Here is a 112732-nt window from a genome sequence, read left to right on the forward strand (position 1 = left end):
GGCCCGCGCCACGGCGGCCCGGCTGCGATGACGGCGGCGGCCACCGTGAAACGGTGGCCGCCGATCGATCAGCGACTCACATCAGCGCTTCATCAGGGCGAACACGCCCCAGCCGAGCAGCGGCCGGCTGTAGCGGACATACTCCAGCGGAGCGGTGTCGAGCTCGGCCCGCAGCTCCGGTGCGAGCTCGTCGTGCGGGTTCTCGTCGAGCCAGGTCCGCAGGTTGAGCCAGCTCGCGGCCCGGTAACGGTCCCAGCTGTCCTCATCGGCGAGCACCATCTCGACCAGGTCGTAGCCGAGCTCGCCGAAGTGCTCGACCAGCGCCGGCAGCGTCCGGTAGAAGTCCGGCGTCTCGGCGTGACACGCCTGGAGCGCTTCCGCGCCGGTGGGCGGTTCGCCCCGCCAGAAGGGTTCGCCGACCAGGATGGTGCCGCCCGGACGCAGGCTGCGTTCGAGCAGCGCGATGGTGCCGGTGATGCCGTCACCGATCCAGCTCGCGCCGATGCACGCCGCGACGTCGACCGGTTCGGCCGAGACGTGGTGCGACGCATCACCGTGCAGGTATTCGACGTTGTCGGAGACGCCGAACTCGGCGGCCCGTTCGATCGCCGCGGCGATGGATACGGTGCTGATGTCGATGCCGACCCCGGTGACCTGGTGGTCACGGGCCCAACTCGACAGCATCTCGCCCTTGCCGCAGCACAGGTCCAGCACCGTCATGCCGGGCCGGAGCCTGATGGCGGCGCCGAGGATGGCGAACTTCTCCGCCGTGAACGGGTCGCAGATCCGGTGGCTGCTCTCCCGGATGGTGTAACTACGTGGCAGATCCAATGCTCTGATTCCTCACCATGGGTGTACGGGTCGTCTGAACTGCGAGCGGACGAACGCCGACAACACGCATAATCACACCTACTTCTGCTGCCACGGTTGAATGATCACCGGACGCTAGCCCCGACGCCCTCCGTCTGCAACCGCGTTTAACGAGTTGCGCCCGCCCCCAAAAAAAGCAGCAACTCTTCAAGAGTTGGTGTCATAGAGGGCTCACCTCCTGATAGGCGGAGGCCTGCAGCGAGTAGAACTGGGCGTAGATCCCGGCCAGGGCCATCAGCTCGGCGTGCGTGCCCTGCTCGACGACCCGCCCGCCGTCGAGGACGAAGATCCGGTCGGCGTAGCGGACGCTGGCGAGCCGGTGCGTGATCAGCACGACCGTACGCTGCACCGCGTGCCGCCGGATGCTCTCGAAGATCGCGTGCTCGGTCTTCGCATCCAGCGAGGCGGTCGGCTCGTCACAGATCAGCAGCGGTGCGTCCCGGAACAGCCCGCGTGCCACCGCGATCCGCTGCCACTGCCCACCGGAGAGCTCCGTGCCCCCCTTGTAGGACGGATCCAGCAGCGTTTCCGCACCCTTGCTGAGCCGCGCGAAGACCTCGGCGGCGCCGGATGCCGACGCGGCCCGCTCGAACTGCCCGACCGCGTCGGGGTGGTCGAAGCGGCCGATGGTGATGTTCTGCCGGGCGGTGAAGGGCCAGCGGGTGAAGTTCTGCGCGATGACGGCGGTGTGCCCGCGCAGCCCGTCCAGGTCGATCAACCGGGCGGACACCCCGCCGTAGGTGACATCGCCGGACGCCGGTTCGTAGAGTCCGGCGATCACCTTCGCCAGGGTGGTCTTGCCGGAGCCGTTCTCCCCCACCAGGGCGATGATCTCGCCGGACGCGATCTCCAGGCTCACCCCGTTGAGAGCCGGTTCCTCGGCGCCCGGGTAGGTGAAGGTGACATCGCGGACCGAGATCCGGTCCAGGTCGGCCGGCGGTTCGACACCGCCGTCGCGCATCCGCCGCTGCTCCGCCTCGGCGCAGAGGTCCAGGTAGTCCTGGTAGAACAGGCCGTTCTCGTATCCGTAATTGATCACCTGGGTGGCCTGGGTGAGCACGTTGATCGCGGCTCGGATCGCGATCACCGCCGTTCCGGCGGCGGCCAGCGGCATCCGCCCGGTGTAGAGCAGCAGGCCGAGCGCGGCGAAGATCACCGCCGTACCCACGGCTGCCAGCGCGCTGCCCGCGGCCTGGGCGGTCGCACGTCTCTTCTCGATCGCCAGGTCGGCGGCCTGGACGTGCCGGGAGAGCCGCTCCCACTCCCCCAGCAGGAACGGCCGCATCGTGTAGGAGCGCACCTCGGCCGCCGACGACCGCTCGGTCATCAGGTCGCCGAGCGTCTCCATCCGCCGGTTGGCCCCGGAGAAGCCGATCACCATCTGGTAGTAGAGCCGGGCCGATCGCACCGCCGCCCACGCGCTCGGGATCACGGCGAGGACCAGCAGTGGCAGCAGGATCGGGTGCAGCACCGTCAGCGCCCCCGCGATCGCTGCGAACCCGGCGACGCAGCCGAGCAGGTCGACCGCGATCCGCAGCAGGGAGTAGACGGTGCCGCCGGCCCGCTGGCGGCACCGGTGTAGCCGGTCGTGGAAGGTGCCGTCGTCGAAGGCGACGAGCTCGACCTGCGTCACCAGGCCCAGCATCCGGGTCTCGACCGCGCGCTGGAGCTGCGGCGACAGCCGCGCCTGCGCCCAGTGCGCGCCCTGGCGGAGCACGCCGCGGATGACGACGGAGACGACGAGCAGGGTGAGGCCGGGCAGCGCCGCGCGGACCCGTTCGGGGCTCGGTCCGTCGATGAGCAGGCCCTCGAAGACGCTGTTGGTGGCGAGCAGGCCGACGCCGGTGAGCGCCTCGGCGACGGCGGTGAGGCCGATCAGGGCAGCGGTGTCGACCCGGCTCGTCGACCAGGCCAGGCGCAGCACCTGCCCGCAGAGGCGCGGCAGGTAGCGCAGCATCGCGAAGAACCCGGTCGCGGCGACCGTCGAGTCGTAGGCCTCCCAGGGGCGCGCCTCGGTCTCGATCTCGTGGAGATCGTCGGACATGGCCTCAGGTAATCATCTTTCGCTACATCCGGTGGCAAAACGGATACGCTCGACAGGTGATCAACGGGGCGCACATCATCCTCTACAGCCAGGACGCGGAGGCGGATCGGGCCTTCCTGCGCGACGTTCTCGGAGCCCCCTACGTCGAGGCCGGGCAGGGGTGGTTGATCTTCCAGCTCCCGCCGGCCGAGCTCGCGGTCCACCCGACCGAGCGCCCGGCGATGCACGAGCTCTACCTGATGTGCGACGACGTGGTCACCACGGTCGCCGAGCTGACCGCCCGGGGCGCCCGGTTCAGCCGCCCGATCAGCGACCAGGGCTGGGGGCTCGTCACGTTCCTCACCCTGCCCGGCGGCAGCGAACTCGGCCTCTACCAGCCCCGCCACCCCCGCGCCCACGGCAAAACCCGCTGAAGCCCCACCCCGGGTCACGCTCGCCGCTGGGTCACGTTTTGCAGCAGAGCGTGGCCATCTCGCTGCGCGAGGCCACGATCTGCTGTAAAACGTGACCCGCGCGGTCCACCGGTCCTTAGGGCCGACTCTTGAAGAGTCGGTCCTAAGAGTTCAGCTGCCAGATGCTGAAATTGAGCGCCGACGCGAAGGTCACCCAAGCCCAGTAGGGCAGCAGCAGGTAGGCCGCGGGTCGGGAGACCCGCCAGAAGAGCGCCACCGTCGCACCGATCGCGAGCCACATCACCACGATCTCGGCGAACGCGAGCCCGTAGTGGTTGCCGCCGAAGAAGAGCGGCGTCCAGATCGCGTTGAGCACCAGCTGCACGCCGTAGACGACGATCGCCGTCCCGAAGCCGACCTTGCGCCAGACGAGCCAGCCGGAGACCGCGATCATGATGTAGAGGACCGTCCACACCGGACCGAAGAGCCACGACGGCGGCGCCCAGGACGGCTGGGCGAGCTGCCCGTACTCGGCGGAGGCGTCGGCTGCCGCGATGCCCCCGATGACCGCGGTGGCGAGGACGGCGAGTCCGAATCCGGCCAGCGCCGGCCAGTGCTGAGAACGGTTCGTCATATGGTCATCTTTCCCGGCGCGGCCTCCGTCAAACCTCACTTCGGTGCAGGTGGGAGTCAATGTTCCGTCAGTTGTTCTTGATGTTCCCGTGACAAGTTGACCATTAAACTTCGGGAATTCCCCTGCCTGGAGTGATCCTTTAGGCATCCCCCGGTGCCTCTGGAGGCCCTCCCGTGCGACCGCTTCGCCATGCCCTTGTGCTGACCGTCACCGCCGGACTCGCACTGTCGATGCTCTCCGCCTGCGGCGATGACGCGACGCCTGCGGCCAGCAGCCCCAATTCCACCGCCACCGCCACGACCGGTGGCGACGCGCCCGCCGCCGGTGAGGCGTTCGACCCGTGCAAGAAGATCACCGCCGCTGAGATCGGCGCCATCGTCGGCTTCACCGTGGTGATGAAGGAGGTCCCCGGTGGCGGCTGCTCCTACGACCCCGCCGACGACCCGCGCGCGACGACGATCAGCATCGACGAGGGCGAGACGAATGCGGGCGGCGGCATCGAGAGCGCCAAGCAGGGCAGCACCGGCACGATCGCGGGCGAGCCGGTCGCGCTGAGCGGCGTCGGCGACGCGGCCTACATCGTGGTCGGCAAGGGCAAGGCGCTGGGCAAGAACTCCTTCCAGGCCCAGGCCGGCCTGGAGATCAAGGGCCAGCTCATCATGGTCACCGTGATCCAGCTCGGCAACGCCACGAAGGACCAGGTCACGAAGTTCGTCACCGAGGCGACGAAGCTCGTCGCATCCAAGGTCTGACCTGCCGCGCCCGCCCTGGTCCGCGGCTGCGGAGCAGGGCGGGACGCAGGTCAGGTGACCGGCATGTCGCGGCGGCGCAGACCCGCCAGGCCCGCTCCGATCAGCCCGGCGGCGATCACGCTGAGCACCACCAGCGGCAGCGCGGCGATCGTGCCGCCCGGGATGTGCGGCACGTGGGTGAAGGGCGAGAGGTCCAGCAGGGCCTGGCCGAGCTGCAGCGCCGCCCCGAGCTGCCCCAGCAGGAGGCAGATCCCGAGGCCCACCCAGGCGACGGCGGGCGCGAGCCGGGGCAGGAAGCCGAGGGCCGCCACGGCGAGCCCGGCGAGCAGCCAGACCGCGGGGAGCTGCACGAGCGCACCCGCCAGGCTGCGCGGCAGCTCGTGTCCGATGTCGCCGGTCGTCGCGCCGTAGGTCAGCCCGGCCGCGAGCCCCATCGCCGCCATCGCGACGACCGGCCCGAGCAGCGCGAAGACGAGGTGGCTCCCGGCCCAGCCCAGCCGGCTCACCCGGGTGGCGAGCAGCGGCTCGCTGCGCAGGGCGGCCTCCTCGGTGCGCAGCCGCAGCGCCGCCGAGATCGCGTAGGCCGCGATGATCGTCCCGGCGATCCCCATGCACCCGGCGAGGAACACGTCGCTGAGCGCCGACGTGCCGCCCATCCGCTGCATCACCTCGGTGAGCTGCGCGTTGTCCCCCAGCAGGTCGCCCGCGCTCTCGGCGATGCCGCCGACGAGCAGTCCGAACGCGACGAAGCCGGTGGTCCAGGCATAGAGCGCGCCGCGCTGCAACCGCCAGGCAAGAGCCACGGGGGTACGCAGACCCGCACCTGCCTGCGCGGGCCCCAGCCGTGGTGCCAGCACCCCCGCACCGATGTCTCGACGGGCCGACAGGCCGAAGGCGACCGCCACCAGCACCGCGACGAACGCCGCGAGCAGCCCGAAGACCCACCACCGGTTGGCCCCGTACGCCTGCACTTCATAGATCCAGCCCAGCGGCGACGTCCAGGTGAGCCAGGACAGCCCGCCGCCCTGCTCGGCGGAGATGTCACCGGCGGCCCGCAGCACGAAGGCGACCGCGAGCGCCACGACACCGATCCCCCGAGCCGGTCCCGCACCCTCGCTGAGCTGCGCGGTGATCGCGCCGACCCCGGCGAAGACGATGCCGGACGCGGCCCAGGCGAGCCCCATCGCGAGCGAGCCGCTCACCGGGGTGTCCTGGCTCATCATCCCGAGCGCCACCAGCAGACCGACGACGAGGCTCGCTCCCGAGACGGCGACCAGTGCCGCGGCGAGGCCGGCGTGCCGTCCGACGACGGTCGAGCCGACGAGCTCGCGGCGCCCGGCCTCCTCCTCCACCCGGGTGTGCCGGATGACCATGAGCAGCCCGATCAGCGCCATGATGATGATGCCGGTCCCGGCCCGCCAGTAGATCAGCGCGCCCAGGCTGGGACCGGGCGTGCGGCCGTAGAACATCGCGAGCAGCGAGCTCTGGCGGAGGTCGTCGATGTAGCCCTGGCGTTCGGCGTCGGTGTGGTAGAGCTTCGCCGTGCCCGAGGCGAGCCCCAGCGGCAGCAGCGACATGAGCAGCACCCAGATCGGCATCAGGACCCGGTCCCGGCGCAGGATGAGGCGGACCAGCGAGCCGGTCCCGGCGAGCGTGGTCATCGGGCCGCCGCCGTCTCGTAGTGCCGCAGGAAGAGCTCCTCCAGCGTGGGCGGCTGGCTCGTGAGACTGCGTACCCCGATGGAGGTGAGCTGCCGCAGCACCGCGTCGATGTCGGCGGTGTCGACCTGCAGCCGCACCCGGGTGCCGTCGACGACCAGGTCGTGCACCCCGGCGAGGCCGTCGAGCCCGGTCGGCGCGGCGGCGAGTTCGGCGGTGATCGACGTACGCGTGAGGTGGCGCAGATCGGCGAGCGTGCCGGTCTCGACGGTCCGGCCCTGCCGGATGATGCTGACCCGGTCGCAGAGCGCCTCGACCTCGGCGAGGATGTGGCTGGAGAGCAGCACCGTGCGCCCCTGGGCCGCCTCCTCGCCGATGACCTGCCGGAAGACCTCCTCCATGAGCGGGTCGAGACCGGAGGTGGGCTCGTCGAGCAGGAGCAGGTCCACATCGGAGGCGAGCGCGGCGATGAGCCCGACCTTCTGGCGGTTGCCCTTGGAGTAGGCCCGGCCCTTCTTGCGCGGGTCGAGGTCGAATCGTTCGAGCAGGTCCTTGCGGCGCTGGGGGTTGAGCCCGCCGCGCAGCCGGCCGAGCAGGTCGATCACCTCGCCGCCGGAGAGGTTGGGCCAGAGGGTGACGTCGCCGGGGACGTAGGCGAGGCGTCGGTGCAGCGTGACGCTGTCGCGCCAGGGGTCGCCGCCGAGCAGGGCGACCGTGCCGGCATCGGCGCGCAGCATGCCCAGCAGGACCCGGATCGTGGTGGTCTTGCCGGCTCCGTTGGGGCCGAGGAAGCCGTGCACCTCGCCCTGTGCGACGGTCAGGTCCAGTCCGTCGAGGGCCCTGGTCTGGCCGAAGCTCTTGACCAGGCCTGACACTGAAATGGCATTTTCCATGCTTCAGACGCTACACTTGTTTCACAACTTTGTGAAAATAGATCTTGACGGGAGTCAGATGGCCCAGGCACCACGGCGCGACGAGGCCGCGATGCGCCAGTTCGTCGAGGAGATGTCCCGCACGCTCGCCGACTGGGGCATGCCCCGGATGGCGGCCCGGCTCCTCTTCGCCCTGATGGGGGCGGACGAGCGCTCCCTCACCGCCGGCGAGCTCGCCGAGCGGCTGGAGGTGAGCCCGGCGGCGATCTCCGGTGCGGTGCGTTACCTCATCCAGATCAACATGGTGGCCCGCGAGCCGGTGCCGGGGTCCCGCCGCGACCGCTACCGCATGGTCGACGACTCGTGGTACGAGGTGACCATCGCCAAGATGACCCTGCTCAAGACCCTCTCCGACGCCGCCGACCAGGGCGTGATCGCCGCCGGCGGGCCGGAGACGGTGGCCGGGACCCGCCTCGCCGGGATGCGCGACTTCTACCTCTTCGTGCAGGAGTCGATGCCCGCGCTGCTCGACGAGTGGGCCCGGCGCAAGCGGTAGGCGCGGCACATCAGATCGGTTGACATCGATTCATTAATGCATGAACATCGATGCGACAGCCTGTCCCTACCTCCCCCACCGAGGTGATCATGTCCCGCCTGCTCAGCACGGTTGCCCGCCTCGCCCTGCCCGCGTTCTGCGCGATCTCCGTCTCGCTGATCGCCGCCGCCCCGGCCGCCGCCGCCACCCCCGTCGGCCCCAATCAGTATTTCGCCGGCAACGTCAACGGCTCCTACGCCAGCTCCCCGATCCGGGTCGCCTGCCCCAGCACCTCCCCGACGGCGACCGGGCACCCGCTGCCCAACCAGTACGTCTACGCGAGCCTCGCGCCCACCACGCCGACCCTGGACATCGGCTACACCGGTGCCGCCGCGACCTCGCTCGTGGTCACGCTGCGGTTCAGCAACTCGACCAGCGGCAACGTCTACACCGTCGGCTCGTTGGCCGCCTATGACACGCGGCTCGCCATCCCGACGGCGCTGACCCTGCCCTGCTCGGGCTCCGGCCTCGCCTACTTCACGCCCCGGGCCGCGAGCTCCACCTCCCGCGCGGACACCGTCGCCGTCACCATCGAGGCACACCCGTAACGGTCCCCGTGGAGCCTCGCCCACCGCCCGCGGCGGGGCTCCACGGCCAGACCGATCGGCGCGCCCGCCCCGACTGACCTGGCCGGGCCGCCCACCCGTTCATGGGGCTCCCGCCCGTTCATGGGGCTCCCGCCCGTCGATCATGATCGTAAGATCACCGCCGTGAACCTGATCTCCCAGCGTGGCCTCGTTGTGCTGCACAACGTTGACGGGGGTCAGTGCTGGTCGGCGTTCATGATGGCGGCGTACCGGCCGATCATCATGTCCTTGCCCTTCAGCTCCGAGACGAACTCGGCGGTGAGGACGCCCTCGCGGCCCGGGAACTGGCCCGCGCCCCCGGTCGGGCCGAGCGGAAGGATGATCGAGGCCGGACCGGCCGCGTAGGTCTTGCGCTCGGCGTCGCCCGCGAGCTGCGCCTTGATGTTGGCGACGACGACCTCGGCCTGCCGCCCGGCCGCGGAGGCCTTGTCGGCGTCGGCGGCCGAGATGTCACCGATCGCATAGATGCGCTCGTGCCCCGGCAGGTGCAGCTCAGCGGTGACGGCGAGGTAGCCGTCGGCGTTGCGCGCCCCCACCAGGTCACCGCGCAGGTAGCCGGTGGCCGGAACGCCGCCGAAGCACGGCAGCCAGAGATCCGCCTCGATCTCGGTCCCCGCGTCGGTCTCGACCGTGAACGCGGCGAGCGTCCCGGGGGCCGGGCTGGGCAGCTTGGTGAGCGGGCTGCCGAGCAGCAGCCGCACGCCCAGCGCGTCGAGCTGGCGGCGCAACTCCACCCGCAGCTCGGGGTCGAACGGGCCGGGCAGGATCTCCTCGGCCAGGTCGAGCAGCGTGACCTGCTTGTCCGGCCAGAACGACGCGATCTCCCCCGCCAGCTCCAACCCGACCGCACCGGCCCCGACCAGCAGTACCCGCTCCGCCCGATCAAGATCGCCATAGACGGCCCGGTAGCGCTCGATCGCCGCCTCCCGGCCGTCCCGGTCGGCCTTGCCCGGGAAGGGGTACGCCGACCCGGTGGCCAGGATGACGAAGTCCGGTGTCAGGACCTGCCCGGACGCGAGGACGACCCGCTCGGAGTCGACCTCGACGGCGCGGTCCCGCAGCACCGTGCCGTGCGCGAGCAGCCGGTCATAGGGCAGGAACGTCCTCGGCAGCACCGCCGGGTCGACGAGGGCCCGCAGCGCCGCGACACTGTGCTGGAACGCGTCGCTCGGGTCGATCAGCACCACCTCCGCGTGCTCGTCGAGAGCCTTGGCCGCGTTGATGCCGCCGTAACCGCCGCCGATGATCGCGACCGTGGGCCGCTGGCTTGACGTCTGCATATCCGGACTTCCTCCGCTGTCGATCCCTGCCCTGGACATTGCACGATAGCAGATCGTTGGTGACTATCAACGATTGACGTGCCTAGACGATCTATGATCTGATACCTTCATGGCATGACAGCGAGCGCCGACCGGCTGGGAGTCCTGCTGGCCAGGCATGGCCGGATCATGAGCCTGCGACTGCGCCAGGCGCTGGAGTCCTGCGGATTCGGGCTGCGCCACGGCAACCTGCTGATGCACCTCGCCCAGGCCGGGGCCACCAGCCAGCAGGCGCTGATCGAGACGCTCGCACTCGACGCCAGCGCGGTGGTGGCGACCCTCAACGACCTGGAGCGTGACGGGCTCGTCGAGCGCCGCCGCGACCCCGCCGACCGGCGACGGCACATCGTGGAGATCACCGCCGACGGAGTGAAGCGCGCTCGCGCCGCGGCGGAGGCGATCGACGAGGTCGAGCGGGAGGCGTTCGGTGACCTCGACGACACCGAGACCGCCCAGCTCCACGCCCTGCTGATCCGAGTGCGGACCCGCTTCGACGAGTCGGCCTGCGCCGCCGACTAGGCGGCCCGCCACTCGTAAATCCGGCGACATCGACGGCCGTCCCCCGCCAGGATGGCCGTATGGAAGAGGTTGAAGTCGTCGTCGCCCACCGCCAGCGCGCGACGCTGCGCGTCGGCGACGTGTTCCTGAAGGTCGACGGCGATCCGGCACACGCCGACATCGAGGTGCGGGCGATGGCCATCGTGCCGGTACCCACCCCGGCGATCCTCTGGCGCGAGCCGCCCGTGCTCGCGATCGCCGCCGTGCCGGGCAAGGCGCTCGGCCTGCTCGGCGAGCCGTCGACCGCGTCGTCGGCGGCGTGGGCTGCGGCGGGTGCCGCGATCCGGCGGCTGCACGACGCGCCGTTGCCGCCGTGGCCGGGGCGCCGGCTCGAAGACGTGGCGGCGGAGCTCGACCGCGAGTGCGCGTGGCTGCTCGCCAACGCCGTGCTGCCCGCCGAGGTGATCCGGCACAACCGCGAGATCGCCGAGGCGGCGCTCCGGCCGTGGACACCGGCGTTCATCCACGGCGACCTGCAGATCACCCACGTGTTCGTCGACGGCGACGAGGTCACCGGCGTCATCGACTGGTCCGAGGCGGCCCCCGGCGACGCCATGTTCGACCTCGCCACCTTGACGCTCGGGCACGAGGAACGCCTGGACGACCTGCTCGCCGGCTACGGCGCCGACACGGACCGGGACGTGATCCGCGCCTGGTGGTCGCTGCGCAGCCTGGTGGCGTCGCACTGGCTGATCGAGCACGGCTTCGATCCGGACGCGCCGGGATGCGAATTCGACGTGCTCAGAGCCCGGATGCAGGAGCTGTAGAGCGACCGTCAATGGGTGGCTGGCAAGGCGCACGGCGCCGCCGTGTGCGCTCTTTGCACCCAAGGCGACGAGCAACGCCGCCAGGCGCCCATTGACGGGCGCTCTCAGGCGAACGCGGCGACCGCTCGGCGACTGGGGCTCAGCGTGACCACCTTGAACGGGCACGGCCGGTCGGTCAGCGTCACGTAAGCTGTCTGCGCGCGTTCCGCCGCGTTCTGTGCCTGCTCGGCGGCGGTGGAACCCTTGCCCTTGTTGCGCAGCAGCGCTCCGTAGAAGGCCGAGCAGAACACCGTGCTCTCGTGCCAGCCGATCATGGACGAGGTGCCGATGTAGGTGACGTCGTCCTGGAGGCAGTCGCGAACGGCCTTCTGCCAGGCCCCGGTGCCGGTCCGGCAGCCGTCGGCCAGGATCGCGGCGGCCGAGATTCCACGCCCTTGATCAGCGGCGCGCGCACCGAGCTGGTCCAGAGAGATGCTGGTACGCCCGTCGGTGCTGCTGAAGGTAGGCGCGATCTCATGATCGCCGTGTGCCATCACGTGCAGGACGTCGCAGGAGGCGGTGAAGGCCGTGAGCACGGTATCGGGATCCCGCGACCGCACGAAGTCGATGTCGACGGCCGAGGCGCCATAGTGCACGTTGATGCTCTGAATCGTCGCCTGGACGAAGGCCATCGCAGCGTCGAAGCTCGAATCGAGGCCGATGTCCAGCAGGCTGACGCGCCGACTCCGCACGGTCCCCCCTCGGCGAATCCGATCTGTATCCCCACCCTACGGCCGTTGCCGGAATTTGGACATCCAGCTGTTTGCATGATCGATGATGGCTGACCGCAAGCGTTTCACCACCGTTCGGCACTTGCGCATCACTGACGGTAGGCAGGGTAGACATCCTGCGCGGCGGGCAGGATGCGGCCACCGGCGGCGTAATTCATCGCTTAACAACTCGAACCCCGGCATAGCGCTGATATCGTCCCGGACCGGGCAGCCGCGTCCACCGCCACCTGGATCGTGTCGAGCAGCTTCGGCAGGCAGCCGGGACCAGCACGACCGCCGTAAAAGGGCAGGCGGAAATTCGCCGCGTCCAGGACGGGGTGCCGGGAGCACGCGTCCTTCACCGCAGGACCATACGACGCTCCTGACGGTACGGTGGGGCGCATGACGAGCACCCCCACCGCCCGCCGGTTCACCCGTTTCTCCGCCGCCGCCATGCTCAGCGTGGCCTTCCTCGCCGGCTGCGGCGAGGGCAGCGACACCAGCTGCGACCTCGACGCCTGCACCGTGACCTTCGATCGCGGCGTGGAGGCGAAGGCATCCGTCCTCGGCATCGAGGCGAAGCTGATCAGCGCACAGAACGACACGGTCACGCTGGAGGTCGCGGGCGAGCAGATCACCCTCACCGTCGGCCAGGCGGGCACCGAGGTCGCGGGCCTGATGGTCACGCTGGAGAGCGTCAGCGAGGAGAAGGTCGGCATCCGCATCGCCCGCTGACCTGACAGATGCCCAGCTGGAGTGCTCTGGACTCAAGCCCGCTCAGCGAAGCAGGACAACGGTTCGGACTCCGCAGCCGCCTCGGGGTGACCCAGTCGATGGCGAGGGTCGGGTCTGCCCTGGACAACCGCCGACCGGGCCACAACGAGGGCGGGCAGGCACCCGGCCTGGCGGCCGACGAGCGTCAGGGGTGCCACGCCAGGTTGCTGGAGACCGCGACGAGCGCCGCCACGGCGATCGCGGCGAGAGCTCCGAGCAGGGCGACCATGCCGATGCTGTTCCAGCGGTACTTCTGGTGCGCGACCTGGGAGATCGACCAGATCTGCGAGGCGATGGCGGTGGCGAGCGCCGACGGGTCGGCCACCAGGGTGGTGAAAGCCTCGGTGTACCGGTCCGGCCGGCCTCGGAAGCCCTGGGCGATGTGGGCGTAGTACAGGAGGTTGACCGACTTCTGCATGGACCGCAGCCGCGGGCGCAACGCCATGCTGGCGCTGAACGCCGCGATGAGCACCAGGGCAACGCAGACGGCGAGGGCGATGATGAAGGCCGGACCGGGCGATCTCTGCAGCGTGGCCAGTGTGTAGAGGGCGCCGCCGAGAACTCCCGAGGCACCGAGGATGATGCCCGCCTTGGTCTCGGCGTGCTTCACCCACTCCGAAACGAGCTTGAGCGCCTCCCAGGCGTCCATGGTGTTGGGAAGGCTCGAACGCACCGCCGCATCCCGGAACGGTTGCCCCGGAATGGACGGCTCGGCGTAGAGATCCGGATCGGCGGTCATGCGGTCACCCACAGCCAGGCCATCGCGTCGAACTCCTTCGCTGTCACACGGATCTGACGGAATTGCGCCGGTACGAGACCGGGGTGGCCCTCGCCGACGACCCACTTGTAAAGCTCGGCGGAGACCAAAACGGCGAGATCGATTTCTGGATGATCGGTCAGGGCCTGGCGCAGGGCGGGGCTGTCGAGCATCCTGCTCTGCTCGATGATCGTCCTTCCGCCGAACCCCAACTCGGTGGTGCTGACGGGTCCGATGGAGACCGCGACCCGCAGCCGCAGCCGGTCGCCTGGCTGCCGGTTGTCCAGGGTCAGCCGCGTCTTCCAGGAGTTGAGCAGGAGCGGTAGCACGCGCTTCGGCTCCAGGTGCGGAGGCAGGAACACGTTCATCCCGTCGCCGGTGTTCTGGTGATCGGTGTGGTGCAGGCCCAGTCCGAGATCGGCGAGGACGAGCCCGACCAGAGCGGCGATGCGGTCCTGAGCGGTCTCCATCTGCGGGACGAGGCGCTTGCTGTAGCCCTCGGCGTCGACACTGAACCCGATCCTGATGGCGGATTCGCTGCGAGGTTCGATGTCGTGGCGGCGCAGGAGCCGGCCGGCCTGGCTGCTCAGATCCCGCAGCGTGTCGACGCTCCCGCGACGTTCGAGCCTGGACCACAGGAGGAAGACCACGGGGAAGAGCGCTTCGTAGACCAGGTGCACGGCGGTCGCCAGCCAGAACGAGCCGGTCGCCCGATCGTAGGGGTAATGGGTTACCAGCCCGGTGATGATGCCCACGCTCCCGATCAGGGCGAACACAACGCAGGCGGCGATCAGCCATGGTGAACGCCGGTCGACCTCGGCCCAGACCGAGCGTGCCCGGGTCATCCGCTCCAGCCGGAGGCTCGCCTTCTCGACCCGGGCGAGCGTCCGGATCATCTCCCGCTGCGTGCGCACATCGGATTCATGAGGCGAGAGGGCCAGCCAGGTGCCGAACAGCTGAGAAAGGTAGTGGTGGCGGCGCCACCCCTTCGGCCGGCGCGCCTTGAGACGTTCGTAGGCGGCAGCGAAAACGACGCCGACCGAGCTGATGATGGTGACGAGGCCGAGGAACTCGTCGGTCTCATAGATCCGCAGCCCGGCGAGGACGCCGGTCAGCGAGATCACCGCCAACGGCAGCGCCGACGCCGTCCAGTAATCCTTGTCCGAAGCACGCTTGAGCTGCCGGTCGACGCGATGCAGTCGGTCGTTGAGGAGGGTCACGATGCCGAGCGCCACCAGCCCGGCCACCTCGAAGGCGAACACGTACGCGACGAGCAGGGCGTAGAGCTCTCGGAGGATGTCGGTCGCCTCCGCGGGGAAGGCGACCGCGATGGCGACGACCGGGACGACGGTGCAGGTGGCGAGGACGGCGAGCTGGATCCTGCTGCGCAGAACGCTTCTGGCGAACAGGGCCAGGGGCGTTGCGCCGCTGCTCATCCGCTCGACCTCCCCGTCGAATCACGTCATCGATCACCATCATCGTTATTGATCGAGATTGATCGCTGCCGCGGTTCAGGATACGTCGTGCTGTCCGCCCCGTGGGCGCGGTGGCCCGGTCAGGAGAGCTCGACCGCGACGAGTACGGGTGCTCCCACGCCCACCGTCTCAGCCAGGACGGGTCCCTCGTCGCGGGCGAGCAGCGCATCCCACTGCGAGAGCGCCTGTCCGCGTACCCGGATGATGCCCTGGATCACGACGATCGCGAGCAGGCCCGCGGCTGGGAGCTCGACGGAGGCCGCGGGTTTCCGGACCGAGACCGACGCGGACCCGGCGGTGATCGCGTTGAGTGCGGTGACCGGCCCGTCGACCAGCCCGCACGAGACATCGGCGTCGCCGGAGAAGGCGAACGGCGCCAGCGGACCGACTGTGGTCGCCGCACCGTCCACGACCAGCGATATCCCGGCTCCACGCACGACCGTCAGCACCCGCCGCCGGTTCGGGAACGCGGAGAACGGCCCGGCCCGCTCGATCTCGGCGAGGCTCAACCTCCATCGACCAGGTTCAGCGGCGATCTCGCGGGTGAGCCCGCCGCCGTTGCGCCACGGTTGGGCGGCGCGTCCGGCGGCGGGCAGGCGGGTCAGCGTCACCGCTCCGTCTTACCCCAGCTCGTCGATCGGCTGCGGCCGGACCCGGAAGCGACGCAGGACCAGCAGTAACAGCCCGCAGAGGACCACCGCGCCGATGCCGGTCCCGATCGCGGGCCTGAGCCATCCTGGGGTTCCCGTCGCGGGCAGCGGGCCGGGACCCGGCGGCGTGTAGTCGTTGGTGATCGCGACGGCGGAGTTGTCACCGGCGGCGAGCGCGGCGAGGTCGCGCAGCGACTCCTGGATGTTGTTGCGCGCCTTGTTCGCCAGGATCGCGGCGTAGCTGTCGCAGGCCCGCACCACGAAGGTGATCGAGAATCCCGAGTCGTCGGCTGATCCCGCCGGTGCCGCCTGCGCCGCCGACTGCGGCAGCGTACCGCCGGCCAGCAGGCCCACCGCGAGCCCGACCAGCACGATCACCCATTTTGCCCGATTAGCGGCTTTTGCAACACAATGGGTATTATGCACTTCTCATGACTATCACCACGACCGGGCCGGGCGGGTGTCGCGACGGAAGCCCGCTCGCCGCCCGATGACCGCGCCGCGCCTGCCGGAGCTGATCCGCTTCGGCCAGCGGATCGCGGTGCGGATGAAGGAACTGGAGCTGATCGACCGCTCCTTCACGATCGCCGCCTCCGCCTTCGTCGCCCTGCTCCCCGCGATCCTCCTGATCAGCGGCGCCTTCGAGCCGACCGGGCAGACCTCCGTCGTCGCCACCGAGATCATCAACCGGATGGGGCTCGACGGGATCGCCGCCGACGCCGTGCGGGTCCTGCTCCCCCGGGGCCAGAGCCGGTTCTACCTGATCGGCCTGTTCATCACGGTCTACGGCGCTTTCTCGCTGTCCCGCCGGGCGACCCGGCTCTACGCCGCGATCTGGCAGGTCCCGGTGCTGCGCCTGCCGCAGCAGTGGCGCGGCCTGGTCTGGGTGGCGATGCAGCTCATCGAGGTCACCGCCGTCGCCGTCCTGCGCGACCAGGCCCGCGACGCCCGGCCGCTGCCGAAGCTGCTCCTGTTCGCCGGGGCGATCGCCGTCTGGTTCGGCGTCGAACTGCTCGCACAGCGGCTGATCACGCTCGGCCGGATTCCGTGGAACCGCCTCACCGTCGCGGCCGGGCTGGTCGCGCTGGGCCGGCTGCTCGTGGCGATCTGGACGGTCGTCTACCTCGCCCGATCGCTGACCCAGCAGGCCGAGCAGTACGGCCCCGTCGGCGTCGTCTTCTCCATCTTCACCAGCCTCTTCGTCCTGATCGGGGCGGTGATGCTGGCGACGCTGCTCGCCGCGGTCCTGACCGAGCGGGCGCCGGCCACCGAGCCGGCACCCGCTGCGGCGGGCTGACGGTCCCGCCCCGGTGACACATCCGGGGCGGGACTCGGGTCAGCTACGGGAAGTTGACGAGGTTGGCGACGTTGGTGCCCGAGTTGGACGGGCCGCCGGTGTTGTTGATGACATGGCTGATCGTGCCGGTGCCGCCGAGCGAGACCGTCACCATGCTGTGGAACTTCACCCCGGCCGTGACCGGCACCTCGAAGGAGTGCGCCAGCACCACCGACGGGTTGGAGCTGAAGTAGCAGTAGCTGCCCAGACCCCACGCCTCGTGCGTGGTGACGTTGGCACCCACTTTGTACGCCGCCCAGCCCTGCGTGCTGCCGTTCATGAAGGCGGCCTGGTTCGGCGGGTCGTAGGGGATCTCGTTCTGGTAGAAGTAGGTCCGCCCGCCGTTGCCGTTCCAGATCGTCTGGTACTGCTGGTAGTGCTCGACGAACAGGCCGTACATGGTGACGTTGTTGCCGTTGACGATGAGGCCGTTCGCGGCGGTGTTCGTGGTCCAGCCGACACCGCTGCCGTGGTCGGCGCGCCAGATCCACATGTGGTCGCCGATCACGTTGTTGCTGTTGACGACGAGGCTCTGGCTCGCCTTGCCGACACCGGCACCGCCGACGCGGATGAAGATGTCGTGCAGCGAGGTCGGGTTGGCCGAGTGGTCGGCGGTGGAGCCGGCCGGGCCGACCTGCATCAGGATCGGCGAGTTGACGGGACCCGCGTCGATGAGCAGTCCGCCGACCTTGACACCGTCGACGTCCGCGACGGTGAGCGCGGTGATCCCGTTGTCGGGGATCAGCGTCGCGAGACCGAGCCCGAGCACCACGGTGTTGGCGCGGGTGACCCGGATCGTGTCGTTGAGGTGGTAGACACCCGGCGTGAAGAGCAGGTCCTTGCCCTGGCCGAGCGCGGCGTTGATGGTGGCCGCGGTCGCACCGGGCTTGACGATGTAGAACTGGCTGATCGGCAGCGACTGGCCTGCTGCAGCGCCGCCCGCCCAGGTGGTGCCGGAGGAGTTGGTGCGGATCGCCGGGACGAAGACCTGGTAGTTGCCCGATCCGTCGATGTAGAGGAAGGGCTTCTCCCGCACGGTCGGCGTCTGCGCGACCGTGGTGTAGGGCGGGTTCGGGAAGCTGCTGCTCGGGGCGTTCTGCGCGCCGACGAAGACCATGTTCCAGTTGGAACCGGTCCAGCTGCCCCACTGGGTGTTGCGGGAGAGCCACTGCTGCTGCGAACCGGACCGGACCTGGCCGTCGATCTTCGAGTCGGCGAGCAGGCCGCCCGAGGACCAGCCGCCGTCGTCGAGCTGCAGGTTGCCGCGGACGTGCATCCGGCGGTAGGGCGCGGCCTGGGAGACGGCCCACTTGTCGGTGCCCGAGGGCGGGGTGACCGAGAGGTTCTCGGCGCCGCGCCAGAAGTTCTGCGTCGCGTTGCCCTGGAACCAGTCCGCCTCGACGTGCACGCCGCCGTTGATGGTGACGTTGTCGGGGTTGAGGCCGAGGCCCAGCACCTGGGTGTAGAAGCCGACGTTCACGTCGACGTTGTAGGTGCCCGGCTTGAAGAGCAGCGCGTAGCGGTTGGTGCCGAACTGGTTGGACTCCTGCGCGCTGAAGACCTGGTTGAGTCGGCTCTGGATGGTCGAGGCCGACATCGACGGGTCGAAGATGATCGCGTTGGGACCGAGGTCCACGGTGCCGCCGGGCGGCGGTGACGTGCTCACGGTCGGGGACGGGGACGGCTGGACGCCGACGGGGTTGAGGTTGAACGACTGCGCTGCGGTGCCGTTGCACGCCCACTGCTGGAGCTGCACGCTGTCGGCCGTCGACGCGCTGGGCACGTCGAGACACTTACCGCTGAGACGGCTGACGAAATGGTAGGTCCCTCCCGACTCCTCGACCGGCAACCATTGCTGATTGTTGCCGCCACCATAGGTCCACAGGTGGATGACGCCGCCGTCGGCCGTCGAGACGTTGGCGACGTCCCAGACCTGCGCGGCGTTGAGACGGGTGCCGACCTGGAAGTAGCCGCCGCTCGTGGCCTGGAAACGCCACTCCTGGGCAGGGCTGGCGTTGCAGGCGTACTGCTGGACTGCGGTGCCGTTGGCGCTCGCGGCCGCGCGGGCGTCGACGCACTTGCCGCTGTTCAAGTTGGTCACCGTGTACCAGGTGCCCGAGGTCACCGCGGCGGTGGCGTCGGACGTGGAGATCAGAGTCAGGGAAGCCGTGGCCGCGAGCGTCATTGCTACGACGGCCAGTGCCGGCACGATCCTTCGCCGGAAACCGCTGGTTTTCATCGACGAAACATAATGCTTCTTTACAGTTGGCGTCAATATAAGGCTCGAAGTAAGTCATGAACTCTGGCACACCTCGGCAAGGTATCCCTGGTCGCGCGCGGTGTCCCATTCGCCGTCGACGATCAGGCAGACCGGCATCATCCGTTTGGCCCACTAGGGCCTGATGGGTATGGAATTAGTCCGAAAAGTAGGTGTAGCGTCGCCTCGTCGTACCAAGAAGTAGCGGGCCCATCGCCCCGCTCGATCGATCCCCCGGACGGTAGGGAGTACCCACACCGTGTACCTGGCAAAAGATCACGCACTGCGCCTGCTCGATGAGGCCGCCACCGACCGCAACGATGCGGACCGGATGTGGCGGACCGCCATCCGCGACGCCATCGGCAGCAACGCCCCGCTGGACCGCATCGCCCAGCACGCGCGCACGACGATCGACACGATCCGTGCCATCAGCAGCGGAGAGCCACTGCCGGACCTCTTCTTCGCCCGCACCGTCGCGGACTGACCCACCCTTCCCCGCCGCACTCCGGCGCGCTTGATCGCGTTGCTTCCGGCAAGCAGTCCCCAAATCGCCACAGAGGGGACCATCTCCGAGAACCAACGCGATCAAGCGCGTGGATGCCGACGGCCCGGCCAACGGCCGGGACCCGATCAGGCGGATCGACCGTGTGCATTCCGGTCGTGGACGATCCCAGACACAGGTCGGCCGGTCGGCGTAGAGCGACGGGATGAAGATCGACACCGCTTCACCTGACCGTGGTACGAACGCTCCCGCGCAAGCTCGACGTCGACAGGGTCGTTATTCCGCAGGGCGGAATGGAGCATTGCGAAGCCGGCGCCCTATTGGTCACTGTGGCTATGCCAGGCCAGGCGTCTGAACCGGGGCAAGGCCTTCACCCGTCCGACGTTGCACACCCGGCACAGCCGGTGACGACATCGTCGCGGACCCCGAGGGCACGGACACCGAAGCACACCGTCGGCGTCCCGGATAGCTCCAGGCCTGGGATCAAGGGCGACGTCGGCACCCGACATCGACGTCCTTCGCCGAGCCCGGCACACACGCAGCCGACGCGACGGCACCGACAATTCGGCGGCAGGAATGGGAGCACAATGATTTTGGCGCACGAAGTAGCAGGCGACAGCAGCGATCAGCTGCCTGGAGTCGCTTTGGTCGCGCACGACCGGCGCAAGGAGGAACTCATGGGGTGGGCGGCGACCCACCTCGAATTCCTCCTGTCCCGGCCGGTCTACGCCACAGCGACCACCGGGACGCTGCTGCGGGCGCGGCTCGGGCTGCCCATCCGTCTGCTGCACAGCGGCCCCCAGGGCGGAGATCAACAGATCGGCGCCTACATCGCGCGCGGTGCCATCAACGGTCTGTTCTTCTTCTGGGATCCGCTCACGACCCACGCGCACGGCGACGACGTCCGCGCGCTGCTGCGGCTGGCCACTCTGCGGGACATCTACGTGGCCTGCGGCCCGACCACCGCGACGGCGATCGCCAGCCAGCTGTCATCGCGCGAGACATCGCCGGTGCCGGCGTAGGGTTCCAGCAAGGGGGGCGAACGAATATGGGCATCTTCTGCGATATCCGCCCAACGATCACGGAGGGCTTACTACCCTCGCATGTATGGCACATGATCGTGACTCTCCGGCCCCTTCCGATCAGTCCGGGTACGAAACGGAGCTGTTCCGGACCGTGATGTTCGGGTACGAACGCACCCAGGTCGACGATTACGTCGACGCCCTGCGCAACGAGGTCCACGTCCTCAACGACGGGCTGCAACGGCTGCTGCCGTTGGAGGGGAGCCTCGCCGCGGAGCGGGCCGAGGCGCAGCGCCTGCGCAGCGAGCTCGTCGAGCGGTCCATGGGCGCTTCGGTGAGCGCCCGGATCCAGCAGATGCTACGGCTCGCCGAGGACGAGGCCGCAGCGCTGCGGCGGGTCGCCGAGGACCAGCTGGCGCAGGCAGCGGCCGACGCGGACGAGATCCGCCGGGCCGCCCGGATGGACGCCGAGCTCGCCGCCGCCTCGCACCGGCGCGAGCACCAGGCCGAGGCTGCGACGCTGGTCGCGAAGGCGAAAGCCGAGGCGGAGCAGATCCTCGCCGAGGCCCGCGCCCGGTCGCCCCAGGTGGAGCCGCGCAAGGCCAACGGCCCCATCAACGGGGGTACGCCCACAACGGCGCCCGCCGGCACGTCCAGCAACCGGAAACGGGCCGCCGACCGCCCCTTGAAGTCACGGAACACGAACACGTCGCCGCATGCCCACGAGGGAATGCCGACGGCGCCGACCGGAACCCGACCGGCGCCGTAGGCGGATGCCCTGATTACTGGGCGGGGAAGATGAACCAGTAGAACTGGGCCTTGGCGGTCCGCCCGGCCGCATCGGTGACGGTCACGGTGACGTTGGCGTTCTGCCAGGTCGACGGCGTGCCGCTGATGACTCCGGTGGACTGGTTGATGCTCAGCCCGCTGGGCAGCCCGGTCGCGCTGAAGCGGTAGGGCGTGGTGCCGCCGCTCGCCTGCATGGCGAGGGTGACGGGGCGGCCGACGTAGCCGGTCTGGACGCCGGGGTTGCCGAGCGTCAGATTGCCCGGCGTCGGCGGGGTACCGCCGGTGACGGTGAGGGTGAAGGTGGTCCGAGCGCTGGTCGAGCCCTTGGTGCCGGTCACCGTGATCGGATAGGTGCCTGCCGGGGTACTGGCGGCGGTGGTCACGGTGAGGGTGGACGAGCCGCCGACGGAGATGCTGCCGGGGCTGAAGGTGGCCGCGGCTCCGGTGGGGAGACCGGAAGCCGCGAGTGTGATCTCCCCGGCCGGCGGCGGGGTGGTGCCGGGCAGGTGCGCGGCGATCTCGGTGGCGTAGGTGGAGACGCGGGTGTAGACGGCGTACCAGTCGCAGCCCGTCGACATCCAGGAGAAGACGCCCACCACGGTGTTGCCGACGAGGTAGGGGCCGCCGGAGTCGCCGACGCAGGCGGCGGAGTGCCCGTCGGCATAGCCGGTGCAGATCATCGCCGGGGTCTTGTACTGCCCGGGGAAGCGGCCCTGGCAGCCGGAGTCGGCTGCGACCGGGACATCCGCCTTGCGCAGCACGTCGCTGTAGGTGTTGGCGCCGGTCTTGCCCCAGCCGATGGCGGTGCCCATCGTGCCGGGGGTGTTGTTGGCGGCCGAGGTGTTCAGGGTCGGGTAGGTCATCCCGGCGGGCACCGGCACGTCCCGATCCAGGGTGATGACGGCGACGTCGTACCCCTCCGACCAGTGGGTGTAGCTGGGGTGCACCCAGGTGGACGCGATCTCGGCGGTGAAGCCGGGGTCGTTGAGGTTGGTCGCGCCGTAGACGAACCACTTCCGCCCGCCGTTCTCCAGCAGGCAGTGCGCGGCGGTCAGGACCGTACGCGGCCCCATCAGCGTCGACGAGCAGGACTGCTGACCGGGGAAGCTGCTGCCCTCCCGCCGCTGCGAGATCATGAACGGGTTCTCCTCGACCGTGGTGGGCTGCCCGCCGACGACGGCAGGCCCCGAACCGGAACCCGCACCACCGGTGGCGGCAGCGGTGATCCGGGTGGTCGCCGACTCACCCGCCCGCACGGTGGCCGATGCCGGGCTCGCCGCGACGGTGAAATCGCCGGTCGGCGGCGGCGTGTCGGCGACGGGGATGTAGAGCAGCTTGTTCGGCGTACCCGAGGGCAGGTTGACCAGGGCTCCGGTGGTGGCGTTGTCCATCACCCAGGTGTGGATCTGCGCCGGGGTGGCGGTCGGCGCGGTCGTCAGGAAGCGGGCGATGGCCCCGGCGACGTGCGGCGCGGCCATCGAGGTGCCCGACAGCGTGGTGGTCGCGGTGTCGGAGGTGTGGTAAGCCGAGAGGATGCTGCTGCCCGGGGCGTGCAGGTCCATGCAGGTGCCGTAGTTGGAGTCGCCGGCCTTGGTGTCGCTGGAGGTGACGTTGCCGACCTGCAGGGCCTCGGGCACCTGCCCGCCGGGGCCGTAGTTGCAGGCGTTGCCGCCGTTGTTGCCGGTGATCAGCGACCACTGCACGCCGGAGGCGATCGAGGACTTGATCGCGCTCGCCGCGATGTCCTTGTCGTCGGTGTAGATCGACATGTTCACCACGGCGGGCTTCTGCGCGTTCGCGGTGATCCACTCGGCCGCCTTGGTGACGTCGATGTCCTGGCCCATGCCGTTGCAGCCCAGGATGCGTACCGACCACAGGGTCGCCTTCTTCGCGACGCCGTAGCTCTTGCCGCCGACGATCCCTGCGACATGGCTGCCGTGCCCGTGGCAGTCGGTGCCGCCGGTGCCGGGCGAGACATAGTCGACGCCGAGCTTCGCCCGGCCCTCGAACTCGCCGTGGGTGAACCGGATCCCGGTGTCCACGATGTAGACGTTGACGCCCTGCCCGGCGGCGGTGTCGTCGTAGCGGTACTCCCGGTTCAGCGGCAGGGCCCGCTGGTCGATGCGGTCCAGGCCCCAGTTCGGCGGGTTCGGCTGGGTCACCGTGCCGGCGATCCCGGCGGTGCCGGACTGGGTCACCGAGGCGACCTCCGGTCGGGCGGCGATACGGCGGGCGGCGAGTTCGGAGAGGCCTTCCACGGCGTACCCGGACATGGTTCTGGTGTAGACGGAGTGCAGGCGGCCGCCGTATCGGGCGACCGCCGACTCGGCGGTGGCGCGGGTGTCCACGGCCGCGAGCGCGCCGGGTTTGAGGGTGACCAGGTATGCGCCGGCCACGGGCTGGCGTGCGTTGTGCCGCACGGCTGCCTCGGGCTCGGCCCAGGCGACGGCCGGTGTCAGCGCCACGAGCAGCGCCGAGAGCCCGGCCGCCGCGAGCAGGCGGGGGATTCGCATGGGGTGCCTTCCTTCGGTCCTAAGAGGTGAAGGCACCCTAGAGTCGACATGCATCAATGGTTAAGGGTTTATCGGCGCGTAAGTTACCGACATCTGATCGGCCCGGAACGCGCAGGTCGCAGCCGTGCCGCCGCTGTTACGCGTCACACCGCGCTATGACTCCCAGGAGACACCGACGATGCCCGGCCGGACGTTCTCCAGCACGGTCAGCGCGGTGCGGCTGTCGCCCAGCCACAGCTCGGCGATCTCCCGGCTGTCGTCGTCGAGGTGGCGGCGGCGGAAGCGGAACACCCTCGGCGGCACCTGGCCGGCGAAGGTGACCTGGCAGGTCCACAGCCGACACGGCCGGGTGAAGGTGCGGTAGTAGAAGTCGGTGGCGTCGTCGTTGACGGCGAAGCGCAGCTCGTACTCCAGCACCGTCAGCTCCCCCGCCGCGAGCCGCCGGTTCAGGATCAGCTCGGCCACGCTGACCCGGCCGTCGGTGCGCACCCGGCCGAGGCGGCAGTGCGACAGGCCGGTCCACTGCGGTGCCGGACCGTCGCCGTGGTTGGCCTGGTAGAACACGACGAGACGGCCGACCCCGTCGCGCAGCGCCCGCGTCACCATCCGGACCCGCAGCAGCCTCGTCGCCGCGTCCTGCACCACGAAGACGTCGTCGACGGCGAGGAACTCGAACTGCCCGTCCGGTGGCGCGTCGACCTCGGCGAGGACACCGGGCCGCGTCGGCCACAACCGGCGCCGCGACCCCGAGCCCGGCGGCCGGTGCGGCCACTGCGGCTCGCCGTCGCGAGGCCGCAGCAGAGCAGAGAAGGATCCGGCCGGTACGCCGAGCAGCTCCTCCAGGACCGGGAGCGCGGCCAGCGAGCCGACCCGTTCCGGACGCGAGCGCCCCGATCGCCAATAGGACAGGGTGGCCCGCGACAGCAGCACGCCGCGTTCGGCCAGCCGGGCCGTGATCCGCTCGAGCGTCAGCCCGCTCGCCTCGATCGCGACGTCGAGCGCCACCGCGAACGGACCCGTCCGCAGTGCCTGCGCCACATCGGGCTCGACCATGGCCACCAGGATCGCCTCTCCTGCGGCTCATGTCCATCGGAGACTACGCGCGAGATCGTCGCAACTCTTGAAGAGTTGGTCCTAAGAGGTTCGTTTAGGACCAACTCTTCAAGAGTTGCGACGATCTCGGGGACCGGCCGGCCCTGATCCATGCGACAGGGCCGGCCGGAGCTTCTGCCTTACGGCAGGCGGTACTGCGCGTTCAGCACGGCACCGGCTTGCGGGTGTTCCTGGTCGTAGCCACGCGTGTCGCACTGCAGACCGCCAACGATGCAGTGGGTGACCATCGCCGCCAGGGTCGGCGGCTCCCACACGTTGAAGAAGTCGTAGTGGAACGAGTACCCGCGGCCGCTGGAGAGCCGGACCTGCGACATGTCGCCGCTGACCGGGAACGCCATCTTGAACTCGACCATCGGGACGGCCACCGGGTGGCTCGGAATGCACCGGCCGTTGACCGGGTAGGCCATGTGGCTCTTGTGGTCCGGCGTGTCCAGGTACTTTCCGTCCCAGCAGCTAGGCGACTGGTAACGGACGTTGAGCTGGCTGCCGGCCGGGCAGTTCGCCGGGAAGTCGGCGTTGTGGAAGCTCTCTCCACACTCCCAGCCCTCCACCGACGCGGCCAGGAACTGGGCCGCGGTGGCGCTGGGGCTGCCGACGACGAACCGGAGACCGGTCGGCCACGGACGGACGCTGGTGTAGTCGATCACGCCGGTCTTGTAGTAGATGACCTGCGGTCCGATCGGCATCACCGTCTGGGTGCCGTTGTACATGGTCGGCATCCAGTAGCCCGACCGGTCCGCGGGCGCCAGGCAGGAGGTGCCGCCGGCGTTGAGGGATGCGGTCGTGCTCGTCGCGGTGGTGGTGGTGTTGCCCAGGAAGGTGTGCATGTGCGACGCGCCGGCGAGACCCGGGTAGACGATCGGGTCGTCCGGCAGGTTGCGGGTGATCGAGCAGCCGGCCTGGAACTCGTGGAAGTAGCGGGCCGGCGGGTTGGCCTGAGACGGGACAACCCCGGTGACCTGCGGGTTGGCCAGGACGTATCCCGGGCCGCCCGTCGTGGTCGGCGTGCCGTAGACCTTGAACTCGAACAGCGAGTAGCCGTAGCCGTTCGCCCGCTGCGTGCCGTAGAGGCGCACGTAGCGGCCGGTGCCCGTGGCGTTGACCGTCTGGTTGCCGCCGGGGCCCGTCGTCGTCGTGTAGATCGTGGTCCAGTTGGTGGCGTCCGTGCTGACCTGGAGCTGGAAGGACTTTGCGTACGCTGCCTCCCACTGCAGCACGAACTGGTTGACCGTGGCGCTGGCGCCGAGGTCGACCTGGAGCCACTGCGGGTCGCTGGCCTGGCTCGACCAGCGGGTCCCGTTGTTGCCGTCCACCGCCAGCGCCGCGCCGAGCCCCGCACCCTCGATGGAGGAGGCGGTGGCGGGCTGCCCCTGCGAGAGCAGGGTGTCCGCCGCACTGGCCGGACCGGCCGGCTGGACGACGAGCAGCGACGAGACGAGGGCGACGGTCGCAGCGGCGAACGCACCGCGACGTAACCGGGACGGCGCACCCGGCCGTAACCGGGTGAGTAAGGAGCTGTGTGTCATCAGATCTCCTGGGTGGGTGAGGGAGGGGCGCGACCCCGCGCGCCGATCGGGCACGCCACGCGGGGTCAGGGGCGAAGTCGACAACCGGCGCGACCTGGGCGGTCGTCCGGTGTCAACTCTTGGAGAGCGCTCTCCAACAGGCCCCAGTGTTACGCCAGCATTGCCGTTTCGTCAATACTCACGTCAATGTGTGGCCCGGTTTGCGCCGTATTATCCACAGTGGAACGGCATGCTGCCCGCTGAAGTTGAGAGCGCTCTCCAATACCGACAACACCAAGATCGCCGCAACCCTTGAAGGGTTGCGGCGATCTTGGCGTTGCGTGGCGACCGCTCGCCCGGGGCGGACCCGCTAGCGGACGATCTTGAACTGGAAGATCGACGTACCGAGTGCGCCCATCGCGCGCAGCCAGAGCGGCATGATCATCTCTGCGCCCCGGGCGGTGGTGATGTCGCCCAGGTCGATGATGTCGGTGTGGCCGAAGCTCTCCAGCAGCTCCCGCGCGAGCGCCTTCGCCCCGGCGTCGTTGCCGGACAGGAAGGCCGAGTGGTCACCGTCGGCGAGCTGCCGGGGGTAGACCATCAGCGTCGCGGTCATCGTGTTGAGCGTCTTGACCACCAGCGCCGTCGGGAAGGCGGCCTGGATCCGCTCGGCCACCGAGTCGGTGTCCGGCACCGACATCGACGGCGGGAAACCCTTCGAGAAGTCGAGCGGGTTGGAGATGTCCAGCAACGGCTTACCGGCGAGGTTGTCGCTGCCCGCCGCCGTCAGCGCCGCCAGCGACACGGTGCCCGAGGTCGCGTTGACGACCACCTCGGCACCGGCCGCCGCGTCGGCGAAGGTCAGCAGCGGCACCTGCGTGTGCGCCTGCGCCCAGACGGTGAAGGGCTGGTTGCCCATGCCGTCGACGGCCGTCTGCGCCAGCGTCGCGGCGACGTCGCGCGTACCGATGCTCACCTCGTGGCCCAGCTCCGCCAGGCGCCCGGCGAGCGCTCGCCCGACGGCGCCCGTACCCAGAACTGCGATCCTCATCTTTGCCCTGCCCCCTGATCATGGTCACGTATCCACCGGATAGTGACACGGTCAGGCGGGCAGAGATTCCCGGGGACCCCAGCGGAGCCGGTTGTGCGCGCGCAGATCGGGCAGTTCGAAGAGGTTCCCGCCAGTGTGCAGGGCACCCGCGACGAACGCCGAGGTGAGCGTCGGCCGCACGACCCGGCCGGTGAAGGTCGACGGGACCAGCGGGAACTCGTCGAAGTCATAGAGCCCGTTGGCCGCGATCGCGAACTCGGGCCCGGTGCGGGCCTCCGCCGACCAGTAGTCGATCCGGCCGAGGAAGACCGCGTGCCGGCCGTGCTCGCCGATGTCGGCGATGTGGATGAGCCGGTCCAGCTCCGGCACGGCCCCCGTCTCCTCGCGGACCTCCCGGATGGCGGCCGCCTCCAGGCTCGCGTCGCCCGGCTCGATGCCGCCGCCCGGCAACACCCAATAGGCCGGTACGCCAGGGCGGGTGCGCCGGATGAGCAGCACTCCCCCGCCCGGCGTCACCAGAAGTGCGCGCACTCGCGTGATCACATCGGTCATCGCATTCGCCCCCGTCTACGTCGAACACCGCCACGCAGACTATCTCTTGGCGACCGATTACGGACACCTAGGTGGATGTCCGTCCCCTCGCCGCCTCGGTGGCCCGGCGCAGCTCGTCAAGGTCGACTCCGGCGTCGGTGATCAGCTTCACGGCGAGGCCGTTGCCCTCGCGGATCAGCCCCAGCAGGAGGTGCTCGGTGCCGATGTAATTGTCCTTCAGCCGGAGTGCCTCGCGCAGGGACAGCTCGAGAACCTTGCGGGAACGCGCCGCGAACCGGGTGCCGTTGCGCGGTTTGCGGCGCAGCAGCCCTCGCTTCGCCTCCAGCGGCGGCGGCATCAGCGCCTCCGGCCCGAAGGACTCCTCGATCTTCGACAGCACCGCGTCGAGGTCGATCCCGATCGTCTGCAGCGCCGCCCGGTCCTCCTTGCTCAACGGCTGGGCGTCGTCAGGGACGATCTCCTGCAGCTTCGCGCGGATCGCGGGCGCGGTGAGCCCGGCCTCGGTGAGCGCCCGGACCGCTGTCCCGGTCTCCGCGGTGAGCATCGCGAGCAGCAGGTGCTCGGTGCCGATGTAGGGGTGCTTGAGCTCGCGGGCGGCCACCTGGGCCCCGTTGACGACGCCGCGTGCCGCATCGGTGAATCGTTCGAACACGTTAGCCCTCCTGGGGACCACGGGCCGGCTCGCGGCCGGCGTACTTCTTGTGGACTGCCTGCTTGCTGACGTCGAGCGCCTCGGCGATCTCCTGCCAGGACCAGCCCTGGCGCCGCGCGTTGGAGACCTGCACCGCCTCGAGCTTCTCCGCGAGGCGCCGCAGGGCCAGCGCGGCCCGCAGGCCGACCCGCGCATCCGGGCTGCTCGCCGCAGCCGCCAACTGGGTGGCATCACTCATGCCGTCAACATTAGTTGACGACATGTCCCGCGTCAACCTACGTTGACACAGTGCGGCCGCTGCAGGCGGACGACGGGTCGCGCACTCCACCCGGAAGACTGTGCGGATGCGCAGTGACGACCTGATCGCCAGCCTCGACCTGGCGCCGCACCCCGAGGGCGGCTGTTTTCGGCGGGTCTACACCAGCCCGCTGAGCCTCGGCGACCGGGCCGCGGTGACGTCGATCTACTACCTGATGACGTCGGCCCAGCCCGAGGGCCGGCTGCACCGCAACCGGAGCGACATCCTCCACTATCACCTGGAGGGCGGGCCGATCGACTACCTGCTGCTCGGGCCCGACGGCGACCTCCGCCACGAGCGACTCCACGCCGACCGGCGGGACCTGCTGGTGCCCGGCGGCTGCTGGAAGGCGTCCCGGCTGCCCGCCGGGGTGACATACGCGCTGGTGGCGGAGGTGGTAACACCCGGCTTCGACTTCGCCGACCACGAGTTCGGCACCGAGGCGGCACTCGCCGGGTCACCACACCTCGACGAGCTGCGCCCGTTTCTCCACCCGTGAGCGCGGCGGAGCACGCCGCGACGCCTGGGCTGAGGAGCGCGGCGACGAGGAAGGCGCCGCACCGGGGCGTGCGGGAGCGGAGCGAACCAGAAACGGAGCTCTAGTCGGCGTAGCCGATCTTCTGCAGGTCGAACCAGGTGCGGTAGTGGCCCTCCCGGCCGAGCAGCTCATCGTGGGTGCCCTCGTCGATCAGCCTGCCCTCGTGCATGACGAAGATCCGGTCCGCGTGGCGTACGTTGGCGAGCCGGTGCGTGATGAGCACGGTGGTCCTCGTCCCCTGCCGGGCCCGGACCTGCTCGAAGAGCGCCGCCTCCGCGCGGGCGTCGAGCGCCGACGACGGCTCGTCCATGATCAGCAGATCGGCGTCGCGGTAGAAGCCCCGGGCTGCGCTGATCCGCTGCCACTGGCCGCCGGAGAGGTCCTGCCCGCCCTCGAAGGCGCGGTCGAGCAGGGTCTGGTAGCCGAAGGGCAGCTCGACGATCATGTCGTGCGCGACGGCCGCCTTCGCCGCGGCCTCCACCTCGGGCAGCCCGTCGTCCCGGCCGATCGAGCCGAGCCGGATGTTCGTCTCCGCCGTGAAGGGCCAGCGCCACTGGTCCTGGGTCACCGCGGCCATCGCCGCCCGCAGCGTCGTCTCGTCGACGTGGTCCAGCCGGTGCTCGTCCCACCACACGGCACCCGTGCTGGGCAGGCGCAGCCCGGCCAGGATCGTGGCGAGGGTGGTCTTGCCGGAGCCGTTCTCACCCACGAACGCCACCGTCTGTCCGGCGTGGATGGTGAGGCTCACCCCGTCGACCGCAGCGCGGGGCCGGTCCGGATAGGTCAGCGTCACACCGTCGAGCCGCAGGGTGCGAAACGGCGGCGGCGAGACGGGCTCGGGCGGCTGCGGGGGGACCCGGGCCATCGCGCGGTTCTGGAACTCGACGAGGTCGCGCAGGTGGCGGCCATCGGCGTACAACTCGTTGATGTAGATGGTGGTGACGTGGAGCGAGCCGCGCGCCGCCTGGAGCGCGACGATCGCGGTGATCGCGGCCGCTAGCGGGATCGCGCCGCTGACGAGCAGCCACGCGAGCAGGGCGTAGACCCCGGCGGAGCAGGCGCCGGCGATGATCGAGCCGATCGTGGTGGTCGCGGTGACCTCGCGCGCGAGCCGCAGCTGCGCGGCGGTCTCGGTCGCCATCACCCGGTCGTACTGGCCGAGCAGGTAGTCACGCAGGTGGTAGGCGCGCAGTTCGGTGGCGGAGTCGCGCCGTGCCATCAGGTCGCTGAGCATCCAGATCCGGCGCCGCCGCACCGAGCCCATCAGGTACTCCCGGTAGCGCTGGCCGCCCGCCCGCAGCGCCGCCCATGCCTCCGGCACGATCGCCGCGAGAAGAGCGACGGGCAACAACGGGTGGAGTACGCCGAGAGCCGTCCCCGCCGCCAGCACCCCGATGGCGCCCGCGAAGAGGTTGATCACGTTGCGGACGACGTCCCAGACGGCGTCGATGCCCCGGCCGCTGGCCCGTTCGAGCTCGTCGGTGAAGCCGTCGGAGTCGTAGGCGGCGAGCTCGACCCGGCTCGTCACCTCGAAGAGCCGGCGTTCGGCCTGCTGGCGCAGCCGGGGCTCCAGGCGTGACTGGGTCCAGCCGGAGGCGATGCCGAGCCCGGCCCGGACACCGGTGACCACGGCGAGCAGGATCAGCGCGGGCAGTGCGGCGGCGAACCGGTCGACGGTCGGCCCCTCGGCGAAGACCTCGATCAGCACCCGCTGTGTCGTGAGCAGGCCGAACGTCGACATGCAGCCGGCCGCCACCGTGACGGCGATCGTCGCGATCGTCCCCGCCCGGTCCGCGCCGTAGGCGAGCCGCAGCGCCTCGGCGATGAGCCGCGGCAGCGCTTTCGCCACTCCGCGCAGGCCCGCCTCGATGCGGGCCTGCATGCCCGTCTCCCACCACATCGTCCGGAGCCTGGGCAGCCCCTCATCGGTCTCGGCCGGCGAAGTCGTCGTCACCCGTCCCCCTCACATCGACGCTTGAAACTATCGCTATCGTCGATGCCTGACGGACGGTTGTCGATGTGTTTGCCGGTGTCACCCGATAGAGCAGGGCCGGGCGGTGTGCTCCGCCTGGCCCTGCTTCGCCCTCGGGGAGGAGGGAGTCCTTACAGCCGTACGTCGCCGTCGTGGCGCGTACCGCCCTCGTAGTAGGAACCGAGGTCCTTGCGGTAGATCTCGTCGTCACGCGACTCCGGGTCGTAACGCGGAGCGTCCTTGATCTGGTCCTTCGTCCGGTGGACGAAGACCTTGCGCTCGACGACGTCGATGTTGTCGATCACACCGGCGGGCAGCATCACCTTGGTACCGAAGATCCACGGACCGGTGTCGACGACGACATAGCTGCTGTTGGTTTCGTAGGTGGCCTCATCGATCTTGCCGATGCTGCCGTCGGTGGCCTCCACGTGGAAACCGACGAGGTCGCGCTCGCCCTGCTCGCCATGGGCGTCGTCCTTGTATTCCGTGAGGTCCCGGTAGTTCCACGGATCCCAGGCGGGGATGGGGTTCATCGTCATGTCAACTCCTCGTGTCGTGGTTGCCTTGACACAGGTCCCATACCCCTCGCTGCACAACTCAACACATACTGACGCCATGGTTTTGCAGATCGAACTGGTCCAGGGCGACATCACCGCGCAGGAGGCGGACGCCATCGTCAACGCGGCCAACTCCTCGCTGCTCGGCGGCGGCGGGGTCGACGGCGCGATCCACCGCAAGGGCGGACCGGCGATCCTGGCGGCCTGCCGGTCGCTGCGGGCCTCGCACTACGGCCGGGGCCTCGCCACCGGACAGGCGGTCGCGACCACCGCCGGCAACCTGCGTGCCCGGTGGGTCGTGCACACCGTCGGTCCGGTGTGGAGCGGCACCGAGGACCGCTCGGAGCTGCTGCGGAGCTGTTACGCCACCTCGCTGCGCGTCGCCGATGAGCTCGGGGCGCAGACGATCGCGTTCCCGCTCATCTCGGCCGGGATCTACGGCTGGCCGGTCGCCGACGCGGCGCGGCAGGCGCTGACCGTGCTGCGCGCGTCGACACCCGAGCACCTGGTCGAGGCCCGGCTGGTGCTCTTCGGTGCGGAGACCTACCGGATCGCGGCCGAGCAGGCCGGTTAGCGGAAGAGGCTGACCACGATCTGCTCCGGACCGGCGATCATCGCCATCTCGGTGCCCCAGTCGGTGTTCGTCGGCTCCAGCAGGACCGTGGCGCCGGCCGCCCGCAGGCGCTCGACCTCGGCGGTGACATCGTCCACGGCGAAGTGCACCGCGACTCCCCGGGCCGGCTCGCTCGGCACCATCAGCTCGGCCGTGAGCATGATCGTCGCGCCACCGGCCTCCAGCTCGGCGAAGGCGTCATCGGCGAACCTCGCCTGGAGGCCGACGACCTCGGTGAAGAACCGGGTCGCGGCGGGGACATCGCGGACCACCAGGTCCATGGTCATGAGCTGCATGCCAGGGACCTTATCAACTCATGATTAGCACTGGCGTACTATCCGGGGATGGCGCACGCACCCCACCAGCCCTCGATGCTGGACCTCGCCGACGAGGCGAGCCTCGGCTCGCTCGGCGGGCTCCGGCGCCACGAGCTCACCATGGGCGCCTGGGTCGACCACCTGCCCGGCTGGGTGCACGGGTCCGACCTCGTCCTGGAGACGCTGCTGGACGAGGTCGACTGGCAGGCCGAGCGCCGCGAGATGTGGGATCGCGAGGTCGACGTGCCCCGGCTGCTGCGGTGGTACGCGTGGCACGAGACGCTGCCGCACGAGCTGCTGACCAGCGCTCGCTCGCGACTGAGCGCGCACTACGCGGCCGAGCTCGGTGAGGAGTTCGCGACGGCGGGGATGTGCCTCTACCGGGACGGGCGCGACAGCGTGGCCTGGCACGGCGACACGATCGGCAAGGGTGCGACCGTCGACACGATGGTGGCGATCGTGTCGTTCGGCTCACCTCGGTCGCTGCTGCTCCGGCCGCGTGGCGGCGGGTCCAGCCTGCGGTTTCCCCTCGGACACGGCGACCTGATCGTGATGGGCGGATCGTGCCAGCGGACCTGGGAGCACTGCATCCCCAAGACCGCCCGCACCGTCGGCCCCCGCGTCAGCGTCCAGTTCCGCCCCCGAGGCGTCTCCTAGTTTCCCGCCGGGCCCCGCGCCGCCCCAGATAGCCGCAACTCCTCAAGAGTTGGTCCTATCGACGACCTCGGCCGTTGGAATGACTTAATGTCAGAGCCAGGGACAACCTCCATCCAAAGCTGTTCCACTATCGGAGCTTTCGATGAATTCGATCTTCATGTTGCTGGTCGGCGTCGTCGCCGTCGCCTATGGCGTTGCTCGGCTCATACGCAGGAAGACCAGGTCGGGGATCTTGATGACGGTCGCCGGAGTCACCTGTGCCGTGATCGCCGCGCTCGACGTCGGCAACGCGTCACCCCGGGTTCAGCGGCACGCCAGCCTCGCGGGGTTGGCCGCACTCGCCGCGGTCACGTTCGCCCTGACCGTCCACTGGGCGATCACCGCGTACAGGTCAAACCGCGACTAGGCTGTGTTGCGAAATGGGCCTCCTGTCGGTTGTGTGGCAGGGTGCGGTTTGTGGCTCGTTTTACCGCGTTCCGGTTCACTGTGGACCCGACACCCGGGCAGGATGCTCTGCTTCGGCGGTATGCGGGTGCGTCGCGGTTCGGGTACAACCAGTGCCTGCGCCTGGTGAAGGACGCCCTGGACGCCAAGTCCCGGGGCGTTGTGGTGAAGGTCCCGTGGACGGGTTTCGACCTGATCAACGCGTTCAACGGGTGGAAGCGGTCCGCGGCTGCGGGTCGGGTGATGGTCGCCGCCGCGGACGGCACGGTGACTGTCGAGGTGACGGGTCTGGTGTGGCGTGCCGAGGTGCGGCAGCAGGTGTTCGAGGAGGCCGCGGTCGACCTCGGGCGTGCCCTGGCCGCGTACACGTCGTCGAAGGCCGGTGCGCGGGCGGGTAAGCGGGTCGGGTTCCCGAGGTACCGGTCGAAGAAGCGCACACTCCCCGGGTTCCGGGTCCGGTGCAAGACATCACGTTCGGGCCGGGTCGATGTCCGCGTCGGCGACGACGGCGGGCCGAGGTCGGTGACCCTGCCGGGTATCGGTGTCCTGGCGGTGCGGGAGGACACCCGGCGGTTGCGGCGGATGCTGACCAAAGGCCGGGCGAAGGTCATATCCGCTGCGGTGAGCTTCCGGGCGGGCCGCTGGTCGGTGTCGCTGACCTGCGAAGCCGCCGACCTCCACGACGCCCACCGGCACCAGGCCGACGTTCCCGACACGGCGGAACACGGGTGGGTCGGAGTCGACCGCGGCCTGACCGCGTTCGTCGTCGCCGCCCGCGCCGACGGCACCCCGGTCCTGCGTGTCGACGACCCGCCGCGTCCCGCCCGCGCAGGCATGCCGCGTCAGCGGCGCCTCGCCCGCGCGGTGTCCCGCAAAAAACCCGGCTCCGCAAACCGCCGCCAGGCCGCCGCCCGGCTGGCCGCCCACCACGCCCACATGCGGGCAGTGCGCCAACGGTTCCTGCACCACGTCTCCCACCAGCTGGTCAAGACCCACGACCGGCTCGTCCTGGAGACCCTGAACATCACCGGCATGCTCGGCAACCACCGGCTCGCCGCCGCGATCGCCGACGCCGCCTGGACCGAACTCGCCCGCCAGACCACCTACAAACAGGCATGGCGCGGCGGCCGGCTGGTCCTGGCCGACCGGTGGTACCCGTCCACGAAAACCTGCTCCGCCTGCCGCACCATCACACCCGCCATGCCACTCAACCAACGGGTGTTCACCTGCGGCACGTGCGGATACCAGGCGGATCGGGACCACAACGCCGCAGTCAACCTCGCCGTCTGGGCCGAGCAGCACCACGCCCGGACCCGGGACCCCCACGCAGGAGGCCCGGACACCAACGCCCGCCGAGGGGAAGGCACTGGCCCGCGCACCCGCGCGGACGAAACCAGCCCTGATGACGCGGGAACCGCACCCACCCCCACCGGAGTGAGGCGCGGACGCCCGAGAAGGGCGCTGCCTCAAGATCCAAACGGACTTCGAGACAGGCCGTAGACGGCTTCACACCCGAACGCTCGGCTGGTCGACGACCGCATCCGCCGGCCGGGCCTGGGTCGGAAGCACCTTGACCTCGCGCCCCTTGATCCGCAGCAGCCCGTTGAGCAACCGCTGCGCGGGCCGTTCCACGAGGAAGTGGCACACGATCGCCACCACCGTGATCAGCACGACGATCAGCGCCATCTTCCCCAGGTAGCCGGCCGCGCTCCCCGCCCCGAACCGCTCGGCCTTCAGCGCGTACATGATCGGCCGGTGCACGAGGTAGAACGCGAAGGACACCTCCCCCAGGAACACCACCGCCCGCAGGCTCAGCAAACGCCCGAGCAGCGACCGCGGATAGAGCCCCAGCCCCAGGCAGAGCACCACCGCCGGGACGATCCACATCGCGTCGAGGCTGGCGTAGTAGCTCGGCCGCCCCGGCCAGGCCATCAGCGACAGTGTCAGCGCGGCCGGAGCGATCGTGAGCAGCGGCGACAGCACCCGGTCCCGGCGGGCCGAGGGTGTCCAGGTCTGCCGGGCGTGGCGCAGCAGCAGTGCGGCGATCATGCCGAGCGTGAAGTCGCCCAGGTGCGTCACCGGCATCCGGTAGAGCCAGCGGTGCGCGCTGTCGGGGTTGGTCGGCGGCAGTCCCGCGCGGTAGAGCTGGAACGCCGTGGCCAGCGCGAACACCAGCACGACCACGCCGAACCCCAACGCGAACAGCGCTCTCGACGGCAAGTGGGTAATCCGCGGTTTCAACAAGTGGTGGGACAAGCACGGCGGAACGGTCAACACCATTGCGACCGTCGTTTCGTTCATGCCGATTCCCGGGCTGCAGCAGGTTGCGGCAGTCGTCTCCATCGCCGGCAGTGGCTACTCCGCCTACCGCGCTTACAAGCAGGGCGACCGTTGGGGAGTCATCGAGAACGGCGTCGGCGCGATTCCCGGTGTCGGCGCACTGGCGAAATCATGGAAGATCTATCGGGCGCTCAAGGTGACCAAGGGCGCCCGGTGCCCCTACTGCGGCCAACGCGGCCTTCGTAGCGGACCTCGATCGATACTGACCGGATATCGTAGGGCTGTGACGTCGTACAAACGCTGGGACGCTGTCGGCTATGTCTCCGGAATGTATTCGGTGGCTCGTTATGCGCAGTCGAAACGGCACTGGAATGACTAAGGACAGGGATCCTGAGGAGATCTCCGCCACGGATGTCCTCAATCCCAGTTCACTCTGGTTGGTGACGATGTCGCCGATCCTCCGGATGGTGATCAGGCGGGAGGTCGGACCTGACGACAGGAGGATCGGAGTCAGGCAATTCCTGACCAGACCGACGACGGCGATGGAGGCGCTCGCGAATCATGGTGCACGTTCCATCGCATGGATTTTCACGCTGCTGCCCTACATCGTCGCCTTAATCGTCGATTCCTTCACAGGATATAGAGCAAGCAATGTGCTCGATATCCTGGCGCCCTTTGCCTTCATCGTCTCCATCGGCATGTCCGTTTGGCACGGTGTGCTCGCGGGAGCAATGTTCATAGTCGACTCGACGCACCGCCCCAGCGGCCGGGTCCAGGCGAAGTTCTACGGCGGCATGCTGGATTGGCTTCCGTTTATTGCGCTCGTTCTAGTCGCGCTACAGGTGTAAATGTTCGTCGGCCGGGTGGTGGCGTCCAGCATTTGCTGGACGCCACCACCCGGCCGGCGAACCATAGGACCAACTCTTGAAGAGTTGCGGTGATCTTGTCGGGCGGCCTGGCTACGACAGGGTCAGGGGCCAGGGGCGGGCTGTCGCGCCGAGGCGGTTCCAGGCGTTGATCACGGTGATCGCCCAGATCAGCTCGGCCAGCTCCACCTCACTGAATTGCTCCGCCGCCAGGGCAAAGACCTCATCGCCCACCGGACCCTCCGTCAGCCGCGTCGCCGCCTCGGTCAGCTCCAGCGCCGCCCGTTCGCGCGGCGTGAAGAACGGCACCTCGCGCCACACCGGCAGCGCGTAGAGCCGCTGCTCCGACTCGCCGCCCTTACGTGCGTCGCGGGTGTGCAGGTCCACGCAGTAGGCGCAGCCGTTGAGCTGCGATGCCCGGGCCCGGACGAGGTCCAGCAGGGCGGGCTCCAGGCTGACCTGCCGAGCGGCGGCGTCGAGTGCGTTCATCGCCTTGTTGATGTGCGGGGCCAGCGTGTCGACCGCGAGCCTGACGGAACCGGGTGCGGATGTCTCTGTGCTCATGAAGATCACGGTAATCGGATAGTGGTTCGATGCTAAGGTCCAATTCGATGGCACAATCTTGGACCACTTTCGGGATCGACCTGCATCTCGACCTCGACACCGCGCACGGCCGCCGCACGGGGCTCGAGCAGGGGCTGCGCGACGCCATCCGGGACGGGCGGCTGGCTCCTCGGACACGGCTGCCCTCCACCCGGGCGCTCGCGGCCGAGCTGGGGCTGGCCCGGGGCACCGTCAGCACCGCTTACGAGCAGCTCATCGCCGAGGGCTACCTCGTCGCGCGACGCGGCTCGGGCACGGCGGTCGCGGTCCTGCCACGGCAGACGAGCGGCGGTGGGCGTACCCCCATGCGGGTTGACGGGCAGCGACGGCCTGGCGACCCGGACCTGACCGCCTTCCCGGTGGCGGGCTGGCTGCGGGCGACCCGGCGGGCGCTCGCGGCGGCACCGGCCGAGGCCTACTACTACGGCGACCCGCGCGGGCGGATCGAGCTGCGCTCGGCGCTCGCGGACTACCTCGGCCGGACCCGGGGCGTGCTCGCGAGCCCGGATCAGATCATCATCACCTCGGGATACCTGCAGGCGCTGGCGCTGCTCGCGCAGGTGCTGCGGGAGCGGGGCACGACGGCGGTCGCGATGGAGGACCCCGGCGTGCGCTTCCACCAGACCGTGGTCGCGCGGGCCGGGCTGCGCGTGCTGCCGCTGCCGGTCGACGAGAGCGGAGCACGAACCGACCTGCTGCGCGACGGCGAGATCGGCGGCGAGGCCGGGGCGGTCGTGGTCACCCCGGCGCACCAGTACCCGACCGGGGCGACCCTGCACCCGGCGCGGCGCCACACGCTGGCGCAGTGGGCACGGGCACGCGGCGGGCTCGTGATCGAGGACGACTACGACGGGGAGTTCCGCTATGACCGCCAGCCCGTCGGCTCCGTGCAGGGCACCGCTCCGGACCAGGTCGCCTATGTCGGCAGCGCCTCCAAGACCCTCGGCCCGGCGCTGCGGCTGGGCTGGCTCGTGCTGCCGCACCACCTCGTCGACGCCGTCGCCGACGCGAAGCTGCACCACGACCACCACACCGAGACGATCGGCCAGCTCACGCTCGCCGAGTTCATCACCGGCCACGATTACGACCGGCACATCCGCGCGAGCCGGTTGCGCTACCGCAAGCGGCGCGACCTGCTGCTCGCCCGCCTCCAGCCGACGACGGCGGTACGCGGCGCAGCCGCCGGCCTGCACGCCATGATCAGCTTGCCGCCCGGCGGCCCCGACGAGGCGGCCGTGCTGGCGCGGACCGCCGGATCGGGGCTCCCCGTCACCGGGCTCGCCGAGCACTGGCACGATCCGGGCGCGGACCATCCCCCGGGTGTCGTCGTCGGCTACGCGGCCTGCTCCGACGGCGCCTACCCGGCGGCGCTCGACACGCTCGGACGAGCGCTAATGAGTTGACGCGGCCCGGGAAGGTCCGTAGAAACAGCGGCATGCTGCGTGGTGACAAGGTCGGGCTCCGGGCCCGGCACGCCGAAGATGTGCCCATCCTGCACGAGGGGCTCCAGGACGACGTCTACACGCGGCTGCGCGCCGACACCCGGCCCTGGCTGCCGATGAGTCTGCAGGAGTCGCCTTACGCGCCCCGGCCGAGCAAGGAGAGCGTGATCTGCTTCTCCGTCGTGTCCCTCGCCGACGGCTCGCTCGCCGGTGAGGCGCTGCTCTGGGGCATCGACACGCACAACCGCTTCTCGCACATCGGCATCTCGATGCTGCCGCAGTCGAGGGGCAAGGGCTTCGCCACGGACACGGTCCGGGTGCTCTGCCAGTACGGCTTCATGGTGCTGGGCCTGCAGCGCATGCAGCTCGAGACGCTCTCCGACAACCACGCGATGCGCCAGGCCGCCCTCTCGGCCGGTTTCACGGTCGAGGGGACACTGCGGCGGACCGCGTGGGTCAATGGAGAGTTCGTCGACGACGTGATCTTCGGCCTGCTCCGCGACGAGTGGTCCGGCGGGCCGATCCCGCCCACCGCTAGCTGAGGTCGCAGGCCTTGAGTCCGGTGTCGTAGCCTTCGAAGAACGCGTCCGTGCGCTGCTTGCCGGTGCCGTGCGACTCCGGGGCGAACCACGGCTGTCCGGGATCGTCGGCGACCGCCAGCAGCCCCGCCTGCAGCTCCCCCAGGTCCCCGCTGTCCAACCGCAGCGCGTTGACCCTGACGGTGTCGCCGAGGTAGGCGCCGGCCATGCAGTCCGCCTGCAGCTCGTGCTCCACGGTGTAGCGGTGGGTGATGCCGAGGCGGTTCTGGATGCCGTGGGCGTACTCGTGGCCGAGCAGGTAGTAGACGAAGGCGTCGCCGATCTGCCGGAACGCCTTCAGCGCCCAGGCCGAGTCGTAGGCGATGAAGTCACCCGCCGGGCAGTAGGCGGCGTTGTTGGCCGGAACCGGCTCCGAACCGCAGGCGAGCCGCCCCGCGCCCCGGTAGGGCACGAGCCGCGAGATCGGCTCGAACGGCTGCCCGCTGTCTTCGAACCGGGCCTTCCAGTACTCCTCGGCGACCGACATCGCGCCGGTCAGATCCCGCTGGAACTCCTCCGCCGTGGTCGTGCCGTCGACCTCACCGCTCGGCGATGCCGAGGGAGAGGCCGGCAGGGAGGCGACCGGCGGTGCCTCGCCGTCCCGGCCACCCCGGTCGCGGACCGAGACGCAGGCGGCGAGCACGATCACGACGGCGGCGCCGGCGAGGATGCGGGTGAGACGGTTGTCGAGGGTCATGAGCGGCGGCCTTTCCAACAGGGGTGTCAGCGGACCGGGAGCGGGACCACCGTCCACGGCAGCTGCTTGCGGGGGTAGTTCTCCCACTCTCTTGGGTACCCCAGCGCGGGCTCGACGAAAGGCACTCCGTCGCGCCAATTGATGCCCGGCATGTGCCGGTGGCCGGTGACGACGACGGCGGCGTTGTAGCGCACATGCCAGTCCTCGGTGCGGTCGGTGCCGCACCAGAGCGAGAACTGCGGGATCCGCGGCAGCACCGCCAGGTCGCGGCGCATCGGGAAGTGTCCGACCAGGACGGTGGGCACGCCGGGGTCGAGCTGGTCGAGCCGCGCCGCGGTCTGCGCGACCCGGGCATGACACCACTCCACGATCGACGGGTACGGGTCGGGGTGCAGGTAGAACTCGTCCGTGCAGACGATGCCGTTCTCGGCCGCGGCCTCCATGGCCTGCGCGGCGGTGGTCCCCGGCGGCCGGAAGGTGTAGTCGTAGAGCAGCGTCATCGGCACGACCGTGAAGGTCCCCGAGTCGAACTCGACCGTCTGGTAATCGTCCTCCGGCGTCAGCACCCCGAGGCTGCGGCAGATCTCGACGAGGTGGTCGTACCGCGCCTCGCCGCGCAGCTGCACCGGATCGGCGGGGGTGGTCCAGAGCTCGTGGTTGCCGGGCGTCCAGACGAGCTGCCGGTAACGCCCCCTGAGCGTCTCCAGGGTCCAGGCGAGCTGGTCGGGGGTCTCCCCGACGTCACCGGCGATCAGCAGCCAGTCAGCGGGACTCGCCGGGAGCTCCGAGACGATGTCCTTGTTCTTCGGATGCGAGACATGTAGATCGCTGACGGCGAGAAGCTTCACCGTCCCATCCTCCCCTGTCCCGGCAACGTTTTCTCCTCCGACCCTGCGCCCATCGCCTATGCTGCTCGACGATCGGTACCGGTCCGGCTGGCGGGAGGTTGCGTGACACCGGAGGAGTGGCTCGACGGCGAGATGCGCCATCACCTGGAGGAGTTCGGGCAGATCGGGCTCTATGAGCTGCTCTGGCTGCTCAACGAGACCGAGCTGGGCCTGTCCGACGAGGCGGCGATGGGCCTGGCCCGGCGGGTCGCCACCACCGGCGTCACCGAGCGGCTGGGCGAGCTACGCCGGTTGAGCTGGGTCTCCGCCGACGTGCTCGCCGGTCCGCTCGACCCGGCGGTCCTCGCCGACGACGAGGCCTGGCTGGAGGACGCCGACTCGTCCTACGTCGCACTGGTGCAGCCCTGACGCCTGCTCGAGTCGACCCGGACCGCCACGCTGCCATGATCGTGCATGTTCCCGGAAACAACCCCCTGGGCTCATCCGTAGGGCCTACTTCCGCGAAGAAGCGCGATCATGGAGGCCGACGGGACCGGCCGAACGCGCTGCCGGAGGTCCGCGTCCAGGAAGGCCTCGGCCGCCTGACGCGCATCGTCATACGTGATCACGATCGCCGTTCTCCGTCAGGGCCGGTACCGGGCAGTGGATCATCGAGCAGATCGTCCGCAGCAGCTCGAACTCCGCGTTCGTCATCGTGCCGTCGCTGCCGATCACCGCTACCATCGCCTCCACCAGCACCGACTTGTCCCGAGGGCTGAGCCCGTCGAGATCAGGCCATACCTGCTCCAGCGCCAGCACCCCCTGCGCGGGCGGCGCATAGCCCACGTCCAGCCGAGGCGCGATCCCCGCGACCCCGGCCGCGAACGCACGCTGAGCAGCAGCCGGATCGGGTGTCCCGACGGACGCGAGGATCGCAAGGAGCATCGCGATCGAGTCCCGAGCCGTGGCGAGGTTGCGCTTGCGCTCCGGCCACGGCGGGTTGTCGTAGACGGACTCGTAGAGGTCCCGGTGCAGCAGCCGGGAGAAGCAGTACTCGAAGACGTCGACCCGCCCGTCGGCCATGATCAGCTCGTTGATCGTCTCGATCAGCTCCTGCTTGCGGGGCACCGGATGCATCCGCAGCACGGGGAAGCTCAGCTGCGCGATCGGCAGGCGGAGCAGCGGGTGCAGCCCCCAGACCTCGACGGCTTCGCCGACCGCCGCGTCGGCGATCCCGGTCCCGTGCTTGGCGGCGAGGATCGCGACCTGCTTGGCCCGCACGTCGGGCTGCTCGGACAGGAGCAGCCCGTAGACGAGCGGCGTCACCGTGTCGCCCCGCCGCGCCCGGGCCAGGATCTCCGGCGGGATCTGCCCGAGGATCGATTCGGCCCGCCGATAGGCTTCATCGCCGGGTGCCCCCACCTGCGAACTCACCTCGCCGGGCCCTACGGAGACCGTGGCGTCCGGGTGCGGCAGCGGCTGGGCGGGCGCCCCGGCGAGCCCGAGCGCCACGTCCTCGGCCATGCCGGAGGGCGGCGATTCGCGCCAGCGTTCGGTGAGCGCCTGCAGCTCGGCGGGGTTGAAGTCCGGCTCCAGCACCTGGATGCGCTTGACCAGCGGCGGGTGCGTGGCGAAGAGCGAGCTGAACCCCTGTCCCGACCCGAAGAGCAGGTGCCCCACCTCCTCGGTCTTGGGGCTGATCAGCTTCGATCCGCCCTCCAGCCCGCCGATCTTCTTCAGTGCCCCGGCGATCCCGGCGGTCTGCCGGGTGAACTGCACCGCCGAGGCGTCCGCGAGGTATTCGCGCTGCCGGGACACCGACGCCTTGATGATCCGTCCGGCCAGCACGCCGAGGAACCCGGCCGCGATCAGTGCGAGCCCGATCAGCGGCAGCGGGTTGCCGCCGTCCTTGCTGTCGCGGCTGCGCCCGCCGATGATCCCGGCGTTGACGAAGGTCCGGCCGATGACGGCGAGGAAGAGGATGCCGAAGAGCAGGCCGATGAGCTTGATGTTGAGCCGCATGTCGCCGTTGACGACGTGGCTGAACTCGTGCGCGATGACGCCCTGCAGTTCGTCGCGGTTGAGCCGGTCCAGCGCGCCGCGGGTCACGGCCACTGCCGCGTCCGCCGTCGACCATCCGGCCGCGAAGGCGTTGATCGCCCGCTCGTCCTCCAGGACATACACCTCCGGCACGGGTACGCCGGAAGCCAGCGCGATCTCCTCCACGACGTTGCGCAGGCGCCGCAGTTGCAGGTCGGTGGTGTCCTCCGGGACGAGCACGCCGCCGAGCTCCAGGGCGACCTTGCCGCCGCCCCCGCGCAGCCCGACGGTTCGGAAGAGCGACGCGAGCCCGATCACCACGACGGTGGCGATCGCCGTGAAGATGAGCAGCCCGGGGAGGTTGTCGACGGTGCCGCCGACGAGGTTGATCGCGACGACGACGGCGAGGCAGACGGCGGCGACGAGCGCGACGACGGCGAGCACGAAGAGGAGGACCAGGCGCGCCGAGAGGCGCTTGACCTGCCGCTGGCGCTCGAAGAAGTTCATCCGATTAGAAGGAGACCTGCGGTGCCTGGCGGGCGTCGGGGTTCTCGAGTTCGAGCAGCGCCGCCGAGGTGAAGCCGAATGCTCCGGCGACGACGCTGGACGGGAACGTCTCCCGCTTGTTGTTGTAGGTCATGACCGAGTCGTTGTAGGCCTGCCGCGCGAACGCCACCTTGTTCTCGGTGGAGGTCAGCTCCTCGGAGAGCTGCATCATGTTCTGGCTGGCCTTGAGGTCGGGGTAGGACTCGGCGAGGGCGAAGAGCCGGCCCAGCGACTGGGTGAGGATGCCCTCGGCGCCGGAGAGCCCCTGCATCGCGGTCGGGTCGCCGGGGTTGGCGCTGGCGGCGGCCTGGGCGGCGATGGCGCCGTTGCGGGCCTGCACGACGGCTTCGAGGGTGCCCCGCTCGTGCGCCATGTAGCCCTTGGCGGTCTCGACGAGGTTGGGGATGAGATCGTGCCGCCTGGTGAGCTGCACATCGATCTGGGCGAAGGCGTTCTTGTACCCGTTGCGCGCGGTGACCAGGCCGTTGTACATCCCGACGACCCAGGCGGCGAGGACGCCCACGATCAGCAGCAGGCAGACGAGTCCGATGATCCATTTCACGAATTCAGACTAGGAGGGCAAACCGGTTGATGTAGGCAACTTCGAAAAGCCGGGGCATGGCACGGGGGCGATAGGCTCGCCTCGCTCGCATCGATCAGACCCGGGGGCACCCATGATCCGCCGATCCGCCGCGCTCCTCGCCACGCTCGTCCTCGCAGCCGGGTTGGCTGCGTGCACCCGTAGCACCGCGACCGCCGAAGGCCCGAGCCGGCAGGAACGCGTGCGGCAGGCCTTCCAGCGGCTCGGCACGGAGATCGCGGCCAAGGACGGGTTGCCGACCGGCCCCACCGGCTATCTGAGGGCCGGCATGAACACCCTGCCCAGCGGCACGGAGCTGACGCTGTGGGTGAGCGACCCCGGCGACCCGGTGAAGGCGCGGTCGCGCTGCTTCTACCTCGACGAGCAGCATCGTGACGGCGTGGTGAGCGGCTACACCGGCTGCGGGGTTCCGGGCCGGGAGGTTTCGCTCAGCGGCGACACCGCCACGCTGGTCGGCTCCACCGGTACGTGGGGGGCCACGGCGGTGAAGATCGAGGGCAACGGCACCAGTACCGAGGTGCCCGTCACCGCGGGCTACTTCCTGGTGCCGTCGACCTTCACGAAGGAGGTCGATGTGCCGCTGACCCTGACCCTGCTCGACGAGGCGAAGGTGCTCGGCACGGTGACCGAACTGATGCCGCCGGGCAGCGCCGTGCCGCAGCCCCCGTCCCTCGGCGCCCAGTAGTCCTCAGCAGTCCTCAGCGCAGGTCGACGACGAGGCGGAACCGCTCCAGGATCACCGGCGTGGCGTCGTCCACCGTGAACTCGGGGTCGCCCAGGGCAGCGCGCATCTCCTCGCCGTGCCAGAACCGCTCGTGCCCGGCCCGCCACTGCTCGACGGTCGCGTAGCCCTCGCCCTCGTCCACCGCGTGTGCCAGGTCGACCTCGGCGAGCGGGACCACGCTGACGTCGGTGACCTCGATGATCGCCACCGGCTTCCCCTGCGAGTCGATCACGACCGACCGCTCCCCCACCTCGGCCAGCGGGGTGCCCTCGTGCTCGTAGTCGGCGAGCAGGCCGGTCGTGCTGGTCTTCGCGCCGGACAGGACCGCCTCGACGAGCCGGTCGCGCAGCGGGCCGGGGAAGGCGAACTCGCAGATCGGCAGGGCGCTGAGGTCCTCCCAGAGCGGCTTGACCAGCAGCTCGAACTCGAGATCGTCGCGCAGCGGCAGGCCGAACCGCTCGTCGCCGTAGGGGAAGGGCTCCAGCTTGCCGGTGTGGGCGTAGCCGCGCCGCACGTACCACTCCAGAAGTTCTTTTCGGAGGGTGATCACGGTCATCCGCATCTCGCGGACGCCCCAGATGTCGCGCGCGTGGCGCTCCGCCTCGGCGAGCACCGCCTTGCCCAGGCCGCCGCCCTGCTCCGACGGGCGGACGGAGAACATCCCGAAGTAGGCGTAGTCGCCCCGGTGCTGGAGCTGGCAGCAGCCGACGAGCAGTCCGTCGCGCTCGGCCAGGATCAGCCTGGTCAGCGGATCCGCCACCACCTCCGCGACGGCGGCGGGGTCGGTGCGCTGCCCCCCCAGGAGGTCGGCCTCGGTGGTCCACCCCACCCGGCTCGCATCGCCCCGGTAGGCGGACTGGACCAGCTCGACGATGGCCGGCACATCGGCGGCGGTGGCGGCGCGGAAGGCCAGCGGCAGGGCGGTATTCACCGGGGTCCTCTCTGAACGGGAATGCGAAGGCGATCAGTCTCGCAGGCGCCTTGGTAGGACGGTCCGGGCGACACCCCGCTGTGCCGTTTTCGCGTACCTCATCGACGTCGTCAATAAATCAATTAGTGTCAATTTAAAACTCACCCCCGAGCAACTCACCCTGCGGCTCGGCGTATTGTCTGTACAAAGTAGACTATCAGCGAAATATACACCTCGGCGAATAGAACATATTGGGTCAGTTTCTTTTAGGGACTATCTTTTCATCGACATGCGTCGGTACGATTCCCGCGGTATGAAGGCAACCGCAAGGAAGGACCACACATGCCCATTGATGTAGCATCCGGCCGGCGCCGTCTCCCCAGGCCGGCCCGGTTGATCACCGCAGCGGCCACCGCCGTCATCGCACTGCTGGCGGCCGGCGCGACCGCGGCCGACGCCGTCACCCCCGCGCCCAGCGGAGTCCGGCTCGCCGACGAGCCGACCGTGGGCCGCGCGAAGTTCAACGCCGCCTTCACCCACGGCATGGTCGCCGTCGAGGGCACCAACATCCACTACGTCAAGGGCGGCTCCGGCCCCGCGATCCTGCTGATCCACGGCTGGCCGCAGACCTGGTGGGAGTGGAACACCGTGATGCCCGGACTGGCGCAGAACCACACGGTCATCGCCGTCGACCTGCCCGGCCTCGGCGCCTCGACCGCGCCCACCAGCGGCTACGACAAGAAGACCACGGCGCGCCGCCTCCACGAGGCCGTCGTCAAGCTCGGCTTCTCGAAGGTCACGGTCATCGGGCACGACGTCGGTACGCTGGTCGCCTACCCCTACGCCCGCGACTTCCCCAACGATGTGGACCGCGTCGTCGTGGTCGAAGCCCCGCTGTCCGGCTTCGGTCTCGAGGACGTCTACAACATCAGCTTCCACTTCCTGTTCAACATCGCCCCGAAGCCGATCCCCGAGACCATCCTGGACACGGCCGACGTGCCCACCTATCTCGGCATGATCTTCGACTCGGCGGTCGTCCCGAACTCGATCGACCGGGAGCGGTTCTACCTCGCCTACTCCGACCCCGCCAAGCGCAGCGCCGGCTACGAGTACTACCGCGCCTACGCCGCCGACGCCGTCGACAACCAGGCGCACGCGACACCGAAGATCGGCGTACCGGTCATCGCGATGGGCGGCGAGTTCATCTTCGGCGCCGGCGTGGCGGCCTCGTTCCAGAACGTCGCATCGGACGTGCGGACGGTCGTCGTGCCTGGTGTCGGCCACTACCCGCCGGAGGAGGACCCCGCGTTCTTCGTCAACTGCGTACGCTACTTCCTCGGGGACACCCCCGGTACGCCGACCGGAGCCCTCGCCGGCTGCGCCCGCTAGCCGGTAACGCACCACAGACCCACTGGGCGGAGCCAGACTCGCAATCAGCACCGCCAGTGCACCACTGATCCCCCGCGGCTCCTCCCTAGCCGCGGGGGATCAGTGCCGTCACGGGGTGGCGGCGGGGAAGTTCTTCACCGGGCACGTGTTCGGCGTCGCCGGGTCCACCAGCTTCAGCGCGTGCGCGATGCCGTCCGGGGGCGTCTGCGGCAGCTCGGGCTCGCGGTCGTCGACGAGCACCAGGGCATGCCACCCGGTGACGGTGGGCGTGTACTTCGTACACCCGTCGATGACCGCCACCGACTGGCCGGACGCGGCGGCGACCCGGTTGCGGACGTAGGTCGACGGCGTACCCGCCGTGCTCTTGATGAGGTAGAGGTGTTGGCCCGCGGTGGGCGTGGTGGCCCAGAAAGCCTGACCCGCGGTGAGCCACATGTCGGCGATCGAGACGATGTCGTGGTCGGCGAGGACCGCGAAGGCGAGGTCCGGATCGGACGCTCCGGAGCTGCCCGGATGTGTGATCGCCGGCAGCACGATCGTGTTCGTCCCGGTGCTGCGCTCGATCGTGTATGTCCCCGAACCGCTGTAGTTGGTGACCGTCGCCAGGTAGCGGCCGATCGGCCGGTAGCCGCTGTTGGAGTTGACCGCGATGAAGTCGGTGCGGCCGGTGCCCTGCGTGCTGGTGCCCAGGGCGACACCGTTACCGGAGAGCGCCAGGTCGAAGTCGCCGGTGGTCGGCGACTGCAGCGCAACCACCGACCAGTAGGTATTGGTCGTGCTGTAGGTGTAGGACTGCGGCGTGGTCGAGTAGGTGGTGGAGTCGTTGGAGAGCGGCACGGAGGCTGCGGCGACGCCCGGGATGGCGAGCACCATCAGGCCGGCGGTGGCGGCGGCGAGGATGGCGAGACGGCGAGGGGACATGGTTCCTCCACAGGGGGTGATCACCGCGACGGTAGCCCCAAAACGATCTCCAAGCTGTCGGGAAACAGCACGTTGCAACGAAAATCGGAGGTCGGCGAGTCCGCTGTGGGTACTCCACGGAGCTGCTGTCCAGCCTCCGAGCGCATGATCGCGTTGTTACCCGGAAAGAGTCCCCTTCTCCGCACCCTGAGGGGCCTGTTTCCGGGAAACAACGCGATCATGCCGGCGGGGCGGCGTGGGGGCGGTGTGTTACGGGACCATGGGGCGGACCTGCTTCGCCACGAAGCGCATGAAGCCCTCCGGGTCCGGGTCGTCCGGGGTGGGCTGGAGCACGACCGTGTCCGCGCCCGCGTCCGCCCAGCGCCGCACCGCCGCCGCGACCGCGGCGGCGTCCCCGGCCACGCCGACATCCCGCATCGAGTCGTAGCCCCACACGATCCGCTCGCGCTCCAGCCGAGCTTCGGCATCCGGGCCGGTCGCGGCGTGCACGTAGACGACGATCGGGTGCGGCTCCTGACGCCCACCGGCCGCCCGCCCCTCCTCGACCAGCGCTCGGGCTTTGACGAGCTGCTCCGGTGACGTACCCCCGGTGAGGATCGTGCCGTCGGCCGCCTCGCCGCAGAGCCGGATCGAGCGCGGCCCGACCGCTCCGGCGAGGATCGCGGGCGGCGCCGGCGGCGGCCAGTCGAGCTTGACCCGGTCGAGCTGCACGTAGCGGCCGGTCACGTTCACCTCCTCGCCGCGCAGCAGTGCCCGCAGCGCGTCGAGGTGCTCACGCAGCAGCGTGATCGGTGACTCGACGCGTGCGCCGACCTGCCCCATCCAGTCCTGCACACCGTGGCCGACTCCGGCGATCACCCGGCCGGGGAAGAGCCGGTCCATGGTGGCGAGCTCCATCGCGGTGAGCGCGACGTTGCGCAGCGGCACCGGCAGCAGGCCGACACCGACGCGCAGCCGCTCGGTCCAGGCGAGGGCCGCCGCAGCGGTGGCGATACCGCTCTCGCGGAAGCAGTCCTCCCAGACCCAGAGCTCCTCCAGTCCGGCCTCGTCGGCGGCCTGCGCGACGGCGCGCAATCGCTCGGGCGGCAGTTGGGGCAGGAAGACAGCACCTAGGGTCGTCACTTCTTCATCTTCCCCTGCTCCGGCGCATCCCGCTGCGGGATGACCGTCGCCGCCGAGCCGGCCGCGGAGACGGAAGCAGCGGCGGGAGCAGCAGCGACTGCGGAAGCAGCCGGCGGGCGCAGGGCCTCGGCCGTGACGTCGGCGACGAACTCGATGACGCTGTTGCCGTACGCGGGCGGGTCGACGATCCGCAGCATCAGGCAGAAAGCCCGATCGGCGTGGTCCCGGGCGAGGCGGCTGTAGCGTTCGGCGAGGTAGCGGGCGGCAGCCTGGTTCGTCGGCGCCGTCTGTCCATACAGGATGAAGACGGGCAGGCCGCCGTTGGGCGGAAAGACTCTGGCGAGCAGGACGTACTCGTAGACACCGGCCTCGCGGGAGAACGCCCGATCGCCCACGTGAATGGTGAGCAGCTCCTTGCCGTCTTCACCCGCCGTGACGCCGGGCAGCAGCCAGCGCAGATGCTGCGAGGTACGCGGGTTGGTGCCCGGCCCGCCGACGGTGAACTCGGTCGCGGCGCCGATCCCGCTGGGCGGATCGTCGAAGGACGCGATCTCCGGTCGGCTGCCGCAGTCCCCGGCGATCATGGACAGCTCCATCAGGGCCGCCATGTCGAGCCGGTGCACGCTGTTGACGCGCGGCGACGAGGCGTGCCGGGCGACGTAGAAGGTGCACTGCGCGTCCTTGGCGAGGCCGAAGAACTTCCGCTTGCGTTCCAGCCGGCGGCGGCGCAACGCGTACTGGGCGAGCCACACGGCCAGACCGGCGATGGCGCTCGCCGCGAGGTTGATCGTCAAGTCCCACACGCCGGTCATCCTCGCCGATCCCCGCCACCGGCGCCACGACGGGGCGGGGGCTCAGCTCAGTTCCCCGCCGTCTCCGGCTCCTTCACCTCGAAGCTCTGGATGAAATCCACGAGCTCGTCCTCCGACGCCAGGCGAACGCCGAGCTCGTCGGCGACCGACTGGACCAGCGCCTTCGCGGCACGCACCTCGTCGGCGCCCGCGGTGTCGGGCAGCGTCACCCGGAGCTCGGCGTGGTGTGCCCAGGCCTGGCTCCACATGACGGCGATCTGCACGCCCCGGTAGCGCCAGTTGTGTCGGGTGTTCTGCGTCCGGTGGACATACTCCGCGAAGCCCAGGGAGTCGAAGATCTGCACCGCGATCGAGACCTCGTCGGTCGCGATCGAGAGCTCGATGTCGGGGGTACCTGAGCCGATGTGGCTGGTCTTGACCACGATCATGGCAGTGTCGCGCGAGACGCTGTGCACGACCTCGATCGCCTTGTCCGGCATGACGTAGAACCAGATGTGCCTGTCGTCGGGGCCGAGGTCCTCGCCGCACTGCTGGAGCTGGGCGACCAGCTCGGCGGACTCGGGCTCGGAGAACTGAACGCGGTGCTCGATATTCATCGCCATGGCGGACCTTCCGGCGCTATCACGTCATTCGGGGGATCTTCAGCTCGCCCGGGCCGACACGGCTGCGGGCGGACACACCGGCTCCGGATCAGCGGCAGTGCGACGAAGGCACGCGCGCGGAGCGGCGGTCAGGGGTGGAGCGGAAGGCCGCGCCCGGCGAAACCTCGGGCACGGGCAGGGAGATCCCCTATGTGCGAGACAGGCAGAGCTCGGTCAGGCTCGGCGAACGCCGATGGGCCCGGCCGGGCAGGGCGAGCAGGAGCAGGAGCAGGATCACGCCGATGAGCAGCGCCTCACCGGCGGGCACCTCGACGGAGCCGAAGTCTTCGAGCAGGCCCGCGAGCATCGCCAGGCAGGCCCACGGCGGGCACTCCCCCGGCACGTCGCCGGTGTCGACGAACGCGGCCGTGTGGTCGAAGCCGACGACGGCCGGACCCGCACCCACCAGGTCGACCTCGTCGTGGGAACCCTGCTGATAGGCGAAGACGGCGCCGGAGAGAATGGCGGTCACGAGCACCACGACCATCGGGAGCAGCCAGCCGCGGCCGATGACCAGCAGCCGGGCGGCCGAGGACCGCAGGGCGTTCGTCACCGTCCCCCGACTCATTACGCCCGCTTCCTGCGCTCAGCCCACCACGTATGACCAGTTCAACACGACAGTACAGATCAATCCAGGGCGGCGACCATGTCGCATACTCGACAAATTCTCCCTGGCCCGGGGAGCATCGACGGGGTGGGGAGACGATGAGCGGATCCGAGTGGGGCCTCACCCCGCAGCAGAGCATCGGCCTCGAATGCGCACGCCGCGGCAAGGATGCCGTGATCACGGGGTGCATCAGATTGATCTATGGCGATGACGTCGACAGCGCACTGATCATGGCTCTGGCCGGCCCGGCGGCCCGGCGGCTCCTCGACGGCGAGCCGCACGACGATCTCTACTGGCTGCGGGTCTGGGGCACGCGAGGCCTGCTGTGGGCATGGGACGACAGCGCGACCGGCGCCGTCCTGCTCGCGCTCACCGACGAAGCCTGGCGGGTACGCGAGATGGCCGCCAAGGTCGTGGCCCGGCACCTCGTCGGCGATGCGCTGACCGTGGTCGCCGCATTGCGGGACGATCCGGTGCCCCGGGTCCGAGCGGTCGCCGCCAGGGCGGTCACCCGCCTCACCGGGGCCGCCGCCTGACCCCGGGTCACGTTTTGCAGCAAACCGTGGCATCCCGGCGCCGGAAGGGCACGGTTTGCTGCAAAACGTGACGGGGTGAGTCCGTGCCCGCGCCACAGGACGGGGCGGGGCTCAGTCGAGGGCGGCGACGAGGTCCCGCTGCGGGGAGGTGCCGGAGGCAGCCGTGGGGGCCGGACGGCGTACCAACCAGAAAACGATCACGGCCGCGACCGCGCCGACGATGCCGGAGACGACGCAGACCGCGTTGACCGCGTCGGCGAAGGCGGCGCGCCGCGAGCCGGTCCCGGTGAGGTGGTCGGCGAAGACCGTGCCGAGGACCGCGATGCCGAGGGCGTAACCGAGCTGCCGGAACGTGTTGACGGCGCCCGACGCCATGCCGCCGCGCTCGATCGGGACCGACGACATCGCGGCCGACGCGAGCGGCGGGGTGGCGAGCCCGACGCCGACACCGCTGACGATGAGGCCGACCGCGATCGCCCAGCGGCCCGACGACGCGTCGAGCGAGGTCTGCAGGAAGGCGCCCGCCGCGATGAGGGCGAGCCCGGCGCTGATGGTCCAGCGCGGCGAGACGTCGGCGAGGCGGCGCCCGGCGATCCCGGCCACGACCAGGGCGGTGAGGCTCATCGGCAGCAGGGCGAGACCGGCGTCGACGGGACCGAAACCGAGGGCGATCTGCAGCCAGATCGAGGTGAAGGCGAGGTAGGCGAAGGCCGCCCAGGAGATCAGCAGCGAGCCGACCATCAGGCCGACGAAGCCGGGGCGGCGGAAGAGCGCGAGGTCGAGCATGGGCTGCGGATGGCGGACCTCGATGAGCAGGAACGCGACGAGCGCGGCGGCGCCGACGCCGAGGCCGGCGAGGGTGGTCGGGTCGGACCAGCCGTCCTGGCCGGCGTGCACGAGGCCGTAGACGGTCGCCGCGGCGGCGAGGGTGAAGGTGAGCATGCCGCCGACATCGACGCGGCGGTGGGCGTCGCCGCGCGACTCGCGCAGCACCCAGTAGACCATGATCACGGTGATGATGCTGACCGGCAGGTTGACCAGGAAGATCCAGCGCCAGCCCGCGTGCTCGGTGAGCAGGCCGCCGACGATGGGTCCGGTCGCTGCGGCGGCGCCGTTGATCGCACCCCAGACACCGAACGCGATGCCCCGGTCCCGCCCCTGGTAGTGCTGGTTGAGCAGCGCCATCGTGGTGGCGAACATCGCGGCGGCACCGATGCCCTGCACGCAGCGCGCCGCGATCAGCACCTCCGCGTTGGGCGCGAGCCCGCAGGCGGCCGACGAGACGGCGAAGATCGCGAGCCCGGCGGCATAGACGCGGCGGCGGCCGATCCGGTCGGCGATCGTGCCCGCGCCGAGCAGCAGCGCGGCGAGGGCCAGCGCGTAGCCGTCGAGGACCCACTGCAGGTCGGCCATCGAGGTGTCGAGGTGGTCGGACATGGCGGGAAGCGCGACGACGACGATCGTCACGTCGACGAGCAGCATGAAGGCGCCGAGGCAGATCGCGATGAGAGGTGACCATTTACGCATGCCGCCATCCTGGACCACGCCTCCGACAATCTCCATCCAGGCCAGCATTCCTGACGGATTTCGACATTCGACTAGGGTAGGATGATGGAAAACCTCACCCTGGATGGTCTCGATCGGAACCTGCTGCACGCGCTGCAGGTCGAGGCTCGGGCGCCCTTCGCCCGGATCGCCACGGTGATCGGGAGCTCCGACCAGACGGTCAAGCGCCGCTACCGGCGGCTCGTCGACACCGGCATGCTGCGCGTCTTCGGGCTCCCCGACACGATCCGGCTCGGGCACCTGGCGTGGATGCTGCGCATGCAGTGCACACCCGACGCGGCCGCGCCGATCGCCGAGGCCCTGGCGCGCCGCGAGGACACGTCGTGGGTCAGCCTCTACTCCGGGGGTACGGAGATCGTCTGCGTCACGCAGGGGCCGGACCGGGACGCCTACGCCTCCCTGCTGCTGCACAAGCTGCCCCGCACCCCCAAGGTCGTCAACGTCAGCGCGCACTACCTGCTGAAGAACTTCGACTGCGGCCCGAAGGAGTGGCCCGCGCAGACGGCCACCCTCACGGGCGACCAGATCGCCGCGCTGGAGCCGCTCGCCGTCGACCCGTCCCTGCCGGCCGCCATCTCCAGCGCCGACGCGCCCCTGCTCACCGTGCTCGCCCGCGACGGTCGGGCCAGCCTCACCGAGATCGCGGCGGCGACCGGGTGGTCGGAGTCGACCGCTGGACGCCGCCTGGACCACCTGCGGACCTGCGGGGCGATCTACCTCGACGTCGACATCGATGCCACCCTGCTCGGGTACGCCGCCGAAGCCATGCTGTGGCTGACCGTCGCACCTTCCGCCCTCGACGCGGTCGGCACCGAGCTCGCGAGCTGGGACGAGGTCTCCTTCATGGCCGCCACCACGGGAAACACCAACCTCGTCGCGGTGGTGGTGTGCCGGGACACCGCTGCGCTCTACGACTTCCTCGCCCACCGGATCGGCTCGATCGAGGGCATCCGGCGGATGGAGACCGCTCCGCTGATCCGGCGCGTCAAGCGCGCGGGCGCCCTGCTCGCCGCTCCTTAGCGAGCAGCGTCACACGCAGAGGCAGAACGGATGGCCGGCCGGGTCGGTGAAGACCCGGGAGTGCGCGGGATCGGGCTGGTGGCCGAGCTTCGTGCCGCCGAGCGCGAGCACCATGGACTCCGCCTCGTCGAGGTTTTCCACCCGCAGGTGCAGGTGGAACTGCATCGACGACGCCGGGTCCGGCCAGCTCGGCGGCTGATGCCCCGGCGCACGCTGGAACGACAGGTGGAAGCCCGCGTTCGCGTCCGCGCCGATCGAGATCCAGTCAGGGTCGGTGAAGACGACCGCCCAGCCGGTCAGCCGGGCGTAGAACTCCGCCAGGACAGCTGGTTCCCGGCACTCCAGCGCTACGCCGCTGAGCTTCGCCACTGCGCTCACTCAGTCATTGTCGCCTGTCCCGGGCGAAGAATCTCCACACCGGGGCAACCTTCCCCGGCGCCGTCATCGGATTCACAGGGTGATCACGATCGCGTGAGGTCCGGTAGATTTCTGGGCATGACTGAGCAGTGGCGGGCGGGCTTCGATGCCGTCGTGACCTTCGTCAACGGCGGCGACCTGCGGGTGCAGGGGTTCCGACTGGACATCCCCGGCACCGGGATCACCGACGACGAGCTGGGTGAGCTGCTCGTTCGCCATCTGGGCCTGCTGATGGTCGGCTCGGTGGAGATCAGTGCCAAGGAGCTCATCCCGGAGGCGCACAAGGGCTCCCGGGAGGTCCCGGCGCAGGCCGCGGACGGTCCCCGGCTGGTCGAGCTGAGCCACGTGATCCGCGACGGGATGGTGACCTACCCCGGCCTGCCCGGGCCGGAGATCACCGACCACCTGAGCCGCGAGGCGTCGCACGCCGCCTACGCGGCGGGGACCGAGTTCCAGATCGGCCGGATCTCGATGGTCGCCAACACCGGCACATACCTCGACTCGCCCTGGCACCGCTACTCCGACGGCGACGACCTCTCCGGCCTGCCGCTGTCGAAGCTCGTCGACCTCGACGGGCTGGTCGTGCGGCTGCCCGCCGAGACGCGGGAGATCACCCCCCTGCTGCTCGCCCCCTACGACGTGGCGGGCAGGGCGGTGCTGATCAGCACCGGCTGGGACCGGCACTGGGGGACGGCCGGCTACGGCGATCCGGACCACCCGCACCTCACCGAGGAGGGCGCGGCCTGGCTGGTCGAGCAGGGCGCGACGCTGGTGGGGATCGACTCGGTCAACATCGACGACACCCGGGGCGGCGTTCGCCCGGCGCACAGCACCCTGCTCGCCGCGGGCATCCCGATCGTCGAGCACCTGACCGGCCTCGACGCGCTCCCGCCGCACGGCTTCCGGTTCCACGCCGCGCCTCCGCTGGTCGCGGGGATGGGCACCTTCCCGGTCCGCGCATACGCGATCATCACCGGCTGAGGACGCCCCCTGGGCGGAACGGTCCGAGCAGCCTTGATCGCGCTGTTTCCCGGAAACAAGCCCCTCACCACACACCCGAGGGGACTCTTTCCCGGAAACAACGCGATCATCGCGGGCAACGCGGGCGACGCGCGTGCGGCAGTGCACTCACCCATTCGAGTGAACCTCGCCGCCCAGGTGACGATCCAGCGTTCACGTCGACCTTTTCATCCCCGGACCCCCGCATCGCGCCTGCCCGATCCCGCGATCCCGGCTCGCACCGGCGTGAGCGGTCCGTGAATACCGGTATCGAGCGGTGCCGAGGCCCGCGCCCCGCGTACGCACCGCAACATCATCAGCATGGTCAGCTCGGTCGCTGCACTGACCTCAGAGAACCAGGCCCGACGACCGTCCACAATTGATGGATAGCGGATCTTAGATCACAATGGCTGCTGAACAACCATTAAGGCTACCTATGGGTATTGATCTAGCTCAATACTCTCCTAACGTTCATCCATTCATTCAGCTTATCCACTTATGATCATCAATACGCGCCGCTAACGTTCGGCCCTATGTCACAGATGCTCCAGCGCGTCCTGGTCGCGGGAACGGCGGTTGTCCTCACCGTCGGCGGCCTGAGCGCACCAACACCTGCCATCGCGCAGGCACCGGCAGCCTCGGCCGCAGCCTGCAACCTCCGACCCAACCCGCACCTGGCCGCCGCGAACGAGTGGGCCAGCTGCCTCTCCGTCGCCACCGACCTGGCCAAGGCACCGGCCATCGGCGAGACCGTCCCCTTCACCTTCGAGGTCACCTCCCAGCGCTCGCTCAGCGGCATACGCATCGAAGCGGACCTGCCCGGCAACCTGCGCTGGGTCGCCGCACCGGCGAAGCTCACCGCAGCGAAGCAGACCTCCATCAGCCCGCAGAACTACGGAGCGATCGACCGGGCCAGCGGCACCCTCAACGCCGCCGCCGGATCGACCACCCGCTTCGCCGGGATGATCACCGCGGTCGAGGCCGGACCGGCCGAGATCCGCGTCCGGGCTCTCTCCTCGCTGCCCGGCAGCGACGGCGCCGCCGAGGACAGCACGTTCCTCACCGTCGGCGACGGCAAGGGCACCGCCTCCATCACCGGCATCACCACCGCGCAGACCGGCACCACCGCAGCCGTCCCCGCCGGGACCACCCTGACCCCGGCGAAGAAGGGCCGCAGCCTGACCGGCGACAAGTCCACCGAGAGCAGCACGCAGGCCACCTCCTGCGTCACCGGCGGCTGGTTCTACATCGACAACCTCGGCGTCACCCGCGCCGCCGTCTTCGAGACGGTCGAGGCGTGGGAGGGCGGCACCAAGCTCGCCACCGGCTCCGTCGGCTCCACCGGCCGCTACACGCTCTGCTTCACGGGCACGCACAACGTCTACGCGCGGTTCGTGACGAGCAACTACCTCTGGCGTGTACGCCAGACCGGCACCAACAACGACTTCGCCTTCGTCTCCGGCACCGTGGCGGTGGCCGACGGCGCCACGGTCGAGATCGGCAACCTGCAGCCCGCCGACACCACCCTCATGCGCGGCCTGCACGCCTTCGACTCCGCCTACAAGGCGTGGCTGTGGCACCCCGGCATCTGCTGGGACCCGCTGGACGGCACCTGCCGTCAGCTCGTCATCAACTGGGCCAACAACTCCACCGACGGCACCTACTACTCGCCGGGCAGCAACGACGTGCACCTCGCCGCCGCCGACCCGGACGCGCCCACCACGGTGATCCACGAGATCTCGCACGCGATGATGGACGACATCTACGAGGACGCGATGCCGCCCTCGCCGAGCTGCAACCCGCACAGCATCCAGGGCGCCACGTCGGCCGGCTGCGCGTGGGTCGAGGGCTGGGCGGAATGGTTCCCGGCGTCGGTGCTCAACGACCCGTTCTACCGCTGGCCCAACGGCGCCTCCCTCAACCTGGAGACGCCGACCTGGGGCACGGCCGGCTGGGGCACCGGCGACATCACCGAGGGCCGCGTCGCCGGTGCGCTGATCGACATCTCCGACGCCAACAACGAGGGCTACTGGGACGTCTACGGCGAAGGCGCCCCCGGCAACGTGTGGAACACCTTCGTCAACCACGTCGCCAACACCTTCGCCCAGTTCTGGGCCTGGCGCGTCGCCGACGGCTACAACGTCGCCGACGCGGGCGCCCTGTCGTCCGTCTACCAGAACACGATCGACTACACCTTCCGCAACCCGCTCGGCAACTACGCGGAGCTGACCAGGCCGACGCCGACGCCGCACAACTACGGCTACAACACCGGCTCGAACTACTGGTCGGTGGTGGCGGTACGCAGCACCGGCGCCGACTACGACCTCCAGCTCTTCGACGACCGGGCGCAGACGGTCAACCTCGGCACCAGCACCTTCGGCGGCACCACGATCGACTTCGTCGCGGTCGACTCCAACCGGCGACCGCTGGGCGACTACTACCCCAACGCCTTCGCCTACTCCGGCACGGGCAACTACCAGGTCGAACTCGCCCAGGGCTTCGACGTCCTCGGCGCGGCGACCAGCCAGGCGATCGCCATGGGCACCAACGACGTGGTGACCGTCCGGGACGTGTCGCTGACCGCCGGAGTACCGGTGACCTTCACCGTCAGCGGCGCCGGTGACGCCGAGCTCTTCCTGATGTCCTCCGACGCCGCCACCCCGGCGACGTGGGTCCGAGGGCGTCCGTCGGCCGTCGCCACCGCCTCGGCGGCCGGTGCGGGCGGGACGGAGACCTTCACCTTCACCCCGACCGTCACCCAGTGGTACGGCCTGGTCCTGATCAACAAGGCCGGATCCGGCACCTACACCCTGTCCCGTTCCTGACAATTTCGGAGAAACCCGGGTGGCCTGCGCGCAAGTGCGGGCCACCCGGCCCATCATATTGACATGCGCCGAATGTCCGCCGTGCTGCTCGCCACCCTCACGCTGCTCACCGGCTGCCAGGCGGAGGTGGCCCCGCCGTCGGTCGGCTCGCCGCCGGCAGGCGCGGACGCGCTGGTCCTGCGGGTGTCGCGTACCCCCGGTTTCGGGCCGCCCGGCGCTCGCTTCGCCGCACCGGTCAGCGCGCTCGTCGGCGACGGCCGCTTCATCGTCCTCGCCCCCGCCGACGGCACCCCGCCCGCGCCGGTTCAGCGGCAGCTCACAACGACCGGAGTGACGAAGGTGGTGACCGCCGCCGCCGGGGCCGGGCTGCAGGAGCAGACCGACTACGGCGACCCCGGCGCCCCGGACGCGCCGGTGACGACATTCACCCTGGTCACCGATGGCATACGGCACGACAACACGGTGATCGCCTTCCCGACCGACGCCGATCGCGGCCTCAACGCCGACCAGCGCGCCCGGCGCGAGCGGCTGCGCGCCTTCCACGACGACCTGGCCGACCCCGATCGCTTCCTCGGCGGTGAGGCCGGCGGCGGCAAGCCCTACGGGTACGCCCGGCTCGCGATCTTCGCCCTGCCGACCGAGATGGCCGCCGACACCCGGCCCTGGCCGCTCGACGACCTCGCCACCGCCGGGACGCCGCTGGAGACGGGGCGCTGCTCGGTGGTGAGCGGGGCGCAGCTCGCCACGCTGCGCGACGCGGCGACCGGCGGTAGTGCCACGCAGACCTGGCGCAGTGGCGAGCGCGCCTACCTGGTCATCCTCCGGGCGCTGCTCCCTGACGAGGATGCCTGCCCGGTCTGACCCTCGGTCCCGCCGACCGGGTAGGCACGACTCCGCCGACCAGGGCGGTCTTCCGGAGTCGAGGATGAAGACAAGATCACGCCGTCTTCATAGGATCCATTTGATTCCCTGACTCTGGAGCTCGCTTTGTCCGATCTGCCCGCCTTGACCGCCACGCCGACCGAGCCGGTCCCGGTTCCCGGCGGGGCAGCCTCCACCCACCGGCTCCTGTGGGTCATCCTCGCCCTGGTGCTGGTTCTCGTCGCCGGTGGAGCCGTCACGGCCGTGATGCTCTCGTCCGCCAACACCGGCCCGGTGGCGGCGACCCTGACTGCCTCGCCCCCGACCACGGCGTCGCCCTCGCCCTCGGCCACAGCGCCGACCCTGCCCAGCGTGCAGGGCGTGCCGGTGCTGGCGATGCCGAAGACCCTGCTCGGCCGGGCGCTGTCGACCGGCGGCTACAAGGCCACCGCGCAGAGCATGCTCAAGGACTACACCTTCAATCCGCCGGCGCTGCGCGAGGTCGGCGCCGCCTACGGCTCGACGGCGAAGAAGACCCAGGTCATCGCGCTGGCGTACGCGATCACGCTGAACAATCCGGCCGGGTTCCTCACCGAGAGCGGCTTCCCGCTCACGGGCGCGGAGCGGGTCGACGCCGGACCGGCGGGCGGAGCGGCGGTCTGCGGGACGGCGAAGAACTTCTCCCCGAAGTCCGCCTACTGCATGTGGGCCGACGAGAACAGCCTCGGCATCCTCGTCTTCGTCGGAACGACCCCGGCCAAGGCGGCTCCGCTGCTGGTCACGGCACGTGCGGAGATCCAGATCCAGTCCTGACGTCGCCGGGTGCGGCGGACCCGAACGGTCCTCCGCACCCGGCGACGAGCTGGTCTACGTCAGCCGTAGACCTCGAACTCCCACAGTGAGTAGCCGTACCCGGTGGCCCGGGTCGTGCCGTTGATCCGGACATACCGGCCGGTGGCGGTGAGACCGGTGTTGTCGTCGACCCCGCCGTCACCACCGGTCACCGAACGCGCCGTGGTCCAGGTCACGCCGTCGGCCGAAGTCTGGATCTGGTACGCCGACCCGTACGCCGCCTCCCAGGTCAACTTCACCCTGCTGATCGCGTACGACTGGCCCAGATCCACCTGGATCCACTGCGGATCGGCGAACGCGCTGCCCCAGCGGGTGGTGCCCGAGCCGTCGACCGCGTTCGCCGCCACGTTGGGCGCCTCCACGCTGGATGCGGTGGCGGGCTTGTTCAACGCGAGGTTCCCCGTCGGCGGCTGGGTCGGACCGCCGGCACCGTAGACCTCGAACTCCCAGAGCGAGTAGCCGAATCCGGTGGCCCGGGTCGTGCCGTTGATCCGCACGTACCGGCCGGTGGCGGTGAGACCGGTGTTGTCGTCGACCCCGCCGTCACCACCGGTCACCGAACGCACCGTGGTCCAGGTCAGACCATCAGCAGACGTCTGGATCTGGTACGCCGACCCGTACGCCGCCTCCCAGGACAGCTTCACCCTGCTGATCGCGTACGACTGGCCCAGATCCACCTGGATCCACTGCGGATCGGCGAACGCGCTGCCCCACCGGGTGGTGGCAGAGCCGTCGACCGCGTTCGCCGCCACGTAGGCGCCCTCCACGCTCGACGCCGTCACCGGACGGTTCAGCGCGAGGTTGCTCCCCTGCGGCGGAGTGGTGCCGCCGGAGGTGAAGGTGAAGTCGTCGATGTCGAACAGCGAGCCGGTGGCACCGCCGGTGAACACCAGGTAGAGCTGGTGCGTTCCGGCCGGCACGGTCACCGTGCCGGTCACGTCGACCCAGGTCTCCCAGCCGCCGGTCGGGGCGACCGGCACCGTGGAGACGACCGTGCCGGTCGGCGAGTCGATCCGCGCGGTCAGCGTGCCGCCGATGCCGGCCGAGGCGACTCGCGCCTTGAACCCGGTGACGCCGGTCAGGTTGTACGGCGTGAAGGAGATCCAGTCGCCGTTCTCGACGTAGCCGATGGCGTTGCCGCCGTGCGCGCTGGCCTTGGCGGCGAGCTGGACACCGTTCATCGTGGCGTAGTGCTCGGCCTGCCGGGTTCGCGGTTGCAGCACGTGCTGGTCCTGGACCGCGGGCCCGGTCGGCGGGGTGTAGACGGCGGCCAGCACCCCGAAGATGTTCGCGGACGCGTCGTGCTCACCGTCCACCGTGGTCTGGACCGACCCGGTGCAGCCGGTCTTGCTGGTGATCGGGTGACCGTGGCTGTCGTGGCCCAGGACGTAGTTGAGCACGACCCGGTTGCAGTCGACGGTGCCGACATTCGGATCGGTGACCCGCACCTCGTAGGGCACTAGGTCGCCGAACTGGAACACCGTACCGTCGGCCGGGACGATGATCTGGACCGACGGCCGGCCGACGCCGATGACGGTGCTGGCGGTCGCGATCCTGCCGCCGCTGTCGCGAACCGTCAGCGTCGCGGTGTACTCGCCGTTCGTCGGGTAGGTGAACGTCGGGTTGGCCGCCGTGGAGTCCGTGGAGCCGTTGCTGGTGAAGTCCCAGGCGAAGGTGATGGCATCGCCGTCGGGATCGTTGCTGCCGGCCGAGCTGAACTGCACGGTCAGCGGCGCTCCGCCGGTCGACGGAGTGGCGCTGGCCTGGGCGATCGGTGCCCGGTTGCCGCCGCTGTTGTACTCGATGCGGTAGAGGGCCGAGTTGGCGTCGCCGCCGAACCAGGTCGTGCCGTAGTCGAGCACGTACAGTGCGCCGTCCGGTCCGAACTCCATGTCCATGATCGCCGTTCCGGTCCACGGGATCGACTCGATCGCGCCGGCCGTACCGTTGGCGTTGATCGTGGCCGCCTTGATCCAACGGCTGGTGAACTCGCCGAGGATGGCCTTGCCGTTGAAGGAGACCGGGAACTTCACGTCGGAGACGAGCGCCGGGTTGAAGTTGTAGACCGGGCCGCCCATCGGACCGCCGCCGCCCAGTTCGGGCCGCCAGGGACCCGCCCCGCCGTAGGGCAGCCAGGCCGCCTGCGACGCGGGGAGGGTGGTGATGCCCGTGTTGTTGCGCGAGTTGTTCGTCGGCCCGCCCGCGCAGTTGAACGGACCGGCCGACGGACCGGTGGGGAACGTGTACTCCTGGTAGGGGGTGTTGTAGTTCGAGCAGTAGGGCCAGCCGAAGTTGCCCGGCTGGGTGATCCGCTCGAACGACACCGTGCCGGCCGGTCCGCGCTGCGCGTCGGCGCTGCCCGCGTCGGGGCCGTAGTCACCGAGGTAGACGACCCCGGTGGCCTTGTCCACGCTCATCCGGAACGGGTTGCGGAAGCCCATGGCGTAGACCTCGGGCCTGGTCTTCGCGGTGCCCGGGGCGAACATGTTGCCGGCCGGGATGGTGTAGCCACCCGTCGCCGACGGCTTGATCCGCAGCACCTTGCCGCGCAGGTCGTTGCTGTTGCCCGCGGTGCGCTGGGCGTCGAAGGCCGGGTTGTGGTCGGTCCGCTCGTCCAGTGGTGCGTAACCGCCGGAGTCGAACGGGTTGGTGTCGTCGCCGGTGGAGAGGTAGAGGTTGCCGGCCGCGTCGAAGTCGATGTCGCCGCCGACGTGGCAGCACTGCCCCCGGCTGGTCGGCACGTCGAGGATCGTGACCAGCGAGGCCGGGTCGATCGTGTTGTCGTCGCGGACGGTGAACCGGCCCAGCTTGTTGACGCCGTCGAACGGGGCGAACTGGGCCGGCGTGCCGGTGGCCGGAGAGTCGCCGCCCGGGGTGCTGAGCGGTGGCGCGTAATAGATGTAGACCCACCGGTTGGTGGCGAAGTTCGGGTCGGCCTTGATGCTCTGCATGCCCTCCTCGTCGTGGGTGTAGACGGGAAGGGTCATCGCGACCTTGGTGTTGCCGTTGACGTCGGTGAACCGGACGGTGCCGTCGCGGGAGGTGTGCAGCGTGCCCCGGTTCGGCAGCACCGTCATGCCCATCGGCTCGCCGGTCTCGGCCACGCCCTTGGCCAGTGTCACCTGGGTGAACGTGCCCGCCTGCGGGGTGCCGACCGTGCAGTTCCCGGTGCCCTGGGCCGCGTACCGGATGCCGCCGAGCAGGTGGGTACGGAAGTTGGCCTCGCTGAAGCTCTCCTGGGTGTGCCCGAGACCGGTGTACCACGAGCGTCCGCCGTCGTAGGCGCGGCACCAGGAGATCGGGTGGTCGGCACCCATCGTGCCACCGGTGTAGGTCGACTCGTTGAGGTTGGCCAGCACGTGCACCGTCGAGCGCGGGTTGGTGCGGTAGTTGTAGAGCTCGTCGGTCCGGACCCAGTTCGCCGGGAGGCCCGCGGTGGACGGGTGGGCCGTGTCCTCGATGCGGACCGTGGCCTGCTGGATCGCCGGGTGGCTGGAGAAGTAGGCGCCCACCAGGCCGCCGTACCAGGCCCAGTCGTATTCGGTGTCGGACGCGGCGTGCACGCCGACGTAACCGCCACCGGCGCGGACGTAGCGCTCGAACGCCGCCTGCTGGGTGGCGTCGAGCACGTCGGCGGTGGTGGACAGCCAGATCACCGCTTTGAACCTGGCCAGGTTGGCGTCGTTGAACTGGGCAGCGTCCTCGGTCGCCTCGACCGTGAAGTTGTTCTGCGTGCCGAGCTGCTGGATCGCGGTGATACCCACCGGGATCGAGTCATGCCGGAACCCCGCGGTCTTGCTGAAGATCAGCACCGCGAAATCAGGGGCGGCCTGCGCAGGGGTGACGTTGAAGCCGACCCCGGCCAGCACAATGGCGACGCAGAGCAGCACTCTGCGAAGGAACATGATCGGTTGACACCTCTCCCGTAGAGAAAATGAAGACGTGCGCCGATCACGCCTGGGCCTCAGGCCCGTTCCCGATGGGCGTGCGCGCCGCCGCCGCCAACCTCTCGGTTGACATTGCCAGAGAGCGCTCTCCCATCGATGTGGAGACAGTTAAGCAGACTCCCCCGCCGTTGTGAAGGCTCCTCATGTGCCACCGGCTCCGATCGGCCACGATCTCGACCTTGCGCAATTCCTACAACTCCTACAGACTTACTTCCGTGCGAGTTGTTGATCTATTCGAACGAGCGGCGCGGATCCTGCCGAAGGTCGCGGCGGGTGCCGCCGAACGCGAGCGCCTGCGCGTCCTGCCGCATGAGCAGATCCGGCAGCTCGCGAATGCGCAGCTCTTCACCTTCCGCATCCCCCGCGGTCACGGCGGTGCCGGTTCCACCGTGCGCGAGGTGATCCGGTTCGTCATCGACCTCGCAGCTGCCGACTCCAACATCGCCCAGGCGCTGCGCCCCGACTTCTCCTTCATCGAAGGGCTGCGGGCCAACGGCACCGACGACGAGCGCGAGCTGTGGTTCGGACGGTTCCTCGGCGGCGCCGTCGTCGGCAACGCGGGCTGGGAGATCGGCGGCGCCAACGGTGCCATCAGTGCCCGGATCAGCCGCGCCGGCGACCACTTCACCGCCAAGGGCAGCAAGTACTACAGCACCGGCTCGCTCTACGCCGACTGGGTGAGCGCGACCGCCCTCGACGACGACGACCAGCCGGTCTCCTTCATCGTGCCCCGCGACCGCGAAGGGCTGGAGCTCGTCGACGACTTCGACGGCATGGGCCAGCGGCTCACCGCGAGCGGCACCACCAACCTGCACGACATGACGGTCTTCGCCCACGAGATCCGCCACCGCGCCATCTCGCGCGACCGCCGGTCGCCGGTGACACCGTTCCTGCAGCTCTACCTGGGTGCCGTCCAGGCGGGGATCGCCCGCAACGCGCTCGCCGACGCCGTGGCCTTCGCCCGCGAACGGGCCCGGCCGATCCGGCACAGCAGTGCCGAGCGGTCCGTCGACGACCCCTACGTGCAGCTCGCGGTCGGCGAGATCTCCGCGCGGGCCTTCGCCGCCGAGTCGGTGATCCTCGCCGCCGCGAGCACGATCGACGAGGTCTGGGCCGCGGACTTCGACAACGATCTGCTGACGACGGCGTCGGTGACGGTCGCGCAGGCCCAGTTCCTCGCCGCAGAGGCCGCCCTGCGAGCTTCGGAGCTCGTCTTCGACGTGGGCGGCGGCTCGGCCACGGCCCGCGAGCACAACCTGGACCGGCACTGGCGCAACGCCCGCACCGTCGCCAATCACAATCCCCGCCTCTGGAAGGCGGCAGTCGTCGGCGCCTACCGCCTGACCGGCGCGGAGCCCCCGACGAGCGGGCTCTTCTAACGTCGAAAGCGAGCACAACCATGGCGTCTTCACCTCGCCAGATGAGCATCGGCATGAACATCCTCGGCCTCGGCGGACACAGCTCCGCCTGGCGCTATGCCGAGGTCGACCCGATGTCCTATATAGACATCGACTACTACCGCAACATCGGCCGCATCTCCGAGCGCGGCACCCTCGACGCGATATTCCTCGCCGATGGTCCGGCACTCGCCGGCAACCCGGCGGGCGGTCCTGCCGGTCGGCTCGAACCGACCCTCGTGCTCACCGCGATCGCCCTGGCGACCGAGCGGATCGGCGTCATCGCGACCGCCTCGACCAGCTACAACTCGCCCTACAACCTGGCCCGGCGGATCGCGTCGCTGGACCACATCTCCGGCGGCCGGGCCGCCTGGAACGTCGTCACGACGGCCGGTGACGCGGCGGCCCGCAACTTCGGCCTCACCGGTGCGCCGATCCACGACGACCGCTACGGCCGCGCCGAGGAGTTCGTCGAGATCGCGGTGAAGCTCTGGGACTCCTGGGAGGACGACGCGATCATCGCCGACCGCGAGCGCGGCGTCTTCGCCGACGCCGCGAAGGTCCACTCCATAGATCATGTCGGTACGCACTTCTCGGTCCGCGGACCGATGAACATCCCCCGCTCCCCGCAGGGCCGCCCGGTGCTCGTCCAGGCGGGCTCATCCGAGCAGGGCAAATCGCTGGGCGCCCGCCACGCCGATGCGATCTTCACGACGCAGACCACGCTGGAGGACGGGCAGGCCTTCTACAGCGAGATGCGCGCCCGCGCCGCCGCCTTCGGCCGGGACCCCGACTCCATCAAGATCATGCCCGGCCTCTCGACCGTGATCGGCAGCACCGAGGCCGAGGCGCTGGCCCGGCAGGCTGAGCTCGACGACATCCAGGGCTTCGAATCCCAGCTCTCCCAGATGGCGCAGCGCCTGCAGCTCGACCCGAAGGACCTCGACGTCGACAGCGAGCTGCCGTGGCACCTCATCGGCGAGGTGGGCCGGGTGGAGAACGGCTCGCACGGCTTCTTCGAAGCGCAGATCAACCTGGCCCGCCGGGAGAAGCTCACGGTCCGCCAGCTCTCCGGCCGGATCCGCTCGGGTCACCGCCTGGTGGCGGGGTCTCCGGAGCAGATCGCGGACACGCTGGAGGAGTGGTTCCGCAAGGGAGCCGCCGACGGGTTCAACATCATGCCCGACATGTTCCCGTCAGGCGCGGAGATCTTCGTCGACCACGTCGTGCCGGAGCTGCGCAGACGCGGTGTCTTCCGGACGGAGTACACGGGCACCACGCTGCGCGACCACCTGGGTTTGAGCCGTCCCGCCAGCCAGTACGCGTAGAGCGCCGCCCGCCTACCATCGGCGCGTGGGTATATGGAAGTCACTCTGGGAACGGGACACCAGTTACGACCACATTCCCGGCATCGGGCGGCCTCCGGAGGACGAGCATCAGCGCGACCGCCGCCGCTGGCGCAAGGGCAACGTCCGCGCCCTGTGCGGCTTCGGCGCGGCCATGGTCATGCTGGGGGCGGCAATGGGAGATGTTCGTGCGATATTGATCGCCCTCATCATGATCGGGGTCGTCCTCGGTGCCCACCTGGCGTTCGACCGGCCACGGTGACGCGGACCCATGGGCATATGGAAGTCGCTCTGGGAGCGGGACACCCGTTACGACCGCCTCGACAGCATCTCCAGGCAGCGACAGCAGCACGAGCGCGACAAGGAGTCGTGGAGCTATCTCCGCGATCGATGGCTGATCCTCGTCCGGGTCGGCAGCGCGACGGGCGCTTTCGTGGCCGTCGTCGGTGCGCGCGACGGAAACGGCGTCCAGGTGCTGATCTCCGTCGCGGTGGTGGCGGCCGTCCTCGGCATCACCTGGGTGGCCAACCGAATCCGGTGACGCCATCGACGTATTGACGTTTCCCTCTCACGGCAAATAAGGTTTGCGCAATTGTAAAGCTTATTTAATGAGGAGGGCCATGAAGGCCACGAGGTTCGCGACTCTCCTGTCGCTCTGCGCCGTCGTCACCGCGGGCACCATCGCGGGCACCGCCACGGGCGCCGCCGCCGCGCCGACCGGCTGCACCATCACCTACGGCTCCAACTGGGCGCAGAGCATCTGCACCGGCGGGACCGGGCAGCACCGGATCAACATGCTCCAGCAGCACTTCATGCCCGGCGCCGGCGGCATCATCTGCAACGGCAACTGGGCCGAGGTCGGCCAGATCTCCTACACGCCCTGCGCCAACCACACGATCGTCAACGTCTGGATCACCACTCAGGGTTAGAACCCGTGTCACGTTTTGCAGCAAAGCGTGGCTGTTCCGCCGCGCGAGGGCACCCTTTGCTGCAAAACGTGACGCTGGATAGGACCAACTCTTGAAGAGTTGCGGCGATCTTCTAGGCCGGGACGCGCGGTGCCGGGAGGGCTGCCGCGAAGGTGGCGATCACCACGTCGAGCAGGGCCTGTGACGCCGGGTCCAGCTCGATCCCCGTCGCGGTCTCGATGATCGTCTTGTCGTGGACGAAGTACCCGGGCACGATGTGCGTCGCGCCCATGCTGCTCAGCACCGGCCGCAGCGCGTAGTCGATCGCGAGCACGTGCGCGATCGTCCCGCCCGTCGCGAGCGGCAGCACGACCTTGCCCGCCAGCGCGAACTGCGGCAGAAGGTCGAACAACGCCTTGAGTACGCCGCTGTAGGCCGCCTTGTAGACCGGCGTCGCGACGATCACCCCGTCCGCATCGGCGATCGCCGATGCGACGGAGAGGATCGCCGGGTGCCCCGGATCGGCACCGAGCAGCACGTCGGCGGGCAGATCCCGGACGGCGAGTTCGCGTACCTCCCAGGGCAGTGCTCCGGCGACGTGCCGGACCACCCGCGCCGTCTTCGACGTGGCCGAGGGCGACCCGGAGATCGCGAGAATCGTGGGCATGGCTTCCTCCTGAGCGACGCAACTAAACGAGGAGTGCGGCCGGGTCGCGATAGCGCGCACCGGGGTGTACGTCGGGCAGCCGCGACTGCCCCGCACCGAAGAGCCGCTCCCGCAGCGTCTCTCCGTCGTCATAGGACTCGCGGTACCGCCCCCGTTTGCGCAGCTCCGGAACCACGAGCTCGATGAAGTCCTCGGCCGTTCCAGGCGTGAGGAACTGCCGCAGGTTGATGCCGTCGATGCCGCCGGTGTCGACCCACTTCTCCAGTTCGTCGGCGACGACCTTCGGTGTGCCCGCGACGAAGAACGGACCCCGGTTGAAGCCGCCGATCCGCTCCAGCACCTCCCCGACCGTCTGGTCCGGAGTGAAGCCCCGGCCGAGCCGCTGGAAGCCAGGGTCCTGCCGCTCGATGATGTCGCCGACCCGTTCGGACGGGTCGTAGCGGGTCCAGTCGAGACCCGCCCCGGCGTGGGCGAGGTGACCGTCGACGCTGCGCAGCCGCCGGAACTCCTCGACCTTGCGCTCCACGTCGGCGTCGGTCTTGCCGACGATCACGGCCGCACCGGCGAGGAACTTGATGTGGTCGCGCTGCCGCCCGTACCGCTCGGCCCGGTCCTTGGTGTCGGAGATGTTGGCGCGCACCGCGTCGAGGGTGAAACCCCCGACGAAGACCGCCTCCGCGTGCTTCGCGGCGAACTCCCGGCCCGCGTCGCTCGCGCCCGCCTGATAGATCACGGGGGTACGCTGCCGCGACGGCTCGCTCAGGTGCGGGCCGGCCACGACGTAGTGCTTGCCGACGTGGTTGATGTAGCGCACCTTCGCCGGATCGGTGTAGACCCGGTTCGCCACGTCGCGGATCACCGCGTCGTCGTCCCAGGAGCCCTCCCACAGCTTGTAGAGCACGTCGAGGTACTCGTCGGCGATGGCGTAGCGCTGGTCGTGCTCGACCTCGTCGGCGAGCCCGAAGTTGCGGGCGGCGTTGGGCAGGTAGGAGGTGACCACGTTCCAGGCGACCCGGCCCTTGGTGAGGTGGTCCAGTGTGGACATCCGCCGGGCGAACGCGAACGGCGGCTCGTAGGTGGTGGAGAAGGTCGCGGCGAACCCGAGGTTGCGGGTGACCGCCGCCATCGCCGGGATGAGCAGCAGCGGGTCGTTGTTGGGGATCTGCACGGCTTCGCGCAGCGCCGTCTCCGGCCCGCCCCGGAACCCGTCGTAGGCGCCGATCACGTCGGCGAGGAAGACCGCGTCGAAGCCGCCGTACTCGAGCAGCTTGGCGAGCTCCGTCCAGAACTCGATGTCGTTGAAGCGGTGCCGGTTGTTGTCCGGGTGCACCCACAGGCCGTGGGAGATGTGCCCGACGCAGTTCATCTCGAAGAGGTTGACGTGGATCTTCTTGGGCATGGCCGTGCTGTCCTTACTTCGAGAGGGCGAGCGTCGAAACGGCACCGAGCAGCGCCCGGGTGTAGTCGTGGGCCGGTGCGTCGAAGATCTGGCGTACGTCGCCCGCCTCGACCACCTCGCCGTCCTTCATGACGAGGACCCGGTCGCTGACGTGGTGGATGACGCCCAGGTCGTGCGAGATGAACAGGTAGGCGACCCCGAGGCGTTCCTGCAGGTCGGCGAGGAGGTCGAGAATCTGCGCCTGGACCGAGACGTCGAGCGCCGATACCGGTTCGTCGCAGACGATCACCTCGGGCTCCGGTGCCAGGGCACGGGCGATGGCGATGCGCTGCCGCTGGCCGCCGGAGAGTTCCAACGGGCGCCGCTTGAGGTAGTCGGCGTCGAGGCTGACGAGTTCCAGCAGCTCGACGGTCCGGTCGCGGCGAGCTGAGCCGTTCAGGCCGATCACGCCGAGGGCCTCGCCGATGATCCGCTCGACGGTGTAGCGCGGGTCGAAGGAGCTGAGCGGGTCCTGGTAGATGACCTGGAGCCGCCGCCGCTCGGCGCGCTGCTCGACCGGGCGCAGGCTGTCCCAGCGGCGGCCGTGCAGGCTGACCGTGCCGCTGTCGGGCTTCTCCAGGCCGAGCACGATGCGCGCGGTCGTCGTCTTGCCGGAGCCGGATTCGCCGACGATGCCGACGGTCTCGCCGGGGTGCAGGTCGAACGAGACGCCGCTGACGACGGTCCGGGTGACCTTGTCGTGGCCCTCGAAGGACTTGACCAGCTCACGGGCGGAGATGACGGGGTCGCCGCCGTTCGGCCGGCGATCGTCGGCCGGGCGGAGCCGATCCGCCGCGCCGCCTCCCGCGTCCCGCCCGGCGACCGGCTCCAGCTTCCGCAGGATGCCCTCGCCCTCCTCCAGCAGCCGGTGCTGCGGCACGAGCGCGGCCGAGGAGAGCCGGGTGCCCTTGGCATGGGTGGCCGGCACCGCCGCGAGCAGCGCCTTCGTGTAGTCGTGCCGCGGGTCGTGGAGCACCTGCGCGGTGGTGCCCTGCTCGACGATCCTGCCGTCGCGCATCACCGCCACCCGGTCCGCGAGGCGCGCCACCACGGAGAGGTCGTGGCTGACGATCAGCAGCGATGTCGCCGCCTTCAACTCTTGCAGCAGCGCCAGGATCTGGGCCTGGATCGTGGCGTCGAGCGCGGTGGTGGGTTCGTCGGCGATGAGCAGCTCCGGCCCGCAGGCGATCGCCGAGGCGATCAGCGCCCGCTGCCGCAGGCCGCCGGAGAGCTGGTGCGGGTACTGCCCGGCCCGCAGTTCCGGCTCCGGTACGCCCACCGACGCGAGCAGCTCCAGCACCTTCGCCTGCCGGGCGACCTTGGTGAGCGTTGTGTGCAGCTTGAGCGGCTCGGCGATCTCCCGACCGACCGGGCGCAGCGGGTCCAGGGAGGACAGTGCGTCCTGGAGCACGAAGCCGATGCGGGCGCCCCGGATGCGGCGCCAGCGGCTCTCGGCCAGCCCCTGCAGGTCCTCACCGTCGAAGCGGAGGGACTCTGCGCGTACCCGCGAATGGAGGCCGGTGAGGCCGACCAGCGTGCGGGCGGTGACGCTCTTCCCGGAGCCGGACTCGCCGACCAGCGCGAGGCACTCGCCGCGCTCGATGGTGAAGGAGATGCCGTCGACGGCGGTGGGGCGGGCGGCGAAGCCCGCGTAGAGGTTCTCGACCTCGATCAGCGGGGTGGGCATCAGACGGCCCTTCCTTCGGAGCGGCGCTTGAGGTCGCGGCCGACGACCGTGACGGCGAGCACGGTGAGGGTGATCGCGAGGCCGGGGATGGCGACCATCAGCCAGTCGTTGGAGATGTACTGGATGCCGAGGGAGAGCATGTTGCCCCACTCCGGCGCGGGCGGCTTGGTGCCGAGGCCGAGGAAGCTGAGCGAGGCGCCCGCACCGATCGCGTTGCCGATGCCGATCGTGGCGAGCCCGATGAGCGGTTTGAAGGCGTTGGGCAGCACGTGCCGCCGGATCACCGTCCAGCGACGCAGGCCGAGCGCCGTCGCTGCCTCCACATAGGTCGAGCGCCGTACGACGTGGGCCTGCGCCCGCAGCAGCCGGGCATAGTAGGGGATGCTCGCGAAGGCGACCGCGAAGAGCGCGTTGACGGTGCCCGTGCCGAGCAGCGTGACGACGACGAGCGCCATGAGCAGGTCGGGAATGGAGAGCGTGACGTCGATCAGCCGCATGATCGTGCCCTCGACGAAGCGGTTGGCGAGTCCGGCGATCAGCCCGACCACCGAGCCGACGGTGACGCCGATCGCGGTCGCGCCGAGGCCCATGATCAGCGACGACCGCGCGCCGTAGATCATGCGGGCGAGGATGTCGCGGCCGGACTGGTCGGTGCCGAGCAGGTGCTCCCCGCTGGGCGGGACGAAGGCGCCGGCCGTGCTGATCTCCAGCGGGTCGTGGCTGGTGAGCAGGCCCGGCGCGATCGCCGCGACGACGAGCAGGACCAGGTAGCCGACGCCGAGGATCAGGCCCGGTCGGAACCGCCAGCGCCGGGTCGGCAGCGCGAGAGCCGGCAGGCTCCGCCGGGCGGTGAGCACTGTCATGACGTAACCACCCGGGGGTCGATGAGGCCGTAGACGATGTCGACGATGAGGTTGACCACGACGTAGACGGTGGCCGCGAAGATGACGACGCCGAGCACGAGCGGGATGTCCTTGGTCGTGGTGGCGGTGAGCATGAGCTGCCCGACGCCCCGGCGTACGAAGAGGGTCTCGGTGATCACCGCGCCGCCGAGCAGGCCGCCGATGACGAAGCCCGACATGGTGACGATCTGGATCAGCGCGTGCCGCAGGGCGTGGCCGAGGCGCACCGACGCCTCGCGCATGCCCCGGCTCCGCGCGGTGAGGATGAACGGCTGCTCCAGCACCTCCTCCAGCTCCGTGCGCAGCACCTGCGAGAGCGTCGCCGCGATCGGCAGCGCCAGGGTGAAGGTGGGCAGCACCAGCGCCGCGAACCCTTCGTTGCCGGAGACCGGGAACCAGCCCGCCTTGAACGAGAAAATGATCAGCAGCACCAGGCCGAGCACGAAGGTGGGGAAGGATGTGAGCACGAGCTCGATCCCGGATGCCGTGGAGCGGATCCACGGCCGCCGCCTGGCGGTGAGGATCGCGACCCCCACCGCCAGGACGACCGCCACGACCGCCGCGCTCAGCGCCAGCTGTACCGTCTCGCCCAGCTGCTCGCCGATCGCCTTCGCCACCGAGACGCGCTGCTGGTAGGACTCACCCAGGTCACCGGTGAGGAGCCTGCCGAGATAGTTCAGGTACTGCTGGTAGAGCGGGAGGTCCAGGCCGTAGTCGGTACGCACCCGGTCGAGGACCGCCTGTGTCGGGTTGGCCCCGTCACCGGCGACGGTCGCCAGGGCCGCGTCGCCCGCCGTCACGTGCAGCGCGATGAACGACAGCGTCGCCGCCCCCCAGAGCACACCGATCCCGGCCACGAGCCTGGTGCCGATCCTCTTCCAGATGCCCATGACTACTTCTCCAGCCAGGCGTAGGCGAAGTACGGCGTGCCGTGGGAGGTGTCCACGACGACGTTGTGCAGCTTCGAGCTGAACGCCCACAGCACCGAGTTGTCGTAGACCGGGAATCCGGGCGTCAACTCCGCGAGCCGGTGCTGCACCTTGCCGTAGAGGTCCGCCAGCTGCACCTTGTCGGTGGTCTGCCGGGCCTGGTCGAGCCAGCCGTCGAGCTGAGGATCGCTCAGGTGGGACGTGTTCTGGCCCAGCCGCGCCTTGTTCGGGATGCTGAACGTGGCGTACTTGATGTAGAGCACGTCGGGCGTGTTCGTGTGCCAGACGCCGGCGGAGAGGTCGTAGTCGCCGTCGTAGCGGCGGGTGGTGAGCTGCGCACTCGGGATGAGCTCGATGTTGACCTTGATGCCGACGGCCTTCACCTGCGCCTGGATGAGGTCGAAGATCGGGCTGATCGTCGCGGTCTGTCCGACCGGCCACTGCACGATGAGCTGCTTGCCGCCCTTGGTCCGGTAGCCCTCGGCGTCCTTGGCGGTCCAGCCGGCCTGGTCGAGCAGCTCGTTGGCGCGCTTGACGTCGAAGCCCGGCAGGGTGACCGTCGGGTCGTAGTATTTGGTGACCCGGTCGACGAAGCTCGTCGCGAGCTGCCGCTCACCGAAGCCGACCGTCTTCACGACCGCCTCGCGGTTGACCGCGGCGACGAAGGCCTGCCGCACCTTGATGTCATCGAACGGCGCCCGCGTCGTGTTGAACTCGATCGTGTAGGGCAGGCCGATCCGGTTGACGTTGGAGTAGACGAGCCCGGTGCTCGCCTTCACCGCGGCGGCGTTCTGCGCCGGGACGTAGCCGGTCGCCTGGTACTGCCCGCTGGTCAGCGAGTTGAACCGGACGGCGTCCTGGCCGACCCAGGAGACGTTGATCCCGTCGAGGTGCGGCTGGCCGGTGGCGCCGAGCAGCGGCGGCGCCCACGTGTAGCCCTGCCGCTTGACGAAGGTGGCGCCCTGCGTCTTGGTGTATCCGGTCAGCACGAACGGACCGGAGCCCACCGGCTTCTCGCAGAGCTGCGCCGGGGTGCTCTCCTTGATCGCCTTGGGCGAGAGCAGGCCGAGCCAGCCCTGGGCGAGCACGTCGAGGAACGGCGAGTAGGGCTGCTGGAGGTGCACCTCCAGCGTCTGCGCGTCGATGATCTTACTGTCCACATAGGGCGCGATGTAGGGCCCGGCGAGCGGCGAGCGGGTGTCCGGATCGAGCATGTGCTCGAAGTTGGTGACGACCGCCTGCGCGTCGAAGACCGCGCCGTCGCTGAAGGTGACGCCCGTGCGCAGGTGGAAGGTGTAGGTCTTGCCGTCCGGCGAGATCTCCCACTTCTCGGCGAGCCACGGCGACGGGTTGCCGTCCTTGTCGAGGTAGACGAGGTTGTCGGTGAGGATGCGCCCGAAGATCTGCTCCACATCGGAGGAGATCGCGTGCGGGTCGAGGCAGAGCGGGTCTGCCGACATCGACAGGTTGAGGGTGCCGCCGTCGGCCGGCGTTCCTTCGGCGTTGAGGGCGGAGCCGGCGGTGCGGGCACTGGAGTCGGCGTTGGCCGCGCTGGTCCCGTCTGTGGTGGCGCACGCCGCGAGCAGGCCGACCACGGCGGTGACGGCGAGCAGGCGCGCAGACTTGCGGATGGACACGGTGAAGCCCTTCACAAAAATGGGGGTGTACGCCGAAGGAAGCCCCGCATTGGGCGTTGGTTTCGGTCGCGGTGCGGATGAGAGTGGTGGGGTTCGCAGAACAGGGGCAGGCGGCATCAACAGCCGCAGCTGCACACCCTCAGAAAGTCCACATAGCGCCGTTGGACCAGGCGCAGGCTCCGCTTCATGGCGAGAAACGTAGGGCGCCGCGAGTGATCATGTCCAGGCAAAAGTGACCCGGATCACATACTTAATTGATATGTCCCATGGGAATTATAGGAATTATCCGCTCGATGGATTGCCTTGATCAGCATCGCCGTGCCAGCATCGCGGCATGGCACCACCAGCAAACCCTGATGCACCGCACGCGTACGTGATCCGCGACGACGCCGAGGCCCTCGCCGTCGCGGCCGGGCTCGCCGCCGAGTTCGCCGTCGACGCGGCCGAGCGCGACGCCACCCGGCGCCTGCCCCGGGCCGAGCTCGACCGGCTCAGCGACAGCGGCCTGCTCGCGATCACCGTCCCCGCCGAACACGGCGGCGCCGATGTCAGCGCGGCCACGATCGCGGAGGTGTTCCGGCTGCTCGCCGCCGCCGACCCCAACATCGCGCAGATCCCGCACAGCCACTTCGTCTACGTCAACGTGCTACGCCACCAGGGCGACCCCGAGCAGCGCAAGTTCTTCTTCGGCGAAATCCTCGCCGGCAAGCGCATCGGCAACGCCCAGTCCGAGATCGGCACCAAGAACCTGATGGACTACCGCACCCGGCTCACCCCGGTCGAGGGCGGCGGATACCTGGTCAACGGGACGAAGTACTACGCCACCGGCGCGCTGTTCGCGCACTGGATCGCGATCCTCGCCCGCGGAGAGGACGACAAGCTCTACGTCGCCTACGCCCCCGCCGACGACCCGGGCATCACCGTCGTCGACGACTGGGCCGGGATGGGGCAGCGCACCACCGCCAGCGGCACCGTCCACCTGCTCGACGTCGCCGTCCCGGACGACCGGGTGGTCCCCCAGCACCGCACCTTCGACGGTCCGCAGCTCTACGGCGCGTTCGCGCAGGTGCTGCACGCGGCGATCGACGTCGGGATCGCGGAGGGGGCGCTGGACGAGGCGGCGCACTTCGTGCGTACCAAGACGAGGCCCTGGTTTGAAGCCGGCGTCGAGACGGCCGTGGAGGATCCGCTGCTCGTGCAGCGCTTCGGCGAGCTGTCGCTGGAGCTGCGGGCGGCGCACGCGCTGCTAACCACCGCCGCGAGGGAGATCGACACGGCCGCCGCAGCGCTCGACGACGACTCGGCCGGGCGGGCGTCGCTCGCCGTGGCCGCCGCGAAGGCCTACTCCGACCGGGCCGCCAACTCCCTGGCCGGCGCGCTCTTCGAGGTCGCCGGGACCCGCTCCAGCCTCGACACCTTCAACCTGCACCGGCACTGGCGCAACGCGCGCACGCACACCCTGCACGACCCGGTCCGCTGGAAGGTCCAGCACCTCGGCCGGGCCGCACTCACCGGCACCCTGCCGCCCCGGCACGGGCTGCTCTGAACCGCCCCGCACAGGAGAAAGCACCATGACGCTCACGTTCCACTGGTTCCTGCCCACCTACGGCGACAGCCGGTTCATCGTCGGTGGCGGGCACGGCCTGCCCGCCGGAGTGGCCGGCGGTGCCCGGCCGGCGACGCTGGCCTACCTGGGCCAGATCGCGCGGACGGCCGAGCAGCTCGGCTTCGTCGGCGCGCTCACCCCGGCCGGGGCCTGGTGCGAGGACGCGTGGCTCTCCACCGCGATGCTCACCGAGGTCACCGAGCGGCTGAAGTTCCTCGTCGCGTTCCGGCCCGGGCTTCTCTCCCCCACCCTCGCCGCGCAGATGGCCGCCACGTTCCAGCGGCACTCCAACGGGCGGCTGCTGCTCAACGTGGTCACCGGCGGCGAAGCGCACGAGCAGCGGGCCTACGGCGATTTCCTCGACAAGGACGCCCGCTACGCCCGCGCCGACGAGTTCCTGCACGTCGTACGCAGTCTGTGGCGCGGCGGTGCCCCGGTCGACTTCACCGGCGAGCACCTGCGGGTCGAGGGCGCCACGGTGCCCCGGGTGCCGGACCCGGTGCCGCCGATCTACTTCGGCGGGTCGTCCAAGGCCGCCGGGCCGGTCGCGGCCAAGCACGCCGACGTCTACCTCACCTGGGGCGAGCCGCCAGCGCAGGTCGCCGAGAAGCTCGCCTGGATCCGGCAGCTCGCCGCCGAGGAGGGGCGCGAGATCCGCTTCGGCATCCGGCTGCACGTCATCGCCCGCGACACCGCCGACGAGGCCTGGGCGCAGGCCCGCAAGCTGCTCGAAGGCATCAGCGACGCCGACATCGCAGGAGTCCAGGCGGGCCTTGCGCGCAGCGAGTCCGAGGGGCAGCGGCGGATGCTCGCCCTGCACGGCGGGCGCCGTGACGACCTCCAGATCGCGCCGAACCTCTGGGCCGGCGTGGGTCTGGTCCGGGGCGGGGCGGGGACGGCTCTCGTCGGCAGCCACACAGAGATCGCCGACCGCATCGCCGAGTACGCCGACCTCGGCATCAGCGAGTTCATCCTCTCCGGACACCCGCACGTGGAGGAGGCGTACTGGTTCGGCGAGGGTGTGCTGCCGATCCTGCGCGGCCGCGGCCTGTGGCAGCACCCCGTCGGCGACCTGACCAGCGAGCGCCCCCAGATCCCCTTCGCCGCCCGCTGACAGTCCACCTGTCACGTTTTGCAGCAAGGCGTGGTGTAGATCGCGATCTACACCACGCCTTGCTGCAAAACGTGCGGGGCTCGGAGGGCAACGGATCGTGCGCGGATTGGCTATAAATGAGGTGTGGCGCCGCCGACCCGTCGGTCGGCGGCGCCACGTTCATCGGAGAGCAGCCCGGGAGTGACCCGCTCTCCGCGCGGCCGACGCCAGGTGCCGGCCGCACGATCGTGTGAATCTCCGGTGCCCTGCGCCCTCGCGCCAGCGTGGTAGGCCTCGGCCACCGGAGTCACCCGACCGCGTCTAGGTGTGGCTGACCCTGATCGGGTCGGCCGCCGCGATCGACTCGACCTCAGGGGGGTCGATGCGATCGGGCAGCTCGCGCCACTTCTCGGTGGGTATGCGTTCGGTCGCCATGAACCCCTCGCCGTTCGCACCGGCGACCGACAGCAGGTGGGTGGCGATGCCCGCCGGGGTGGGGCAGGCGAGCAGCTGCGCGACGTCGCGGAACGCCGACCCGCTCGCGTGTTCCAACCCCGCGAGCAGCCCCGCGATGGCGAGCGAGTCGCCGCCGAGGGTGAAGAAGTCGGAGTCCCGGCCGATCTGGTCGGCGGTGACGCCGAGGCAGCCCGCGAAGATCTCGACGACCCGCCGGGTCAGCACCGGATGCCGTGGATCCGGCTGCGGGACGGCGATCGGCCTGTCGTCCACCGCGGCCTTGCCTGCGGCGCTGCGCGGCAGCTCGTCGACGATGCTGAACGCCGCGGGCACCATCCCGCCGTGCAGACGCGCCGCGAGGTGGGCCCGGACGGCCGCCTCGTCGAAGACGCCGACCGGCACGACGAGTGCGACGAGCCGTCCGTCGCGCTCGGCGACGAGGCAGCAGGAGACGCCGGGAGCCGTTTCGAGCACGCGCTCGACCTCGTCGAGCTCGACCCGCTGACCGCGGATCTTGACCTGCCGGTCGCGGCGCCCCAGGTATTCGACAGAGCCGTCCTGGCGCCACCGGCCCCGGTCGCCGGTGCGGTAGAGCCGCCGATCGGGCGCGTAGGGATCGGGTCGGAACCGCTCCTCCATCAGGTCCGGCCGCCCCAGGTAGCGGCCGATGCCGAGGCCGCCGATGCAGATCTCGCCCTCCGCGCCGACCGGCACCGCTCGGAGCTGCTCGTCGAGGACGTAGATCCGCTTGTTGGGGATCGGGCGGCCGATCGGCGGCTCCTCCCCGACGACGCACTCGTGCCACGTCGCCCAGACCGCGGCCTCGGCCGGGCCGTAGAGGTTGAGGAAGCGGCGGCCCGGCGCGAGCCAGCGTGCGACGACCGCAGCCGACAGGCGCTCCCCCGCCGCCGCTCCCAGTCGAAGGTCGGGCAGCGGATCCTCCGGCAGCGCCGCCCAGACCGACGGGGTGAGGGTCACCACGGTGACCCGCCGATCGCGGAGTTGCCGCAGCAGCGGCGGTCCGACGATCAGATCCACGCTCGGCGCCACCACCAGCGTCGCGCCGCCGAGCAGCGATAGCAGCAGGTCGTGGACACAGCCGTCGAAGTTGGGCGAGAGGAACTGCAGGACCCGGTCCCCGGGCCCGGCTCGCATCACCCGGCGGTGCCCGACGTGCAGGTTGACCGCGCCCTCGTGGTCGACGGCGATCGCCTTCGGCCGCCCGGTGGTGCCGCTGGTGAAGACGACGTACGCCGTGGTCCCGGCCGTGGCACCGGTGACGGGCGGCTCCTCGGCGGCACCGGAGGTGTCCACGACGAGGATTGGTGTCCCGAGGTCCGCGTGGAGAGCCGCGTGACCCCGGGAGTCTGTGAGCAGCAGCGCGACGCCGGCGTCGGCCACCATGGTGCGCAGCCGCTCGGCCGGGCAGTCGATCTCGGAGAGCAGGAACGCACCACCGGCCTTGGCGACGGCGAGCACCGAGATGACGAAGTCCACCGACCGGTCCATCACGACACCGACGATCGACTCGGGCTGCACGCCCCGGCCGCGCAGCACCCTGGCGAGCGCGTTCGCCCGGCGGTCGACGTCGGCGTAGGTGTAGCCGCGACCGGCCTCGTCGACCGCGATGTCGTCGGGGGCGAGCCGGGCCCGGTGGGCGAAGACGTCGTGCCACAGCGCGGCGGGGCCCAGCGGTGCGGCGGTGTCGTTCCACTGCATCGTCACCTGGTGCTCGACCGACGCGGTGGGCCGGTCGGAGACGGCCGCGACGGGCGGGTCGATGACGACGCGGGCGTGGGCACGGCAGCGGGTGTTGGGGTGGTGGCCCCAGACCTGGGCGCCCTCGCCGGTCGCGGGCCGGTAGTGCGGGTAGCGGTCGAGGAAGCCGAGGATCGCCCAGCGGGCCATGCGCTCGGCGTACGGGGCGCCGATGCAGTAGTGGCGACCGGAGCCGAAGCCGAGGTGCCGGGAGCCCGTGCGGTGGATGTCGAGGCGCTCGGGGTCGGCGAACGTACGCGGGTCCAGGTTGGCCGCCGCGAGCAGGACGAGCACGGTCTGGCCGGCTCGGATGTGCTGCCCGGCGAGCTCGACGTCCACGGTGGCGCGACGGGCGACATACTGGCTGGAGCCGTCGAGGCGCATGAACTCGTCGATCGCGCCGCCGACGAGCTCCGGGTCGGCCCGCAGGAGCCGCTGCTGCGCCGGGTGCTGGTCGAGCAGGAGCAGCCCGGTGGTGACGAGGTGGGTCAGGGTCTGGTATCCGCCGCCGACGAGCACGACGCAGTTGGCCGCGATCGCGTCGAGGGCGGGCGCCTCGGTGCCCAGGCCGTCGACGAGGGAGCCGATCAGGTCGTCGCGGCCCTGTCCGGCGCGCCGCTCGGCCTCGCCCCGGAACTCCGCCATCGCCTCCTGCAGCACCGGGATCACCGACTCGTCGCGGATGTCCGGCAGGGTGCTGAGGCTGCCGAGCAGCGTCTCGTAGGCCTCCGCCCAGCGGCTCAGGTCGGCCTCGCGCCCCGGCATCCCCAGCAGCGACGCGATCAGCATGCTGGGGAGCTTCGCGGCGAAGTCGTCGACGAGGTCGAGCGAGCCGGTGCTCGGCAGGGTCCGCAGGACGGAGTCGACCATCTCCCGCATCGCCTGGTCGCGCTCGCGGATGCGGGAGGCGGCGAACTGGGCGCGCACGGCGCCGCGCAGGTCGTCGTGGCGTGGCGGGTCGGTGAAGAGGAGCTGGTCGGCGAGCATCGCGCCGATGGACCGAGCGCCGGCGGTGTGGCTGCGGGCCGAGGAGAACCGGCGGTGGTCGCGCAGGATGGCGTCGGACTCGGCGTAGCCGGAGCACACCCAGACACCGCCCACCTGGTCGTGGAAGAGCGGACCGAGCGGAGCGATTGCCGCAAAGTATCGACGCGGATCGACGATGAACTCGGCGCGCTGCAGTCGGTGTATTCCGTGCAGCTGCCGGTCATAGTCGACCGTCGATTCCGGGAGCCCGCCCGGAATTCGCATCGCAAACTCTGTGATAGTCAATCCAGTGTCCAAAGTGTCGGCTACGCAGACGCAACGCAGCGATTAACATGCCAGCAATCTGCGTATCTACACGGATTACTGGCACCCGCAAAGCGCACACATTATCGACGAGTCACAGGGCTGTCAATTCCCGTCATGTCCGGGAGTCAAGGCTTCATTGAGCTGCCGACTTGTCTCAGGCATCCGTTCACATTCGACGCAGGATCTTCACCCGGGAAGAATCCGGTGAATGGCAGTCCGTGACATCATTGATGATCGCCGAATGATTGTCCGGACAACAGAATGACGCAGATGAATTGATGACCTCTCAGTAACCGGAGGCCCACGGGCGGCGACGACATTCGGCCCACCGAGGGATAATGCGGCCGCACCGCGCGTCGTGCCACATGGAGTTCTTGTCGAGCCGGGTGGCATGGCAGCCGCCGGTAGTGGGTATGAGGTTCGGATGCTGATACCTGGTGACGTCCTCGACGGCCGCTACCGGCTCGACGAACAGATCGCCGCCGGCGGCATGGGCGCGGTCTGGCGGGCCACCGACACCGTGCTCGCTCGCATCGTGGCGGTGAAGGTGCTGCTGTCCAGCCTGCACGGTGACCCCGGATTCGGGCAGCGCTTCCGGGCCGAGGCCCGCACCCTCGCCTCCCTGCACCATCCCGGCGTGATCGAGATCTACGACTACGGCGAGTCCGACGTCGACGGGCGCGGCCACCGGGCGTACCTGGTGATGCCCTTTCTGGACGCCGAGCCGCTCTCCGACCGCATCGCGTCCGGGCCGCTGGACCCCGCGCAGACGATCTCGATCGTCGCGCAGGCCGCGGCGGCGCTGCACGCGGCGCACCAGGCGGGCGTGGTGCACCGCGACGTGAAGCCGGCCAACCTGCTGATCGAGCCCGACGGCCGCGTCCTGCTGGTGGACTTCGGCATCGCCCGCGCCGCGACCGACCTCAGCCTCACCGCGACCGGCCAGGTGGTCGGCACCGCCCTCTACATGGCGCCCGAGCAGATCACCCAGCGCGACGCGACGCCGAGCATCGACATCTACGCCCTCGGCGCGGTCGCCTACCACTGCCTGGCCGGGCAGCCGCCCTTCGACGGCACGACCGCGCTCGCCATCGCCATGCTGCACCTCGACGGCGCACCGCAGCCGCTGCCCTACAGCGTCCCGGCCGGGCTACGCGAGCTCGTCGCCACCGCGATGGCGAAGGACCCCGCGGACCGCTACCGGACAGCCGCCGAGATGGCCGACGCCGCGCGGGCGATCAGCACCCGACGGGTCGCGACCACCGCGGCCATGGACGGCCGGCCCATCGCCGCAGCCGCCGCGGTGCAGCCGCACATGTTGCGGCGGGACACGCCGACGGCGCTGACCGGGCGCCACACCCAGCCGCACCCGTCCTTCATCTCCCGGCACCGGGTGGGATCGAGTCTCGCCGGGATCGCGCTGGTCCTCGGCGCCGCAGCCGGTGTGATGGCCTTCGCCGACCCTACCGGCCTCGGTCCCGGACCCGGGCCCAGCGGCACCGCCGCCGCCACCACCGCCGTGCCCACCTCGGTGAGGGCCAGCCGGACCCGGGCGACCGCCACCGCATCGGCGAAGCCGAGCATCAGCCCGACCCGCAGCGCGGCGCCGCCGAGCCAGGCTCCCACCAGCTCGGCGCCGCAGCCGTCGGAGGATCCGCCGTCGCCGACGGCCGAGGCGGGCGCCACCGGCGAGCCCCAGTCCACTCAGGACGCAACGGGCTGACGGCCACCGCCGGCGCACATTCTGCCGATCCGGTCCCCGGTACGCGGCCGGTCATCCGATCACGCCATCCGGTCAGCTGCATTCGCCGGTCGCAACTGCCTCTTGTCAGCTCTCCACGCGGCTCGTTAGATGGACCGTGATAAACACATCCATGTCTTGGAAGGACCTGCATATGCGGCGACGGCGGTTGATGATGGGCGCCATGGGGCTCACCGGTGCGGTGGTGGCGGGCACCGCGGATCCGGCTGCCGCACACGGTGGCCCGGCCGCGCCGGGGCTGCGGCTGGACCGGCTGAGGCCGGTCTTCCTGTCCCATGTGAACGACCCCGCGAAGACCCCGATCTTCCCGGGTGACCCGGAGTTCACGCTGGAGACGGTGGCCACGGTGCCCGTCGACGGCTTCTACATGCAATACGCCAAGGAGTGCGAGCACACCGGCACCCACTGGGGTTCGCCCAACCACTTCCAGGAGGGCGGTCTCTCCGCCGACGAGCTGGACCCGGCCGATCTCTTCCTGCCCGCGGTGAAGATCGACGTGCGGGCGAAGGCGGCCCACGACGCGGACTACGCGGCGACCGTGGCCGACCTGCGGGACTGGGAGCGCCGCAACGGGCGCATCCCGCAGGGCGCGGCGGTGATCCTGTGGACCGGTTGGGAGCGGCGCTGGGGCACCCCCGCCTACGCCAACCTCGACGAGGAGGGCCTGATCCACCAGCCCGGCTTCAGCGTCGCGGCGGCGCAGTGGCTGATCGAGTCGGGGCGCCTGGCCAAGCGGGGCGCGCTCGGCACCGACACCTTCGGCCCGGACCAGGGCATCGACGAGAACTACACGGTCTCGACTATGCTCTACGACCGGCACCGGATCAGCCTGGAGAACCTCGCCAATCTCGGGCAGCTCCCGGACGCGGGCGCCTGGGTCCTCGTCGGCGGGACGCGCAACAAGAACGGCTCCGGCTCCCCGGCGACGATCTTCGGCCTGATCCCGAACTGATCCGGGCGCGCTACGGGCGGTCCGGGCCGAGGGTCAGTGACTCCAGGGGCTGGGACCGCCCGTAGAGGTAGCCCTGGGCGAGGTTGCAGCCCCACCTCGTCAGCGTGCAGACCTGGTCGGCCGTCTCGATGCCCTCCGCGATCACCGAGATGCCCATGGCCTGCGCGATGGTGACGACCGACCGCCCCAGCGCCTCGCTGCGCGAGCTGCCGTGCCCGTGGCCGTCGGAGGCGGTGAGCTCACGGTCCAGCTTGACGATGTCGATCGCGAGCGCGTGCAGGTGGGCGAGGGTGTTGTAGCCGGTGCCGAAGTCGTCCAGCGCCAACCGCACCCCGAGGTCGCGCAGCCGGTAGGTCGAGTCCGCGGCGGCTTCGAGGTCGCTGATCTGGCTGGTCTCGGTGATCTCCAGGACGAGGCGGTGCCCGGGCAGCCCGTGGGTGTCGAGCGCCTGGCGGACGGAGGACTCCAGCCGGGGCCCGCCGAGCCGGCTCGCGGAGACGTTGACGTGCACCGCGAGCTCGTCCGGCTGCCCGGAGGAGATCTTGGCCAGGTCGCGGCACGCGCGGTCCAGGACGAGGTCGTCGAGCTCCGCGACGAGGCCGGAGCGCTCGGCCGCGATGACGAAGACCTGGGGCGACACGGAGCCCAGCACCGGGCTGAACCATCGGGCCAGCGCCTCCAGCGCCACCACCGCGCCGTCGCTCGTCCGCACGATGGGCTGGTAGTGCACATCGATCGTGCCCGCGTAGGGGTCGCCGTGCAGGGCCGCGGCGAGCAGCGTCGACAGGTCGGGGTGGGCGAGCCCGGTCAGCTCCTCGCGGTAGACGACGAGGACGCCCTTGCCCGCCTGTTTGCCGTTGTACATGGCGACGTCGACCCGGCGCAGCAGCGCGTCGGCGGTGAGGTCGGGTTCGGAGGCGCCGGTGACGACGGCGCCGATGCTCGCGCCCACGGTCACCTGGTGGCCGGCGATCCGGAACGGGCGGCGCAGCGCGGCGAGCATCATCTCCCCGACCTGCTCGGGGTCGTCGCTGTCGTGCAGCAGGACCGCGAACTCGTCACCGCCGTAGCGCGCCACGGTGTCGTCGCCGCCGACGCAGGCCCGCAGCCGGTCCCCGACCCCCTGCAGCACCACGTCGCCGGCGGCGTGCCCGAGGCTGTCGTTGATGCGCTTGAAGTCGTCGAGGTCGACGAAGAGCAGCCCGACCCGCTGCTGATCGCGGCGGTGCCGGCTGACGGCCGCGGCGAGGCGCTCCTGGAAGAGCGAGCGGTTGGCGAGCCCGGTCAGCGGGTCGTGGAAGGCCTGGTAGTGCAGGCCGGCCTGGCTGTCGTGGACCCGGGTCAGCAGGATCCGGTTCTCCAGCAGCGTGATGAGCTGCCGTGCCAGGACCAGCACGATCAGCATGAGCCCGACGTACCTCTCCACGTCGTCGAGGGTCTGGCCGCGGATCATCTGGGTGAAGACCAGCGCCACGGCGGCGCCGAGCGGGGCGTAGGGCAGCAGCAGGTGTCCGAGGTCCCCGGTCGGGGAGGCCGGGCGGGCACCGGCGACCGCAGCGCGTCCGCCCCGGTCGGCGGCGGCCACCGCGACGAGGGCGGGACCGGCGATGAAGCCGATGTCGTAGATGGGCGGCATCTCGGTGGCGCCCCGGCTGACCAGGAAGGCGAAGATGCCGTCCGAGGCGGAGAGCGCGACGAGCCCCAGGCACAGCACCCACAGGGTGGCCCGCTGCTCGGGGGTGCTGCGGCGGAAGACCATCAGCAGCACCACCATCGTCACCAGGACGAGGTCGGAGACCGGGTAGGCGATCGCGACCGCGAACTCGGCCGGCGTCGGCGCACCGAACTCCACGATGGACCGCAGCACGATCGTCCACGCGAGCAGGAAGAGCGAGCCGACCACGACGAGCCCGTCCATCACCAGCACGCTGCGCGCCAGGTGCCGCTCGGACCGGCGCCCGCCGGACTGGGCGGTCAGCGACTGCGCGGGGTAGACGAGCACCGCGACCAGGGCGAACAGCGGCAGCGTGAGGTAGCCGACGTCGGCCCAGGACGGCGAGGGCAGGCCGACGCCGCCGAAGGTCTGGTACCACGTCCAGATGGCCTGGCCCACGGTCCATCCCGCGAAGCCGACGGCGAGCAGCCACCGCCACACCCGCTGGCGCGCGCGTTCCAGCCGCCCGTGGTGCCAGCAGCTCACCATCGCGGCGACACCGGCTGCGAGCTGCGCGCCGTCGTCGATGACGACGGCGAGGACCGGGTTGTCCCGGCCGAGAGCATGGGCGATGACGCCGACTGCGATCGCCGCCACGATCACCGTCGTTGCTCTGCTTCTCATCGCACCCATCGGCCTTCACAGGTATGCTCATACTTCAATGACCCCGCGATCGCCGCACTCTACCGCAATTTTTGCGATTGCGGCATCAGGTCCGAGAGCCTCCTATATCAGGCCATTTGGCGAGGTGAACCCGCCTTCCCCTTGCCGCAGCGGGCTTTTCTAATCGATACTTAGCGATATCTGGATTGGCTGGTGCGTGGCCGACCGGCGGCGCCCCGACGCTAAGGAGTCCGCGTGTATCCACCCACCGCACGCCGCGCCGCGCTGCCGCTGCTCGCCCTCGCAGCATCATTCGCCGTCGCCCTGCCCGCCCCCGCGCAGGCCGGCGTCCCCACCGGCGCGGAGTCGGTCGCCTCGATCACCGACGGCCTCGCCCGCCGCCTCGCCGGGACCCTGGCCACCCCCGCGGCCCGGTCGCGGGTCACCGCCGCGGTCGCCGCCGCCCCCGTCGACCTGGCGAACCTCTCCCTCGGTACGCAGTTCGCCACCGCCCGCACCGCCGCCAACCACGCGGTCCAGACCGCCAAGGGGCTGCCGACGACCGCCGACTCCCTGCTGCGGGTGCGCCTGGCCCACCCCGACATGCTGCCCGCCCTCGCCAAGGGCGTCACCCCGCTCGTCGCCGCCGCTCCGACCGACGACACCGACGGCGCCCTCAGCGCCTATGAGCCCTCGGGGGCGGAGGTCAAGCTCGACACCACCGTGGTCCCGCAGCGGCCGGTCCTGCTCGTCGAGGTCGACGTGGCCAAGGCGCTGCCGCTCGGCGCCCGCGTCGTCGAGCAGACCCTCGCCGCCCGCGGTGTCGGCACCGCGCAGACCCGGTCCGGCCTCAACGCCGGCTACTGGGCCACGAAGATCAACGCGGTCCGGCTCAGCGACGACGAGGAGCCCTGGATCAAGGGCGACGCCGAGATCTACAGCATCGTCAGCGGCTTCGGGCTCGACGGCCACCCCAAGGTCGACATCGTCCAGCAGCCCTACCTCAACAACGACGGCACGACCTACTACCCCAACCAGCTCCTCGTGCACTTCTCGGCCTACAAGTACAACCTCGCCGACGTGGTGATGATGGAGGACGACGGCGACACCAACTACCTGCAGCTCGCCCAGGCCATCGCCGCCATCCTGCTCACCATCACCGACCAGGGGGCCTACATCCCGCTGGTCAACGCCATCCTCAACGCCATCCCGACGTCGTGGTGGACCGACGACCCGGACTACACCGAGTCCTGGTACACGCTGGCCACCTGGAGCAGCGGCCGCCTCAACGGCGCCTCCGGCAACGGCTGGATGGACGTCTCGCCGTACTGGGTCGCCCCGCTCTGACCACAAGATCGCCGCAACTCTTGAAGAGTTGGTCCTAAGGTTTAGGACCAACTCTTCAAGAGTTGCGGCGATCTTTCCTGCGGTCGTCGATCGGCGATGATGGTGGGCATGTTCCTGACGCACCTCGAGTGCCCGCGCTGCGGCGCCCAGCACGACAGCGACCGGCTGCAGAACCTCTGCCGCTGCGGATCGCCGCTGCTCGCCCGCTACGACCTCGCCGCCGCCGGCAAGGCCGTCGACCCCGCCGCGATCGCCGGGCGCGCCCCGGACCTGTGGCGTTACCGCGAGCTGCTCCCCGTCGGCGACAGCGCCCGCATCGCCACCTTCGGCGAGGACTTCACACCGATGTGGCGCGCGGACCGCTACGCCGCGCTGGCCGGCGTCGGCACGCTGCTCGTCAAGGACGAGGGCCTGATGCCGACCGGCTCCTTCAAGGCCCGGGGAGCCGCGGTCGGGGTCTCCCGCGCCGCCGAGCTCGGCGCCCGCCACGTCGCGATGCCCACCAACGGCAACGCCGGGGCCGCCTGGGCCACCTACGCCGCGCGGGCCGGGCTGCGGGCCACGATCGCGATGCCGTTCGACGCCCCGCTGATCACGCGGCAGGAGTGCGTCGCCGCCGGTGCCGAGCTGCACCTCGTCGAGGGGGTGATCAGCGACGCCGGACGGCTCATCGCGGGGATCATCGCCGCCGCCGACGGCGCGATCTTCGACGCCTCCACCCTCAAGGAGCCTTACCGGCTGGAGGGGAAGAAGACGATGGGCTTCGAGATCGTCGAGCAGCTCGGCTGGCGGGTGCCCGACGTGATCCTCTACCCGACCGGGGGCGGGGTCGGGCTGATCGGCATCCACAAGGCCCTGCTCGAACTGCGGGAGCTGGGCTGGATCGGCGACAAGCTGCCGCGGCTGGTCGCCGTACAGTCGACTGGTTGTGCGCCCGTCGTCGACGCCTTCGCCCGCGGCGAGCGGCGAGCACAGCCGTGGCCGGACGCGCGGACCGTGGCATACGGCATCACCGTGCCCGCCCCGCTCGGCGACGAGCTGATCCTGGCGGCGCTCGCCGCGACCGGCGGCACCGCGATCGCCGTCGACGACGCCGACCTGCTCGCCGACCTGGCGGAGTTCGGGCGGCTGGAGGGGCTGCTGCTGTGCCCGGAGGGCGCCGCGTGCCTCACCGCCGTCCGTCAGTTACGTGCCGCAGGATGGATCGCGGCCGACGACGAGGTCGTGCTGCTCAACACCGGCGCCGGGGTGAAATACCCGGGCACCGTGCCGGGCGTGTGACCGTCCTGCCAGACGTCACGTCCGAGGCAGGAGCGATCAGCATGGCGTTCGACCCGATCACGGCGAAGATCATCGAGATGATCCTCACCGCCTGCGACCAGTTCGGCCTGGCCCGCCTGCGCCAGCGGGCGGAGGACAACCACCTGGCCCGGCAGATCCATTTCACCATGGAGACGAAGGTGACCACGCCGTTCCGCATCACCTTCGTGAAGCCGCCGAAGAGCGCCGCGCAGCTGGCGATCGCGGGCTTCGAGCGGATCGACGGACCCAACGAGCACAGCCCCCGCTACCAGCCGGTGAGCGTCAACGACCAGCTGCACTCCGTCCTGCCCTCCGGCCGCTACCGCATCGTCGCGCTCTACCTGGACAACCAGGAGATCCCGGAGATCCTCGGTGTCGGGGTCTTCCAGTCGGCCCTGATCATCCCCGGCAAGAGCCAGCACCTGGAGGTGCACGGCCGGCCGCAGTCGCCGGACCACGGATACCAGCTCTCGGCCTCCGAGCACCAGCAGCTCAAGGAGATGCTCAGCTGGCACAGCAATCCGCTCCGGCTGCCCTCGACGGCGACGATGGTCTACGAGGGCGAGGTGAAGCCGTAGCCCTATGCGCGGGCGTTGGCGGTGAGCCAGGCGAAGACATCGGTGCGGACCGGCTCCGTGCCGATGCCGGGGGTGACGAGGTTGTGCCCGCGTTCCAGCGAGTCCAGCATGATCAGCTTCTTCGCCTTCGACCGCACGGCCTCGTATGCCGCCTTCGCCGTGTCCGGCGTGTCCGGGAAGATGATCCGGTCCCGCTCGGCGGCGATGATCAGGGTCGGGACGGTGAGCTTCGCCGCGCCGGCGAGTGCGTCCATCCCCTCGAACGTCCCCGGCGGCGAGATCGCGACGACCGCCGCCGGGGCGGGGGTGAGCACCGGTCCGGCCGCCAGGACGGCGGTCCCGCCCACCGACGCTCCGATCAGGACGATCCGCTTCGCCCCCTCCGACCGCAGGAACGCCGCCGCCGACGACACCTGCCGGACCAGGTCCTTATTGGACCCGGTCGAGACGCCGGTGGAGTTGCCGACGCTGTCGAAGGCGAGCACCCGGTAGCCCTTCGCCATCAGCTCGACGCCGAAGGGCAGCCACTCGCACACGTCCCCGGTCTCCTCGTGCACGAGGACGACGCCGGTCGTCCCGCTGCCGAGCTCGACTCCCCGCAGGTCGTCGCCGATCTCCGCGCCGAAGCGGACCTGCAGCCCTCCGCCCGCGACCTCCGGGCACGCCTGGCCGGCATCCGGGCCCGCGACCTCGGCGGGCCCGGCGGGTGCGTCGGCGGTGCAGGCGGTCACCGCCCAGCACATCAGAATCCCGATGAGTACGCCGGCCCGCTTCGCCATGATTCCTCCAGGTCCGATGCGTCGGAGAGCGTTCTCCGAGCCTTCGGCACTACAGACGCGGCACCCACCCGTAATGGTTCGCAGGAGGAGGAACCACGGCGACACCGTTCTACTGCCAGCAGGTCCTCGACCAGGCAGGTGGTGGACCGGGGCCCGACTCCTCACCCGGCAGCGCGCCGAGCAGCCGCCAGGGCGATCGGCACGATGCCCTCCGGCGAGAGGATGCCGCCGACGATCTCCAGCGCTGCGGTCCGTTCCTCCACCGGCCGGCGGACGTCCAGGACCCGGGCGGCCCAGTCCAGGTCCTCCAAGGCGCGTTTGCACAGGTAGTAGGCGAGGCGGACCGGATCCGGGCCGACATCGCCGTAGCCGTCGAGAAAGGACGCCCGCTGCTGCGCCGTCACCGGGGCGAAGGCGAGCACCCCGCCCAGCACGAACATCAGGTCCCGCTCGCGCGGTGCGCGGACCGCGTCGTCCCAGTCGATCAGCCAGACCTCGCCGCCGGGTCCGACGAGCAGGTTGCCGAGGTGCGGGTCGCCGTGGCACACGACCTCGACGGCGGTGGCGTCCCGGAGCCGGCCGCCCAGTTCGTCGGCGCGGCCGGACAGCGCCGACAACTCGCCCGCCGCCGCATGCCAGCGCTCGGCGAGCGCCCGGACGAGGAGGTCGTCCGACGGTCGGCGCAGGCGGTCGGTGATCGTGCGCACGAATGCGGCCGGCCCGTCGTGGGTGTGGTCCTCACGGGGCAGCAGCCCGGCCGGTCCCCCGGACACCCCGGTCGCGTGCACCGCGGCGAGCAGCGCACCGAAGGTACGCCAGTGGGCGCCGGTCATGCCGCCGGCCAGGGCTCGGTCGCCGGGCGCCCAGCGGACCACCGAGAGCCGGCTCCCCTCCCGCTCGCTCCAGCAGGCGCCGGAGGCGGTGGTCCGCGGGGCCAGGATCCCGGGGACGCCGCGGTCCGCCAGGTGGGCGGTGAGCAGGAGGCCGGCCGGCGTACCCCCGGTGGTGACCTTGACCGCGAAGCTCTCGCCGCCCGCGCCCCGGCCGCGCCACAGGCGGGCGGCGTCGTCCGCGCCGTGACCCACCTCGTCGAGGGAGACGAGGTCGAGGCCGAAGTCGGCCCGGACCCAGCCGCGCAGCAGCTCCTCCATCACACGCCGGTGGCGCCGTCGATGCGCTCGCGCAGGAGGTCGGCGTGGCCGTTGTGCCGGGCGTACTCCTCGATCATGTGCAGGTAGACCCAGCGCAGGTCGATGGTGACGCCGCGGGTGCTGGTGAACGTCTCGTCCAGCGACCGGCCCGCCGTGGTCTCGCGGGCGGCCCGCACCTCCGCGGCGTAGGCGGCGAAATCCGCGTCCGGGTCGGCGGTGTCGACCCCGAGGAAGTCGCCGTCGTCGGTCCAGTAGAGGGAGCCGAGGGGGGCCGCGGCGAACTGGCGGCGGAACCAGTAGCGCTCCGTGTCGGCCATGTGCCGGACCAGGCCCAGCAGGCTGAGGGTGGACGGCTCGACCGAACGCGTCCGCAGCTGCGCCGCGGTGAGACCGGCGCACTTCATCAGCAGGGTGTCGCGGTGGAAATCGAGCCACGCGTCGAGCTGGAGTCGTTCTGCGCCATGGAAGGGCAGGTCGGCACGGGTCACCTCGGGAGCGGCCATGCCGCCACCGTACCGGAGACGGCTACCCGACTGCGGTCCCTCCCGCAGCCGCCTACCATCACGCGCATGCGGCGTATGACGATCCTCGCCCCGCTGGCCGCGGTGTTCGTCATCGCCGCCGGTGCGGGCTGTGCCAACAAGCAGCAGAATTCGGCCACCTCGCCGCCGACGGTCTCCACCGACCTCGGCAGCTCCTCGGCGGCCCCGGCGACCTCGGCACCGGCCAAGCCCTCACCGGCGAAGTCGGCCTCGCCCGCCGCGGCCTCCTGGCCCGCGCCCGAGGACTGCGTCTCCTACAACCCGGGCAACCTGAGCGTGCACTACGAGGCCGGGATCTACCAGGTCAACGACGGGTCCAAGGTGGTCCTGCGGCTGCACGGCGGCCCCGGCGAGCAGGTCGGCGAGCAGGGCCTGGCGCTGGCGAAGCGCTACCGCAAGCACTGCTTCCTCGGACGCGACAACTCGCGCGAGGAGAAGTACTCCTACATCTTCGACTACTGGCGCAACGAGACCGGTTCGAAGCCGACCATCCCCGGCCTCGACGACCTGTGCTCCGACTACGACCGGCGCAACCTGACGGTCGAGGACATGGGCGACGGCAACGGCTGGCGGGTCAAGGACCACGACCACGTGCTGCACCTGTTCGACAATGGCGACGACGCCCGCGACGGCAAGCTGGTCCTGGCGAAATACAGCAGGATCTGCTTCGTCGGTGGATCGGGCGACGAGTCGCAGGGCCAGGACCAGGTCTCCTTCTCCTAGGTCCGTGCCACCCGCGTTATCGGGCGTTCATCGGACCACTCGGTAGCGGAGGTAGACCACCTTCGAAGCCAGGGTGCGGGACTCGACGAGGTCGAGGTCCACCCGGTGCTCATCGCGGGCGAAGAACGGCGTGCCGCCCCCGACCAGCACCGGGACGACCCTGATCCGGTACTCGTCGATCAGGCCCAGCGCGGCCGCCTCGGCGGCGAGGGTCGCCCCGCCGATCGCGATATCGCTCTGCGCCGGGTCGGCTCGCAGCCGCTCGATCTCCTCCGCCAGACCGCCGGAGGCGAGGCGGGCGTTGCCCTGCACCGCCGACAGCGTGGTGGAGAACACCACCTTCGGCAGCGCCTTCCAGATGGCGGCGAAGTCGAGGGTCGAGAAGTCGAGCGACGGGCTCTGGTCGACTGTCTCCCAGTACAGCATGGACTCGTAGAGCCGCCGGCCCAGCAGATGGACGCCCGCCCCGCGCACCTCGTCGGTGGCGAGGTCGAAGATCTCCTGGTCGGGCGCCATCCAGTTGAAGGTGCCGTCCGGCCCGACGATGTAGCCGTCCAGCGACATGGTCATCGAGTAGGTCACACTGCGCATGCGCCGATTATGTCGCTAACCGGCTGCGCGGTAGGCCCTCCCCGCCGCCGTCGGCGTGGTGCCGTTGCGGTAGAGCCCCGTCCCCTGGCCGCCCTCGGTCGGCGTGGGCAGGGCGAACCACGCGTACCGCTCCACATACGACAGGCTCTCCATCATCGCCGTGGACTTCGTCGCGAAGGACGCCTGCTGCGCGTCGCTGGGGAACGCCGCCCCGCCGCCGCCCCACCTGATCAGGGCGTACTCGGTGACCCAGATCGGCAGGCGGTACCGGTTGTAGACGGCCTGGAGGTAGCCCTTGAGCTGCCCGGCTGCGGCGTCGCTGAAGTCCGACCCGTACCAGTGCAGGGTGATGAAGTCGACGCGCAGCCCCTTGCTGCGGGCGCCGCTGATGAAGCGGTCCAGCCAGCCGCCCGCCCGGTCCCCGCCGACGGCGACCGCCGGGCTGCCCAGGCGCATGCCGGTCGCCTGCAGCCGGGGCCACAGCTCCAGCGCCTTCTCCACGGTCATGTTGGACTGGCTGGCGAAGTCGGGCTCGTTGAAGCCGAGCAGCACCGACCCGTTCGCCTTCGCCCGGGCGAGCTCGCTGTCGGTGACCGACTTCGGGCCCCAGATCATCGGCACGAACTTCGCCGAGCTGCCGGCGTTGCGCGACGGACCCGACGACCAGTTGTAATACCACGACGCGCGGACGTCGGCGAGGGCCTGGCCGATGCCCGGGAAGTCCCAGACGCTTACGCCCTTCTTCGGCGTGGCCCTGCCCGGCGGCCGCGGCGCGGGCGGGCTCGCCTTGGCCGACGCCGACGCCGACGCCGACGACCGGGGGACGGCGCTGGCGCTCGGTGCCTGCGTCGCCGAGCCCGCGGCGGTGGGCGGCGGACCGGACGGGGTGCCGTCGGCGGTGGGCGCGTCGACCGGCGCCGGCAGCGCGGTCGGCGACGGCCGGTCGGTGAGCAGCCGCGTCGTGAGGACCGTCGCTCCGGCCAGGACCGCGATGACCAGCAGCGCTACGAGCCACCAGGCCCGACGGCCGCGGGGCCGCTCGTGCTTGCCGGGTCCGTGCCACGTCGTGTCGTCCACAGCGGGAAACCCTAACCCGCCCCGCTCGTGGAGCGCTCTCCCGTCCCACCCCTGTCACGTTTTGCTGCAAAGCGTGGCCTCGCGGAGCGAGATGGCCACGCTTTGCAGCAAAACGTGACAGGGCGCGCGGGGTTGTTCACAAGGTGGTCACGACTGTTAATCGGTGTGGCTGAGCCGCAGACAGACGGGCTAATGGGATATTTCGGCGCATGCAGCGTGCTCTTCGACGTGCCCGACGGGTCCTGGCGGTGCTGGCCGTGACGGCGGCCGGCTTCGTCGCGTCGCCCTCCGCCACCGCGGCCCGGCCGCAGCCGCCCAACGTACTCATGATCGTGCTCGACGACGCCCGCATCGACACGATGCCGGTGCTCGCCAAGACCCGCGACTGGGTGGCGAAGGACGGCACCTGCTTCCCCGAGGCCGTCGCCACGACACCGAGCTGCGGGCCGAGCCGGGCGACGCTGCTCAGCGGGCGGTACCCGCACAACCACGGGGTGCTGCGGCAGGACGCGATCGGCGCCTACGACCACGGGCGCACGCTCCAGCACGAGCTGAGCGCCGCCGGCTACCAGACCGCCGCCGTGGGCAAGCTCTTCAACACCTGGCCGATCAGCAAGCGCCCGCCCGGCTTCGACCATTGGGCGCTGCAGACCGGCGGGTACGCCGACGCGCTGTTCAACGTCGACGGCCACGGCACCCGCGCGCCCTACGCGACCCGTTTCGTCGCCGACCAGGTCAGCCGCTACATCGACGGGTTCGCCAAGGACAGCTCCCGCCCCTGGTTCATCTGGGCTGGGTTCACCGCGCCGCACTCCCCCTACACACCGGAACCCCGCTACGCCCACCGCGACTTCCCCTGGGGCGGCAACCCGGCCGTCGCCGAGACCGATCGCGGCGACAAGCCCGACTACGTGCACAAATACAGCGTCTCGGCGAAGGAGGGCAAGGCGACCCGCACCGCGCAGCTGCGCACGCTGCTCTCCGCCGACGACGCGATCGACGAACTCCACGACCACCTCGCCGACCGCGGGCTGCTCGACGACACCCTCGTCGTCTTCCTCTCCGACAACGGCAAGGTCTGGGGCGAGCACGGCCTGGGCTCCAAGTTCACGCCCTACCAGCCGTCCTACCGGGTACCGCTGTGCCTGTCCTGGCCGGGACACGTCGCCGCCCGCACCGACAACCGGCTCGCCGCCACCCTCGACGTCACACCGACGGTCCTCGACGCCACCGGGATCCGCCCCGGCTACACCGTCGACGGGCACAGCCTGCTCGGCTCGCGGCGGCGCGCGGAGATCCTGCTCGAATACTGGAAGGACTCCGCCAACGGGTCCTACCCGACCTGGTCGTCGACCTACCGACCCGGCCAGGATCAGTACACGGAGTACGTCGACGGGCGCGGTCGGCGTACCGGCCGCGAATTCTATGACCTCGCCCGCGACCCCTGGCAGCTCACCAACCTGCTCGGGGACCGCGACGCCGGCAACGACCCGGCGACCGGGACGCGCGCCGACGAGCTCGCGGCCGCGCGGCGCTGCGCCGGGGAGCAGTGCGCGTAGCAAGGGTTTCCCCGCTATCGGCAGCTCACAGCCATTCATAGCCTCGGACACATCAATTCCGTTCGAGGAGTGTCAATGAGAATGTCCAGCCCCCGGCATGTCGCGGTCACCGCCGCGATCGTCCTCGGTGTCGCGGGTGCTCTGACCGGAGCACCCGCACACGCGTTACGCCCCGTCCCCGACGCCGTCTCCACCCCGCTGCTCACCGCCGTGCAGCGCGACCTCGGGCTCTCCGCCCCGGCCGCGAAAGCCCGGCTCGCACAGGAGGTCCGGGCCCAGCAGGTCCTGGACCGGCTGCGCGTCGACCCCGCGCAGACCTGGTTCGACGCCGCGACCGGCACGCTCGCCATCGCGGTCACCGACGACGCCGGAGCCGACCGGGCCCGCGCCGCCGGCGCCCAGCCGGTCCGGGTGAACCGCGGCCTGGGCGCGCTCACCGCCATCGCCGAGCAGGTCCGCACGCTGCGTGCGCCGAGCGGCGTCACCGGCTGGGGTCCGGACGCGCGGAGCGACACCGTCGTCATCAGCGTCAACCGGCACGACGCCGCCACCGACGCGTTCCTCGCCAGGGCTCGCGCGATCAGCCCCGCCGTCACCGTCGTCGACGGCGCGCAGACACCCGTGCAGCACGGCGGCGACGTGCGCGGCGGCGACTCCTGGAAGCCCGGCACCGAGAGCCAGTGCACCATCGGCTTCCCCGTGACCAGCAACAACGGCGCCAACCGCCACTTCCTGTCCGCCGGACACTGCACCAACGACGTCAACCAGGCCGCCTACGGCAAGGACGGCACCCGCATCGGCACCTCCAACGTCGGCGGCAACCGCTCGATCAACGCCCTCGAGGGCGACTTCGGACTCATCGACGTCACCGAGTCCGCGTGGACCCTCACCCCGGTCGTCACGGCCTGGGGCTCGCAAGCCGACGTGCGGCTCACCGGTTCCAAGGACGCAGTCGTGGGTACGGCGGTGTGCCACTCCGGTGCCACCAGCCACTGGCGGTGCGGCTCCGTGACGAAGGTCAACCAGACCGTCAACTACGGCAGCTTCAGCGTCGGCGGCCTCACCTACGCCAGCGCCTGCGGCCAGGGCGGCGACTCCGGCGGCTCCTGGGTCTCCCCCAGCGACAGCAAGGCGGTCGGCCTGCACGAGGGCGGCTACGGCGACTCGTGCGGCCAGCAGGAGGCCTGGTTCCAGCCGGTCAACGAGGCGCTCGCCAAGTGGAGCCTGACGCTGGTCACCGACGCACCGCCGACCGGCGACACGCAGGCGCCGACCGTGCCTGCCAACCTCCGCTCGACCGGCACGACGGCGAGCAGCGTCTCGCTCGCCTGGGACGCGTCGACGGACAACGTCGGCGTCACCGCGTACGACATCTACCAGGGCTCCTCCGTCGTCGCCTCCGGCGCCTCGACCTCGGCGACCGTGAGCGGGCTCGCCGCGAGCACGTCCTACACGTTCACGGTGAAGGCACGCGACGCCGCCGGGAACACCTCGGCCGCATCCGGTGCCGTCACCGCGACGACCCAGCCGGGCGGGGGCGGCGACACGCAAGCGCCGACCGTGCCGGGGAACCTCCGGTCCACCGGCACGACGGCGAGCAGCGTCTCGCTCGCCTGGAACGCCTCCACGGACAACGTCGGCGTCACCGCGTACGACATCTACCAGGGCTCCTCCGTCGTCGCCTCCGGCGCCTCGACCTCGGCGACCGTGAGCGGGCTCGCCGCGAGCACGTCCTACACGTTCACGGTGAAGGCACGCGACGCGGCTGGCAACGTCTCCGCCGCATCGGGTGCCGTGACCGCGACGACGCTGCCCGGTGGTGGCGGGCGGGTCTTCAGCACGTCGGCGGTCGTCTTCATCCCGGACCCGGGGACAGTCGACTCTCCCCTGACCTCCACCGCCACCGGTTCCGCTGCTTCGACGGTGAGCCTGACCGTCTCCGCTTCGCACTGGTGCGGGCAGGAGGTGGGGCTGGTCCTGGTCGCGCCGAACGGGTCGACCTACCCGGTGAAGGCGTCCGGCGGGAGCGGGTGCACCAACTACACCGGCGGGACCTACACGGTGACCGGGGTGTCGTCTCCCGCCGCCGGGGTATGGAAGCTGCGGGCCACGGATGTGCGCTCGTGGAACTTCGGCAGCCTGAGCGGCTGGTCCATCACGCTGTAGGGAGGTTCTGTGGGCGCCCGCCGGGTTCGCGCGGGCGCCCACAGCTTAGTGCTGTCCGGGATGTCCGGGCTGTCCGGTCTGTCCGGGTGCGCTCTGCGTGGTGATCGCGCTCGTTGCGGGAAGTTGCGCTTACCTCGCTGCATGATCGCGCTGTTTCCCGGAAGCTGGCCCTTCCCGCTGGGTTGGTAGGGGCTACTTCCGGGAAACAGCACGATCAAGGGCTCGCCGAAGAGGTGGCGGGGAGGGCGGTTAAGCTCGCACCTCGCGCTGCCCCGGCCCATGCCCGGCAGCGGCAGCGGCAGCGGCAGCGGCAGCGGCAGCGGCAGCGGCAGCGGCAGCGGCAGCGGCAGATGATCGCGCTCGTTGCGGGAAATTGCCCCTACCTCACTGCATGATCGCGCTGTTTCCCGGAAACTGGCCCCTCGCGCCGGTCGGGAAGGGCCAGCTTCCGGGAAACAGCGCGATCATGCAGGTGCGGAGGTGCGTGCCGCCAGCGCGGCGGGACCTGGCCAGCATTCCGTGCGGGGCTCAAGGTCGCGCTGTTTCCCGGAAGCCGGCCCTTCCGACACCTCCTGAGGGCCCTGTTTCCGGGAAACAGCGCGACCTTGAGCCCAGTCGGGCCCGCCATGCGCGGCAGCGCGATAGGCGCCGTAGGCACAGCAACGCGGCAGGCAAGACTGCACGGCAGGCACGGCAGCGCGGCAGGCACGGCATCGCGGCACAGCTTGAGCTGGTGCGAAGGGGGCGCGAGATGCGGGCTAACCGGTGCCACCCGCCCTCCCCGGCACCTCTTCGCCGAGCCCTTGATCGTGCTCGTTCGCGGAAGCCGGCCCCTCCCGAACAGCACGAGGGGCCGGCTTCCGCGAACGAGCACGATCAAGCAGCGCGGCAGGGGCAGACGACCAGGCGCGTTAGAAATCAGGGCTCACGCGCAACGGCTCCAGCGCAGCAGGCATACTCTCCGGCGCCAGCGACCAGCCGGCGCAACCCGCCCACGCCACCGACAGGCGCAGGTACTCGACGAGGCTCACGTCGCGACCGCGGAGCTGACGAACCCCCTCCAGGACCGGGTCCCCGACGGGCTGCGGGAGCGCAATGAGCTGCGTCGAACCACTGATGTTGGCCTTGTGGTGCTCATCGGGCGCGAACGCGAACCAGAACGCCTCATCCGGATCGCGTTCGTCGTCGTCGCAGAACTCGGTCCACTCGTAGCGCAGCCACCGCGCATCGGGAAGCACCAGCGGATCCGGGTGGACCGGTGCGGCAGGCTGCGGCTCGCGCTCGTCGTAGAACAGGCCTAATTTCGCGCAGTCTCCCGCCAACCAGACTCCGCCGACCTCGGTCATGCAGGCGCGCAACGCTGCCGGCAGCGGTCCTATCTCGGATTCCAGCCGCGCCAACTCCTGGCGGTCCTCGTCGGTGGCCGGAGTCCGGATCGGGATGGTGCTCACCAGCCCTGCCTCGGCGTACGCGTCCGCGAGCCGGTCGACATGGCGGCCGAACCTGCGCATCGTCTCGGTCGCCACCGAGCGGACATCGTGGGCGTGGTGAATCCGGACCTCGCCCATGAGCCGGATCTCGGTCCAGACCTCTTCTCGGTCACCGGCGAGATAGCGGCTGCTCAGCGATGTCATGACGGCATGGTAATCACCTCGGTGGCGAAGCATCCCCCACGCCGGGCTCAGAAGATGGACCAGCCCGTGATCGACGTGAACTGCTCCAGCGCCGCCACCGCAGCGATCGAGTTGCCCGCCGCGTCCAGCCCCGGCGACCACGCGCACAGCACCCCGCGCCCGGGTACCACCGCCAGCACTCCCCCGCCCACCCCGCTCTTCGCCGGCAGGCCGATCCGGTGGGCGATCTCCGCGCTGGCGCCGTACATCCCGCAGGTGAGCAGCGTCGCGTGCAGCCGCCGCACGTCGGTCCCCGCGAGCAGCCGGCTGCCGTCGGCGCGCAGGCCACCCCGGGCCAGGAAGAGCCCGGCGAGCGCCAGGTCCCGGCAGCTGGCCGCGATCCCGCACTGGCTCACGTAGTGCTCCATCACCACCGAGATCGGGTGCCGCAGCGTGCCGAACGCGGCCATCAGGTGCGCGATCGCCACATTGCGGTCGCTGTGGATCAGCTCGTCCGCGACGACCCGCTCGTCGACGCCGATCGTGGCGTTCCCGGCCTCGGTACGCAGCAGCGACAGCACGCTCGCGCACGCGTCACCGCCGGTGATCTCCAGCAGCCGGTCGACGACGGCGAGGGCGCCTGCGTTGAGGAACGGGTTGCGCGGGATCCCGAACTCGGCCTCCAGTTCGGACAGCGCGTTGTATCGGTGGCTCGACGGCCGGTGCCCGACCCGCCCCCACGCCGCGGTGCCGTCCTGCGACAGGACCAGGGCCAGCGAGAACGCCTTCGTGATGCTCTGCGCGCTGAACGGTACGCACCAGTCGCCGGCACCGAGCACCGCGCCGTCGACGGTGGCGAGCGCCACCCCGAACGACGCGCCGTCGACCCGGGCCAGTGCCGGGATGCCCGGTGCGGGTGCGCCCGCGCCGATCCACGGTCGCGCAGCCGCATGGACGGCTTCGAGGATCTCCTGCACCCGACCCCTTTCCCAGGGACGGCGTCGGAGGGCACCACACCGCACCCTCCGACGCCCCTCCTCCGACCGTCATCGCGACCGACGACGGCGGGCCACCGCACAGCGGATGCGTGGCACCGGTGCGTCCAATGTCGCCGATCGGGGGGCGCGACGAAACAGGGAAACCCCTTGCGTCAGCCGGCGCCGCGCAGCAGCGTCACGAGCTGGGTCCGCGACCGCACGCCGAGCCGCCGGTAGATCCTGGTCAGCATCGCCTCGACGGTCTTGACGCTGAGGAACAGCGCCGCGGCGATCTCCCGGTTACTGGCGCCCCGCCCGACCAGCTCCACCACCCGCGACTCGGCGTCGGTGAGGCCCAGCTCGCCGACGGCGGGCCCCGCCTCCCCGTCGAACGTCGCCCGCGCCAGCTCCGCCCAGTTGGCGGCGCCGATCTCGGTGAAGACCGCGACGGCCTGCTGCTGTGCCTCCCGGGCGGCGCTGCGGTGCCGCCGCCGCCGCTGCGCCACGCTGAGCGCGAGCAGGGCCCGCCCCCGCTCCAGGGGCATCCCGAGCAGGGCGAAGTGTTCATCCGCGCGGTGCAGCAGAGCGACCGCGTGCGCCCCGTCGCCCGCCGCCGACCGGTAGAGCCCCTCCGCGCGGTCCAGCGCCGCGAGCACACCCCGCCGTCCCAGCCGGGCCGCGACCTGTCGCGCTTCCACCATCGTCCGGTACGCCTCCGGCAGCTCCCCGATCGCCACCAGCGCCTCGGCCAGGTCGCCGTGCCAGCGCAGCTGCGACGGGTCCACGACGTGCTGGGCGATCTCCAGTGTCCGGACCCTCCGCAGCACCTCCACGGCACCGACGGCATCCCGCCCGACGAGCCGGATCAGCCCCGTGACGTGCAGCGCCCGGGCGAGGTAGACCTGGTCGCGCTCCTCGGCGGAGGCACGCACGGCGCGGTGGGCGTACCCGTCGGCTTTGGAGAGCGACCCGCCGGCGAGCTCGACGACCGCCGCGGTGAACCAGCCGGGACCGGGCGACATGCCCGCGCCCTCGCAGATGCCCAGGGCCCGCGCGGCGTGGACCATCGCGGCGCCGCAGCGCCCGGTGCGGACCTCGACCTCGGCGAGGCTGCGCAGCATGTCCACCATGTCCTCGGCGAGACCGCAGACCTCGGCGACCGGCAGCAGCTCCAGCAGCGCCGACCGGGCGTCGTCGAGCCGGTCGTCGAAGACGGCGTGCCGGACGGCGAGGTAGTGCGGCGAGTCGCGCAGGTCCACCACGGGCGGCTCCGGGCTCAGCGCGAGCGCCTCGGCGAGGGTGGACTCGGCCGACGGGTCGCCGAGGATCCGCTGCATCCGGGCGAGCATCGTCAACGCCTGCGCCTGCGCCGTGCTGTCCCCGGCGCGTCTGGCCTGCTGCGCGGCGTGGCGGGCGTGGGCGCTGGCCCGGTCCGGCGAGCCCTCGGCGAGGTTGGCGCGCAGCGCGAGCCGCAGGTGCACGGCGGCGAGCAGCTCCGGCAACCCGGTCGCCTCGACCAGGGCCCGCGCCAGCAGCTCGTCGAGCCCGTCGAGGGCCTGCCCGGCCGCGTCGACGGCGGCGATGCGGGCCCGCACGATGTCGGCGCGGGCGGCGCCGGAGGACTCCAGCAGACTCAGCGCCCGGTTGCACAGGTCGGCCCGTCCACCGGCGGCGGCATCGACCGCGGCACCGGCGAGCCAGCCGCTCACCGTGCCGTCCGGCGACGTCACCGGGGCCAGGTCCACGGCACGTAGCGCCAGCTCAGCGGCCCGGACCGGCAGGCCGCGATCGCGGCTCCCGGCCGCTGCCGCGGCGAGCCGGCCGGCAAGCTCGGCGTCGGGGGTGTGGCGCATCGACGCGAAGTGCCACAGCCGGGCAGTCGGGTCCTCGGTCGCCGCCGCGAGTGCCCCGTGGCACCGGGCGCGCTCGCCGGCCGTGGCGCTGGCGACCAGGGCGGATGCCACCGCACCGGCCCGGATCACCACCTGGTCGTCGTCGGTGATCGAGACGAGCCCAGCCGCGACCGCCGCCGCGATGTGCTCGTCGGCGCCGCCGCGCCCGGCCCGCCGCAGCAGCCTCAGCGTCGGCCGCTGGGCGAGCGCCGCGAGCAGCAGCGTCACGTGGGCGTCATGGTCCAGCGGTGCCAGCAGCTCCAGGGCGGCCTGCGGAACCGCGACGGCCTGGCCGAGCTCCAGCGCCAGCCTCGGGATGCCGCCGCTGGCCGCGTGCACCCGACCCGCCAGCCGGTACGCCAACCCGTGCGCCTCCAGCAGCACCGCCACCTGGTCGGTGTCGAACGGCGGCACCGCGAACGGCCGCGCGCCGGTGATGCGCTCGGCGGCCGGGCTGCGCACGGTCGTGATCACCCGCACCCCGGTGTGGTGCACGGCGGCGGCGAGCACATCGGCGCTGAGCTCGTCGAGCAGATGCGCGTCGTCGATCGCGAGCACCTCCGCTTCCCGCACCAGGTCCCGCACCGACAGCCGTAGCCGCAGTGAGTCTTCTGCGTTGCCCGTCGCTGCGACGGGCAACGCACAGGATTCACTGAGCGCCGCCAGCGCGGCACCGGGAACGGCGCAGTCGGTGGGGGCGGGGCGGAGATGCCGGACCCGCCCGGGAAGCGCAGCGACCACGTCCGCGAGGAGCGTCGACCGGCCGATGCCGGCGGGACCGGCCAGGGTGACGCGGCCGGACGCGGCCAGCTCCCGCTGGACCTGCTCGACGAGGGCCAATCTGCTGATCCGGACCATCGCACCTCCGTGCTGGGCGAACGCCCGTCACGCTAAGCCCTCACCCCACCCGGGACAACCCTTGCGTACACCCTTGCTCGGCAAACCCCGTCGCCATCACCCCTCGCCCACCGCCCAAGATCGGCGCAACTCTTCAAGAGTTGGTCTAACGGGCTTTTAGGACCAACTCTTGAAGAGTTGCGCCCAGTCGCGGGCGCCGTAGCACCAACTCTTGAAGAGTTGGTGCTGATTAATTCCGGCGAACCGGCGGCGAGCTGCGGGATAGGGTCGCCGGATGCCTCGTGCTCTGATCCTCGGCGGTACCGGACTCGTCGGCCGCGCCGCCGCCCGCCGCCTGCTCGCCTCCGGCTGGCAGGTCGACGTCACCGGCCGCGACCCGGCCCGCCTGCCCGCCGACATCGCCGCCGCCGGTGGCCGCTTCCTCGACGCCGACCGCCACGACCCCGCCGCGCTGCGCGGGGCCCTCGGCGCCGGTGCCGACCTGCTCGTCGACTGCATCTGCTACACCGGTGCCGACGCCAAGGCCCTGCTGCCGCTCGCCGCCGACTCCGGCTCGACGGTGATGATCTCCAGCAAGGCCGTCTACGTCGACGCGGACGGCAACCACTCCAACACCGACACGCCGCCGCGCTTCGACGGACCGATCACCGAGGCGCAGCCCACGATGGCGCCGGGTGACGGCGACTTCAACTCCCGCGAGGGCTACGGCGCCAACAAGATAGCTGCCGAGCAGCTCCTGCTCGGCAGCGGCCACCCGGTGACGGTGCTGCGCCCGTCGAAGATCCACGGCGAGGGCGCCGTCCGCGCCCGCGAATGGGTCTTCGTCAAGCGGGTCCTCGACGGGCGCAAACACCTCCTGCTGGCGCACCGCGGCGCGGGTGTCGACCACACCACCGCCGCCGCCAACCTCGCCGCGCTGATCGAGATCGTCGCCGCGAAACCCGGCGCGCGCATCCTCAACAGCGCCGACCCCGACGCGCCCAGCGGGCTCGACATCTCCCGCGCGGTCGCCACGCACCTCGGCCACGAGTGGGAGGAGGTCCTGCTCGACGACGACCGGCTCGGCCGGCATCCATGGGACCGGGCCTACCCGATCGTGCTCGACATGACCGCCGCCGCCGAACTCGGATACGTGCCGGTCGGCGACTACGCCGCCACCGTCGCCGAGGAGATCGACTGGCTCGTGGGCGGCGGTGTCGCCGGCCCCGGCTTCGACGAGGAGTTCTTCGCTGGCTCCTTCGACTACGCGGCCGAGGACGCCTACCTGGCGGGCCGCCACCATGGCTGACGCACCCCGCCCCGGTACGGGCAGGCACCTGGCCTTCATGTCGCCGCTGAGCGGGGAACGCGCCGACCGGCTCGCCGCCGACCTCGCCCGGCGGCGGCCCGGCACCGTACTCGACCTGGGCTGCGGATGGGGCGAACTGCTGCTGCGGATCCTGGCCCTGGCACCGGGTGCGCGCGGCACCGGTGTCGACGAGCACGAGCACGACGTGACGCGCGGACGGGCCAACGCCGCCGAGCGCGGGCTCGCCGAGCGGGCCACCTTCGTCCACGGACCGGCGAAGGAGCACCTGAGCAGCGCGGATGTCGTGATCAGCGTGGGGGCGTACCACGCGCTGGGCAGCATCACCGAGGCGCTGCGCGAGCTGCGCGCGCTCCTGCACCCCGGCGGACGCCTGCTCTTCGCGGCGGAGTTCTGGGAGCAGCCGCCGACCGCTGCGCGGCTCGCGCTGATGTGGCCGGGGATGACCGCCGACGACTGCACCGACCTGGCCGGACTCGTCGACGCGGCGATCGCCGCCGGGTTCCGGCCGCTGCGGATCGAGACCGCGACCCGGGGCGAGTGGGAGGAGTTCGAGTCCGGCCTCGCCGCCGACCGCGAGGAGTGGCTCATCGGCAACCCCGACCACCCCGAGGCCGCCGAGATCCGCGCCGCGCTCGACAGCCAGCGGAGCATCTGGCTGCGCGGCCACCGGGACCTGATGGGCTTCGCCTACCTCACGCTCGGTTGAGTGCAAGATCGCCACAACTCTTGAAGAGTTGCGGCGATCTTACGACTATCGGGCGGTCTGGCGGTCGGGGTCGAAGGCCACGTCCAGCACGTTGGCGCTGCGGACCGCCGGGTTGTCCAGCAGCCCCTTCAATAGTGGCGCGGGCAGTCGGGGCAGCACGAACGCGTAGATGTGGCCGTCCCTCGCCGCCTCCTGGATCACCGCGAGCGGCGGCAGGCCGACGCTGCGCAGGTGCTCCTCGTCGATGCCGCCCAGCTTGTCCGCCCACTCGCGCAGCTCCCGAAGCTCCGGGGTGGGCCAGCCGATCGGGTTGTCGGAGCCCTCCCGGTAGGGCGGGACCACGATCACCGGCGCACTGCGGTCGGAGACCACATAGGGCACCGCGGCGGCGAAGAACTCGCGGAAACCCTCCGGGGTGAGCGGTTCGGTGAACTCGATCAGCGTGGAGACCACGGTCGCGGTCGGCAGGCCGCTCACGAACGCGGCGGTCGCGTCCTTCGTCGGCCGGCCGCGGCGTACGCCGTCGAGGAACGGGCTGTGCCCCGCGTCGAAGGTGGTGCCGATCTCCCCCACCACGTTCTGCGAGACGGTGATCAGGGTGCTTCCGGTGTAGTTCAGCGCGCCCCGCGGCTGCAGCCTGAGCGTGATCTCGCTGGCGAGCCCCAGGTTGGAGAAGCCGAAGAACGGGCCGGTGGCGCAGCAGCTCCCGTCCTGCTTGATCTCGTACTCGGGGTGCGCCACGACGAAACCCTCGTAGGCGACGAGGAAGAACTTGTCACCGCGTACCGCGCTCACGGCGAAGGAGGCCGCGCCCACGAGCACCAGCAGCAGCATCAGCGACAGCGCGGCGAACAGGCCGGTGCGCACCACACCGCGCACCATCGCCCGCCGCACGACCCGCTCGTCGAAGGCCGGGACGTGGAAGGCCGGGATCGGTTCATCGGTCATCGTTCTTCTCCTCCAGGGCAAGGGCACGCAGGGTGTCCCGGGCTCGCCAGACGGCGGTGCGCACGGCCGCCGGGGACCGTCCCGTCATGGCCGCGACCTCGGCGTGGGTGAATCCGTCCAGGTAGACGAGCTCCAGCAGCCGCCGGCTCTGCTCCGGCAGGCGGGAGAGCAGGTCGCGGGTCTCCACCTCGACGTCCGGGAACGCGTCGGGTGGCAGCAGCGACTCCTCCAGCTCGACCATCGGCCGACCGCGCCGGTGATGGTCGGTGACGACGTTGCGGGCGATCGCGAAGAGCCACGCCAGCGGCGAGCCGCCACGCCAGCCCAGGAACGAGGCGGTGGCCCGCGCGAAGGTCTCCTGCGCGAGCTCCTCCGCGAGCACCCGGTCCCCGGTGCGGCGCAGCACATAGCCGAAGACCGCCGACCAGTGCGCCCGGAACAGGTCCGTCATGGTGGTGGCGATCGTGATCTCCCTTGCCCGGCAGGCCCCGTTGACGATTTTCCATACCAGGCAAGACGGTCCGGAGCCCCGGAATGTCACACCTCTTCGCTACGCATGCTCTTCGCTACGCATGGGGTAACGGCTGTTCGGCTCCGCTCAGCTCACGCTCGCTATAGCTTCCTAGGGTGCTAGGTCTTAGATGCCGAGCCGTAGGCGCTCTAAGGTGGTGCGGTGCCTTCCGTGGATGAGTGGACCGCCTGGCGGCGGCGGGTCTTCGGTGATCCCTACCTGGTGTGGCACGAGGGTGCGGAGTTCCAGGTGCTGCTGCAGACCTGCGCCGCCGAGCCCGCGGAGACGGCCGCGATGCTCGCCGCCGGGCTGGGCTACGCCGATCACGTGGCGGCCGAGTCGATCGCCGTCCTCGCCGAGACGGGACGCGCGCCGGAGGGTTCCCTGGAACTACTGAAGGCCGCGAGCGCCACCGCGTCGGGCGCCTTCGCGATCCGCGTCGCGCAGGCGCTGCGGGTGATGACCGGTGACGAGGGCTGGACCCGGCTCATCGTGCGCGTCCTGCACACCGACGACCACTGGGGCGGTCGGCTCGACGCGGCGATGGCGCTGGCGCGGTTCACACCGACTGACGAGCTCATCGGCGAACTGGGGCGGGCGGTGCGGGATCCGGAGTACCTGGTGCGCATCCACGCCGCCGATACGCTGCTGCGGTATGCGGGGCGCAAGCGCGACGCGGAGGCGTACCCCCGGATATTCAGCGCGATCACCGCGGACCGGGAGCCGGCATGGGCCGCGATCGCCGATGAGCTCACCGCTCTTGCCCGCGCCAAGCTGTAAGCCGGCCGCCGAGGCCTTGATCGCGCTCTTTCCGGGAAACAGCCCCCTCGGGACACACCTGGATGGGCCACCTTCCGCGAAACAGCACGATCATGCCTCGCCGCCCGCACCGGCACCGACCACCGCGCGGAGCTGAGCCAGCACCCCGCCGATCCCATCGCGGCGGTTGTCGAGCACCACGTGCGGGACCACCGGCGGCAGATCGGGTTGGACGGTCGCGACGAACTCCGCGTAACCGGCGAGCTTCTGCCCGTCGCGCACCGAGCCCCGCCCCTCCAACCGCGCCAGCAGCGTCACCGGATCGCAGTGCAGCCAGAGCAACGACACCGACGGCCCGCCCACCGCATCCACAAGGGATGACCACGCCGTGGTCGACCGGATCTGCCTGGTGAACGGTGCGCACAGCACCACCGGGCACCCCGAGCCCCGGATCTCCCGCGCCGTCGCCGCCATCCCGTCATACTCGTGGGGCTTCACATGCACGTCGTACCAGGGGCCTTCGCGCTCACCCGGCGGGCGTCCGGCCGAGACAAGCGCCGCCGCGACGAAGCCGCCGTAGATCGTGTCCTTGTCCAGCAGCGCCCCCGGCGGCATGAGCAGCCCCGCCAGCGCCCGCGCCGCGGTGGTCTTCCCAGCCCCCGGCGGCCCCGCCACCACCCATACCCGCCCCGCTTCCATGATCCAAGCGTAGTGCCGCGCGGGCGGGTGCCCGCGCGGCACTACGGTGGCGTCAGGGCTGGTAGATGACCGGCCGAGGCGGGGTGGCCATGCCGTCGCCGAGGAAGAACCCGGTGTGCGGCGGCTGGTTGTAAGCCGTGTTCTGCCACGCCAGCGCGACCCGGTAGGTCGGGTCCTGCAGCAGCGTGGTGATCCGCCGGTCGGTGACGGTCGGCGTCGAGTAGATCCGCAGCGCGGTGTTGTCGGTCGTCGGCCAGATCACCTCCTCCCGCCAGTCGCCGAGGATGTCCCCGGAGAGCGACGGCGTGGACTTGGTGCTGTTGTTGGAGTGCACGCTCGCTGCCGTGAGCAGCCGGGTGTCGCCGGACGTGCCGTACTTGTCGATGTGGGTGCCGTCGAGCAGCTCCCGCACCGGGTCGCCGTCCCACCAGGCGAGGAAGTTCGCCGAGCCGGGCTTGCGGCCCAGCGTCGAGCCGCTGCCGTTGCGCAGCGAGCTTTCGGCGGAGGACCACATCTCGGCTCCGGCGTTGCCGGACCAGATGTCGTCGGCGACGCCGCGGCCGTTGTCGCCGTTGGCGGGAGTGGTCCAGAGCACCTGACCGGTACGCGCGTCCGCCAGCCACGACGAGGGCTTGCTGCCGTCCTCGTCGACCTTGAAGACCTCCAGCCCCGCCCGCGACGGGACCAGGTCGCCGACGTGCAGGGCGTCGCCGTGCCCGTTGCCGGTGTTCCAGAGCGGCTGGCCGTTGTCGTTGATGCACATCGAGCCGAAGATGATCTCGTCCTTGCCGTCGGCGTCCACATCGGCGATGGCGAGCTGGTGGTTGCCCTGCCCGGCGTAGGAGCTGCCGGCGCTGTTGGAGTCGAAGGTCCAGCGCTTGGTCAGGGTGCCGTTGCGGAAGTCCCAGGCGGCGATGACGGTCCGGGTGTAGTAGCCGCGCGACATGATCAGGCTGGGCCGGACACCGTCGAGGTACGCCGTCCCGGCGAGGAACCGGTCGACCCGGTTGCCGTAGCTGTCGCCCCACGACGAGACGGTGCCGCGCGGCGGGTCGTAGTTGACCGTCGACATCGCCGCACCGGTCTGCCCGTTGAACATCGTCAGGTACTCAGGCCCGGTCAGCACGTAGCCGCTGGAGTTGCGGTAGTCGGCACTGGAGCTGCCGATGACCTGCCCGGTGCCGGAGACCGTGGCGTCGGCGGTCTTCATCGCCACCTCGGCCTTGCCGTCGCCGTCGTAGTCGTAGACCTGGAACTGGGTGTAGTGCGCGCCGGCCCGGATGTTGCGGCCGAGGTTGATGCGCCACAGCCGGGTGCCGTTGAGCTTGTAGGCGTCGACGTAGACCACGTCGGTGACGCCGGACTGCGAGTTGTCCTTGGAGTTCAACGGGTCCCACTTGAGCACGATCTCCAGCTGCCCGTCGCCGTCGAGGTCGCCGACGCTCGCGTCGTTGGCGGCGTAGAGGGAGGCGTTGGGGTTCTGGATCGGCACGTCGAGGTAGCCGTTGGCGAACTGCAGCGCGGCCTCGGAGGCGGACTGCTCGGCCCCGTTGACGACAGCCCGCACCGTGTAGGCGGACCCGGCGGCGGCCCCCGCGTCGAGGTAGTTCGTCGAACCGGTGATCGGCGAGGAGTTCACCTTCGTGCTGCCGCGGTAGACGTTGAAGCCGACGCCGGACGGGTCACCGGCGAGCCAGCGCCAGCTGACGAGGTTGCCGCTGCCACTGCGTACGCTGATCAGCCCCCGGTTGAGCCGCTCCATCTGCTTCGCGCCGGACGGAGGCGGGGTCGAGGTCGACGGCGACGGGGACGGCTGGCTGGACGGCGACGCCGGGGGTGAGACCGAGGGGGACGCCGGTGCCGACGGTGACGGCGAGGAGACGCCGCCGGTGCAGGTCACGCCGTTGAGGGTGAAGACGGTCGGCACCGGGTTGCTCGAGTTGTTCCACGAGCCGTTGAAGCCGAAGGCGGTGTTGCCGCCGGTGGGGATGGCGGCGTTGTATCCGGCGTCGGTGACGGTGACCTGCTGCCCGGACTGGCTGGCGACGCCGTTCCAGGCCGAGGTGACGGTCTGCCCGGCGGTGAAGGACCAGCGCAGCGTCCAGCCGTTGACCGGGTCGCCGAGGTTGGTGATCGTGACCGCGGCGCCGAAGCCGCCGCCCCACGAGCTGGTGACCGAGTAGGCGACCTGGCACCCGGCGGCCGCCTGGGCGCTGGTGGCGGTGAGGATGCCGGCACCGGTGACACCGGCGGCGGTCGCTGCGGCGAGGGCCACGGCGATTCTTCGAGAGAGCATTCTGGGACTCCTGATCGAAGGGCTACCGGTGCACAGCGGTGCCACCGGCGTCGGACCGAGGTGATAGCGCCGCCTACGCGGCATTGCGACGTCGCAATTTCACGACGAGGTACGCGACGATCGAGCTCGGTCGCAGCGCCCGCCCTATGGCGCCCCGATAGTCGCGTATTGATGCTTTACTCCCGGGCCGATGTTATCGGGAGCGCTCCCAATGCACAATGCCAGATATTGGAGCGGTTTTTGCGTCGAAACGGCCACCTCGGGGCCGAACGAGGCGCACGCTGAGGACATGAGCACGCACCTGCCCGTCAACCACCGGCTCCGCCCGCTCTTCCGGACGCTCGCCGGGGCAACCGGGGTTTACCTGATCGGATTCGGCGTCGTCGGCCTCGCGCACAGTCGCGGGCACCCGTTCTTCGGCGACGGGGACATCACGGCCCTGGGTCTGCGTACCAACACGGCATTTGCCCTGCTCTCGCTCGTCGCGGGCATCATCATCCTCGTCGGGGTGATCGTGGGGCGCAACGTGGACCGCGCCATCAACTTCGTCGCGTCCGGCGTCTTCATCGTCTTCGGCCTGGGGATGATGGCGATCTCGCGGACACCGGCCAACTTCCTCAACTACGACGTGGGTGCGGCGGCGGTCTCCTTCGTCATCGGTAGCGTCCTGCTCATCGCCGCGCTCTACGGCCGGGTCGGGCCGCCCGGACAGGAACTGCAGGAGGAGGGCTTCCGCCGCAGCTACAACGGCGACCCCGTCCACCACGCGTGGGGGCACCTGCCGCCGAAGAAGCCCAAGGCCAACAGTCGTTTCGCTTGACGAAGTGCTGGTGGTGCCGTTGACCTCCGCACCACCAGCTCCGGACGGAAGAGCAGCTCGGCGTGACGGTGGCCGGGCTGCACTTCCGCGAGCAGCAACTCCGCCGCGGTCCGGCCCAGCTGGTATGTCGGCTGCCGCACCGTCGTCAGCGCCGGCGACAGCTCCGAGGCGAAGAAGGCGTCGTCGTAGCCGACCACCGACATGGCCCCGGGCCACCTCGGCGAAGAAGACGTTGGCGGCATCGAGCACGACGCTGCCGACGACGGTGCTCGTGGCACCGCGGAGCTGCCCGGCGGCACGGTTGCGCACGAAGCCGATCTCGGCCATGACCCGCTCCACCCGCAGCCGGGTCTCGGGTGCCACCACCTGCGGATTGTTCAGCACATTGCTGACCGTCGACTCCGACACCCCGGCGGCAGCCGCGACCTGCCGGATCCCAGCCGGCCGCACCCGACCCGCCTGCGTCACCGCAGCAGGATACCCGTCACGCCGTGCCGCCCAGAGTGACGGGCGCAAGCGGAATGAGCAGCAGGTATGGTGCGTCGAATCCGTAGGAACCGTGCCGTCGGGCCGTCGTTTCAACCCAGGTATCGGTCGAGGAACTCGTTGCG

General features: G+C 70.4%; 108 protein-coding genes and 2 pseudogenes (2 of these 110 running past the window's edge). 49 read left to right on the forward strand and 61 right to left on the reverse strand.

What is annotated here, in order from left to right:
- A protein-coding gene (locus F4553_RS40050) for a hypothetical protein (protein ID WP_221470501.1) crosses the window boundary here: on the forward strand, positions 1-31 show its final stretch. 638 nt of this gene lie to the left of the window's left edge; 31 of the gene's 669 nt are visible here — the last part of the coding sequence; the start codon falls outside the window, past its left edge; the stop codon is at positions 29-31.
- Between the two features lie 50 nt (positions 32-81).
- Here F4553_RS40050 and F4553_RS07515 read toward each other — a convergent pair whose 3' ends face one another.
- Both F4553_RS07515 and F4553_RS07520 read right to left on the reverse strand, forming a co-directional pair.
- Positions 82-831 (reverse strand): SAM-dependent methyltransferase, encoded by a 750-nt coding sequence (locus F4553_RS07515; RefSeq protein WP_184833871.1) that lies wholly within the window; start codon positions 829-831, stop codon positions 82-84.
- Between the two features lie 199 nt (positions 832-1030).
- The gene (locus F4553_RS07520) at positions 1031-2914 is read right to left on the reverse strand and encodes an ABC transporter ATP-binding protein (protein ID WP_184833873.1); all 1884 of its coding nucleotides are present in this window, start codon (positions 2912-2914) and stop codon (positions 1031-1033) included.
- A gap of 56 nt (positions 2915-2970) precedes the next feature.
- Between F4553_RS07520 and F4553_RS07525 the strand changes: the two genes are divergently transcribed.
- Complete coding sequence (locus F4553_RS07525) at positions 2971-3327, forward strand: VOC family protein (protein ID WP_184833875.1); 357 nt, start codon at positions 2971-2973, stop codon at positions 3325-3327.
- Between the two features lie 142 nt (positions 3328-3469).
- On the opposite strand, the gene F4553_RS07530 is transcribed toward F4553_RS07525, so the two are convergent.
- On the reverse strand, positions 3470-3940 hold the full coding sequence (locus tag F4553_RS07530; RefSeq protein ID WP_184833877.1) for a TspO/MBR family protein: 471 nt from the start codon (positions 3938-3940) through the stop codon (positions 3470-3472).
- Positions 3941-4113: 173 nt separating this feature from the next.
- Between F4553_RS07530 and F4553_RS07535 the strand changes: the two genes are divergently transcribed.
- Positions 4114-4692 carry a DUF3558 family protein gene (locus F4553_RS07535; protein WP_184833879.1) on the forward strand — a complete coding sequence of 193 codons (579 nt, stop codon included), beginning with the start codon at positions 4114-4116 and terminating at the stop codon, positions 4690-4692.
- Positions 4693-4742: 50 nt separating this feature from the next.
- Here F4553_RS07535 and F4553_RS07540 read toward each other — a convergent pair whose 3' ends face one another.
- Together F4553_RS07540 and F4553_RS07545 are read right to left on the reverse strand one after the other, a co-directional pair.
- Positions 4743-6353: an ABC transporter permease gene (locus F4553_RS07540; protein WP_184833881.1), complete on the reverse strand. Its 1611-nt coding sequence runs from the start codon at positions 6351-6353 to the stop codon at positions 4743-4745.
- Positions 6350-7243 (reverse strand): ABC transporter ATP-binding protein, encoded by an 894-nt coding sequence (locus F4553_RS07545; RefSeq protein WP_184833883.1) that lies wholly within the window; start codon positions 7241-7243, stop codon positions 6350-6352. Before F4553_RS07545 ends, F4553_RS07540 begins: the two co-directional genes overlap by 4 nt.
- Before the next feature lie 58 nt (positions 7244-7301).
- On the opposite strand from F4553_RS07545, the gene F4553_RS07550 reads away from it, so the two are divergent.
- Positions 7302-7778: a GbsR/MarR family transcriptional regulator gene (locus F4553_RS07550; RefSeq protein ID WP_184833885.1), complete on the forward strand. Its 477-nt coding sequence runs from the start codon at positions 7302-7304 to the stop codon at positions 7776-7778.
- A 50-nt stretch (positions 7779-7828) separates the two neighbouring features.
- Positions 7829-8365 (forward strand): hypothetical protein, encoded by a 537-nt coding sequence (locus F4553_RS07555; RefSeq protein WP_184833887.1) that lies wholly within the window; start codon positions 7829-7831, stop codon positions 8363-8365.
- 215 nt (positions 8366-8580) lie between these two features.
- Here the strand turns inward: F4553_RS07555 and F4553_RS07560 are convergent, their stop codons facing one another.
- On the reverse strand, positions 8581-9684 hold the full coding sequence (locus F4553_RS07560; protein ID WP_184833889.1) for an NAD(P)/FAD-dependent oxidoreductase: 1104 nt from the start codon (positions 9682-9684) through the stop codon (positions 8581-8583).
- 114 nt (positions 9685-9798) lie between these two features.
- Between F4553_RS07560 and F4553_RS07565 the strand changes: the two genes are divergently transcribed.
- Together F4553_RS07565 and F4553_RS07570 are read left to right on the forward strand one after the other, a co-directional pair.
- Positions 9799-10242 (forward strand): MarR family winged helix-turn-helix transcriptional regulator, encoded by a 444-nt coding sequence (locus tag F4553_RS07565; protein WP_184833891.1) that lies wholly within the window; start codon positions 9799-9801, stop codon positions 10240-10242.
- Between the two features lie 59 nt (positions 10243-10301).
- The gene (locus tag F4553_RS07570) at positions 10302-11048 is read left to right on the forward strand and encodes a phosphotransferase family protein (protein ID WP_184833893.1); all 747 of its coding nucleotides are present in this window, start codon (positions 10302-10304) and stop codon (positions 11046-11048) included.
- 104 nt (positions 11049-11152) lie between these two features.
- On the opposite strand, the gene F4553_RS07575 is transcribed toward F4553_RS07570, so the two are convergent.
- Positions 11153-11779, reverse strand: a complete 627-nt coding sequence (locus F4553_RS07575; protein ID WP_184833895.1) for a hypothetical protein — start codon at positions 11777-11779, stop codon at positions 11153-11155.
- Positions 11780-12199: 420 nt separating this feature from the next.
- Here F4553_RS07575 and F4553_RS07580 point away from each other — a divergent pair, with 420 nt between their 5' ends.
- Positions 12200-12532 (forward strand): hypothetical protein, encoded by a 333-nt coding sequence (locus tag F4553_RS07580; protein ID WP_184833897.1) that lies wholly within the window; start codon positions 12200-12202, stop codon positions 12530-12532.
- A 184-nt stretch (positions 12533-12716) separates the two neighbouring features.
- Here F4553_RS07580 and F4553_RS07585 read toward each other — a convergent pair whose 3' ends face one another.
- From F4553_RS07585 to F4553_RS07600, 4 genes are all read right to left on the reverse strand, one after another.
- Positions 12717-13310 carry a Pycsar system effector family protein gene (locus tag F4553_RS07585; protein ID WP_184833899.1) on the reverse strand — a complete coding sequence of 198 codons (594 nt, stop codon included), beginning with the start codon at positions 13308-13310 and terminating at the stop codon, positions 12717-12719.
- The gene (locus tag F4553_RS07590) at positions 13307-14764 is read right to left on the reverse strand and encodes a hypothetical protein (protein ID WP_184833901.1); all 1458 of its coding nucleotides are present in this window, start codon (positions 14762-14764) and stop codon (positions 13307-13309) included. The genes F4553_RS07585 and F4553_RS07590 overlap by 4 nt, the downstream gene beginning before the upstream one ends.
- Positions 14765-14883: 119 nt before the next feature.
- Complete coding sequence (locus tag F4553_RS07595; RefSeq protein WP_184833903.1) at positions 14884-15414, reverse strand: HutD/Ves family protein; 531 nt, start codon at positions 15412-15414, stop codon at positions 14884-14886.
- A gap of 9 nt (positions 15415-15423) precedes the next feature.
- Entirely contained in the window at positions 15424-15831 is a 408-nt protein-coding gene (locus F4553_RS07600; protein WP_184833905.1) for a hypothetical protein, read from the reverse strand.
- A gap of 112 nt (positions 15832-15943) precedes the next feature.
- Here F4553_RS07600 and F4553_RS07605 point away from each other — a divergent pair, with 112 nt between their 5' ends.
- Entirely contained in the window at positions 15944-16750 is an 807-nt protein-coding gene (locus F4553_RS07605; protein ID WP_184833907.1) for a hypothetical protein, read from the forward strand.
- Positions 16751-16793: 43 nt separating this feature from the next.
- Here the strand turns inward: F4553_RS07605 and F4553_RS07610 are convergent, their stop codons facing one another.
- Positions 16794-19028, reverse strand: coding sequence for an RICIN domain-containing protein (locus F4553_RS07610; RefSeq protein ID WP_246466218.1), 2235 nt, complete (start codon positions 19026-19028; stop codon positions 16794-16796).
- A gap of 277 nt (positions 19029-19305) precedes the next feature.
- Here F4553_RS07610 and F4553_RS07615 point away from each other — a divergent pair, with 277 nt between their 5' ends.
- The 3 genes from F4553_RS07615 to F4553_RS07625 all read left to right on the forward strand — a co-directional run bounded on the left by F4553_RS07615 (position 19306) and on the right by F4553_RS07625 (position 21339).
- Positions 19306-19530 carry a hypothetical protein gene (locus F4553_RS07615; RefSeq protein ID WP_184833909.1) on the forward strand — a complete coding sequence of 75 codons (225 nt, stop codon included), beginning with the start codon at positions 19306-19308 and terminating at the stop codon, positions 19528-19530.
- Positions 19531-20135: 605 nt separating this feature from the next.
- Entirely contained in the window at positions 20136-20570 is a 435-nt protein-coding gene (locus F4553_RS07620; RefSeq protein WP_281394996.1) for a methylglyoxal synthase, read from the forward strand.
- A gap of 85 nt (positions 20571-20655) precedes the next feature.
- Entirely contained in the window at positions 20656-21339 is a 684-nt protein-coding gene (locus F4553_RS07625) for a DivIVA domain-containing protein (protein ID WP_184833913.1), read from the forward strand.
- A gap of 13 nt (positions 21340-21352) precedes the next feature.
- On the opposite strand, the gene F4553_RS07630 is transcribed toward F4553_RS07625, so the two are convergent.
- The 7 genes from F4553_RS07630 to F4553_RS07660 all read right to left on the reverse strand — a co-directional run bounded on the left by F4553_RS07630 (position 21353) and on the right by F4553_RS07660 (position 28983).
- Positions 21353-23872, reverse strand: a complete 2520-nt coding sequence (locus tag F4553_RS07630; RefSeq protein WP_184833915.1) for a trypsin-like serine protease — start codon at positions 23870-23872, stop codon at positions 21353-21355.
- A gap of 153 nt (positions 23873-24025) precedes the next feature.
- Positions 24026-24925, reverse strand: a complete 900-nt coding sequence (locus F4553_RS07635; RefSeq protein ID WP_184833917.1) for an XRE family transcriptional regulator — start codon at positions 24923-24925, stop codon at positions 24026-24028.
- Between the two features lie 179 nt (positions 24926-25104).
- Entirely contained in the window at positions 25105-26511 is a 1407-nt protein-coding gene (locus F4553_RS07640) for a DUF1996 domain-containing protein (protein ID WP_184833919.1), read from the reverse strand.
- Positions 26512-26860: 349 nt separating this feature from the next.
- Entirely contained in the window at positions 26861-27541 is a 681-nt protein-coding gene (locus F4553_RS07645; protein ID WP_184833921.1) for an NADPH-dependent F420 reductase, read from the reverse strand.
- Between the two features lie 51 nt (positions 27542-27592).
- Positions 27593-28093, reverse strand: coding sequence for an NUDIX domain-containing protein (locus F4553_RS07650; RefSeq protein WP_184833923.1), 501 nt, complete (start codon positions 28091-28093; stop codon positions 27593-27595).
- A gap of 67 nt (positions 28094-28160) precedes the next feature.
- The gene (locus F4553_RS42285) at positions 28161-28745 is read right to left on the reverse strand and encodes a Clp protease N-terminal domain-containing protein (RefSeq protein WP_184833925.1); all 585 of its coding nucleotides are present in this window, start codon (positions 28743-28745) and stop codon (positions 28161-28163) included.
- A gap of 1 nt (position 28746) precedes the next feature.
- Complete coding sequence (locus F4553_RS07660) at positions 28747-28983, reverse strand: helix-turn-helix domain-containing protein (protein ID WP_184833927.1); 237 nt, start codon at positions 28981-28983, stop codon at positions 28747-28749.
- Between the two features lie 106 nt (positions 28984-29089).
- On the opposite strand from F4553_RS07660, the gene F4553_RS07665 reads away from it, so the two are divergent.
- Positions 29090-29542 carry a cupin domain-containing protein gene (locus tag F4553_RS07665; RefSeq protein ID WP_184833929.1) on the forward strand — a complete coding sequence of 151 codons (453 nt, stop codon included), beginning with the start codon at positions 29090-29092 and terminating at the stop codon, positions 29540-29542.
- 100 nt (positions 29543-29642) lie between these two features.
- Here the strand turns inward: F4553_RS07665 and F4553_RS07670 are convergent, their stop codons facing one another.
- Together F4553_RS07670 and F4553_RS07675 are read right to left on the reverse strand one after the other, a co-directional pair.
- Positions 29643-31535 (reverse strand): ABC transporter ATP-binding protein, encoded by a 1893-nt coding sequence (locus F4553_RS07670; RefSeq protein ID WP_312875130.1) that lies wholly within the window; start codon positions 31533-31535, stop codon positions 29643-29645.
- A 149-nt stretch (positions 31536-31684) separates the two neighbouring features.
- A complete protein-coding gene (locus F4553_RS07675) occupies positions 31685-32092 on the reverse strand; it encodes a PRC-barrel domain containing protein (RefSeq protein ID WP_376776195.1) in 408 nt (135 codons plus the stop codon).
- A gap of 76 nt (positions 32093-32168) precedes the next feature.
- Here F4553_RS07675 and F4553_RS07680 point away from each other — a divergent pair, with 76 nt between their 5' ends.
- The gene (locus F4553_RS07680) at positions 32169-32684 is read left to right on the forward strand and encodes an O-acetyl-ADP-ribose deacetylase (protein WP_376776196.1); all 516 of its coding nucleotides are present in this window, start codon (positions 32169-32171) and stop codon (positions 32682-32684) included.
- Here the strand turns inward: F4553_RS07680 and F4553_RS07685 are convergent.
- Positions 32681-33019: a VOC family protein gene (locus F4553_RS07685; RefSeq protein WP_184833931.1), complete on the reverse strand. Its 339-nt coding sequence runs from the start codon at positions 33017-33019 to the stop codon at positions 32681-32683. The genes F4553_RS07680 and F4553_RS07685 overlap by 4 nt on opposite strands.
- Before the next feature lie 48 nt (positions 33020-33067).
- On the opposite strand from F4553_RS07685, the gene F4553_RS07690 reads away from it, so the two are divergent.
- From F4553_RS07690 to F4553_RS07700, 3 genes are all read left to right on the forward strand, one after another.
- Positions 33068-33697, forward strand: coding sequence for an alpha-ketoglutarate-dependent dioxygenase AlkB (locus tag F4553_RS07690; RefSeq protein ID WP_184833933.1), 630 nt, complete (start codon positions 33068-33070; stop codon positions 33695-33697).
- 142 nt (positions 33698-33839) lie between these two features.
- The gene (locus F4553_RS07695; RefSeq protein WP_184833935.1) at positions 33840-34103 is read left to right on the forward strand and encodes a hypothetical protein; all 264 of its coding nucleotides are present in this window, start codon (positions 33840-33842) and stop codon (positions 34101-34103) included.
- A 50-nt stretch (positions 34104-34153) separates the two neighbouring features.
- Positions 34154-35641, forward strand: coding sequence for an RNA-guided endonuclease TnpB family protein (locus tag F4553_RS07700; RefSeq protein WP_184833937.1), 1488 nt, complete (start codon positions 34154-34156; stop codon positions 35639-35641).
- 6 nt (positions 35642-35647) lie between these two features.
- Here the strand turns inward: F4553_RS07700 and F4553_RS07705 are convergent, their stop codons facing one another.
- Positions 35648-36325, reverse strand: coding sequence for an acyltransferase family protein (locus F4553_RS07705; protein ID WP_184833939.1), 678 nt, complete (start codon positions 36323-36325; stop codon positions 35648-35650).
- Here F4553_RS07705 and F4553_RS07710 point away from each other — a divergent pair.
- The gene (locus tag F4553_RS07710) at positions 36297-36800 is read left to right on the forward strand and encodes a hypothetical protein (protein ID WP_184833941.1); all 504 of its coding nucleotides are present in this window, start codon (positions 36297-36299) and stop codon (positions 36798-36800) included. The two genes, F4553_RS07705 and F4553_RS07710, sit on opposite strands and share 29 nt — an antisense overlap.
- Positions 36793-37269, forward strand: a complete 477-nt coding sequence (locus F4553_RS07715) for a hypothetical protein (RefSeq protein ID WP_184833943.1) — start codon at positions 36793-36795, stop codon at positions 37267-37269. Before F4553_RS07710 ends, F4553_RS07715 begins: the two co-directional genes overlap by 8 nt.
- Before the next feature lie 111 nt (positions 37270-37380).
- Here the strand turns inward: F4553_RS07715 and F4553_RS07720 are convergent, their stop codons facing one another.
- Positions 37381-37851, reverse strand: a complete 471-nt coding sequence (locus F4553_RS07720; RefSeq protein ID WP_184833945.1) for a carboxymuconolactone decarboxylase family protein — start codon at positions 37849-37851, stop codon at positions 37381-37383.
- 47 nt (positions 37852-37898) lie between these two features.
- On the opposite strand from F4553_RS07720, the gene pdxR reads away from it, so the two are divergent.
- Both pdxR and F4553_RS07730 read left to right on the forward strand, forming a co-directional pair.
- Positions 37899-39293: a MocR-like pyridoxine biosynthesis transcription factor PdxR gene (gene pdxR, locus F4553_RS07725; RefSeq protein ID WP_184833947.1), complete on the forward strand. Its 1395-nt coding sequence runs from the start codon at positions 37899-37901 to the stop codon at positions 39291-39293.
- A gap of 32 nt (positions 39294-39325) precedes the next feature.
- Complete coding sequence (locus F4553_RS07730) at positions 39326-39874, forward strand: GNAT family N-acetyltransferase (protein WP_184833948.1); 549 nt, start codon at positions 39326-39328, stop codon at positions 39872-39874.
- Here F4553_RS07730 and F4553_RS07735 read toward each other — a convergent pair.
- Both F4553_RS07735 and F4553_RS07740 read right to left on the reverse strand, forming a co-directional pair.
- Positions 39867-40607: a neutral zinc metallopeptidase gene (locus tag F4553_RS07735; protein ID WP_184833950.1), complete on the reverse strand. Its 741-nt coding sequence runs from the start codon at positions 40605-40607 to the stop codon at positions 39867-39869. The two genes, F4553_RS07730 and F4553_RS07735, sit on opposite strands and share 8 nt — an antisense overlap.
- 26 nt (positions 40608-40633) lie before the next feature.
- Complete coding sequence (locus F4553_RS07740; protein WP_312875131.1) at positions 40634-41455, reverse strand: metallophosphoesterase family protein; 822 nt, start codon at positions 41453-41455, stop codon at positions 40634-40636.
- 102 nt (positions 41456-41557) lie between these two features.
- On the opposite strand from F4553_RS07740, the gene F4553_RS07745 reads away from it, so the two are divergent.
- A complete protein-coding gene (locus F4553_RS07745) occupies positions 41558-41863 on the forward strand; it encodes a hypothetical protein (RefSeq protein WP_184833954.1) in 306 nt (101 codons plus the stop codon).
- 186 nt (positions 41864-42049) lie between these two features.
- On the opposite strand, the gene F4553_RS07750 is transcribed toward F4553_RS07745, so the two are convergent.
- Both F4553_RS07750 and F4553_RS07755 read right to left on the reverse strand, forming a co-directional pair.
- Positions 42050-43981 (reverse strand): M48 family metallopeptidase, encoded by a 1932-nt coding sequence (locus F4553_RS07750; RefSeq protein ID WP_184833956.1) that lies wholly within the window; start codon positions 43979-43981, stop codon positions 42050-42052.
- A 4-nt stretch (positions 43982-43985) separates the two neighbouring features.
- Positions 43986-44582 (reverse strand): LemA family protein, encoded by a 597-nt coding sequence (locus F4553_RS07755; RefSeq protein ID WP_312875132.1) that lies wholly within the window; start codon positions 44580-44582, stop codon positions 43986-43988.
- Positions 44583-44694: 112 nt separating this feature from the next.
- Here F4553_RS07755 and F4553_RS07760 point away from each other — a divergent pair, with 112 nt between their 5' ends.
- On the forward strand, positions 44695-45306 hold the full coding sequence (locus F4553_RS07760) for a hypothetical protein (protein WP_184833958.1): 612 nt from the start codon (positions 44695-44697) through the stop codon (positions 45304-45306).
- Positions 45307-45319: 13 nt separating this feature from the next.
- On the opposite strand, the gene F4553_RS40055 is transcribed toward F4553_RS07760, so the two are convergent.
- Together F4553_RS40055 and F4553_RS41760 are read right to left on the reverse strand one after the other, a co-directional pair.
- On the reverse strand, positions 45320-45727 hold the full coding sequence (locus F4553_RS40055) for an ASCH domain-containing protein (RefSeq protein ID WP_376776255.1): 408 nt from the start codon (positions 45725-45727) through the stop codon (positions 45320-45322).
- A 117-nt stretch (positions 45728-45844) separates the two neighbouring features.
- Positions 45845-46276: pseudogene (locus F4553_RS41760) on the reverse strand (GNAT family N-acetyltransferase); the annotation flags it as partial.
- Between the two features lie 321 nt (positions 46277-46597).
- On the opposite strand from F4553_RS41760, the gene F4553_RS07770 reads away from it, so the two are divergent.
- Positions 46598-47644, forward strand: coding sequence for an alpha/beta fold hydrolase (locus tag F4553_RS07770; protein WP_184833962.1), 1047 nt, complete (start codon positions 46598-46600; stop codon positions 47642-47644).
- Positions 47645-47752: 108 nt separating this feature from the next.
- Here the strand turns inward: F4553_RS07770 and F4553_RS07775 are convergent, their stop codons facing one another.
- From F4553_RS07775 to F4553_RS07795, 5 genes are all read right to left on the reverse strand, one after another.
- Complete coding sequence (locus tag F4553_RS07775) at positions 47753-48565, reverse strand: hypothetical protein (RefSeq protein ID WP_184833964.1); 813 nt, start codon at positions 48563-48565, stop codon at positions 47753-47755.
- Between the two features lie 249 nt (positions 48566-48814).
- A complete protein-coding gene (locus tag F4553_RS07780) occupies positions 48815-49687 on the reverse strand; it encodes an LLM class flavin-dependent oxidoreductase (protein ID WP_184833965.1) in 873 nt (290 codons plus the stop codon).
- Complete coding sequence (locus F4553_RS07785) at positions 49684-50490, reverse strand: hypothetical protein (protein ID WP_184833967.1); 807 nt, start codon at positions 50488-50490, stop codon at positions 49684-49686. The genes F4553_RS07780 and F4553_RS07785 overlap by 4 nt, the downstream gene beginning before the upstream one ends.
- A 56-nt stretch (positions 50491-50546) precedes the next feature.
- A complete protein-coding gene (locus F4553_RS07790; protein ID WP_184833969.1) occupies positions 50547-51101 on the reverse strand; it encodes a hypothetical protein in 555 nt (184 codons plus the stop codon).
- 187 nt (positions 51102-51288) lie between these two features.
- Positions 51289-51693: a hypothetical protein gene (locus tag F4553_RS07795; RefSeq protein WP_184833971.1), complete on the reverse strand. Its 405-nt coding sequence runs from the start codon at positions 51691-51693 to the stop codon at positions 51289-51291.
- 152 nt (positions 51694-51845) lie between these two features.
- On the opposite strand from F4553_RS07795, the gene F4553_RS07800 reads away from it, so the two are divergent.
- Entirely contained in the window at positions 51846-52283 is a 438-nt protein-coding gene (locus F4553_RS07800) for a hypothetical protein (protein WP_184833973.1), read from the forward strand.
- A 111-nt stretch (positions 52284-52394) separates the two neighbouring features.
- Here F4553_RS07800 and F4553_RS07805 read toward each other — a convergent pair whose 3' ends face one another.
- Positions 52395-53846 (reverse strand): MFS transporter, encoded by a 1452-nt coding sequence (locus F4553_RS07805; protein ID WP_246466224.1) that lies wholly within the window; start codon positions 53844-53846, stop codon positions 52395-52397.
- A 48-nt stretch (positions 53847-53894) separates the two neighbouring features.
- Between F4553_RS07805 and F4553_RS07810 the strand changes: the two genes are divergently transcribed.
- On the forward strand, positions 53895-54869 hold the full coding sequence (locus tag F4553_RS07810) for an Lrp/AsnC family transcriptional regulator (RefSeq protein WP_184833975.1): 975 nt from the start codon (positions 53895-53897) through the stop codon (positions 54867-54869).
- A 9-nt stretch (positions 54870-54878) separates the two neighbouring features.
- Here the strand turns inward: F4553_RS07810 and F4553_RS07815 are convergent, their stop codons facing one another.
- Positions 54879-55247, reverse strand: coding sequence for a VOC family protein (locus F4553_RS07815; RefSeq protein ID WP_184833977.1), 369 nt, complete (start codon positions 55245-55247; stop codon positions 54879-54881).
- Between the two features lie 117 nt (positions 55248-55364).
- Between F4553_RS07815 and F4553_RS07820 the strand changes: the two genes are divergently transcribed.
- The 4 genes from F4553_RS07820 (at position 55365) to F4553_RS07835 (ending at position 60784) form a co-directional block, all read left to right on the forward strand.
- The gene (locus F4553_RS07820) at positions 55365-56267 is read left to right on the forward strand and encodes a cyclase family protein (RefSeq protein ID WP_184833979.1); all 903 of its coding nucleotides are present in this window, start codon (positions 55365-55367) and stop codon (positions 56265-56267) included.
- A 551-nt stretch (positions 56268-56818) separates the two neighbouring features.
- Positions 56819-59110 carry a hypothetical protein gene (locus tag F4553_RS07825; protein WP_184833981.1) on the forward strand — a complete coding sequence of 764 codons (2292 nt, stop codon included), beginning with the start codon at positions 56819-56821 and terminating at the stop codon, positions 59108-59110.
- Positions 59111-59173: 63 nt separating this feature from the next.
- Positions 59174-59971 carry a hypothetical protein gene (locus F4553_RS07830; RefSeq protein ID WP_184833983.1) on the forward strand — a complete coding sequence of 266 codons (798 nt, stop codon included), beginning with the start codon at positions 59174-59176 and terminating at the stop codon, positions 59969-59971.
- Between the two features lie 126 nt (positions 59972-60097).
- The gene (locus tag F4553_RS07835; RefSeq protein ID WP_184833985.1) at positions 60098-60784 is read left to right on the forward strand and encodes a hypothetical protein; all 687 of its coding nucleotides are present in this window, start codon (positions 60098-60100) and stop codon (positions 60782-60784) included.
- A 59-nt stretch (positions 60785-60843) separates the two neighbouring features.
- On the opposite strand, the gene F4553_RS07840 is transcribed toward F4553_RS07835, so the two are convergent.
- A complete protein-coding gene (locus F4553_RS07840) occupies positions 60844-64728 on the reverse strand; it encodes a ThuA domain-containing protein (RefSeq protein WP_184833987.1) in 3885 nt (1294 codons plus the stop codon).
- 257 nt (positions 64729-64985) lie between these two features.
- Here F4553_RS07840 and F4553_RS42290 point away from each other — a divergent pair, with 257 nt between their 5' ends.
- The 5 genes from F4553_RS42290 (at position 64986) to F4553_RS07865 (ending at position 68442) form a co-directional block, all read left to right on the forward strand.
- Positions 64986-66149 carry an acyl-CoA dehydrogenase family protein gene (locus F4553_RS42290; RefSeq protein WP_221469811.1) on the forward strand — a complete coding sequence of 388 codons (1164 nt, stop codon included), beginning with the start codon at positions 64986-64988 and terminating at the stop codon, positions 66147-66149.
- A 41-nt stretch (positions 66150-66190) separates the two neighbouring features.
- Complete coding sequence (locus tag F4553_RS07850) at positions 66191-67495, forward strand: LLM class flavin-dependent oxidoreductase (RefSeq protein WP_246466226.1); 1305 nt, start codon at positions 66191-66193, stop codon at positions 67493-67495.
- Between the two features lie 25 nt (positions 67496-67520).
- A complete protein-coding gene (locus F4553_RS07855; RefSeq protein WP_184833992.1) occupies positions 67521-67775 on the forward strand; it encodes a hypothetical protein in 255 nt (84 codons plus the stop codon).
- Positions 67776-67784: 9 nt separating this feature from the next.
- A complete protein-coding gene (locus F4553_RS07860) occupies positions 67785-68054 on the forward strand; it encodes a hypothetical protein (RefSeq protein WP_184833994.1) in 270 nt (89 codons plus the stop codon).
- A gap of 79 nt (positions 68055-68133) precedes the next feature.
- Positions 68134-68442, forward strand: a complete 309-nt coding sequence (locus F4553_RS07865; protein WP_184833996.1) for a hypothetical protein — start codon at positions 68134-68136, stop codon at positions 68440-68442.
- 112 nt (positions 68443-68554) lie between these two features.
- Here F4553_RS07865 and ssuE read toward each other — a convergent pair whose 3' ends face one another.
- The 6 genes from ssuE to F4553_RS07895 are packed head-to-tail and all read right to left on the reverse strand — an operon-like array spanning position 68555 to position 75681.
- A complete protein-coding gene (gene ssuE / locus F4553_RS07870; RefSeq protein WP_184833998.1) occupies positions 68555-69088 on the reverse strand; it encodes an NADPH-dependent FMN reductase in 534 nt (177 codons plus the stop codon).
- Between the two features lie 22 nt (positions 69089-69110).
- A complete protein-coding gene (locus F4553_RS07875; RefSeq protein ID WP_184834000.1) occupies positions 69111-70487 on the reverse strand; it encodes an LLM class flavin-dependent oxidoreductase in 1377 nt (458 codons plus the stop codon).
- Between the two features lie 13 nt (positions 70488-70500).
- A complete protein-coding gene (locus F4553_RS07880) occupies positions 70501-72213 on the reverse strand; it encodes a dipeptide ABC transporter ATP-binding protein (RefSeq protein ID WP_184834002.1) in 1713 nt (570 codons plus the stop codon).
- A complete protein-coding gene (locus F4553_RS07885; protein WP_184834004.1) occupies positions 72213-73076 on the reverse strand; it encodes an ABC transporter permease in 864 nt (287 codons plus the stop codon). The genes F4553_RS07880 and F4553_RS07885 overlap by 1 nt, the downstream gene beginning before the upstream one ends.
- A complete protein-coding gene (locus tag F4553_RS07890) occupies positions 73073-74005 on the reverse strand; it encodes an ABC transporter permease (RefSeq protein ID WP_184834006.1) in 933 nt (310 codons plus the stop codon). The genes F4553_RS07885 and F4553_RS07890 overlap by 4 nt, the downstream gene beginning before the upstream one ends.
- A 2-nt stretch (positions 74006-74007) precedes the next feature.
- Positions 74008-75681: an ABC transporter substrate-binding protein gene (locus F4553_RS07895; RefSeq protein ID WP_184834008.1), complete on the reverse strand. Its 1674-nt coding sequence runs from the start codon at positions 75679-75681 to the stop codon at positions 74008-74010.
- Between the two features lie 334 nt (positions 75682-76015).
- Between F4553_RS07895 and F4553_RS07900 the strand changes: the two genes are divergently transcribed.
- Both F4553_RS07900 and F4553_RS07905 read left to right on the forward strand, forming a co-directional pair.
- A complete protein-coding gene (locus F4553_RS07900) occupies positions 76016-77227 on the forward strand; it encodes an SfnB family sulfur acquisition oxidoreductase (protein ID WP_221469812.1) in 1212 nt (403 codons plus the stop codon).
- Positions 77228-77252: 25 nt separating this feature from the next.
- A complete protein-coding gene (locus F4553_RS07905) occupies positions 77253-78401 on the forward strand; it encodes an LLM class flavin-dependent oxidoreductase (protein ID WP_184834010.1) in 1149 nt (382 codons plus the stop codon).
- Between the two features lie 300 nt (positions 78402-78701).
- On the opposite strand, the gene F4553_RS07910 is transcribed toward F4553_RS07905, so the two are convergent.
- The gene (locus F4553_RS07910; protein WP_184834012.1) at positions 78702-81845 is read right to left on the reverse strand and encodes an amino acid adenylation domain-containing protein; all 3144 of its coding nucleotides are present in this window, start codon (positions 81843-81845) and stop codon (positions 78702-78704) included.
- 466 nt (positions 81846-82311) lie between these two features.
- Between F4553_RS07910 and F4553_RS07915 the strand changes: the two genes are divergently transcribed.
- Both F4553_RS07915 and F4553_RS07920 read left to right on the forward strand, forming a co-directional pair.
- The gene (locus F4553_RS07915; protein ID WP_184834014.1) at positions 82312-83610 is read left to right on the forward strand and encodes a serine/threonine-protein kinase; all 1299 of its coding nucleotides are present in this window, start codon (positions 82312-82314) and stop codon (positions 83608-83610) included.
- A 151-nt stretch (positions 83611-83761) separates the two neighbouring features.
- Complete coding sequence (locus F4553_RS07920; protein ID WP_246466228.1) at positions 83762-84601, forward strand: cyclase family protein; 840 nt, start codon at positions 83762-83764, stop codon at positions 84599-84601.
- Between the two features lie 10 nt (positions 84602-84611).
- On the opposite strand, the gene F4553_RS07925 is transcribed toward F4553_RS07920, so the two are convergent.
- The gene (locus F4553_RS07925) at positions 84612-86939 is read right to left on the reverse strand and encodes a putative bifunctional diguanylate cyclase/phosphodiesterase (RefSeq protein ID WP_184834016.1); all 2328 of its coding nucleotides are present in this window, start codon (positions 86937-86939) and stop codon (positions 84612-84614) included.
- 234 nt (positions 86940-87173) lie between these two features.
- Here F4553_RS07925 and F4553_RS07930 point away from each other — a divergent pair, with 234 nt between their 5' ends.
- From F4553_RS07930 to F4553_RS07940, 3 genes are all read left to right on the forward strand, one after another.
- Positions 87174-88265, forward strand: coding sequence for a DUF3103 family protein (locus F4553_RS07930; protein ID WP_312875133.1), 1092 nt, complete (start codon positions 87174-87176; stop codon positions 88263-88265).
- A gap of 108 nt (positions 88266-88373) precedes the next feature.
- On the forward strand, positions 88374-89546 hold the full coding sequence (locus tag F4553_RS07935) for a threonine synthase (protein ID WP_184834018.1): 1173 nt from the start codon (positions 88374-88376) through the stop codon (positions 89544-89546).
- Between the two features lie 41 nt (positions 89547-89587).
- Positions 89588-90145 (forward strand): hypothetical protein, encoded by a 558-nt coding sequence (locus F4553_RS07940; RefSeq protein ID WP_184834020.1) that lies wholly within the window; start codon positions 89588-89590, stop codon positions 90143-90145.
- A gap of 2 nt (positions 90146-90147) precedes the next feature.
- Here F4553_RS07940 and F4553_RS07945 read toward each other — a convergent pair whose 3' ends face one another.
- The 3 genes from F4553_RS07945 to F4553_RS07955 all read right to left on the reverse strand — a co-directional run bounded on the left by F4553_RS07945 (position 90148) and on the right by F4553_RS07955 (position 92578).
- Complete coding sequence (locus F4553_RS07945; protein WP_184834022.1) at positions 90148-90924, reverse strand: alpha/beta hydrolase; 777 nt, start codon at positions 90922-90924, stop codon at positions 90148-90150.
- A 161-nt stretch (positions 90925-91085) separates the two neighbouring features.
- Positions 91086-92075 carry an aminoglycoside phosphotransferase family protein gene (locus F4553_RS07950; RefSeq protein ID WP_184834024.1) on the reverse strand — a complete coding sequence of 330 codons (990 nt, stop codon included), beginning with the start codon at positions 92073-92075 and terminating at the stop codon, positions 91086-91088.
- Positions 92075-92578 (reverse strand): DinB family protein, encoded by a 504-nt coding sequence (locus F4553_RS07955; RefSeq protein ID WP_184834026.1) that lies wholly within the window; start codon positions 92576-92578, stop codon positions 92075-92077. The genes F4553_RS07950 and F4553_RS07955 overlap by 1 nt, the downstream gene beginning before the upstream one ends.
- Before the next feature lie 66 nt (positions 92579-92644).
- On the opposite strand from F4553_RS07955, the gene F4553_RS07960 reads away from it, so the two are divergent.
- A complete protein-coding gene (locus F4553_RS07960; protein ID WP_184834028.1) occupies positions 92645-93340 on the forward strand; it encodes a hypothetical protein in 696 nt (231 codons plus the stop codon).
- A 27-nt stretch (positions 93341-93367) separates the two neighbouring features.
- On the opposite strand, the gene F4553_RS07965 is transcribed toward F4553_RS07960, so the two are convergent.
- Together F4553_RS07965 and F4553_RS07970 are read right to left on the reverse strand one after the other, a co-directional pair.
- Entirely contained in the window at positions 93368-93931 is a 564-nt protein-coding gene (locus F4553_RS07965) for a dihydrofolate reductase family protein (protein ID WP_184834030.1), read from the reverse strand.
- Positions 93932-93946: 15 nt separating this feature from the next.
- The gene (locus F4553_RS07970) at positions 93947-95008 is read right to left on the reverse strand and encodes a glycoside hydrolase family protein (RefSeq protein WP_312875134.1); all 1062 of its coding nucleotides are present in this window, start codon (positions 95006-95008) and stop codon (positions 93947-93949) included.
- Positions 95009-95217: 209 nt separating this feature from the next.
- Between F4553_RS07970 and F4553_RS07975 the strand changes: the two genes are divergently transcribed.
- Entirely contained in the window at positions 95218-96567 is a 1350-nt protein-coding gene (locus F4553_RS07975) for a sulfatase-like hydrolase/transferase (protein ID WP_184834032.1), read from the forward strand.
- Positions 96568-96642: 75 nt separating this feature from the next.
- On the forward strand, positions 96643-98733 hold the full coding sequence (locus tag F4553_RS07980; protein ID WP_184834034.1) for a fibronectin type III domain-containing protein: 2091 nt from the start codon (positions 96643-96645) through the stop codon (positions 98731-98733).
- Between the two features lie 911 nt (positions 98734-99644).
- On the opposite strand, the gene F4553_RS07985 is transcribed toward F4553_RS07980, so the two are convergent.
- From F4553_RS07985 to F4553_RS07995, 3 genes are all read right to left on the reverse strand, one after another.
- Complete coding sequence (locus F4553_RS07985; protein ID WP_184834036.1) at positions 99645-100367, reverse strand: SMI1/KNR4 family protein; 723 nt, start codon at positions 100365-100367, stop codon at positions 99645-99647.
- 47 nt (positions 100368-100414) lie between these two features.
- Complete coding sequence (glsA, locus tag F4553_RS07990) at positions 100415-101323, reverse strand: glutaminase A (RefSeq protein WP_184834039.1); 909 nt, start codon at positions 101321-101323, stop codon at positions 100415-100417.
- Positions 101324-101496: 173 nt separating this feature from the next.
- On the reverse strand, positions 101497-104073 hold the full coding sequence (locus F4553_RS07995; protein ID WP_184834041.1) for a helix-turn-helix transcriptional regulator: 2577 nt from the start codon (positions 104071-104073) through the stop codon (positions 101497-101499).
- A gap of 274 nt (positions 104074-104347) precedes the next feature.
- Here F4553_RS07995 and F4553_RS08000 point away from each other — a divergent pair, with 274 nt between their 5' ends.
- Complete coding sequence (locus F4553_RS08000; RefSeq protein WP_184834043.1) at positions 104348-105361, forward strand: NAD-dependent epimerase/dehydratase family protein; 1014 nt, start codon at positions 104348-104350, stop codon at positions 105359-105361.
- Positions 105354-106088 (forward strand): SAM-dependent methyltransferase, encoded by a 735-nt coding sequence (locus F4553_RS08005; protein ID WP_184834045.1) that lies wholly within the window; start codon positions 105354-105356, stop codon positions 106086-106088. Before F4553_RS08000 ends, F4553_RS08005 begins: the two co-directional genes overlap by 8 nt.
- Positions 106089-106133: 45 nt before the next feature.
- Here F4553_RS08005 and F4553_RS08010 read toward each other — a convergent pair whose 3' ends face one another.
- Together F4553_RS08010 and F4553_RS08015 are read right to left on the reverse strand one after the other, a co-directional pair.
- Entirely contained in the window at positions 106134-107036 is a 903-nt protein-coding gene (locus F4553_RS08010; protein ID WP_184834047.1) for a hypothetical protein, read from the reverse strand.
- Complete coding sequence (locus F4553_RS08015; protein WP_184834049.1) at positions 107026-107487, reverse strand: RNA polymerase sigma factor; 462 nt, start codon at positions 107485-107487, stop codon at positions 107026-107028. The genes F4553_RS08010 and F4553_RS08015 overlap by 11 nt, the downstream gene beginning before the upstream one ends.
- Before the next feature lie 222 nt (positions 107488-107709).
- On the opposite strand from F4553_RS08015, the gene F4553_RS08020 reads away from it, so the two are divergent.
- The gene (locus F4553_RS08020; protein WP_184834052.1) at positions 107710-108327 is read left to right on the forward strand and encodes a hypothetical protein; all 618 of its coding nucleotides are present in this window, start codon (positions 107710-107712) and stop codon (positions 108325-108327) included.
- A 90-nt stretch (positions 108328-108417) separates the two neighbouring features.
- On the opposite strand, the gene F4553_RS08025 is transcribed toward F4553_RS08020, so the two are convergent.
- A complete protein-coding gene (locus tag F4553_RS08025) occupies positions 108418-109005 on the reverse strand; it encodes a P-loop nucleotide/nucleoside kinase family protein (protein ID WP_184834054.1) in 588 nt (195 codons plus the stop codon).
- Between the two features lie 52 nt (positions 109006-109057).
- Positions 109058-111301, reverse strand: a complete 2244-nt coding sequence (locus F4553_RS08030; RefSeq protein WP_184834055.1) for a rhamnogalacturonan lyase family protein — start codon at positions 111299-111301, stop codon at positions 109058-109060.
- A 289-nt stretch (positions 111302-111590) separates the two neighbouring features.
- On the opposite strand from F4553_RS08030, the gene F4553_RS08035 reads away from it, so the two are divergent.
- Complete coding sequence (locus F4553_RS08035; protein ID WP_184834057.1) at positions 111591-112121, forward strand: DUF4383 domain-containing protein; 531 nt, start codon at positions 111591-111593, stop codon at positions 112119-112121.
- Here the strand turns inward: F4553_RS08035 and F4553_RS42905 are convergent.
- The 3 genes and pseudogenes from F4553_RS42905 to F4553_RS08045 all read right to left on the reverse strand — a co-directional run.
- On the reverse strand, positions 112043-112363 hold the full coding sequence (locus F4553_RS42905; protein ID WP_376776197.1) for a substrate-binding domain-containing protein: 321 nt from the start codon (positions 112361-112363) through the stop codon (positions 112043-112045). The two genes, F4553_RS08035 and F4553_RS42905, sit on opposite strands and share 79 nt — an antisense overlap.
- A gap of 70 nt (positions 112364-112433) precedes the next feature.
- Positions 112434-112589 (reverse strand): annotated as a pseudogene (locus tag F4553_RS40780) (LacI family DNA-binding transcriptional regulator); the annotation flags it as partial.
- A gap of 110 nt (positions 112590-112699) precedes the next feature.
- Positions 112700-112732, reverse strand: partial view of an FAD-binding protein gene (locus F4553_RS08045; protein WP_184840520.1) — the 3' portion only. Its footprint extends 1212 nt past the window's final position; only the last 33 of its 1245 coding nucleotides appear in the window; its start codon lies beyond the right edge, outside the window; its stop codon occupies positions 112700-112702.

The sequence above is a fragment of the Allocatelliglobosispora scoriae genome (genome assembly GCF_014204945.1).
GTDB lineage: Bacteria > Actinomycetota > Actinomycetes > Mycobacteriales > Micromonosporaceae > Allocatelliglobosispora > Allocatelliglobosispora scoriae.

Coding starts and splice junctions, on each gene's coding strand:
- F4553_RS07890 (WP_184834006.1), bottom strand. CDS start 74,005: ATGGGCATCTGGAAGAGGATCGGCACCAGGCTCGTGGCCGGGATCGGT.
- F4553_RS07620 (WP_281394996.1), top strand. CDS start 20,136: ATGATTTTGGCGCACGAAGTAGCAGGCGACAGCAGCGATCAGCTGCCT.
- F4553_RS07640 (WP_184833919.1), bottom strand. CDS start 26,511: ATGACACACAGCTCCTTACTCACCCGGTTACGGCCGGGTGCGCCGTCC.
- F4553_RS07955 (WP_184834026.1), bottom strand. CDS start 92,578: ATGGCCGCTCCCGAGGTGACCCGTGCCGACCTGCCCTTCCATGGCGCA.
- F4553_RS07715 (WP_184833943.1), top strand. CDS start 36,793: ATGACTAAGGACAGGGATCCTGAGGAGATCTCCGCCACGGATGTCCTC.
- F4553_RS07860 (WP_184833994.1), top strand. CDS start 67,785: ATGGGCATATGGAAGTCGCTCTGGGAGCGGGACACCCGTTACGACCGC.
- F4553_RS07920 (WP_246466228.1), top strand. CDS start 83,762: ATGTCTTGGAAGGACCTGCATATGCGGCGACGGCGGTTGATGATGGGC.
- F4553_RS07635 (WP_184833917.1), bottom strand. CDS start 24,925: ATGGTCGAGCCCGATGTGGCGCAGGCACTGCGGACGGGTCCGTTCGCG.
- F4553_RS07975 (WP_184834032.1), top strand. CDS start 95,218: ATGCAGCGTGCTCTTCGACGTGCCCGACGGGTCCTGGCGGTGCTGGCC.
- F4553_RS07905 (WP_184834010.1), top strand. CDS start 77,253: ATGACGCTCACGTTCCACTGGTTCCTGCCCACCTACGGCGACAGCCGG.
- F4553_RS07925 (WP_184834016.1), bottom strand. CDS start 86,939: ATGAGAAGCAGAGCAACGACGGTGATCGTGGCGGCGATCGCAGTCGGC.
- F4553_RS07650 (WP_184833923.1), bottom strand. CDS start 28,093: ATGACCGATGTGATCACGCGAGTGCGCGCACTTCTGGTGACGCCGGGC.
- F4553_RS07935 (WP_184834018.1), top strand. CDS start 88,374: ATGTTCCTGACGCACCTCGAGTGCCCGCGCTGCGGCGCCCAGCACGAC.
- F4553_RS07750 (WP_184833956.1), bottom strand. CDS start 43,981: ATGAACTTCTTCGAGCGCCAGCGGCAGGTCAAGCGCCTCTCGGCGCGC.
- F4553_RS07720 (WP_184833945.1), bottom strand. CDS start 37,851: ATGAGCACAGAGACATCCGCACCCGGTTCCGTCAGGCTCGCGGTCGAC.
- F4553_RS07560 (WP_184833889.1), bottom strand. CDS start 9,684: ATGCAGACGTCAAGCCAGCGGCCCACGGTCGCGATCATCGGCGGCGGT.
- F4553_RS07960 (WP_184834028.1), top strand. CDS start 92,645: ATGCGGCGTATGACGATCCTCGCCCCGCTGGCCGCGGTGTTCGTCATC.
- F4553_RS07625 (WP_184833913.1), top strand. CDS start 20,656: ATGGCACATGATCGTGACTCTCCGGCCCCTTCCGATCAGTCCGGGTAC.
- F4553_RS07800 (WP_184833973.1), top strand. CDS start 51,846: ATGAGCGGATCCGAGTGGGGCCTCACCCCGCAGCAGAGCATCGGCCTC.
- F4553_RS07950 (WP_184834024.1), bottom strand. CDS start 92,075: ATGGAGGAGCTGCTGCGCGGCTGGGTCCGGGCCGACTTCGGCCTCGAC.
- F4553_RS07825 (WP_184833981.1), top strand. CDS start 56,819: ATGTCACAGATGCTCCAGCGCGTCCTGGTCGCGGGAACGGCGGTTGTC.
- F4553_RS07995 (WP_184834041.1), bottom strand. CDS start 104,073: ATGGTCCGGATCAGCAGATTGGCCCTCGTCGAGCAGGTCCAGCGGGAG.
- F4553_RS07790 (WP_184833969.1), bottom strand. CDS start 51,101: ATGGCGATGAATATCGAGCACCGCGTTCAGTTCTCCGAGCCCGAGTCC.
- F4553_RS07540 (WP_184833881.1), bottom strand. CDS start 6,353: ATGACCACGCTCGCCGGGACCGGCTCGCTGGTCCGCCTCATCCTGCGC.
- F4553_RS07520 (WP_184833873.1), bottom strand. CDS start 2,914: ATGTCCGACGATCTCCACGAGATCGAGACCGAGGCGCGCCCCTGGGAG.
- pdxR (WP_184833947.1), top strand. CDS start 37,899: ATGGCACAATCTTGGACCACTTTCGGGATCGACCTGCATCTCGACCTC.
- F4553_RS07980 (WP_184834034.1), top strand. CDS start 96,643: ATGAGAATGTCCAGCCCCCGGCATGTCGCGGTCACCGCCGCGATCGTC.
- F4553_RS07585 (WP_184833899.1), bottom strand. CDS start 13,310: ATGACCGCCGATCCGGATCTCTACGCCGAGCCGTCCATTCCGGGGCAA.
- F4553_RS07665 (WP_184833929.1), top strand. CDS start 29,090: ATGCGCAGTGACGACCTGATCGCCAGCCTCGACCTGGCGCCGCACCCC.
- F4553_RS07545 (WP_184833883.1), bottom strand. CDS start 7,243: ATGGAAAATGCCATTTCAGTGTCAGGCCTGGTCAAGAGCTTCGGCCAG.
- F4553_RS07630 (WP_184833915.1), bottom strand. CDS start 23,872: ATGCGAATCCCCCGCCTGCTCGCGGCGGCCGGGCTCTCGGCGCTGCTC.
- F4553_RS07875 (WP_184834000.1), bottom strand. CDS start 70,487: ATGCCCAAGAAGATCCACGTCAACCTCTTCGAGATGAACTGCGTCGGG.
- F4553_RS07945 (WP_184834022.1), bottom strand. CDS start 90,924: ATGGCGAAGCGGGCCGGCGTACTCATCGGGATTCTGATGTGCTGGGCG.
- F4553_RS08010 (WP_184834047.1), bottom strand. CDS start 107,036: ATGACCGATGAACCGATCCCGGCCTTCCACGTCCCGGCCTTCGACGAG.
- F4553_RS07605 (WP_184833907.1), top strand. CDS start 15,944: ATGACCGCGCCGCGCCTGCCGGAGCTGATCCGCTTCGGCCAGCGGATC.
- F4553_RS08025 (WP_184834054.1), bottom strand. CDS start 109,005: ATGGAAGCGGGGCGGGTATGGGTGGTGGCGGGGCCGCCGGGGGCTGGG.
- F4553_RS07770 (WP_184833962.1), top strand. CDS start 46,598: ATGCCCATTGATGTAGCATCCGGCCGGCGCCGTCTCCCCAGGCCGGCC.
- F4553_RS07910 (WP_184834012.1), bottom strand. CDS start 81,845: ATGCGAATTCCGGGCGGGCTCCCGGAATCGACGGTCGACTATGACCGG.
- F4553_RS07550 (WP_184833885.1), top strand. CDS start 7,302: ATGGCCCAGGCACCACGGCGCGACGAGGCCGCGATGCGCCAGTTCGTC.
- F4553_RS07775 (WP_184833964.1), bottom strand. CDS start 48,565: ATGTCCCCTCGCCGTCTCGCCATCCTCGCCGCCGCCACCGCCGGCCTG.
- F4553_RS07965 (WP_184834030.1), bottom strand. CDS start 93,931: ATGCGCAGTGTGACCTACTCGATGACCATGTCGCTGGACGGCTACATC.
- F4553_RS42905 (WP_376776197.1), bottom strand. CDS start 112,363: ATGCCGCCAACGTCTTCTTCGCCGAGGTGGCCCGGGGCCATGTCGGTG.
- F4553_RS07590 (WP_184833901.1), bottom strand. CDS start 14,764: ATGAGCAGCGGCGCAACGCCCCTGGCCCTGTTCGCCAGAAGCGTTCTG.
- F4553_RS07805 (WP_246466224.1), bottom strand. CDS start 53,846: ATGGAGATTGTCGGAGGCGTGGTCCAGGATGGCGGCATGCGTAAATGG.
- F4553_RS07565 (WP_184833891.1), top strand. CDS start 9,799: ATGACAGCGAGCGCCGACCGGCTGGGAGTCCTGCTGGCCAGGCATGGC.
- F4553_RS07530 (WP_184833877.1), bottom strand. CDS start 3,940: ATGACGAACCGTTCTCAGCACTGGCCGGCGCTGGCCGGATTCGGACTC.
- F4553_RS07900 (WP_221469812.1), top strand. CDS start 76,016: ATGGCACCACCAGCAAACCCTGATGCACCGCACGCGTACGTGATCCGC.
- F4553_RS08035 (WP_184834057.1), top strand. CDS start 111,591: ATGAGCACGCACCTGCCCGTCAACCACCGGCTCCGCCCGCTCTTCCGG.
- F4553_RS07730 (WP_184833948.1), top strand. CDS start 39,326: ATGCTGCGTGGTGACAAGGTCGGGCTCCGGGCCCGGCACGCCGAAGAT.
- F4553_RS07555 (WP_184833887.1), top strand. CDS start 7,829: ATGCGACAGCCTGTCCCTACCTCCCCCACCGAGGTGATCATGTCCCGC.
- F4553_RS08005 (WP_184834045.1), top strand. CDS start 105,354: ATGGCTGACGCACCCCGCCCCGGTACGGGCAGGCACCTGGCCTTCATG.
- F4553_RS07695 (WP_184833935.1), top strand. CDS start 33,840: ATGAATTCGATCTTCATGTTGCTGGTCGGCGTCGTCGCCGTCGCCTAT.
- F4553_RS07760 (WP_184833958.1), top strand. CDS start 44,695: ATGATCCGCCGATCCGCCGCGCTCCTCGCCACGCTCGTCCTCGCAGCC.
- F4553_RS07830 (WP_184833983.1), top strand. CDS start 59,174: ATGCGCCGAATGTCCGCCGTGCTGCTCGCCACCCTCACGCTGCTCACC.
- F4553_RS08015 (WP_184834049.1), bottom strand. CDS start 107,487: ATGACGGACCTGTTCCGGGCGCACTGGTCGGCGGTCTTCGGCTATGTG.
- F4553_RS07690 (WP_184833933.1), top strand. CDS start 33,068: ATGGCGCACGCACCCCACCAGCCCTCGATGCTGGACCTCGCCGACGAG.
- F4553_RS07610 (WP_246466218.1), bottom strand. CDS start 19,028: ATGAAAACCAGCGGTTTCCGGCGAAGGATCGTGCCGGCACTGGCCGTC.
- F4553_RS07570 (WP_184833893.1), top strand. CDS start 10,302: ATGGAAGAGGTTGAAGTCGTCGTCGCCCACCGCCAGCGCGCGACGCTG.
- F4553_RS08030 (WP_184834055.1), bottom strand. CDS start 111,301: ATGCTCTCTCGAAGAATCGCCGTGGCCCTCGCCGCAGCGACCGCCGCC.
- F4553_RS07675 (WP_376776195.1), bottom strand. CDS start 32,092: ATGACGATGAACCCCATCCCCGCCTGGGATCCGTGGAACTACCGGGAC.
- F4553_RS07685 (WP_184833931.1), bottom strand. CDS start 33,019: ATGCAGCTCATGACCATGGACCTGGTGGTCCGCGATGTCCCCGCCGCG.
- ssuE (WP_184833998.1), bottom strand. CDS start 69,088: ATGCCCACGATTCTCGCGATCTCCGGGTCGCCCTCGGCCACGTCGAAG.
- F4553_RS07985 (WP_184834036.1), bottom strand. CDS start 100,367: ATGACATCGCTGAGCAGCCGCTATCTCGCCGGTGACCGAGAAGAGGTC.
- F4553_RS07645 (WP_184833921.1), bottom strand. CDS start 27,541: ATGAGGATCGCAGTTCTGGGTACGGGCGCCGTCGGGCGAGCGCTCGCC.
- F4553_RS07865 (WP_184833996.1), top strand. CDS start 68,134: ATGAAGGCCACGAGGTTCGCGACTCTCCTGTCGCTCTGCGCCGTCGTC.
- F4553_RS07820 (WP_184833979.1), top strand. CDS start 55,365: ATGACTGAGCAGTGGCGGGCGGGCTTCGATGCCGTCGTGACCTTCGTC.
- F4553_RS07735 (WP_184833950.1), bottom strand. CDS start 40,607: ATGACCCTCGACAACCGTCTCACCCGCATCCTCGCCGGCGCCGCCGTC.
- F4553_RS07580 (WP_184833897.1), top strand. CDS start 12,200: ATGACGAGCACCCCCACCGCCCGCCGGTTCACCCGTTTCTCCGCCGCC.
- F4553_RS07660 (WP_184833927.1), bottom strand. CDS start 28,983: ATGAGTGATGCCACCCAGTTGGCGGCTGCGGCGAGCAGCCCGGATGCG.
- F4553_RS07940 (WP_184834020.1), top strand. CDS start 89,588: ATGGCGTTCGACCCGATCACGGCGAAGATCATCGAGATGATCCTCACC.
- F4553_RS07915 (WP_184834014.1), top strand. CDS start 82,312: ATGCTGATACCTGGTGACGTCCTCGACGGCCGCTACCGGCTCGACGAA.
- F4553_RS08000 (WP_184834043.1), top strand. CDS start 104,348: ATGCCTCGTGCTCTGATCCTCGGCGGTACCGGACTCGTCGGCCGCGCC.
- F4553_RS07810 (WP_184833975.1), top strand. CDS start 53,895: ATGGAAAACCTCACCCTGGATGGTCTCGATCGGAACCTGCTGCACGCG.
- F4553_RS07840 (WP_184833987.1), bottom strand. CDS start 64,728: ATGTTCCTTCGCAGAGTGCTGCTCTGCGTCGCCATTGTGCTGGCCGGG.
- F4553_RS07885 (WP_184834004.1), bottom strand. CDS start 73,076: ATGACAGTGCTCACCGCCCGGCGGAGCCTGCCGGCTCTCGCGCTGCCG.
- F4553_RS07880 (WP_184834002.1), bottom strand. CDS start 72,213: ATGCCCACCCCGCTGATCGAGGTCGAGAACCTCTACGCGGGCTTCGCC.
- F4553_RS07850 (WP_246466226.1), top strand. CDS start 66,191: ATGAGCATCGGCATGAACATCCTCGGCCTCGGCGGACACAGCTCCGCC.
- F4553_RS07680 (WP_376776196.1), top strand. CDS start 32,169: ATGGTTTTGCAGATCGAACTGGTCCAGGGCGACATCACCGCGCAGGAG.